A 113853-nucleotide genomic window follows, 5' to 3' on the forward strand; every position below is an offset into this window, starting at 1 on the left:
CGCGGTGAGCGACCCGGGCCGGTGCAGTTCCTTGGCCGCGTAGGTGATGTTGCCCGCCCAGTTGGTCACGGTCCCGTTCATCGCGTCGTCCTTCCCCGAGGCAGCGGGGACCGGGAAGCCCCCGGCCGGAACCTACCCCGGCCCGATGTCCGTTGCCGCTGCCGCCCGGCTGGGCCTACCGTGGAGAGGTTGTAGAGAGCGGTTTCTACCTCTTCAGCCTCCCGATGTGCCGCCGAGCCGGAAGGTCACCTCCTTGAGCCAGCGCCCCCAGGCCCTGTTCGCCATGACCGCCGAGAACGTTCCGCAGGTCTTCCCGCCCGAGGTGCTGGCACGGCTGCGCGCGTCCGTGGACATCGATCCGGACCTCGTCGCCGAGGACTTCACCGACCCGCGCGTCCTCGACACGCTGGCCCGCACCGAGATCCTGGTGACCGGCTGGGGCTGCCCCCGGCTCGACGAGACGGTCCTCGCCGCCGCACCCCGGCTGCGGGCGGTGCTGCACTCGGCCGGTTCCGTGAAGTCCTTCGCCGGCCCCGGCATCCGGGAGCGCGGCATCGCCGTCTCCTCGGCGGCCGTCGCCAACGCACTGCCGGTCGCCGAGTACACCCTCGCCATGATCCTGCTCGCCGGGAAGGACGTCCTCGCCGCCCGCGACCGGATGCGCACGGCCCGCACCTCCACCGGCTGGGGCGTCATCCCCGGCATCGGCAACCACGGCCGAAGAGTCGGCGTCATCGGCGCCTCCCGCATCGGCCGCCGCGTCCTCGAACTGCTGCGCCCCTTCGACCTGCGGCCGGTCCTCACCGACCCGTACGTCGACGAACGGCAGGCCGCGGCGCTCGGCGTCCCCCTGCTGCCCCTGGACGAACTGCTGCGCACGTCCGACGTCGTCACCGTCCACGCCCCCGAGACGCCCGATACGCACCACATGATCGGCCGCCGCGAGCTGGCCCTGATGCCCGACGGCGCCGTGCTGATCAACACCGCGCGCGGCCCGCTCGTCGACCACGACGCCCTGGTGGCGGAGCTGCGCGCCGGGCGCCTGACCGCGATCCTCGACGTCACCGACCCGGAGCCGCTCCCCGCCGACTCCCCGCTCTACGACCTACCCGGCGCGTTCGTCACCCCGCACCTCGCGGGCTCCCAGGGCAACGAGCTGGCACGGCTCGGCCTGGCGGTCGCGGAAGAGGCGGAGCGGCTGCTGGCCGGGGAGGAGCCGGCGTACGCGGTCGACTGGGCGGCGCTGGCCCGCGAAGCCTGACAGCACCCCGGCCATACGTCACGAACGGGGCATTCTCCACGAACAAGGCATTCTCCCGGTTCGGGGGGACCCGGTACCCGCCCCGCGCACCCGTGGGCATACCGTGAGGAGTCGTACGTCCGAACCGGGAGGAGACACGGGATGGGCAGCCGAACCGCGCTGGTCGAGGATCTGATGGAGCGGTTCCCGCACGTGCCGCGGGAAGCCGTCTTCAAGGAGGACCTGCTCCGCGGCGGCGTCGCCTTCGACCCGTCCGCGCTCAGCGACAACGAGGGCGGCGAGGTCAAGCCGAAGTCGTACTTCATCTTCTCCTTCGACCACGGCACCCTGCCCGAGCTGGGCGAGGCCGCGCTGCGCCGGCCGCCCGAGGAGATCATCCTCACCGGCGGCCCCTACGACCTGCGCCGCACCGTCGTCTCGGTCCGCGTGAACCCCACCTCGCCGTACCGCGTCGCCGCGAACGACGACGGCGTGCTCGGCCTGTACCTCGACGGCAAGCGGATCTCCGACGTCGGGGTGCCGCCGATGCCCGAGTACTACCGGCACACGCTCGCCAACGGGAAGTCGGTCATGGAGGTCGCCCCGACCATCCAGTGGGGCTACCTGATCTACCTGACCGTCTTCCGGGTCTGCCAGTACTTCGGCGCCAAGGAGGAGTGCCAGTACTGCGACATCAACCACAACTGGCGCCAGCACAAGGCCGCCGGCCGGCCCTACACGGGCGTGAAGGACGTCGAGGAGGTGCTGGAGGCCCTGGAGATCATCGACCGCTACGACACGGCGAAGGCCTCCACCGCGTACACCCTCACCGGCGGCGCCATCACCAAGACGGTCTCCGGCCGTGACGAGGCCGACTTCTACGGCCACTACGCCAAGGCCATCGAGGAGCGCTTCCCCGGCCGCTGGATCGGCAAGGTGGTCGCCCAGGCACTGCCGCGCGACGACGTCCAGCGGTTCAAGGACTACGGCGTGCAGATCTACCACCCCAACTACGAGGTGTGGGACGAGTACCTCTTCAAGATGTTCTGCCCGGGCAAGGAGCGGTACGTCGGCCGGGACGTGTGGCACAAGCGCATCCTGGAATCGGCCGAGGTGTTCGGGGCGCGCAACGTGATCCCCAACTTCGTCGCGGGCGTCGAGATGGCGGAGCCGTTCGGCTTCAAGACGGTCGACGAGGCGATCGCGTCGACCACCGAGGGCCTGCGGTTCTTCATGTCGCACGGCATCACGCCCCGCTTCACCACCTGGTGCCCGGAGCCCACGACGCCCCTCGGCAAGGCCAACCCGCAGGGCGCGCCGCTGGAGTACCACATCCGCCTGCTCCAGGCCTACCGGCAGACCATGGAGGACTTCGGCCTCTCCTCGCCTCCCGGCTACGGCCCGCCCGGCGCCGGCAACGCGGTCTTCTCGGTCAGCTCCTTCATGGACAGCCTCCCGGCCGACGAACCCACCGCCGTTTGATAACACTTCGATGACGTCGTGCCTTTTCGCGGTACGGCATTGAGTCGCGTGGTGGCCGCACCCGTATGACACTCCGAGCTCGGAGTCATGGGGTGCGGCCGTCCTGTCGTGATATCTGAACAGGACGCTTGTCAGTTGTGTGGGAGGCGTGAAAAGCTCTCCCCCTGCCGCGAGGTTCCCCCCAACTCCGATACCGATGTGGTGAGTTGACCTCGCTTGTGGATGCAGGAGAGTCATGCCCGACCTGCCGACCCCTCAGGACGCCACCGAGGCCGCGCTGTTCTCCGAGTGCTGGGACGCCGTCCTCGCCTACGCGGACCTGTGCACCTCCGGTTCCACGGCCGCCGCACAACTCGGCCGCGAGGCGTTCGCATACGGCATACGCGAGGCCCGTGCCGCCGACACCGGCCAGGTCCGCGGCACCGCCCGCCGCCCGGCCCGGCTGCCCCGCATACCCCTGCTGCTGACCTCCGTACGCACCACGGCAGCGGCCTGGGAGGAGCAGGGGCAGGGCCACAAACTCGACCCCGACCTGCGCCTGTGGCTCAACTCGGACAAGGCCGCCCGCTACACCGGCCCGCCCCTGCAGCGCCCGCTCGCGCTGCGCGGCCTGCGCGATCTGCAGCAGGCGGACGCGGAACTGCTGTGGTTCACCGAGGTGGAGGCGCTGCCGCTGTCCGTGGTCGCCCGCCGCCTGGGTCTCGACCCGGCCGGCGCCGCCGAGGAACTCCAGCAGGTGCGCACCCTGTTCCGGGACCGCTGCCACCGCAACCACCTCGACACACCGATGGACGCCCGGTGCCGCAGCTACGCTCGGCTGCTGGACGCCGTCACCCGCTCCTCCGCCGCCGAGACCCCCGGCGACCTCTCCCGGCACCTCGCCACCTGCGTGCAGTGCGCCGAGGCCGCCGCCTGCCTGCGCCTGCACGGCGGCGCCCTGCCCGGGGCGCTGGCCGGCGGGGTGATCGGCTGGGGCGGCCTCGCCTACCTGGAGCGGCGCCGCCGCGCCGCCGAGGTGCGGCTCGGCGCGGGCCGCCCCGGCTCGGCGGACCGGGCGGCCGGCGAACCGGAGGACGGCGAGCAGAAGGCGCGCGTCGCCCGCAACGGCCTCCTCGTCGCCGCGGTCCTGGTCTCCGTCCTGGCCCTCGGCGTCTCCCTGATGCCCTTCGGCGACGGAGGCGACGACCTCGGCGCACCCGGCGCCGACCGCCAGCCGGTGGCCGATCCCGCTCCGCCCCTGCCGTCCGCCCCCTCGCTGCCGCCGGCCACCTCCCAGCCGGCCGAACGGACCACCCAGGGCACGAAGCAGCCGGAGAAGTCCGGCAAGCCGGAGGACAGGAACCGCCACACCGAACCCCAGGGCACCTCATCGCCCACCGACCGCGCCGAGCCGGACGAGAGCGGGGACCCCGTCTGCCGGGTCGAGTACGACTTGGTCAACCAGTGGCCCGACGGCTTCCAGGCCACGGTGACCGTCACCAGCGCCGAGACCCTCGACTCCTGGCGGGTCGCCTGGTCCTTCCGGGACGGCCAGAAGGTCGGCCAGATGTGGGACGCCTCCGTCTCCCAGGACGGCTCACGCGTCACCGCCGCAGCCGCCGACTACAACAAGTCGGTCCCCGCCGGCGGCGACCTGGCCTTCGGCTTCCTCGCCTCCTGGCACGGCAAGAACTCCCCGCCGTACGACTTCGAGGTGAACGGGCACGCCTGCGCGACGGGCAGTTGACGAACTGGCTGTCGTCACGCCGCGAGCGGCACCTGCTCGCCCTCTTCCACGTTCTGGTATCGAGCCCAGATCTGGTTCAGCTCATGCTGGTAGTAGAGCGGGAACAGCACGGCCACGATGTAGAGAATGACGCCGATCCAGGGGTTGCAGCTCCGTTCCATCCCGGCCGACTGCTGCATGCGGGCAACGCGCAGACCGGTGTTGTAGACCGACACGAAGGGGGGAACGATGATCAGCCAGCCGACGGTGACGGCCAGTACGGCCAGCGCCGGATTGACCTCGATCCGTGAATCGAATTCCCGGGCTTCGCGATTCACTTTGTAGTACCAGACCAGGTGGTAGATGCCCAGTGTGATCAGCGGCCAGATCAGCCACACGAGAATGATGTTGCGGGACTTGCCTGCGCGACCTGACATGCTGCACCTCCCGTGATTCCAGTGCACCACGTCCGGCACCCACGTGCGCGTCGTGCACGACGGGCAGCGAGGAGCCGTCCCCGACGGCCCCGCGAGGGTGGGTCGACGGCCCGGGGAGGTTGGGTCGACGGCCCCGCGAGGGTGGGTTCAATTCCGTGGCGCCCGAGGGGCGCACGCCTCTAAGGTGGGGGCGAATCGCGCGGCGGCCTGTTGCCGCCGCCGTCGGCTGTGTGACGTGCAGGAGGTGTGATCGATGGCTGTCTCTGAGATGGGCGCTGCCCGCATCCGGAAGTTCATCAAGTCCACCTCCGTGGCCTCCGGCTGACCTCCTCCTCTCAGCGCCTTCGAGCGCCGTGCCGGGGCCACCCTTGTGAAGGGTCACCCCTTGTCTTTCTCTTCTCTTTCGGGTTCGTCCTCGTCTGCCGCGCATCCGCTCGAGCCGTACGGCTGGGACGCGGGCTGGGAAGCCGAGTTCGCCCCGTACGAGGCCGAAGGCCTGCTCGCGGGCCGGGTCGTACGGGTCGACCGCGGGCAGTGTGACGTCGTCACCGCCGACGGGCCGCTGCGGGCCGACACCGCGTTCGTCACCCCGCACGACCCCCTGCGGGTCGTGTGCACCGGCGACTGGGTCGCCGTCGAACCCGGCGGGAACCCGCGCTACGTCCGCACCTGCCTGCCGCGCCGCACCGCCTTCGTCCGCTCCACCTCCTCGCAGCGGTCCGAGGGGCAGATCCTCGCGGCCAACGTCGACCACGCCGTCATCGCCGTGTCCCTCGCGGTCGAGCTGGACCTCGGCCGCATCGAGCGCTTCCTCGCGCTCGCCTGGGAATCCGGGGCCCAGCCCGTCGTCGTCCTCACCAAGGCCGACCTCGTGCCGGACGCCGTGACCCGCGCGTACCTCGTCCAGGACGTGGAGACGAGCGCGCCCGGCGTGCCGGTCGTGCCCGTCAGCTCCGTCGACGGGGACGGGCTCGACGTGGTCGCCGCGCTCGTCGGCGGGGGGACGTCCGTGCTGCTCGGGCAGTCCGGCGCCGGCAAGTCGACCCTCGCCAACGCGCTGCTCGGCGAGGACGTCATGACCGTCCAGGCCACCCGCGACGTCGACGGCAAGGGCCGCCACACCACGACCACGCGCAACCTGCTCGCCCTGCCCGGCGGGGGCGTCCTGATCGACACCCCCGGCCTGCGCGGCGTCGGTCTCTGGGACGCCGAGACGGGCGTCGGGCAGGTGTTCTCCGAGATCGAGGAACTGGCCCAGCGCTGCCGCTTCCACGACTGCGCCCACGAGGCGGAGCCGGGGTGTGCCGTGCTGGCCGCCATCGACAGCGGCGACCTGCCGGAGCGGCGTCTGGAGAGCTACCGCAAGCTGCTGCGGGAGAACCAGCGCATCGTCGCCAAGACCGACGCCCGCCTCCGGGCCGAGATCCGCAAGGACTGGAAGCGGAAGGGGGCGATGGGCAGGGCCGCGATGGAGGCGAAGCGGGGGGCGCACTGGCGCGCGTAGCCACCTCGCGCTGCGACGCCGACCCGCGGCGCGTGCTCGCCCCCGCGGCCGGGGCCGCGCCGCGCTGTCGGCGTGCGGTGGACTCGGGGTTCGGCTGCCGGGCCGGCGTCGTGCCCCGAGTCGGTCCGCTCGGGCCCGCGTCGCGCCCCGTCAGGGGCGCGGGGAACTGCGCGAACGGCCACGACGGACCCGCAGCCGGCCGATCACAGAACCCGGCAGACGGGAAGCCCGGGTCGGCCGGCCTTACGGCGCGCGATGACGCCGCCGGGTACCCGCGATCGCGGTGTCCGATTTCCGCCAGCGGCCCGTCGGCCGACGGCGGAGACTGGAGCTGTGACAGATCAGGCAACGGACGAGGACACCAGGTACGAGGCCGTGCGCAGTCGTGACGCCCGTTTCGACGGCGTGTTCTTCTTCGCCGTCGAGACGACCGGCATCTACTGCCGGCCGAGCTGCCCCGCGGTCACCCCCAAGCGGGCCAACGTACGGTTCTTCACCACGGCCGCCGCCGCGCAGGGCTCGGGCTTCCGGGCCTGCCGACGGTGCCGTCCGGACGCCGTACCCGGCTCCGCCGAGTGGAACGTCCGCGCGGACGTGGTGGGCCGGGCCGTGCGGCTGATCGCCGACGGCGTGGTCGACCGCGAGGGCGTCGCCGGGCTCGCCGGACGCCTCGGCTACAGCGCCCGGCAGGTGCAGCGGCAGCTCACCGCCGAGCTCGGCGCCGGGCCGGTCGCCCTCGCCCGGGCCCAGCGGGCCCACACCGCACGCGTCCTCGTGCAGACCACCGGGCTCCCGATCACCGAGATCGCGTTCGCGTCGGGCTTCGCCAGCGTGCGCCAGTTCAACGACACGATCCGGGCGGTGTACGCCTCGACCCCGAGCGAGCTGCGCGCCGCCGCGCCGAAGCACGGTCGGGGCCGCCGTACGGCCACCCCGACCGCCGGCATCCCGCTCCGGCTCGCCCACCGGGGCCCCTACCAGGCCGGACCCGTCTTCGACCTGCTCGAACACGAGGCCGTACCCGGCATCGAAGAGGTCAGCGGCCCGCCCGGTGCCCGCACCTACCGGCGCACCCTCCGCCTCCCCTACGGCACCGGCCTCGTCGCCGTCGACGAACGCACCGGCACCACCCGGACCGGACTCGGCGCCCACCCGGGCGGCTGGCTCGACGCCCGGCTGCACCTCACCGACCCGCGCGACCTGACCACCGCCGTCCAGCGGCTGCGGCGCCTCTTCGACCTCGACGCCGACCCCTACGCCGTCGACGAGCGCCTCGCCGCCGACCCGCGGCTCGCCCCCCTGGTCGCCGCCCGGCCCGGACTGCGCTCGCCCGGCACCGCCGACCCGGAGGAACTCGCGGTGCGCGCACTGACCGGCCGCACGGAGGCGGAACGGCTCGTACGCCGCTACGGCAAGGCCCTCGACGCCCCCTGCGGCAGCCTCACCCATCTCTTCCCCGAGCCCGCCGTGCTCGCGGGCGCCGAGCCCGGCGGTACCCTCGGCGCGCTCACCGCAGCTCTGGCCGACCACGCCGTACGCCTGGACCCGGGCGCCGACCGGGACGACGCGCAGGACGCCCTGCTGGCCGTGCCCGGCCTGGACGCCCGTACGGTGGCCGAGATCCGCACCCGCGCCCTCGGCGACCCGGACGTGGCCCCGCCCGGCCTCGACGTCCCCGACCGTTGGCGCCCCTGGCGCTCGTACGCACTGAACCACCTGCGCGCAGCAGGGGAGTGGGAGTCCCGATGACCTGCCCGACCTACTGGACGAGTGTGCCCGGCCCCCTCGGGCCGCTGCTCCTCACCGCCGCCCCGACCGGCGAGCTGACCTCGCTGTCGGTGCCCGGGCAGAAGGGCGGACGCGAGGTGCGGGAGGACTGGCGGCGCGACCCCGGCCCCTTCCGGGAGGCCGAGGAGCAGCTCGCCGCCTACTTCGCCGGGGAACTGAAGGAGTTCCGCCTGGCGTGGCGGACCGAGGGCACCGCCTTCCGCGAGAAGGTCTGGGCCGCCCTGGACGACATCCCCTACGGCGCGACCACGACCTACGGCGAGATCGCCGCGCGCGTCGGGGCGCCCCGGGCGGCCGTGCGGGCCGTCGGCGGTGCGATCGGCGCGAATCCGCTGCTGGTGGTCCGCCCGTGCCACCGGGTGATCGGGGCGGATGGCGCACTGACCGGATACGCGGGAGGCCTGGACCGCAAGGTACGGCTGCTGACGCACGAGGGTGTCCTCCCCGCCTGACGTCCCACCTGACGTGCCGCCTGACGTCCGGCCCGACGGATGCCGGCTCAGCCCCAGACGACCGCGCCCACCCAGGCCGCCGCGATCAGCTGGCAGGTGAACAGTTCGGCCAGGATGCCGGAGCCGCCCGCGCGCATGACCGTGCGCAGGGCGGCGACCGTGTCGGCGTGCCGGCCCAGGCGGATCCGTTCGAAGAGGTAGACACCGGCGAGGAATCCCGGGATCGCGCCGAGGACGGGGACCAGGACGAAGCCGAGGACGGATCCGGTTCCGGCGCAGGCCAGCATCCGACGGGTGGTGCGGTTCATCCGCAGCCGCCGCGGCGGCAGTGCCCAGCGGACGGCCTGGGAGACCAGCAGCAGGACCGTGGCCCCGACCAGCACCCACCATGCGACGGGCTGCGGATCCTTCAGCGCCCACCACATGACCGCGGCCCACACCAGCAACGATCCCGGCATGGCGGGCAGCAGCACTCCGCACAGCCCGAGCAGGATGACCAGCCCGACCAGCAGGAGGTCCCACACTCCCATCTGACCAGCCTGCCGGAACACCGGAGAACACGCAGGTCAGAAGCGTGGCCGGGCCCCAGACCCGCAGGTCAGCCGCTCGCGCCCGCCGGACCCCGGATTTCGGATGACCGTTCTACGGCTCACCCGACCTGCCGATCACCTGCCCGCGGCCGACCGGTTTTTTCCACAAGCCCCGTTTTCATCCGGCTCGTGCGGTGGACAATTACGGGCATGAGCCAGCAGGGGGGAAGGCCCACCGGTCACGAGGACGACTGGTGGAGGGAGTTGTACGACGACTCCACCGACGACACGGGCCCCACACCGGCACGGGATTCCTTGGACGACCGGTTCGCTTCGGCGTCGGGGGCGGTGAGGGACGGGGCGGAGGCGCGGACCGGCTCCTCGGACCGGCCGACGGCGCGGCACCCGGGCGCGGAGCCGGTGGTTCCGGCACCCCGGACCGGAGCCGATGACCTCCCGGCCACGCCCCGCCCGAACGCCCGGGCCCCGCAACGCGCCCCCTGGGAGCCACCATCGCCCCGGCCCACCGGGCCCATGAGCTTCCCGACCGCACCGAAACCGCCGGACCGCCCGGAGCCGACCCGTTCCGAGGGCCGGCCGGGCAGCGCGTCCGCGGGCGCGGCCGGGACCCGTCCGCCCACGGGTGAGCGGGCGGACGGCCCGGCCCCGCCCCCAGTGGCCCCGCGACCGTCCTCGGATGAGGGGCCGGGCAGCGCGGCTCCGGCTGCGGCGGGCTCTGATCGGCCCTCGGGCGAGCGGACCGGCGGCGCGCCACCGCCCACAGTCGTCCCGCCTCCGCCTCCGCCTTCGGAGCGCCCGGGGCAGCCCCCGGCCCCGGCGTTCCCCGCCTCCGGGACACCCCCGGTGCCCCCACCCCCCACGGCCCCTCCCGCCTGGCCGGACCCGCAGGCGCACCCGGCCACGGCGTCCGGGCCCCTGGCCAGCCCCGCCCCACCGGCCACAGCCGCCGAGCCCTATGACACCGCGCCCCCCGCTCCGACCGACCGGCCGCCCGTACCGCCGCGCCCCGCCGAGCCGCCGTCCACCAACTCACGCACCACGGATCCCCGCACCACGGAGCCACCTGCCGGGACCGGGCCGGTATCGCCGCCCCCCGTCGACACTCCGCCCACCACGAACCCCCCTCCCGGCCAGGACGACCCCCGGATCGAGCGCCCCGCCCCCACGCCCCGGCCACGTGGTCACGTGGGCACCCGGCCGCCCACGTACGAGGCCGAACCCACCGCTCTCCCGGCCGCCGACCCGGACGACCTCGACGATCTCGTGGCGGACACCGTGCTGGACGGGGCCCGGTACGGGGCCTGTACGCTGCGGGCCGCTTCCGTACGGGGGGACTCCGCGCGGTATCGGGGTGAGCCCCGCAGGGACTCGCTGCTCACCGCCCGGTTCGGGACGGGTGAGCACGCGCTGCTGCTGGTGGCGATGGCGACCGGGGCCCGGGCCACACCAGGTGCGCACCGCGCCGCCGCCGAGGCCTGTCACTGGATCGGGCGGGCCGTGGGACGCAGCCACGCACGCCTGGTCGAGGACATAAGGGACGGCCGGCGCGGCGACCTGAAGTCCGGGCTGCACCGGCTCACCGACCGCAGCCTCGGCAAGCTCCGGGCCAGCGCCTCCGAGCAGGGTGTCGACCCCGAGGAGTACGCGGCCAGCCTGCGCTGTCTGCTGCTGTCGGCCGACCCCGGGTGCCGCACGCGGGTGTTCTTCGGGGTCGGACCGGGCGGACTGTTCCGGTTGCGGGAGGGGGAGTGGCAGGACATCGAGCCGCAGGTCGCAGACATCAAGGGCGACCCCGTCGTGGGCTTCGGCTCACCGCCCTCCGAGACCCCCGAGGGTGACCGGCTCACCATGGACCTGGGCATCCCGACCCCGCCCAGCCCGTACGAACCCGCCCCGGAGCCGCCCCGTGAGCCGTTCCGTTTCCGGACCTCCGTCGCCCGCCCGGGTGACACGCTCCTGATGTGCAGCGGCGGCCTCGCCGAGCCCCTGCGCGGTGAGCCCGAACTGGGCGAGTACCTCGCCGAGCGGTGGTCCCGCCCGGAACCGCCCGGCCTCGCCGCGTTCCTCGCCGACTCCCAAGTACGGGTCAAAGGTTATGCGGACGACCGTACGGCCGCCGCGGTATGGGAGGCGTGAGCGCGACCGGTGTGACTTGATGGAACCCGGAGGGATCCCAGGAGACCGAAGGGGCAGACGAGAACCATGGCCAAACAGAACGTCGCGGAACAGTTCGTCGACATCCTGACCCGCGCCGGAGTCAAACGTCTCTACGGAGTCGTCGGCGACAGCCTCAACCCGGTCGTCGACGCCATCCGCCGCAACTCCGCCATCGACTGGATCCACGTCCGGCACGAGGAGACCGCCGCCTTCGCCGCCAGTGCCGAGGCACAGATCACCGGCGGGCTCGCCGCCTGCGCCGGCTCCTGCGGCCCCGGCAACCTCCACCTCATCAACGGCCTCTACGACGCCCACCGCTCCATGGCCCCGGTCCTCGCCCTCGCCTCGCACATCCCGTCCAGCGAGATCGGCCTCGGCTTCTTCCAGGAGACCCACCCCGACCGGCTGTTCACCGAGTGCAGCCACTACAGCGAGATGATCTCCAGCCCGGAGCAGATGCCGCGGCTGCTGCAGACCGCCATCCAGAACGCCGTCGGCCGCAGCGGCGTCAGCGTCGTCACCCTGCCCGGTGACATCGCCGACCGGCCCGCCCCGGAGAAGGCCGCCGAGACCGCCCTCGTCACCTCCCGCCCGACGGTCCGCCCGGGCGACGCCGAGATCGACCGGCTCGTCGAGATGATCGACGAAGCCGGCAAGGTCACCCTCTTCTGCGGCAGCGGTACGGCCGGCGCGCACGCCGAGGTCATGGAGTTCGCCGGGAAGATCAAGTCCCCGGTCGGGCACGCCCTGCGCGGCAAGGAATGGATCCAGTACGACAACCCCTTCGACGTCGGCATGAGCGGCCTGCTCGGCTACGGCGCCGCCTACGAGGCCACCCACGAGTGCGACCTGCTGATCCTGCTCGGCACCGACTTCCCCTACAACGCCTTCCTCCCCGACGACGTCAAGATCGTCCAGGTCGACATCCGGCCCGAACACCTCGGCCGCCGCTCCAAGCTGGACCTCGCGGTGTGGGGCGACGTACGGGAGACGCTGCGCTGTCTGATCCCACGGGTGCAGGAGAAGAAGAACCGCCGCTTCCTCGACCGGATGCTGAAGAAGCACGCCGACGCGCTGGAGGGAGTGGTGAAGGCGTACACGCGCAAGGTCGAGAAGCACACGCCGATCCACCCCGAGTACGTGGCGTCCGTGCTCGACGAAGTGGCCTCCGACGACGCCGTGTTCACCGTCGACACCGGCATGTGCAACGTCTGGGCCGCCCGCTACATCTCACCCAACGGCCGCCGCCGCGTCATCGGCTCCTTCTCCCACGGCTCGATGGCGAACGCCCTGCCCATGGCGATCGGCGCCCAGTTCACCGACCGCAAACGGCAGGTCGTGTCGATGTCCGGCGACGGCGGCTTCTCCATGCTGATGGGCGACTTCCTGACGCTGGTGCAGTACGACCTGCCCGTGAAGGTCGTGCTGTTCAACAACTCCTCCCTCGGCATGGTCGAGTTGGAGATGCTGGTCGCCGGCCTCCCCTCGTACGGCACCGCGAACAAGAACCCCGACTTCGCCGCCGTCGCCCGCGCCTGCGGTGCGTACGGGGTGCGCGTCGAGAAGCCCAAGGATCTCGCCGGGGCCCTGAAGGACGCCTTCAAGCACAAGGGGCCGGCCCTCGTCGACGTCGTCACCGACCCCAACGCGCTGTCCATCCCGCCGAAGATCAAGGCCGAGATGGTGACCGGATTCGCCCTGTCCGCCTCGAAGGTCGTGCTGGACGGCGGAGTCGGCCGGATGCTGCAGATGGCCCGCTCCAACCTGCGCAACGTGCCCCGGTTCTAGCTGTAGGGCACCCATGCGCGTGCGGAGGTCTCGTACACGTAGCGGGACAGCCCCTTGATGCCGCTGGTACGGAACGGGCGGCCGGCGTCGTCGACCCGGACCGTGCCCGCGCGGCCCTGCGAGGACCAGTCCAGCTCCAGGTACCAGCGGCAGTCGCACCCCTGGGTCCTGGCGTTGATCAGCAGCACCTCGGGGTCCCGCGCGGAGACGCGGTACGGCATGCTCACCGCCGGGATCGGCGTGCCCGCGTCGCTCCCGGCGACCGCGCGGGCGATGGGGCGGTCCTTGTCCAGGTTCACGTCGAAGGAGCGTGGCGTGATCGAGCCGCCGCAGCCCCGGTCCATGGCGTAGGCGTTGCCCTGCGCCGGGGCTGTCCGCCCCACCACGCGTACGCGCAGAGCCTCCAGTACCACGGCCGTGTCGGTTCGGCCCTGCACGGTCAGCTCCACGAGCGTCTCGCCGCCGTGCACCGCGTTCTGCGACGCGGCCCAGACCCCCGCGTCCTGCGGGACGGGCGGCGGTGCCACCTGCCCGGGTGGCCTGGCGATGACGTAGTCGTGAGCGCAGCCGAGCTCCCAGGCCTGGGAGTTGGCCGACCAGGTGAGGGGCGGGGCGGTGGCGGAGCCGCCGGTGGGCGGGGTGGTGCGGGGGGAGGGCGACGGGGAGGGCTTCGGCTGCTTCGGGGTGGCGGAGGGAGTGGACCGCCGGGGGGTCGGGGAGCCGCCGCCAGGAGTGGGGGAGGCGCCGCGCCGGTCCGGTGCCTTGGTCTCCGTCATGGCGGAGGGGGCCGGACCGGCCGCGTCGGCCCGGTCGCGGGCGGGCGTACGCCGCCCGTCCGGCAGTGCGGCGAGGCTCCCGAGTGCCGCGAGCACTGCGCAGGCGGCGGCCAGTCCGACCGCGACACGTCTGCGGCGGTACCAGGGCCGGCGGGGGAGCGGGGGGTCTTCCTCAGGGCCGTCCGCAGGGCCGTCCACCGCGTCGGACACCGAGTCGTCCGCCGCGTCCGATACGGGGTCGTCCACCGGGTCCGATACCGGGCCGTCCACCGGCTCGGACACCGGACCGTTCGTCAGGCCGTCGACGGCGTCCGGTGCTTGTTCCGGCTCGCCCGCCCCGGTGGCGACCTCGCCCCCCTGCGCCGTACCGGACGTACCGGCCGTGCCCGCCGTCCGGGGCCGCTGCCGCGCCGCCACCGCCAGGAGCCAGCGGCGGTGCAGCTCCAGACGTTCCTCCGGGGACGCCCCGCACAGGGCGGCGAAGCGCTCCACGGGCGCGAAGTCGACGGGGACGGCCTCGCCCGCGCAGTAGCGGTGCAGGGTCGAGGTGTTCATGGCCAGACGCCGGGCCAGTGAACCGTAACTGCGGTCCGTGCGCTCCTTCAGCGTCCTCAGCAGCGCCGCGAACTCCCCGACGTCGTCGACGTCGCTGTGTGCCGACACCGTTCCCCCGCCCTCGTAGGTCCGACCCGGCCCGGAACGGCATCCCAGGCACCCCATGTACCTGCACGTCAGACGGGCTGGGATGGTTCCACCGTGCCGGATCGGATGCGGGCTGTTGCGCCCGCCCGGTGTGACCGCTGATGCTTTTGGTGTCGCACCGAGCAGGTCCGGGCCGACCAGCCGGCCTCGCGGCGGCATCCGGCATCCATGCCTTCGGCATTCGTCCACGCACTGATCCACGCACTCATCCACGGGGGAACACCCATGCCCGAGCACATCCGACCGAGCGCGCTCACCGCACTCACCGTCGCCGCCCTCGCGGCCGGCACCGTCCTCGCGGCACCGGCCGCCGGCGCCGCGCCGAAGGCCGCCGCTCCCACGTTCCTGTCGGCGTCCCAGCTGCCGCCGCACCCGACCTCGGCCTGGACGGCCGGCCCGGTCACCGAAGGGTTCCCGGAGGGACTCGGCTTCTGCGTGAGCACGGAGGGCGTGCCCTCCTACGACTACCGGCACCGGGAGTTCCGGACCGACCTGGACACCGGCGCCGTGCAGCTGACCGTCGTGGCGGACACAGCCGCCCTGGCCAAGGCCCTGGCGAAGCACTACGACGACCTGATCCGCACCTGCGCCGACCGCATCGAGCAGAACGACCCCGACGTCGAGGCCGAGGGCCGGGACTACGGCACTCTGCCGGTCGAGGAGGGCGCCCGTGTCCGCGGCCTGCACACCGAGACGTCCTGGGGTGCCACGGACATCTCGCTGCTGTCCGTCGGGCGGGACGGCAGGACCGTCACCGTCGTGCAGTGGGGCCAGATGGGCGACTTCGACGACGCCCCCGTGGCCGCCTTCAAGAAGACGACGACCACCGCCGTCAACAAGCTGTACTGACCGCGCCCGATGGAAGACCGGGGCCGTCCTCCCCCCACGGGGGTGGGGGAGGTACGGCCCCGTACCGGTCTCGGCGGATGTCAAGACCGTCGTACTTCGGCCAACTTCACCGGAGCGCCGTGCACGGGGGCCCGTCGCCCCAGCCCTTCACCGGATACGCAGGGATCGGCAGCCGGCCGTCGGCCCATCGTCCGATCTCCGGCGGTCAGGATCCACTCGCGGACCCTGACCGGCTACCCTCTTGTCCCCCTCTCCCTCACCGTCGTACCGCTCGGCGGCCCGCCGCACGGGCCGCCCGTCCCGTTCCGGTGGCCGAACACCCGGTCGTTGACAACTCGACATGACTGTCGTGTTCCCGGTTGGGCATGGATCCCCGTGAACGTGTTCGAGCAGGAGGGGAACCGACATCGGCGCGCGGGCGGGGGTCATGGAGAGGCAGGCACGACGAGGCGGTCCCATAGCGATCGGGAGCATCTCGACGAAGACGGTGGAGGACGGGGCCGACGACAACACGGAGCGGGATCCGGCACCGCAGTTGAGGCGCAGACTCGGACGGGCGGACCTGCGGGCCGTCCCGGAAGCCCGCAGGGCCCTGCGGGAACTGCTCGGGCAGTGGGGGAAGCACGGGCAGTCGGACGTGGCGGAACTGCTCACCAGTGAACTCGTCACCAACGCGATAGTCCACACCGACCACGACGCGCTCCTGACGGCCACCGTCGGGCCCCACGGACTGCGGGTGGAGGTACGGGACTTCGTGGCCCGCAGGCCCCGGCTGCGCGTATCGGTCGCCGACGAGAACACGAACGGCAGGGGCCTGCTCCTGGTGCAGTCCCTCGCGGACGCCTGGGGGGTCCGGCCGCACGGCGTGGGCAAGGCCGTCTGGTTCGAGCTGGAGGCGGAGGCGGCGTGAACGCCGAGGGGGCGCGGCCCGCAGGCCGCGCCCCCTCGCTGCTTCGCCCCGGCTCGGCTAACCGAACTGCTGCTCAAGGTCCTTGAGCTTGCGCTCAAGGGAGTCCAGCCGCGGCAGTGCCATGGTGTCGTCCTCCGCGGTGAGGTCGACGGTCACGGGGTCAGCTCCTTTGCGCACCGGCTGAAGGGAGGGACGCGAGCGCACGGGCAGGGGCTCCGGCGCCGATATGGCAGGCTCCGCGGTGGCCTGCGAGGAGCCGCGCTCCACCTGCACCTCCAGCTGGCGTCCGCCACCCCGGCCGAAGTGGCCGCGGTGACCGCGGCTGATCGCCTTCAGCTGGGCCCGCTCCACGCGCTGCTGGTCGCGCCGCCGCTGCCGGGTCTCTTCCTTCTTGCGCCGGTCGTCGCGCACCTCGTCGACGGCCTCGTCCAGGCTGCGCACACCCTCGAGGAGCATCAGCGACCAGGCGCGGTAGGTCTCCCTCGGGGCCCGCAGCCAGCGCACCATACGGATCTGCGGCAGCGGGCGGGGCACCAGGCCCTGCTCCCGCAGGGCGGCCCGGCGGGTCTGCTTCAGCGCGCGGTCGAACAGGACCGCCGCCGACAGGGACATGCCCGCGAAGAAGTGGGGGGCACCCGCGTGACCGATGCCCCGGGGCGCGTGCACCCAGTTGAACCAGGCCGCGGCGAAGGCGAACGTCCAGACCAGTATCCGGGAGCCGAGCGCCGCGTCACCGTGGCTGGCCTCGCGCACCGCGAGGACGGAGCAGAACATCGCCGCGCCGTCCAGGCCGAACGGGACGAGGTACTGCCAGCCGCCGGAGAGGCCGAGGTTCTGCTCGCCGAAGCCGACCAGGCCGTGGAAGGAGAGCAGGGCGGCGACGGCCGCACAGCAGAAGAGGAGGAGGTAGGAGAGGGTGCCGTAGAGGGCTTCCTTGCGTCTGCGGCGTTCCTCGCTGCGCTCCCAGGAGTCGTCCGCGCTCGTGTTTTTGACCGAGGAGCGCTTGCCGCGCGCGAGCACCGCCACCGCCGCCAGCATGCCCAGGAGAAGCACGGCGCCCGGAAGCAGCCAGTTCAGCGATATGTCGGTCAGTCTCATCTGGGTGGTCCCTTGCATTGGGATAGGGCGTAACGCCCGCCATAGTGGCCCAATCCCATCGGCCCTCAGGGGGTTTCGGGGCAAGAGGCCGCCAAGGAAGCGCAAGGGAATGCCCAGGGCGGCGTTCTGCTCGAACTGCCGCTTGAGGGGCGGGAGTTGAGTTCGAACAAGACTACCCGTACGAGTGGTTCCCCGGAAAGTTCCCGTGACGCGTGAGGATGATGTGAATCGCCTGTGGGCGTGCGGGTGTCCGGTTCCGCGATGATCTTACGGGACGGCGGGGGCGTATCCGTCCCCGCGCGAGCTCAACTGGCCGTTGCCAGAAGCTTGGTGACGCGGTCCGTGTCGCAGGTGCGCGGGCAGGTGGCGCAGGTGTCCTCGGGGCGGAGCGTGTAGAACATGCAGCAGCTCGCGCGGTCCCGGGTGAGCAGGGGCTCGCCGCCGGGGCCGGCCAGTTCCCGGAACGCCGCCGTGCCGACGTACGGCTTGGTCGCGCCCGGCAGGAGCAGCTCCAGCTCGCGCATCGCGCGCCGCTCCTCGATCTCGCCGAGCAGCTGGGCGACGTACCAGACCCCTTCGACGATCTCGTCGGTCGCCATGCCCCACAGGGCGCGACCGCGGCGCCGCATCCGGGGGCCGAAACCGGTCAGTACCGGCTCCAGGTGCTCGGCGACCGCCGACCGCACCTCCGCCCGCAGCGCCTCCTCGTCGGGGACGACCCGGGCGCCGGGCAGCGCGGCCGCCTCGTCGCCGGGCAGGCAGGCGAAGCCGGCGGGACGGACGGCCATGCGTCCGAGGGCGTGGCCGGGGGCGGTGCGGTCGTACGAGACGTGCGTCACGGGGTAGCGAGGGACGCGGCGGTGCAGGAACCACGGCACGGTGATCAGGAGGCAGGCGGGCCAGGCGTAGCGGTGCAGGCCGAAGGTGGCGACGACGTCGGGGCGGGCCCGGCGGCCGTAGTCCCGTTCGATCTGCTCCACGTCCCAGGCGAGGAAGCGGTCGAGGGCGGGGCCCGCGGTCGCGAGGTCGGCGGCCGTGGTCCAGCCACCGCCGTGCGGGGTCTCGTCGCCGGCGCCCAGTTCGGTGACGGCCAGCCCCGGGAGGACCTCGGCCAGGCGGGCGTAGGCGCCGGAGACGGCCGAAACGGGCGCAGGCATGTGATCACCGATCCGTCGGGTGAAACGGGGCTCTTGAAGGTAAGCCTAACCTTACTCAAGATCTCCGAAAAATGAACGGGGATGTGAACTGGGGGCCGGGGCGCTTATGGTGCTTGACGGACGAGTAACAACCCGCCGCAATGACCCCAAGTACCGATACGTCCGGAGGAGGACCTGTGAGGCAGGGAGCGCAGGGCTCCGCGGACACGGGGGCTCCGTGGGCGGCGGTGGGTCGGGCCGGGGCGGGTGTGCCGTCCGGGTCGGGTGTACCGGCCGCTCAAGCGCGGGTGCCTCAGCAGACCGGGGCGGTGCGGGGGGAGCACACGCACAGTGAGCCGCCTCTCCCCGTCGTTCCGCGGGCCCGGCCGGTCGTCCAGCGAGCCTCCGTGCGGGGGCAGATTCTGGACGCGCTGCGGGCCGCGCTGGTGGCGGGGGATCTGCGGCCCGGTGAGGTGTACTCGGCGCCGGTGCTGGGCGAGCGGTTCGGGGTGTCGGCGACGCCGGTGCGGGAGGCCATGCAGCAACTGGCCCTCGAAGGGGCCGTCGAGGTGGTGCCGAACCGTGGGTTCCGGGTGGTCGAGCGAGGTGTGCGGGAACTGGCGGAGCTGGCCGAGGTCCGGGCGCTGATCGAGGTCCCGGTGATGCTGCGGCTGGCCCGTACCGTGCCCGCCGAGCGCTGGGCCGAACTGCGCCCTCTCGCCGAGGCGACGGTCCGCGCGGCGTCCTCCGGCTGCCGCGCGACCTATGCGGAGTCCGACCGGGGGTTCCACCGGGCCGTGCTGTCCCTCTCGGGCAACGTGCAGCTCGTCCAGATCGCGGAGGACCTGCACCGCAGGGCGCAGTGGCCGCTGGTCGGGGGTGGGCCGGGGATCCGGGGGCGGGCCGATCTGGTCGCGGACGCGCACGAGCACACGGCGTTGCTGGACGCGTTGATCGCACGGGACCTGGATGTGGTGCGGGCGCTGGTGGGCGAGCATTTCGCGGGGGCGGCTGCGGCGGGCGCCTGATCGCCGGGGGCGGCTGCGGCGGGCGCCTGATCGCCGGGGGCGGCTGCGGCGGGCGCCTAACCGTGGGGTGGTGGGTCGGGGCCGCGCCGGGGGGTGTCCGTCCTCGGAACGGCGCGATGGACCCTCATACCGACTGACTGTCCGTTGACGCGCCAACCGCTGCGGGCGGACACCCCCCGACACGACCCCTTGCGTGGTCCGGCGGGTGCGGGAGCGTCGTGGCGCGCCTAGCTGCGGGCATGCGCAGCCGCCCAGCTGCGGGCATGCGTGCCGCTAGGGGCGGCACGGGTGGGCGTGGGGGTCCCCCCTGCTCGAGCGAAGCCGAGAGCTTGGGGGAGGCACCCCGTACCGCCGGGCTGCGGACCCACCCGGCCCCAGCAGCAACGCCGAGCGCCCCGCGACACCGGGCTGCGGACCCACCCGCCCCCAGCCCCCGTGCCGAGTGTCAAGCCGTCGCAGCCGGCGGGACCGGCGGAGCCAACTGGCGGGACAGCCACGTCGGTACGCCCCCGAGCAGGCGGAACAAGCGGCGGGCCTCCTCCCGCAGCCGGGACGCCTCCGGCTCCGTCTCGGTGTCGGCCAGGGACACCAACGCCGGGGCCGTGCCCACCAGATACCCCAGCTCCTCCCGGATCCGCAGCGACTCCGCGAAACCGTGCCGCGCCTCCGCCAACTCCCCCTCCCGCAGGGCGAGTCCCGCGAGGTGACGCCATGTGAAGGACAGCAGCAGAGGGTCGGAGTGCGCCGTCGCGCCCGCGTGGGCCCGGCGGTAGGCGGCCCGCGCGGCCTGAGGCGCGCTCGTCAGGTTCTCCGCCAGGAGCCCGCGACGGAAGTCCAGCAGAGCCCGCGCCGGGGCCCCCGGAGGGACCAGCGCCGCCGCCCGCCCGAGCGCGGCCCGCGCCTCGTCGGCCCGGTCCCGCACCGCGAGCAGCGTCGCCGCGTAGGCCAAGTACCCGCGTTCACAAGCGGCCGCGCCGCGTTCGTCGTCGCTGTGGGCCATCGCCTCGGCCGTGCGCAGCGCGTCCTCGGCCTCCTCCCAGCCCTGCTCGGTGTACAGGCACCGTTCCACCAGCAGCGACGCGCGTTGGAGCGCCGCCGCCGGTGTGGCCGGCAGCAGCAGGGCGGCCGCGTCGGCCCAGCAGCCGCGGGAGCGCAGCCGCCATACCGCGGTCTGGAGGGGATCGTCACCGGCGGTCGTTCCGTTACCAGACATGGCGGTATGCGCCACGTTGCCCTCCCCGAGCACGCCATCGAGCTGTTGAGTGGTGGCGGCATCTCAGCACGAATCGGCGGGCCGGGCCAAGGGGGTGGGTGAAGGATTTCACAAAGTCGTGGGACTCGGGGGTGCCCCGGGTTTGCCGCAGGGACACCCCGCGTATCAGCTCATGCGCAGTGCCAGGAAGAAATCCAGCTTGTCCTCGAGCCGTGACAGATCACGACTCGTCAACTGCTCGATCCGGCCGACCCGGTAGCGCAGCGTGTTGACGTGCAGGTGCAGACGGGCGGCGCAGCGGGTCCAGGAGCCGTCGCAGTCGAGGAAGGCCTCCAGGGTGGGGATCAGCTCGGCCCGGTGGCGGCGGTCGTAGTCGCGCAGGGGGTCCAGGAGGCGGGCCGTGAAGGCCCGGCGGACGTCGTCCGGGACGAAGGGCAGCAGCAGGACGTGCGAGGCCAGTTCCTGGTGGCCGGCCGCGCAGACCCGGCCCGGGCGGGCCGCGGCGACGCGCCGGGCGTGGCGGGCCTCCTCCAGCGCGCCCCGCAGGCCCTCCGCCGAGTGGACGGCCGCGCTGACGCCGAGGGTGAGGCGGCCGTCGTCGTTCAGGCCGGCCGTGAGGGGCTCCCGTACCGACGCCAGGAGCGCGTCCGCGAGGACGCCCGTCTCCGAGCCGTCGTGCTCGGCGGAGACGGCCGGGAGGGGGACCAGGGCGATGGCCTCGCCGCCCGTGTGGGCCACGGCGATGCGGTCGGAGTGCTCCGGCCCGGCGACCGCGGGGTCGACGAGGACCTCCTCCAGCAGCGCCTGCGCCACCGGGCCGCCCTCGATCTCCTCGCCGTCCCAGTCGACGCGGGCCACCACCACCTGCCAGTGCGGCGCGGTGCCCAGGCCGGGCAGCAGCACCGGCGCGGCCACGCGCAGCCGGGCGGCGATCTCGGCGGGTGCCGCGCCCGTCTGGACCAGTTCCAGGATCTCCTGGGCCAGGCGGCGGCGGACCGTGCGGGCCGCGTCGCGGCGGTCCCGCTCGACCGCGATCAGCTGGGTGACGCCGTAGAGCAGGTCCAGGCGCTCCTCGGGCCAGTCCCCGGCGTCCGCCTCCACGGCCAGCAGCCAGTCGGACAGGACGCTCTCGCGGACGTCCCGGGCCGGCTGCGGGGAGCGGCCCGTGGAGCGGACCGGGAACAGGGAGTACGTCGTGGCGCCGAGGGCGACGCGGTGGGGGCCGCGGCGGCCCGTGCGGGTGGCGGCCAGGTGCTCCCCGGCGAGCCGGGCGCACGCCTCGGCCGGCAGGGCGGGCCCCGGCGCCTTCGAGCCGGCGATCGGGCGGCCGGTGGGGGAGAGGACCCAGGCGCGCAGGTCCAGGTCCGTGCCCAGCAGGTCCAGGACCACGTCGGGGCCGCCGCCCGCGGGCCCCGAGGTCATCATCCGGCGGTGGCGGTCGACGACCGCGGCGAGATCGCCGGCGCGCTCGCCGGAGACCTGCCGTACGACGTGCTCGGTGATGGTCGCGAACGCCACCGACTCGTGCACCGCGAAGAGCGGCAGGCGATGCCGGGCACAGGCCACGACCAGGTCCTCGGGGACGTCCCCGAGCTCGGCCTCGCCCGCGGCGAGGGCCGTCACGCCCGCCTGCACCAGGATCCGGACGAACGGCTCCGAGTCGTCGGCGTCCCGGCGCCAGGCCAGGCCCGTGAGCACCAGTTCGCCGCCCGCGAGGTAGCGGCTGGGGTCGCGGAGGTCGGTGGTCATCACGCCCCGCACGGTGCGGTCCAGCTCGTCCTCGCCGCCGAGCAGCTTGAGGCCCAGCGCGTCGGTGTCCAGCAGTGCGCGCAGCCGCATTCTCGTCGCCGCCGTTCTTTGTCTCGAAACCAATGGTGGATCTTGGAGGGATAGGCGGAGAACGCCTGTTCGGTGGGCTGGTGAGCGATGCTCGCCGGCCTCCGGACCGTGTCCCGGCTGTGTCCCAGGTCACGCCGCTGTGTCGCGCGTTTCCACAGGAAAACGAGGAGGTTTCTGAGGACCTCCGTTCATACGAATCTACAAGATGCCTGTCCTGGCCAGCCAACTCCTTCATGGTTTCCGTGACTGACTCGCTCGGCGCAGTGCGCTGTGTACTGAGGTCACTACGCGTAAACAGCACATGAACGAGCCGGGACCGCCGCACACGGATTGGCTCAATCTGAACGCCCCACGAGAAGACGAAGAAGAGAGCCGGTCATGGACTTCCTTCGCCCCGCCAGCTGGGAGGAGGCGCTCGCCGCGAAAGCCGAGCACCCCACCGCTGTGCCGATTGCGGGTGGCACCGACGTGATGGTCGAGATCAACTTCGACCACCGCCGGCCCGAGTACCTCTTGGACCTGAACCGCATCGGCGACCTCTGCGAGTGGGAGGTCGGCGAGGACAGCGTGCGGCTCGGTGCCTCCGTGCCGTACACGAAGATCATGGAGAACCTGCGCGGCGAGCTGCCGGGTCTCGCCCTCGCCTCGCACACGGTCGCCTCCCCGCAGATCCGCAACCGCGGCGGCGTCGGCGGCAACCTCGGCACCGCCTCCCCGGCCGGTGACGCCCACCCCGCCCTGCTCGCCGCGGGCGCCGAGGTGGAGGTCGAGTCGGTGCGCGGCTCGCGCCGGATCCCCATCGACGCGTTCTACACGGGCGTGAAGCGCAACGCGCTCGCCGCCGACGAGCTGATCCGCGCCGTGCACGTGAAGAAGGCCGACGGGCCGCAGCAGTTCTCCAAGGTGGGCACCAGGAACGCGATGGTCATCGCCGTGTGCGCCTTCGGGCTCGCGCTGCACCCCGAGACGCGGACCGTGCGTACGGGGATCGGCTCGGCCGCCCCGACACCCGTCCGGGCGAAGGCCGCCGAGGAGTTCCTGAACGCCGCGCTGGAGGAGGGCGGCTTCTGGGACAACGGGCAGATCATCACCCCGTCGGTCGCCAAGCAGTTCGCGGACCTGTGCTCCGCCGCCTGCAACCCGATCGACGACGTCCGGGGCACCGCGAGCTACCGCCGCCACGCGGTCGGCGTCATGGCCCGCCGCACGCTGACCTGGACCTGGGAGTCCTACCGCGGCACCCGCCGCCTCACCGAGGGAGCTGCGTGATGCGTGTCAACTTCACGGTCAACGGCCGTCAGCAGGAAGCCGACGACGTGTGGGAGGGCGAGTCCCTGCTGTACGTGCTGAGGGAGCGCATGGGCCTTCCCGGGTCGAAGAACGCCTGCGAGCAGGGCGAGTGCGGCTCGTGCACGGTCCGCCTGGACGGTGTCCCGGTGTGCTCGTGCCTGGTCGCCGCCGGGCAGGTGGAGGGCCGCGAGGTCGTCACCGTCGAGGGGCTCGCCGACTTCGCCAAGCAGCGCGCCGAGGGCGGCTGCGCGTCCGGCGCCTGCGGTACGCCGTTGCAGGACGCCCAGGGGTGGCAGGCCAAGGGCAGCGACTCGCACACCGGCGAGGGCACCGAGCTCTCCCCGGTCCAGCAGGCGTTCATCGACGCCGGCGCCGTCCAGTGCGGCTTCTGCACCCCCGGCCTGCTCGTGGCGGCCGACGAGATGCTGGAGCGCAACCCGACGCCGAGCGACGCGGACATCCGCGAGGCGCTGTCGGGCAACCTGTGCCGCTGCACCGGCTACGAGAAGATCATGGACGCGGTCCGCCTCGCGGCCGCCCGGCAGTCAGAGGCGGTCTGATCATGGCTTCTCCCAGTGGCACCCCCACGAAGATCACCCAGGGCTCGCAGACCAAGGGCGGCATCGGCGAGTCCACGCTCCGCCCCGACGGCACCCTCAAGGTCACCGGCGAGTTCGCGTACTCGTCCGACATGTGGCACGAGGACATGCTGTGGGGGCAGATCCTCCGCTCGACCGTCGCGCACGCCGAGATCGTGTCCATCGACACGGGCGAGGCCCTGGCCGTGCCGGGCGTCTACGCCGTGCTGACGTACGACGACCTGCCCACCGACGTGAAGAACTACGGGCTGGAGATCCAGGACACCCCGGTCCTCGCCCACGGCAAGGTCCGCCACCACGGAGAGCCGGTCGCCCTGGTCGCCGCCGACCACCCGGAGACCGCGCGCCGGGCCGCCGCGAAGATCAAGGTCGACTACCGCGAACTGCCCGTGATCACCGACGAGGCCTCCGCGACCGCTCCGGACGCGCTCCTCGTCCACGAGAACCGCGACGACCACCACGCCGGTCACGTCCCGCACCCCAACATCGTGCACCGCCAGCCGATCGTCCGCGGCGACGTCACGGCCGCCCGGGAGCGGGCCGACGTCATCGTCGAGGGCGAGTACACCTTCGGCATGCAGGACCAGGCCTTCCTCGGCCCCGAGTCCGGCCTCGCCGTGCCGGAGGAGGACGGCGGCGTCCACCTCTACATCGCCACCCAATGGCTGCACAGCGACCTGCGCCAGATCGCGCCCGTGCTCGGCCTGCCCGAGGACAAGGTGCGGATGACGCTCTCCGGCGTCGGCGGCGCGTTCGGCGGCCGCGAGGACCTGTCGATGCAGATCCACGCCTGCCTGCTGGCCCTGCGCACCGGCAAGCCCGTCAAGATCGTCTACAACCGGTTCGAGTCGTTCTTCGGGCACGTCCACCGTCACCCCGCGAAGCTGTACTACGAGCACGGGGCCACCAAGGACGGCAAGCTCACCCACCTGAAGTGCCGGATCGTCCTGGACGGCGGCGCCTACGCCTCCGCCTCCCCGGCCGTCGTCGGCAACGCCTCCTCCCTGTCCGTCGGCCCGTACGTGGTCGAGGACGTGGACATCGAGGCCATCGCCCTCTACACCAACAACCCGCCCTGCGGCGCGATGCGCGGCTTCGGCGCGGTCCAGGCGTGCTTCGCCTACGAGGCGCAGATGGACAAGCTCGCCGCGAAGCTCGGCATGGACCCGGTGGAGTTCCGCCGGCTCAACGCCATGGAGCAGGGCGCACTGCTGCCGACCGGCCAGCCCGTCGACTCCCCGGCCCCGGTCGCCGAACTGCTGCGCCGCGTCAAGGCGATGCCCATGCCGCCGGAGCGCCAGTGGGAGTCCAGCGAGGGCGCCGACGTACGGCAGCTGCCGGGCGGCCTGTCCAACACCACACACGGCGAGGGCGTCGTACGCGGGGTCGGCTACGCGGTCGGCATCAAGAACGTGGGCTTTTCCGAGGGGTTCGACGACTACTCCACCGCCAAGGTGCGCATGGAGGTCGTCGCCGGTGAGCCCGTCGCCACCGTGCACACGGCCATGGCGGAGGTCGGCCAGGGCGGTGTCACCGTCCACGCCCAGATCGCCCGCACCGAGCTGGGCGTCACGCAGGTGACCATCCACCCGGCCGACACCCAGGTGGGCAGCGCCGGTTCGACGTCGGCCTCCCGGCAGACCTACGTCACCGGCGGCGCGGTGAAGAACTCCTGCGAGCTGGTCCGCGAGAAGGTCCTGGAGATCGGGCGCCGCAAGTTCGGCTCCTACCACCCGGCCTGGGCGACGGCGGAACTGCTCCTGGAGGGCGGCAAGGTCGTCACCGACGGCGGCGAGGTCCTCGGCGACCTGACCGACGTCCTGGAGGACGAGGCCGTGGAGGTCGAGGCGGAGTGGCGGCACCGGCCGACCGAGCCCTTCGACCTGCGCACCGGGCAGGGCAACGGGCACGTGCAGTACTCCTTCGCCGCGCACCGCGCCGTCGTCGAGGTCGACACCGAACTCGGCCTGGTCAAGGTCATCGAGCTGGCCTGCGCCCAGGACGTCGGCAAGGCGCTCAACCCGCTGTCGGTGCTCGGCCAGATCCAGGGCGGCACCACCCAGGGCCTGGGCGTGGCGGTCATGGAGGAGATCGTCGTCGACCCGAAGACGGCGAAGGTCAAGAACCCCTCCTTCACCGACTACCTGATCCCGACCATCCTCGACACGCCGACCATCCCGGTCGACGTCCTCGAACTCGCCGACGAGCACGCCCCGTACGGGCTGCGCGGTATCGGTGAGGCACCCACCCTGTCGTCGACCCCGGCCGTCCTCGCGGCGATCCGGAACGCGACCGGGCTCGAGCTGAACCGGACTCCGGTGAGGCCCGAGCACCTGACGGGCACACAGCTCTTGGAGGGCTGAGCAGTCACGTCCCCCTGGGGGCTTCGTCCCCCAGGGCCCCTTGTTCGTCTCGGGCCGTCCCCCGGGTCGTGAACATCCCAACCCCCTTTGAAACTTGGGAGACGGCACCCCATGACCCAGCAATCACTGGAGCCGAGGGCCACGGCCGACGACGCGGGTGAAGGCACCCGCGTCCCGGCCGGACGGTCCTGGCTCGACCGGTACTTCCACATATCCCACCGAGGGTCCACGGTCGCCCGTGAAGTGCGCGGCGGCATCACGACCTTCATGGCGATGGCGTACATCCTCCTGCTCAACCCCCTGATCCTGTCCGGCAAGGACGCGGCCGGGGCCACCCTCGCCCAGCCGGCCCTGATCACCGCGACCGCGTTCGCGGCGGCCTTCACCACCCTGCTGATGGGCTTCGTCGGCAAGGTGCCCCTGGCCCTCGCCGCCGGCCTCTCGGTCTCCGGGGTCCTCGCCTCCCAGGTCGCGCCCGAGATGACCTGGCCGCAGGCGATGGGCATGTGCGTGATGTACGGCGTGATCATCATGCTGCTGGTCGTCACCGGCCTGCGCGAGATGATCATGAACGCGATCCCGCTCGCGCTCAAGCACGGCATCACCATGGGCATCGGCCTGTTCATCGCCCTCATCGGCTTCTACAAGTCCGGCTTCGTGCACCAGGGCAAGGCCACGCCCCTCGCGCTCGGCCCGGCGGGCGAACTGGCCGGCTGGCCCGTGCTGCTGTTCGCCGGAACCCTGCTGCTGATCTTCATGCTCCAGGCCCGGAACGTCCCGGGCGCCATCCTCATCGGCATCGTCGGCGGCACGGTCGTCGCGGCGATCCTGAACGCGGCGGGCGTCATCGACCCCAGGCAGTGGTCGGGTGGCGCACCCGAACTGCACGGCAGCGCGGTGTCCATGCCCGACTTCTCGCTCTTCGGGGACGTGCGGTTCGGCGGCTGGGGCGAGGTCGGCGCGATGACGGTCGGGATGATCGTCTTCACGCTGGTGCTCGCCGGGTTCTTCGACGCGATGGCCACCATCATCGGCGTCGGCACCGAGGCCGAGCTCGCCGACGCCAAGGGCCGCATGCCGGGCCTGTCCAAGGCGCTGTTCATCGACGGGGCCGGCGGCGCGATCGGAGGCGTGTCCGGCGGTTCCGGCCAGACGGTGTTCATCGAGTCTGCCACCGGGGTCGGCGAGGGAGCCCGCACGGGTCTCGCCTCCGTGGTCACGGGCCTGTTCTTCGCGGCCTGCCTGTTCTTCACCCCGCTCACGGCGATCGTGCCGCAGGAGGTCGCGTCCGCCGCCCTGGTCGTCATCGGCGCCATGATGCTGATGAACGCCCGGCACGTGGACTGGGCCGACCGGGCAACCGCCATCCCGGTGTTCCTCACGGTCGTGCTGATGCCGTTCACGTACACCATCACCACCGGTGTCGCCGCGGGCGTCATCTCCTACGTCGCCATCAAGACCGCCCAGGGCAAGTGGCGCGAGATCGGCGCCTTCATGTGGATCCTCACGGCGGTGTTCGCCGTCTACTTCGCCCTCAACCCGATCGAGAGCTGGCTGGGCGTCCACTGACGTCCCGCCCGCCGCAATCCAAGGAGACCGAGACAGATGCTGGACATCGCCGAGGAGCTGAACCGGTGGGTCGAGCAGGGCCGTGACTTCGCCGTGGCCACCGTGGTGGCCGTCGGCGGCAGCGCGCCCCGCCGACCCGGCGCCGCGCTCGCGGTGGACACCGAGGGCACGGCGATCGGCTCGGTCTCCGGCGGCTGCGTCGAGGGCGCGGTCTACGACCTGTGCGAACAGGCGCTGCGGGACGGCGAAACCGTCCTGGAGCGCTTCGGGTACAGCGACGACGACGCCTTCGCCGTGGGCCTGACCTGCGGCGGCGTCATCGACATCCTGGTCACGCCGGTACGGGCCGCCGATCCGGTCCGCCCGGTGGTTGCGGCCGCGCTCACCGCCGCCGCACTAGGGGAGGCGGCGGCGGTGGCGCGGATCGTGTCGGGCCCGCGTGACCTGACGGGCCGGGCCCTCGTGGTCCGCCCCGACGGCTCCCGCGAGGGCGGCTTCGGCGCCCACCCGGAACTGGACCGCACGGTCGCCGCCGAGGCCGGCGCCTTCCTGGACGCCGGGCGCACCGGCACCCTGGAGATCGGCGAGCAGGGCTCTCGCTGCGGAGCGCCCCTCACGGTCCTGGTCGAGTCCTCGGTCCCGGCCCCCCGCATGATCGTCTTCGGGGCGATCGACTTCGCCTCCGCCCTGGTCCGCATGGGCAAGTTCCTCGGCTACCACGTCACCGTGTGCGACGCCCGCCCCGTCTTCGCGACCCGGACACGCTTCCCGGACGCCGACGAGATCGTCGTCGAGTGGCCCCACCGCTACCTGGAGCGCACGGACGTCGACCCCCGTACGGTGCTGTGCGTCCTCACCCACGACGCCAAGTTCGACGTGCCCCTGCTGAAGCTGGCGCTGCGCCTGCCGGTGGCGTACGTCGGTGCCATGGGCTCCCGGCGCACCCACCTGGACCGCAACGCCCGCCTGCGTGAAGTGGGCGTCACCGAACTGGAGTTGAGCCGACTGCGCTCGCCGATCGGCCTGGACCTCGGGGCCCGCACGCCCGAGGAGACGGCCCTGTCGATCGCGTCGGAGATCGTCGCCGGGAAGCGCGGCGGCAGCGGGGTCTCGCTGACCGGGGCGCACACGCCGATCCACCACGAGCCGGAGTCGAAGGCGGTCGGACGGATCGGGTCGGTGGCCTGAGGCCCCGTCGGCAGCCGTCCCGTCGGCAACCGTCCCGCCGGCGGCTCGTCAGGGCTGTCTGAGCAGGCGGTTCAGGGCCCGGCCGAACACGTACCGCGACGAGCGCCGCACCACGCCGTCGAAGAGCGACGGCAGGAACCGGATCCGGATCTCCTCCCGCCAGATCACCCGCGTACGGCCCCCCGGCCCCGGCCGTACTTCGAGTTCGGCCCACCCGAGCACCACACGGCCCCGCTTCTCCAGTCTGCACATCCCCGCGGCCCCGTCCTCCGGCGGCTGCCACACCGTGACCTCCATCGGGTCGTCGAAGACCAGCGGCCCGGCGCCCGAGCGGGCCACGACGCGCGACCCCTCGCGCGTCGGGCCGGGCGGTACCACCCGGACCACCGTCAACGGGACCGCCTCGCCGTGCCCCGGCCACCGGGTGATCCGCCGCCACGCCTCGTCGAGGGGGAGCGGGACGGTGCGTTCGAGCAGGAAGTTCGCCACCCCCCGATCGTAGGGAACCCGAGGGGAGTTATCGGTACACCTCGCCCGGCTCCGCCTTCCCCGGCGCGAGCAGCTGGGGCACCGTGACGAAGACGTAGCCGCGTTCCTTCAGCGCGTCGACGATCCCCGGCACCGCCGGTACCGTGCCGTCGTAGAGGTCGTGGAGGAGGATGATCCCGTCCCGGGAGGACTGGGCGAGGACCCGGCGGGTGATCAGGTCGGAGTCGGTCGTCCGGTAGTCCTTGGCCGTCACGCTCCACAGCACCTCGGCCAGGCCCAGTTCGCGGCTGATGGCGTGCACGGTGTCGTCGGTGCGGCCCTGCGGCGGGCGCATCAGGGTCGGACGTCGGCCGGTGAGGTGCTCTATCTCCTCGTTGGGGCGTTCCAGTTCCTCGCGTATCTCCTCGGGTTCGAGCCGCGTCAGGATCTTGTGGTCCCAGGTGTGGCTGGCCACTTCGTGGCCCTCGTCGGCCATGCGCCGCACCAGCTCCGGGTACTTCTCGATGTGCCGCTCGCCGAGGAGGAAGAAGGTCGCCGGGACCCGTTTCTCCTTCAGGATGTCCAGCAGTTGCTCGGAGTGCTCGCTCGGCCCGGCGTCGAAGGTGAGTGCGATGCACTTGACCTCGCGGCAGTCGACGGCGCCGAAGCGGACCGTCTCGATGTCCGTGGCCGGGCGGGCTCGTACGGTGCTGGGGGCCGTGGTGTCGGCCCCCGCGCAGCCGCTCAGGGCGAGGGTGAGGGCGGCGGTCGCCGCGAGCGTTCCGGCCGTTCGGAACGCGGTCCCCGTGTTCTTCATCTTCTGGGTCAGAGAAGGCATGCCGGGACTATACATCGCGTGTATACGCGTGGTTTATAGTCGCCGAGGCATGCCCCGACGGCCTGACCTGGTGTTTGAGGGAGTCGTACCGCGGCACTCGCCAGCACGGTGGTCAGCGCATGCCGTCGGAGGGAGGGCCGCCCGTATGACCCCGTACGCCGTCGTGATCCCCACCCTCGCCTCGGACACCCTCGCCGACTGTCTCGCCGCGCTCGCCGCCGCGACCGGACCGCGCCCCGAGGAGATCGTCCTCGTCGACGACCGGACCGAGCGCGAACCCGGCCCGTTGGGGCATCCGTTGAGCGTTCTCGGTGACCTGCGGGAGCGGACCACCGTGCTGGGCGGCGGCGGTCGTGGGCCCGCCGCCGCCCGCAACACCGGGCTGCGCGCCGTGCACACGCCGTGGACCGTGTTCCTCGACGACGATGTTCAAGTGGGCGCCCGCTGGTGCGAGCAACTGGCCGAGGACCTCGCCGAGGCGTCCCACGACACCGCCGGTGTCCGGGGTGTCCTCGCCGTGCCGCTGCCCGGTGAACGCCGTCCCACCGACTGGGAACGCGGCACCGCGGGACTCGTCCGGGGCCACTGGGTCACTGCCGACATGGCCTACCGCACGGAGGTCCTCAAGCAGGTCGGCGGCTTCGACGAACGCTTCCAGCGCGCCTTCCGGGAGGACGCCGACCTCGCGCTGCGCGTCCTCGACTCGGGCTGGCGCATCCGGCAGGGCCGCCGCACCACCCGCCACCCCGTGCGATCGGCCTCCCGCTGGGCGTCCGTGCGCCAGCAGCGCGGCAACGCCGACGACGCCCTCATGCGGCATCTGCACGGCCCCGACTGGTGGGACAAGGCCGTCGCGCCGCGCGGCCGGATCCGCACCCACGCGGCCATCACGACCGCCGGGGTCGCCGCCTGCGCCCTCGCCGCCACCGGGCACGGCCGGGCCGCGACGGCCTGTGCGCTCGGCTGGGCGGCCGGCACCGCGGAGTTCGCCCGCGCCCGCATCGCCCCCGGCCCGCGCACCCGCCACGAGGTGACGACGATGCTGGCCACCAGCGTGCTCATCCCGCCCACCGCGACCTGGCACCGGCTGGCCGGTGCCTGGCGCCACCGTCACACCCCCGCCTGGCAGGAGGAGGCAACCCCGTGAGCCCGGTGAAGACCGTGCTGTTCGACCGCGACGGCACGCTCGTCGAGGACGTCCCGAACAACGCCGACCCCGACCGCGTACGCCCCGTCGAGGGCGCCCGCGAGGCGCTCGGCCTGCTGCGCCGGAGCGGCATCCGCACCGGCGTCGTCACCGACCAGCCCGGCGTCGCGGGCGGACTGCTCACCGACGCCGACGTCCGCCGCGTCAACCACCGCGTCGACGAACTCCTCGGCCCTTTCGACGTGTTCGCCGTCTGCCCGCACGGCCCCGACGACGGCTGCCACTGCCGCCGGCCCGGCATGCTGCTCTGGGCGGGCGGGCGGATCTGCACCGGGCCCGCCGAACTCGTCGTCATCGGCTCGACCGGCGCCGGTGCGCAGGCCGCGCGCCGGGCGGGCGCCCACGGCATCCTCGTCCCGAACGGGCACACTCGCCCCGAGGAGACCGCCCGGGCCGACCACGTCGCCCCGGACCTGCTCACCGCCGTCCGCGCCGTGCTGGACGGACCGCCGAAGGGCCGTGTCCTCGCCGACGAGCGCCCCATCCGGGAGGCGTTCACGGCCGACCCGGAGTGAGGGGCGGTTCTCAGCTTCCGCACCACCGGCACATCAGCCGGAAGGAGGCGAACATCGTCAGGGGCCATATCGCGGCGAACGCCCAGATCACACCCGGCTCGGACGTGACGATCCCGGCCACCATCAGCCCGGCCGACACCGCGACCAGGACCGCCACGGTCCAGACGCGGGGACGGTAGGCGGCCAGACGGGCCAGGACGCGGGCGGGGTCGGGGCGGCGGCTCACCCGGTGGGTGCGCAGCTTGCGGTCGAGGCGGCGGTCGCGGCGCAGCGCGCGTTCCATCTCGTCGAGGATGCGCTGCTCGTTCTCGGGAAGTCTGCCGATGGACACGCTCTCTCCTTCCGGGCAGCCGGACCGTCTCTCCTTCAGGGGACGTGCGGCGGGGGAAGTACGGCGGGGACGTACAAGCGGGTGCCCCGTGGTGCACCCGTGCTAACCGGGCACGGGCCGTGCCAGCGCCTCGACGAGCCGGTCCGCGCTGTCCGGCACGGTGCCCTCGCGGAACCCGTCGCGGATCTGCCGCGCGGCCACCCTGCCGCCGGTCAGGCACCAGTCCCACCAGCGGTCCAACTGGCGCACGTCCAGCCGGTCGGCGGGCACCAGCGCGGGCCAGCCGCAGGCACGGGCCTGGGCGGTCAGCTTGGCACCGCCCGCGACCGGGTCGACGGCCAGCACCGGTGTGCCGACCCGCAGCGCGATCACCAGCCCGTGCAGCCGGTCGGTGACGACGAGGTCCAGCCGGGCCAGCACGGACTGCAGCTGTGCGGGCGTCGCGCTCAGGTGCCAGTCGTGCGTGTCCAGCCGGGTCTCCAGTTCCAGGCGGCCGCAGTCCTTCGCGGCCAGCCAGCGCGTCACCTCCTCGGCGACCTGCCCGTGCCGCCGCAGTTGCCCGTACTCGAGCTGCCCGTGCGCGAGGATCACCCCGACGACGGGCCGCGCCGGTACGTCCGGGGCGCGGGCCGCGAGGTCCTCCACCGGCTCGCTGTCCGGCCCGTCCCGGGGCAGCACCCGGTGGAAGCCGGTCACGGCGGGACTGCCGGGGTCGATGACCGAGGTGCCCACGGCGATCCGCACGCAGTGCGCGAACCGCCGGTGCAGCTCCTCCACCTGCGGCCCGTGCAGCGGGCCGCACACGAACACCAGGTGGGTGTAGTCCTCGGGCCACAGCCGGTCCAGATGCAGCGCCTCCGGACGGAAACGGGGACTCCAGGCGACGTCGTAGGGGATGCCCGTCCCCCGCATGACGTCCTCCACCCGGCGCAGGGCCAGCACGTCCCCGGCGGTCGCCTCCCTGTCCCGGAAGCTGAACCACCCGGTGAGCAGCACCCTGCGCGGTCGCTTGCCCTCTTGTATGTGCACATGCCCTGAGTGCCCGCCCCCGGGTAAGACATTCCGGGCATTACGCGCATGTACCGTGCCGTCACTGGGCGTGGAAGGTGGCGTCCGCCCGGTCGGTCGCGGTGCTCACCGCCTGCACGTTCAGCAGGTACTCCCAGTGGCGGACGTATCGCCCCGGGTAGGTGGAGGACTCGTATCGTCGTCAACGGTTCCTGCCGGCGGGAGGCGTGACGTGGCCGCCGCTGCGGTGCGCGGTCGTAGGCTGGCCGTATGGCTCGTACGGCGGGGGAGTCGCCCGTCGCCCTGACGACGCGGCCCTCGGTGCCCGCGCTCGGGGCGGCGATCGGTGCGATGGGCTATGCGGAGGGGCGGTTCGCGCACTCCGCCGAGCTGGCCCTGCCGACCGGTGAGGCGCAGCTGCTGGTGAACCTGGACGGGGACGCCCTGTCCTCGTCGCCGTTGAAGGGAGCCCATCGGCGTACCGGGGGCGCCGCCCTGCACGGGCCGTACTCGGAGCCGGCCGTGATCGACCCGGCGCAGCAACAAGCCGTCCTGTGGGTGGCGTTCCGGCCCGCGGGCGTCCACCCCTTCCTCGACGCCCCCGTCTCAGAGGTCCGCGACCAGCTCGTCGGCCTCGACGACCTGTGGGGCACGGACGGTGCGGTGCTGCGCGAGCGACTGCTCGAAGCCGTGGCAGCCGGTGGCCCCCGGGCCGGACTCCGGGTACTGGAGACGGCTTTGACGGACCGGGCGCGGCGCCCGTTGGAGCCGGACCCGGCGGTACGGCTCGCCGCGGCGCTGCTCGACCGTGGCACCCCCGTGGGCGAGGTCGCCGACCGGCTCGGCTGGACCGCGAGACGGCTGGCCCGCGGTTGCACCGAGCACCTGGGGTTCCCACCCAAGCGGTACGCGCGCATCCGGCGCTTCCAACGGCTGCTGGGGCACGTGAACGCCGGGCACGGGCCACCGGACTGGGCGCTCCTCGCGGCCAGCTGCGGCTACCACGACCAGGCGCATCTGATCCACGAGTTCCGCGCGTTCGCCGGCATCACCCCGACCGCGTACGCACCGCGCTCGCCGCACGAACGCAACCACGTTCCGCTCGGCGGCTGACGGATCCGTCCGGCCGGCGGTTTTCTACAATCCACGCCGCCGGAAACCCGCGATCGTGAAGGCATGACGCATACGAACGGCACACCCGCCGTCACCCGCCTCCACGCCCGCCTCGTGGTCTCCGACGGAGCCCGGGCGATCGACTTCTACCGGGACACCCTCGGCGCCGAGGAGATCGAGCGGTACACCGGCCCCGACGGCACGATCGTGCACGCGATGCTGCGACTCGGCGGCACCACGATCGCGGTCAAGGACGCCGACACCGCCGACCCGGCGCCGACGTCCCTCGGCGGCAGCCCGGTGATCATGGCGCTCGACGTGCCCGACGCCGACGCCGTGGCCGAGGCCATGCTGCGGGGTGGGGCGACGGTGGTGTACCCCGTCGCCGACCAGCACTACGGACAGCGCGGGGGCCGCCTCGCCGACCCGTTCGGCCATCTCTGGATGATCTCGCAGACCATCGAGGACCTGACGCCGCAGCAGATCCAGGAGCGTACGGACGAGTCGTTCGGCTCCTGACGGGCGGCGTCAGCGGGCCTGGGTGGTCGGCTCCTCCACCTTCGCGTTCCCCTCCACCTTGTCGCCCGGGTGCCGCAGGGCGCACAGGAAACCGATGCCCAGGGCGATGGCCATGCCGTAGAACACCCACTGGTTGGCCTCGGCGAAGTCCATGCGGATCGCGGACATCGACTCCCGGGTCGCCTCGGCGGCGGGCCCGGTGCCGGTGGGCGGCCGGGAATCGCCGCTGCCGGTGATCGACTCGGTGACGTCGCGGGCCACGGTGTTCGCGTCCGCGGTGGACATGCCCTTGCCCGTCAGGGTGCCCACGACCCGGTCCGTCGTCACATGGGTCAGGATCGTGCCGTAGACGGCCAGGCCCACGCTCGCCGCGTAGTTGCGCACGGTCTGGGTGATGCCGGTGACCTCGCCGTACGAGGCGCCGATGGACCGGTTGACGGCGTCCGTGGAGGCCGGCGCCAGGACGAAGCCGATGCCCGCCCCGGCCAGCGCCGCGTAGGGCCACTGGTCGTGCATGGACAGGTCGGTGAGCTTGCCCGCCCACAGGGCGAAGCCGACACAGCCCAGGGCCGTGCCCAGTTTCAGGGCCGGGCGGGCGCCCTTCTTGTCGAGGATCCGGCCGCCCCACTGCGAGGCGATGGCGAAGCCGACGAAGAAGTACAGCAGGAACAGGGCCGCCTGGTTCGGTGAGGCGCTCAGGGACACCTGGGCGTACACCGACGTGAAGAAGAACAGCGGGACGAAGGCGAGCATCGAGAAGAACAGCACCGCCGCGTCCACGGTGAACGCCTTGTCCCGGAAGACCCGCAGGTCGATCAGCGGATGCTCCACCCGACGTTCGTAGCGGACGAACCCGGCGAGGATCGCGAGGCCGCCCGCGACGCACACCCAGGTCGCCCAGCTGTCCCAGCCCCAGGACCAGGCCTGCTGGAAGCCGAGCACGCTCAGCCCCATGCCGGCCGCGATCAGGACGGCGCCCGGGACGTCCAGGGTGCCGGACCGCCGCCGGTCGGAGATGTGCGCCATCGCCGTGAGGACCAGCGCCACGATCGCCACGGGCACGTTGACCCAGAACACGGCCCGCCAGGTCCAGTTCGTCAGCCAGCCGCCCAGCAGCGGGCCGATGGCGGTCAGCGCGCCGGTGACCCCGAAGAACAGGGCGAGGGCACGCCCGCGCCGCTCGACCGGGAACACCGCCACCACCACGGCCAGGGCCGCCGGGAACAACAGTGCCGCCCCGAGTCCCTGGGTGGCACGGAAGATGATCAGCCAGGCCTGCGCGGCGCCGCCCTCGGGGACGCAACCGCACAGCACCGACGACACGACGAACACCAGCGTGCCGATGATGACGACCCGGCGCGGCCCGTAGAGGTCCGCGAGACGGCCGCCCAGGGCGAAGAACGCGGCGAGGGCCAGCAGATAGGCGTTGACCACCCACTGCATGCCGGAGGACGACAGACCCAGTTCGCGGACGATGTCCGGAGCCGCGATCGACACGATGGTCTGGTCGATGAAGGTCATGGCGACGGCGAACATCATCGCCGCCAGCGCGACACTCTGCTGCGGTGCGGAGGGGGAAGGGGTCGCGGCCTCGCCGCGCCCCGGGCGCGTGCTAGTCACGACAACAGTCTGCGCCCGGCCGTGTCGCGTCGCATCACAGGACTCTTTCCGCCCCGCGCGGCACACTGATACCCCCGAACAAGCCGTTCGGCAACCCCTCGGCGGTGTGAGGACGACCTCCTCGGCCATGTGACCGCGGTCCGCCCCGGATGCCGCGTCGAACGTGCAGGATGCGGGCACCTAGGAGGACAGGCAGTCGAACGACGGGAGAGGCAGACGATGGTCCCAGCGGAACCGCACCCCCAGGGGATCGGCATACCGGCCGAATCCACTGCGGGCGAGACCAGGGTGGCGGCGACGCCGGCCACCGTGGGGAGACTCGTCGCGCTCGGGTACGACGTGACGGTCGAACCGGGAGCGGGAGCCTCGTCCCGCTTCTCCGACGCGGCCTACGAGGAGGCCGGAGCCCGGCTCGGCGACCCGTGGCAGGCGGACGTCCTGCTGAAGGTCAACGCCCCCTCGAGCGAGGAGATCGGCCGGCTGCGCGACGGGGCGACGCTGATCGCGCTGATCAGCCCGGCCCTCAACCCCGAACTGGTCGAGGAACTGGCACGCCGTCCGATCACCGTGCTCGCCATGGACGCCGTGCCGCGGATCTCGCGCGCGCAGTCCCTGGACGTCCTCAGCTCGATGGCGAACATCGCCGGGTACCGTGCCGTGGTCGAGGCCGCGCACGCCTTCGGACGGTTCTTCACCGGCCAGGTCACCGCCGCCGGCAAGGTGCCGCCCGCCAAGGTGCTGGTGGCCGGGGCCGGAGTGGCCGGACTCGCGGCGGTCGGCGCGGCCCGCAGCCTCGGCGCGGTCGTCCGCGCCACCGACCCGCGGCCCGAGGTGGCCGAGCAGGTGCGGTCCCTGGGCGGCGAGTTCCTCACGGTGACCGCCGAGCAGGAGGTGAGCACCGACGGCTACGCCAAGGCCACCTCGGACGACTACAACCGGCTCGCCGCGCAGTTGTACGCCGAGCAGGCCGCCGACGTCGACATCATCATCACCACCGCCCTCATCCCGGGCCGCCCGGCGCCGAGGCTGATCACCGCCGAGGACGTGGCGCGCATGAAGCCCGGCAGCGTGATCGTCGACATGGCGGCCTCCCAGGGCGGCAACGTCGAGGGCACGGTCGCCGGGAAGGCCGTCGTCACCGACAACGACGTGACGATCATCGGCTACACCGACCTGCCCGGCCGGCTCCCCGCCCAGGCCTCGCAGCTGTACGGCACGAACATCGTCAACCTGCTGAAGCTGCTCACGCCCGGCAAGGACGGACGGCTCGTCCTCGACTTCGACGACGTGGTGCAGCGCTCGATCACCGTGGTCCGCGAGGGCGAGAAGACCTGGCCGCCGCCCCCGGTCCAGGTGTCCGCCGCACCCGCTCCGGGCGGCGCGGCGAAGGAGCCGGAACCCGCCCCTGCCGCGACACCGGCGAAGTCCGCCCGCCCGGCCTGGTCCTCCTACGCCCTGGTCGGCGTGGGAGCTCTCGCGCTGTTCCTGGTGACGGCCCTCTCGCCGAGTGAACTCCTCGGCCACTTCACGGTGTTCGTCCTGGCGATCGTGATCGGCTTCTACGTCATCGGCAATGTGCACCACGCGCTGCACACCCCGCTGATGTCGGTCACCAACGCCATCTCCGGCATCGTCGTGGTCGGCGCGCTGCTGCAGATCGGGCAGGGCGACACGGCCGTCACCGTGCTGTCGTTCGCCGCGATCCTGCTGGCGAGCATCAACATCTTCGGCGGATTCGCCGTGACCCGCCGCATGCTCGGCATGTTCTCGAAGGGCTGATCAGGGATGACCACAGACACGGCCGCCCAGGCCGCCTACGTCGTAGCGGCGCTGCTGTTCATCCTCAGCCTCGCCGGCCTCTCCCAGCACAAGACGTCCCGGTCGGGAGTCGTCTGGGGCATCGCGGGCATGGTCGTCGCCCTGGCCGCCACGGTCGGGCTCGCCTCCCGCAGCATCACCGCGAGCGGCCTCGTGCTGATCGTCGTCGCCACGGCCCTCGGCGCGGGCATCGGCCTGTGGCGGGCCCGGGTGGTGGAGATGACCGGCATGCCGGAGCTGATCGCCATCATGCACAGCCTGGTGGGCCTGGCCGCCGCGTTCGTCGGCTGGAACGGCTACCTCGACGTCGACGCCGAACTCTCGGGCTCGCTGCTGGGCATCCATCACGCCGAGGTGTTCATCGGGGTGTTCATCGGCGCCGTCACCTTCACGGGCTCCGTCGTCGCCTACCTGAAGCTCTCGGCGCGCATCAACTCCCGTCCGCTGACCCTGCCGGGCAAGCACGTCCTCAACATCGGCGCGCTCGTGGCCTTCGTGGGGCTCACGGTGGCGTTCGTCGTACGCCCCGGCATGGGCCTGCTCATCGCGGTCACCGTGATCGCGCTCGCCCTCGGCGCCCACCTGGTCGCCTCCATCGGCGGCGGTGACATGCCGGTGGTCGTCTCCATGCTCAACAGCTACTCCGGCTGGGCCGCGGCCGCTTCGGGCTTCCTGCTCGCCAACAACCTGCTCATCGTCACCGGCGCGCTGGTCGGCTCCTCCGGTGCCTACCTGTCGTACATCATGTGCAAGGCGATGAACCGCTCCTTCATCTCGGTGATCGCGGGCGGCTTCGGGACCCCGGCGGCCGCCGGCGACGACGACGAGCACGGCGAGCACCGGGAGATCAACGCCGAGGAGACCGCCGAACTGCTCCGCGACGCCACCTCGGTCATCATCACGCCGGGTTACGGCATGGCCGTCGCCCAGGCCCAGTACCCGGTCGCCGAGTTGGCGCGCAAGCTGCGCGACCGGGGAGTGGAGGTGCGCTTCGGCATCCACCCCGTCGCGGGCCGGCTGCCCGGGCACATGAACGTGCTGCTCGCCGAGGCCAACGTGCCCTACGACATCGTCCTGGAGATGGACGAGATCAACGACGACTTCGCCGCCACCTCGGTCGTCCTGGTCATCGGCGCCAACGACACGGTCAACCCGGCCGCGACCGACAACCCCTCCAGCCCCATCGCCGGGATGCCGGTCCTGCACGTCTGGGAGGCGGCCAACGTGATCGTCTTCAAGCGCTCCATGGCCGCCGGTTACGCGGGCGTGCAGAACCCGCTGTTCTTCCGCGAGAACACGCAGATGCTGTTCGGCGACGCCAGGCAGCGCGTGGAGGACATCCTGCGCGGCCTGGACTCCCTGGACACGCCGGTCCGGGAGATGGCCGGCACGACGCGCTGAACCGTGCTCGGCCGCCGGGGACGCCGTTGCCGCCGAGGGCGGGGACGGCGTCCCCGGCGCGAGGAACGTGCCGCGCGTGGGAGGAGAGCTCCTCGTCGTCGGTGTGCTGGCCCCATGGACACGGCCATGTCGACCGGGAACAGCTCGGTGATCTCGCGCCGCGACGGCACGGCCATGAACGTGCCGACCCGTGGCCGCACCTTCGGCCCGGCGGACGGCGTCAACCGTCCGCGCGGCCCCGTCCCCCGGCGTCCCCGCGTACGCCGAGAGGCCGGCCCGACGCGATGTCGGGCCGGCCTCTCGTGGTGCCGTGGGGTCAGTCCGTGCCGGACTCCATCGCGGCCCGGTCCAGCCACGCGTCCTCCTCCGAGACCTCGCCCCGGGAGGCGATGGCCTCGGCGCCGCCCTGCGGCAGCTCCGGCATGGTGCCGATCAGCCCGGTCGCGGCGGCCTGGGAGGCGCCGATGGTGGGGCTGCCGGTGCCGATCAGGCCGATGCCGGCGTACTGCTCCAGCTTGGCGCGGGAGTCGGCGATGTCGAGGTTGCGCATGGTGAGCTGGCCGATCCGGTCCACCGGGCCGAACGCGGAGTCCTCGGTGCGCTCCATGGACAGCTTGTCCGGGTGGTAGCTGAACGCCGGGCCCGTGGTGTCGAGGATCGAGTAGTCCTCACCGCGCCGCAGCCGCAGTGTCACCTCGCCGGTGACGGCGGCGCCGACCCAGCGCTGGAGCGACTCGCGGATCATCAGCGCCTGCGGGTCCAGCCAGCGGCCCTCGTACATCAGCCGGCCGAGGCGCCGGCCCTCGGCGTGGTACTGGGCGAGGGTGTCCTCGTTGTGGATCGCGTTGACGAGGCGCTCGTAGGCGGCGTGCAGCAGGGCCATGCCCGGGGCCTCGTAGATGCCGCGGCTCTTGGCCTCGATGATGCGGTTCTCGATCTGGTCCGACATGCCCAGGCCGTGCCGGCCGCCGATGGCGTTGGCCTCCATGACCAGATCGACGGGGGAGGCGAACTCCTTGCCGTTGATCGACACCGGACGGCCCTCGGCGAAGCCGATCGTCACGTCCTCGGGGGCGATCTCGACCGACGGGTCCCAGAACCGGACGCCCATGATCGGCTCGACGGTCTCGACGCCGGTGTCCAGGTGCTCCAGGGTCTTGGCCTCGTGCGTGGCGCCCCAGATGTTGGCGTCCGTGGAGTACGCCTTCTCGGTGCTGTCCCGGTAGGGCAGCCCGTGCGTGAGCAGCCACTCGGACATCTCCTTGCGGCCGCCGAGCTCCGTCACGAAGGCCGCGTCCAGCCAGGGCTTGTAGATGCGCAGGTGGGGGTTGGCGAGCAGGCCGTAGCGGTAGAACCGCTCGATGTCGTTGCCCTTGAAGGTCGAGCCGTCGCCCCAGATCTGGACGTTGTCCTCGAGCATCGCGCGGACCAGCAGCGTGCCGGTGACGGCGCGGCCGAGCGGGGTGGTGTTGAAGTACGCCCGCCCGCCCGAGCGGATGTGGAACGCGCCGCAGGTCAGTGCGGCCAGGCCCTCCTCGACGAGCGCGGCACGGCAGTCGACCAGACGCGCGATCTCGGCCCCGTACGTCTTGGCGCGGCCGGGCACCGAGGCGATGTCGGGCTCGTCGTACTGGCCGATGTCGGCGGTGTAGGTGCACGGGACGGCGCCCTTGTCGCGCATCCACGCGACCGCGACGGAGGTGTCGAGACCGCCCGAGAAGGCGATGCCGACGCGTTCGCCGGCGGGCAGGGAGGTGAGGACCTTGGACATAGAAAGAGTATGTATCACTTTGCATAGTCATGCAAGCCGGGTATGCGAATTCGCCGTTCCGGTTACTTCCGGTTCAGGAATCCGTCGCCTCAGAGCCGTTGCCGAGCGCGCCGAGGATCCGCTCGGCGGCCAGTGTCGGTGTGAGCTCGCCCGCCCGGACCCTCTGTTCCAGTTCGGGCGCCAGCGCCCGGACCGCCGGGTCGGCCTGGAGGCGGCCGAGGAGTTCGTCGCGGACCATGGTCCAGGTCCAGTCGACCTGCTGGTCGCGGCGCTTCGCGGTGAGACGGCCGGTGGAGTCCAGCAGGGTGCGGTGCTGCTCCAGGCGCTCCCACACCGTGTCCAGGCCGGTCGACTCGCGGGCACTGCAGTGCAGTACCGGCGGGGTCCAGAACGCGTCCTTGCCGTGCATCAGCCGCAGCGCGCCCGCCAGTTCCCGCGCGGCGGCACGGGCGTCGCGCTCGTGCGGCCCGTCCGCCTTGTTCACGGCGATCACGTCGGCCAGCTCCAGCACGCCCTTCTTGATGCCCTGGAGCTGGTCGCCCGTGCGGGCGAGGGTGAGCAGAAGGAACGTGTCGACCATGTTCGCCACGGCCGTCTCGGACTGGCCGACACCGACCGTCTCCACCAGGACCACGTCGTAGCCGGCCGCCTCCATCACCACGATCGACTCGCGGGTGGCCTTCGCGACCCCGCCCAGCGTGCCCGCCGTGGGGGAGGGGCGCACGAACGCCGCCGGGTCCACGGCCAGGCGCTCCATCCGGGTCTTGTCACCCAGGATCGAACCGCCCGTACGGCTGGACGACGGGTCGACGGCCAGCACCGCCACCCGGTGTCCGAGCGAGGTCAACAGCGTGCCGAACGCGTCGATGAACGTCGACTTGCCCACGCCCGGCACCCCGCTGACGCCGATCCGCCGGGCCCGGCCGCTGTGCGGCAGCAGCGCGGTCAGCAGCTCCTGGGCCAGCGCCCGGTGCTGCGGCCGGGTCGACTCGACGAGTGTGATGGCGCGGGCGATGATCGCCCGCTTCCCGTCGAGCACGCCCTTCACATACGCGTCGACATCGATCACAGGGCGTGCCCGAGGCCGTCCGACAGTCGCTGCACCAGGTCGTGGGCCGCGTCCGGGATCACCGTCCCGGGCGGGAACACGGCCGCCGCGCCCATCTCCAGCAGCGTCGGCACGTCCTGCGGCGGGATCACCCCGCCGACCACGATCATGATGTCCTCGCGGCCCTCCTCGGCCAGCGCCTCGCGCAGCGCCGGGACCAGGGTGAGGTGACCGGCCGCCAGCGAGGAGACGCCGACGATGTGCACGTCCGCCTCGACGGCCTGCCGGGCGACCTCTGCGGGCGTCTGGAACAGCGGGCCGACGTCCACGTCGAAACCGAGGTCGGCGAAGGCCGTGGCGATCACCTTCTGGCCGCGGTCGTGACCGTCCTGGCCCATCTTCGCGACCAGGATGCGCGGGCGGCGGCCCTCGGCCTCCTCGAAGGCGGACACCAGGGTGCGGGTGCGGTCCACGCTCGGGGACTCTCCGGTTTCGTTGCGGTACACGCCGGAGATCGTACGGATCTGCCCCGCGTGCCGGCCGTACACCTTCTCCAGGGCGTCGGAGATCTCCCCGACGGTGGCCTTCGCGCGGGCCGCGTGCACGGCCAGCTCCAGCAGGTTGCCCTCGCCACCGGCGGCCCGGGTCAGCGCCTCCAGCGCGTCCTGGCAGGCCCGCTCGTCCCGCTCCGCGCGCAGCCGCCGCAGCTTCTCGATCTGCTGGGCGCGCACGGAGGAGTTGTCGACCTTCAGGACGTCGATCTGCTCGTCGGTCTCCACCCGGTACTTGTTGACGCCGATGACCGGCTGGCGGCCCGAGTCGATCCGGGCCTGGGTGCGGGCCGCGGCTTCCTCGATGCGCAGCTTCGGGATGCCCGCGTCGATGGCCTTGGCCATGCCGCCCGCGGCCTCGACCTCCTCGATGTGCTGCCAGGCCCGCCGGGCCAGGTCGTACGTCAGCTTCTCCACGTACGCGCTGCCGCCCCACGGGTCGATCACCCGGGTCGTGCCGGACTCCTGCTGGAGCAGCAGCTGCGTGTTGCGGGCGATGCGCGCCGAGAAGTCGGTCGGCAGCGCGAGCGCCTCGTCGAGGGCGTTGGTGTGCAGTGACTGCGTGTGCCCCTGCGTCGCCGCCATGGCCTCGACACAGGTGCGTGTCACGTTGTTGAAGACGTCCTGCGCGGTCAGCGACCAGCCCGAGGTCTGTGAATGGGTGCGCAGGGAAAGGGACTTGGCGTTCTGCGGGTCGAACTGCCTCACCAGCTTCGCCCACAGCAGGCGCGCCGCCCGCAGCTTGGCGACCTCCATGAAGAAGTTCATGCCGATCGCCCAGAAGAACGACAGCCGCGGCGCGAACGCGTCCACGTCCAGGCCCGCTTCACGCCCCGCCCGGATGTACTCCACCCCGTCCGCGAGCGTGTACGCCAGTTCCAGGTCGGCCGTCGCACCCGCCTCCTGGATGTGGTAGCCGGAGATGGAGATGGAGTTGTAGCGCGGCATCCGCTGCGAGGTGTAGGCGAAGATGTCGGAGATGATCCGCATCGACGGCTTCGGCGGATAGATGTAGGTGTTGCGGACCATGAACTCCTTCAGAATGTCGTTCTGAATGGTTCCGGCCAGCTTCTCGGGCGGTACGCCCTGCTCCTCAGCCGCCACGATGTACAGCGCCAGCACGGGGAGCACGGCGCCGTTCATCGTCATCGACACCGTCATCTTGTCCAGCGGGATCCCGTCGAACAGCTGCCGCATGTCGTAGATCGAGTCGATGGCCACGCCCGCCATGCCGACGTCGCCCGTCACGCGCGGGTGGTCGCTGTCGTAACCGCGGTGCGTCGGCAGGTCGAAGGCGACCGACAGGCCCTTCTGGCCGGCCGCGAGATTGCGCCGGTAGAAGGCGTTGGACTCCTCGGCCGTCGAGAAGCCGGCGTACTGGCGGATCGTCCAGGGCTGGTTGACGTACATCGTCGGGTACGGGCCGCGCAGGAACGGCGCCGCTCCCGGGTAGGTGTCCAGGAAGTCCAGGCCCTCCAGGTCACGCCCGGTGTAGAGCGGCTTGACGGCGATGCCCTCCGGGGTCTCCCAGAGCAGGTCGTCCCCGCCGGACGCGTTCTTGACCGCCGTACGCCACTCGTCGGCGCCGCCGTCGGGGGCCGGCGTGCCCAGGTCGATCCCGGAGAAGTCGGGGATTGCCATCAGGACACAACTCCCATGCGGTCGAGGGTGGCGGACAGCACGGCGACGGCGTCGCAGCCCGCGAACACGTACGCGTCGACACCGGGGTACTCCCCGGGACGGCCCGCGAGGAACACATGCCGGGCACCGGCGGCCTTCAGGTCCCGGACGGCGGACTCGGCCTGCTCCGCGTACAGCGCGTCACTGGAGCACAGCACGGCCTCCGTCGCACCGCTCTCCTCGAAGGTGCCTTTCGCGACCGGCTCGATGCCGCCGGCCTGGAAGAGGTTCGAGGCGAAGGTGAGACGTGCGGTGTGAGCCGCGGCCGGGCCCAGCGCGGCGAGGAAGACCCGCGGCCGGGAGCCGGTCGCGGCGAGATGGGCGTCGGAGCGGGCACGCAGCGCCTCGTACGCCTCGTCGCGCCGTACGCGCGGCAGGCCGCCGGAACGCGGCTCGGGCGCACTCGCGCGGACCACCGGCTTCTCCGCGAGGAACGGGAACTCGCTGACACCGGTGATGGGTTCGCGCCGCTTGGCCAGCAGGCCCGCGCGGGCCTGCCAGGTCTCGGCGAGATCCCGCTCCAGGTCGCCCGAGCGCAAGGCGGCCGGCATGCCGCCGAGGCGCTCGATCCGCTGGAAGAACTCCCATCCCGCGTGGGCGAGTTCGTCCGTCAGCCGCTCCACGTACCAGGAACCGCCCGCCGGGTCGATCACCCGGGCCAGGTGCGACTCCTCGATGAGGACCGTGGAGGTGTTGCGGGCGATGCGGCGCGCGAACGCGTCCGGCAGGCCGAGGGCGTGGTCGAAGGGCAGCACGGTGACCGCGTCGGCCCCGCCCGCGCCGGCGGCCAGTGTGGCGATCGTGGCGCGCAGCATGTTCACCCACGGGTCGCGGCGCGTCATCATCACCGGCGACGTCACGACGTGCTGGAGCTGCGCCCCCGCCCGCGGCGCTCCGCAGACCTCGGCCACCCGGGCCCACAGCCTGCGGGCGGCCCGCAGCTTGGCGATCGTCAGGAACTGGTCGGCGGTCGCCGCGTACCGGAACTCCAGCTGAGCACAGACCTGTTCGACGTCCAGCCCGGCCCCCGCCAGCTCCCGCAGGTACGCCACGCCGGTGGCCAGCGAGCAGCCCAGCTCCTGGGCGGCCGAACCGCCGGCCTCGTGGTACGGCAGCGCGTCCACGGTCAGCGCCCGCAGTCCGGGGTACTCCCCGGCGCACAGCCGCGCGAGCTCCGCCGCCGGGGCGGTGTCGCACCGCTGACCGGTACGGGCCTCGTGCCCGAGCGGATCCGCGCCCAGGTTGCCGCGCGCGGCGTCCCGGGCGACACCCCGCTCCTCGTACACCCGGAGCAACTCCCGAGCGGCGGGCTCGGCGTCGCGCCCCGCGTCGAGGACGACGGGCGCCAGGTCGAGGTACACGCCGTCGAGGACCCGGCCGAGGTCGGGCACCGCGATGCCGCCCTCCCCGACCGTCAGCCAGAGGGAGGTGACGCCGTTCTCCAGGTCCCCGAGCACCGCGTCACGGTCGGCCACCGTGTGCCGTTGCCGTACGTCCCAGCCGCCGAGCGTGTTCCCCTCGGCGCGGGCGCCGCGCACAAAGGGGGCGAACCCGGGCAGGCCCGGCTCGGGCGCGGAGTCGTGGGCGGTGTAGAGGGGGCGGGTGCGCAACCCGTCCTCCAGCGCGGTGGACAGGGCTTCCTCGGCCGCGGCCCCCTCGACGTCCTTGCCCGATTTGCGCAGGACACCCGCCACAAGGCGCTGCCACTGCTCATGGGGCACGTCAGGGAACTCGCCGGCCAGCTCAAGCCCGTCGTCAGGCAGGACCGTCATGCTCGGATGTTAGGCCACGTTAACGAACGACCAGCAGAGGGAACGGCTGTGACCTTGCCCTCGCCGAGAATGTGGCCCCGATCTCCCTCTGCCGCTCATGGGCCGGAGCCGGTCAGGCACCCCCGGTGTCGCGATCAGCGGCGACCGCCGGGCGACCTGCTGCTGTGGGACGTTCGACCGGGCGTGAGGTCGCGGCACCGCCCCGCCGCGGCGGACGGATCGAGTCGGCCGTCCCGAAGCATCGGGGGCATCGAAAGGATCAAGGGCGTCAAGGGGTCGTCAAAGGCGTGGCCCCCGCCGTAAGGGACCCGTCAACGGACGATCCGATCCGGCCATCGGGGCGCTTTCCTCGAAGTGTCCGTTTCTCCGCACCTCACTTCAGGAGTTCGCGATGGCCGATGTGGCCTTCGTCGTCGCCGTGCTCGCGGGTTTCGCGCTGGTGGCCCTCGTCGCCAAGGGGGTGACGAAGCTGTGACCGCCGAGAACGTCGTCGGCCTGGTCGTGGCCGTCGCCCTGCTGGGCTATCTCGTCCTCGCCCTGATCTTCCCGGAGAGGTTCTGAGATGGGTCCCGTCCTCGCCGGCGTCCTCCAGCTGCTCGCCCTCGTGGCGGCGCTGGCACTGGCGTACGTCCCCGCCGGCACCTTCATGGCCCGGGTGTACTCCTCGAAGCGGCACCTGCGGGTGGAGAGGTGGGCCTACCGGGCCATCGGCGCCGACCCCGACACGGAGATGACCTGGACCGCGTACCTGCGCGGCGTCCTCGCCTTCTCGGTCGTCGGCGTGCTGTTCCTCTACCTGCTCATGCGGCTCCAGGGCGTGCTGCCCGGCTCGCTCGGCTTCGCGTCGGTCGACCCGGCGCAGTCGTTCAACACGGCCGTGTCGTTCGTGACCAACACCAACTGGCAGTCGTACTACGGCGAGCAGACCATGGGGCACGTCGTGCAGACCGCCGGGCTCGCCGTGCAGAACTTCCTGTCCGCCGCCGTCGGCATGGCCGTCGCCGTGGCCCTCGTCCGGGGCTTCGCTCGCGCGCGCACCGGCGACCTCGGCAACTTCTGGGCCGACCTGGTGCGCGGCACCGTGCGGATCCTGGTGCCGGCCGCGGCGATCGCCGCCGTCGTCCTGGTCGCCTGCGGCGTGATCCAGAACTTCTCCGGGATCCACGAGGTCGGCCAGTTCTTCCATGGGCACAGCACGGGCGGCCCGCAGCAGTGGAACGGCGGCGCGGTCGCCTCGCAGGAGGCCATCAAGGAGCTGGGCACCAACGGCGGCGGCTACTTCAACGCCAACTCCGCCCACCCCTTCGAGAACCCGACGCCCTTCACCAACCTCTTCGAGATCTTCCTGATCCTTCTCATCCCCTTCTCGCTCACCCGCACCTTCGGCGTGCTCGTCGGCAGCGTGCGGCAGGGCCACGCGATCCTCGCCACGATGTTCACCATCTGGCTGGGCTTCGCGGCCCTGATGATGTGGACGGAGTTCGCCCACCACGGGCCGGCCCTGCACGCCGCGGGCGGCGCGATGGAAGGCAAGGAGGTCCGCTTCGGCGTCGGCTCGTCCTCCCTCTTCGCGGTGTCGACGACCCTCACCTCGACCGGCGCGGTCGACTCCTTCCACTCCTCCTTCACCGGCCTCGGCGGCGGCCTCACCATGCTCTCGATGATGCTGGGCGAGATCGCCCCCGGCGGCACCGGATCCGGCCTCTACGGCATGCTGATCCTCGCGGTCATCGCGGTGTTCGTCGCCGGTCTGATGGTCGGCCGCACCCCTGAGTACCTGGGCAAGAAGATCGGCGCGCGGGAGATGAAACTCGCCGCCTGCTACATCCTGATCACCCCGGCCCTGGTGCTGATCCTCACCGCGGCCTCCGTGGCCCTGCCCACCCCGCCCCACTCGACGCTCAACCCGGGCGCGCACGGATTCTCCGAGATCCTCTACGCCTTCACCTCCGCCGCCAACAACAACGGCTCGGCCTTCGCCGGACTGAACGCGAACACCGACTGGTTCAACACCACGACCGCACTCGCGATGCTGCTCGGCCGCTTCCTGCCCATGGTCTTCGTCCTGGCCCTGGCCGGCTCGCTCGCCGGGCAGCGGCCGGTCCCGGTCACCGCGGGCACCCTGCGCACCGAGAAGCCGCTCTTCACCGGCCTGCTGGTCGGCGCCGTACTGATCATCACCGGGCTGACGTACTTCCCGGCCCTCGCGCTCGGCCCGCTCGCCGAGGGGCGGGCGTCATGACCACCCGCACCGAACCCTGTGAGGACTCCATGTCCACTCCCACCCTGGCGCCCCACCCGGACGCGCCGACGGGCCGCAAGACCCCCGAGGGCCGTGCCGGAACGGGCCTGTTCGACCCCCGGCAGCTGCTCCGTTCGCTGCCGGACGCGTTCCGCAAGCTCGACCCGCGGATCATGGTCAAGTCACCCGTCATGTTCGTGGTGTGGACCGGCTCGGTCCTGACGACCGTGTTCTCCTTCACGGACCCGGGGGACTGGTTCGGCTGGACGATCAGCGCCTGGCTGTGGCTGACCGTCGTCTTCGCCAATCTGGCGGAGGCGGTCGCCGAGGGCCGGGGCAAGGCGCAGGCCGAGACCCTGCGCAAGGCCAAGACGGACAGCGTGGCCCGCCGGACCGACGGCACGCTCGTCCCCGGCACCCGGCTGCGGATCGGCGACCTGGTCGTCTGCGAGGCGGGCGACGTCATCCCCGGCGACGGGGACGTCGTCGAGGGCGTGGCCTCCGTCGACGAGTCGGCCATCACCGGCGAGTCCGCCCCGGTCATCCGGGAGTCCGGTGGCGACCGTTCGGCCGTCACCGGTGGTACGAAGGTGCTGTCCGACCGGATCGTCGTCCGCATCACCACCAAGCCGGGCGAGACCTTCATCGACCGGATGATCGGCCTCGTCGAGGGCGCCGCACGGCAGAAGACGCCCAACGAGATCGCGCTGAACATCCTGCTCGCCTCGCTGACGATCGTCTTCCTGCTCGCCTGCGCCACCCTGCCGCCCCTGGCGGACCACGCCGGCACCCGGCTGACGACGGTCGTGCTGGTGGCGCTCCTGGTGTGCCTGATACCCACGACCATCGGCGCGTTGCTCTCCGCGATCGGCATCGCCGGTATGGACCGCCTGGTCCAGCGCAACGTCCTGGCGATGTCCGGCCGCGCGGTCGAGGCCGCCGGTGACGTCTCCACCCTGCTGCTGGACAAGACCGGCACCATCACCCTCGGCAATCGGCAGGCCGCCGCGTTCGTGCCGGTGAACGGTGTCTCCGAGGCGGAACTCGCCGACGCGGCGCAGCTGTCGTCGCTGGCCGACGAGACGCCCGAGGGCCGTTCCGTCGTCGTCCTGGCCGAGGAGAAGCACGGTCTGCGCGGGCGGGAACTGGCCGGCGCCGAGTGGATCGCCTTCACCGCGCAGACCCGGATGTCCGGTGTCGACGCCGACGGCCGCAAGGTCCGCAAGGGCGCCACGGCGTCGGTGGCCGCCTGGGTCGAGGGGCGGGGCGGCGCCGTGGCCGAGGACGCCGAAGCCCTCGCCTCCCGGATCTCCGAGGCCGGCGGCACCCCGCTGCTGGTCGCCGTCGAGGACGCGGACGGGGCCCGGGTGCTCGGCGTCGTCCACCTCAAGGACGTCGTCAAGGACGGCATGCGGGAACGGTTCGCGGAACTGCGCCGCATGGGCATCAGAACCGTCATGATCACCGGCGACAACCCGCTGACGGCCCGGGCCATCGCCGAGGAGGCCGGTGTCGACGACTTCCTCGCCGAGGCCACCCCCGAGGACAAGATGGCCCTCATCAAGCGGGAGCAGGCGGGCGGCAAGCTCGTCGCGATGACCGGCGACGGCACCAACGACGCCCCGGCGCTGGCCCAGGCGGACGTCGGCGTGGCCATGAACACCGGCACGTCGGCCGCCAAGGAGGCCGGCAACATGGTCGACCTCGACTCCGACCCGACCAAGCTCATCGAGATCGTCGAGATCGGCAAGCAACTCCTCATCACCCGGGGCGCGTTGACGACGTTCTCCATCGCCAACGACGTCGCCAAGTACTTCGCGATCATCCCGGCCCTGTTCGCCGCGGTCTACCCCGGCCTGGACAAGCTCAACATCATGGGGCTGTCCTCGCCCGCCTCCGCGATCCTGTCGGCGGTCGTCTTCAACGCGCTGATCATCGTCGCGCTGGTGCCGCTGTCCCTGAAGGGCGTGCGCTACCGGCCGCTGAGCGCCGACAAGCTCCTCCGCCGCAACCTCACGGTCTACGGCCTCGGCGGGCTGATCGCACCCTTCCTCGGCATCAAGCTCATCGACCTGATCGTCTCCCTCATCCCCGGGCTGTAATTCTCCGAAAGCGTGCTGACCGCCATGAACAACTCCGTCACGAACACCGCCCGATTGCTCGGGGCGGGCCTGCGCGCCCTCCTCGTGCTGACCCTGGTGACCGGCGTCCTCTACCCCCTGGCCGTCACCGGCATCGCCCAGGGCCTGTTCCCCGGCAAGGCGAACGGCTCCGAGGTGCGGGCGGACGGCAGGGTCGTCGGCTCGTCCCTGATCGGCCAACAGGGGTACAGCCTGGACTACTTCCAGCCCCGCCCCGCGAACGGCCTGGGCGAGAACACCGTCAACACGCAGTACAAGCTGATCCTCTCCGGCGCCACCAACCTCTCCGCCGACAACCGGAAGCTGGTCGAGTCGGTGCGGGCGGCCAAGGCCGAGGTGGTGAAGGAGAACTCCACCGCCGACTACCGGGTGAACCCCGCCGACGTCCCCGCCGACGCCGTCACCTCCTCCGGCTCCGGCCTCGACCCCGACATCTCCCCGCGGTACGCCGCACTCCAGGTCCACCGGGTCGCCGCACGCAACCACCTCTCCGTCACCGAGGTCCGGCGGCTCGTCAACCGCCACACCGAGGGCCGCACGCTGGGCTTCATGGGCGACCCCCGCGTGAACGTCCTCGCGCTCAACATCGCGCTCCGGGAACTCGTGGCGAAGTAGCGTCGTGGCGCTCCAGCGGCACGGATCCGGCGGACCGGGTCGGCCACCGGGTACCGCACCACCGGCGGCTGTGGGCCATGCGGCGCACAGCACATCACTACGACGGGCCGCCGGCAGTATGCGAGCTCCGCAGCGGGGTAAACGACGTCCGAAAGGCCACTGAGCAACACGAACAACACCGAAAGAGCCCCATATGGTCATCCCGCTTATGAAGCAGGCGGCAGATGAGCCGGGCACGGACGAGCAGGTCCCGCTGCACTGCGGCGCGGTCTGGGACGACGGCGCAGCGTGCGCCGTCGAGGCGCGCCGGGCGCTGCACGCGTTCCTGGCGCACGCGCCGTGTACCGGTCGCACGCCCGTGCCGGCCCCGCTGGCGATCGACGCCGAACTGGTCGTCAGTGAACTGGTCACCAACGCGATCCGGCACGCTCCCGGCCCCTGCGGGATGATCCTGCGGCTCTCCGGCGACGAACTCGCCATCACGGTGTGGGACACCTCCACCGAGCAGCCGGTGGTCAGGAAGCGCGACGGGCAGCGCTTCGGCGGCCACGGCATGCACGTCGTGCACACGGTCAGCAGCGAGGTCGCCGTCGCGCCCCTCGGCCGCGGCAAGCAGATCACCGCCTACCTGCGCCCCGCCCCGGGCGGTGGCCCCGGCGTCATGGGCGCGGTCGGCCCGGCCGCCTGACGCCCCCGACGAGACCCCCTCCCGGCCCCGGGTCACCACCCGGTGAGCAGCAGATGGTTGAGGAGCAGCGCGAGCACCGCCTGGGCGGTGAGCCAGGAGCGGGGGCGGGTGAGGAACGCGCAGGCCGGGAGCAGCCACACCACGAAGGGGAGCCAGATGCGTTCCGTCTCCGCCTTGCTCATGCCCGACAGGTCGGCGACCAGCAGGGCCAGGAGGGCGGCGGACACGAGGAACGCGAGGCGGACGCCCGCCGGGGGCGCGGTGTGGCGCCGGACCAGTACGGCCCCGGTCCGCCGCAGCCCCGCCGCCGTCGCCAGTCCCGTGATGAGCACCGTGCAGGCCAGGTTGGCCCACACCCAGTAGCCGTAGGGGCGGATGCCGCCCGCGCCCTGGGTGTAGCGCGTGACCAGCAGGTGGTAGGCCTCCCACCAGTCGAAGCCCGCGAGGGTGAATGCCGCGGGGACCACGGTCAGTCCGGCGAGCAGCGGCACCAGCAGGGCCGGGCGCTCCCGGACCCCGTGACGGCCGAGCACCAGGACCGCCGCCGCGATCAGCGCGACGAGGGTCAGGCCGTACGACAGGTAGCAGGTCAGGCCGAACAGCAGCCCGGACGCGCCCGCCCACCCCGGGGATCTCCGGGTGGCCGCGAGGGCGAGCAGGGCCACCGCCCACGCCGCCACCGCCGCGAAGTACGCGTCCGCCGAGGTGCCCATCCACACGGCCGCCGGGGCCAGGACCAGGAAGGGGGCCGCCCGGCGGGCCAGTGCCTCGTCGGACAGGGCGCGGAGCGTGATCAGCACGGCCACACAGGCCGTCGCGCCGACGGTGATGCACCACATCCCGGCCCAGCCCCCGCCCCGTAGCCCGATCCGGTCGAGCAGCACGAAGGTGAGCGTGGCGGCGGGCGGGTGCCCGGCGACGTGGGCGGGCCAGTTGTCGGGTGAGTCGAGCAGGATGTGCCGGGTGAAGTCCCGCAGCGCTGCCGGGATGTCCTGGAAGCGGTCGATGACCTGGAGGTACTCGTAGCGGGTGGTGAGCCTGCGCGCGATGCCCCGGTCCCAGCCGTCGATCAGCGCGAGGGAGAGGATCCAGGCCGTCGAGGCCCCCCAGGTCACCGGCAGCAGGGCGCGCCAGGGGAGGCGGGCCGCGAGCAGGGGGCCGTACGCCACCACGGCGACCGCCACGAGCACGGCCGCAGGGGTGCCGGGGCCCACGTGGGGCCCCCAGGAGGCGAGGAGCGGGGACCAGTCGACGAACAGCGTCCCGCGGGTGTCCTCGATGTGGCGGCCGGCCGCCACGGCCACCGCCACGAGTACAGCGGCGGCCCCGGCGGCGTACAGGTCGCGGCGCAGACGGCCGGGAGGCTCGCAGTCGCGGGTCCGTGCGGGGGAGAGCAGGGTGCGGATCACACCGGCACGCTAGGCCGCACGGCCGGTCACGGGCCGCCGACCGGGCCCGATGTCAGCGTTTCGTCATGGGTCGCGCACCCTTTCGCGGGGCTCTCGCGGCCTACCGTCGGCTCATGCGAGACGATCCACGCGATCCGCGGCTTCCCACGTCCCCCGGCTTCTGGCGCAGCCCTCTGCGCGGCCCCCGGTTCACCTCGGTGCTGGGCCTCGTCCTCCTGGCCGGCATCACGGTGCTGTTCGTGACGGGACTTCTCTCGTACGCCGCCTACAACCCGAACCTCTCGCCGGTCAACGACAAGACGCCGGACAAGGGGATCCTCGGCTTCTACCTCTTCGCCTGGCCGACCGACCCGCACTGGCTGTACCGGCTGAACCAGGGCGTCCACGTCACCCTCGGCATCACCCTGGTCCCCGTCCTGCTCGCCAAGCTGTGGTCCGTCGTGCCGAGGCTGTTCACCCTGCCGCCGGCCCGCTCGCTCGCGCACGCCCTGGAGCGGGTCTCACTGCTGCTGCTGGTCGGCGGCGGACTGTTCGAGTTCGTCACGGGCGTCCTCAATGTCCAGCTCGACTACGTCTTCCCCGGCTCGTTCTACCCCCTGCACTTCTACGGTGCCTGGGTGTTCTTCGCGGCCTTCGTGGCCCACGCGCTGCTGAAGACGCCCACGGCACTGCGCAATCTGCGGCGGCTGCGCGAGGAGAAGGACGACCTGGTCGCCCCGCGCCCCGCCGAGCCGACCGTCTCCCGGCGGGGCGCCCTGTGGTTCGTCGGGGGCGGCTCGCTGCTGCTGTTCGTCACGACCGTGGGGCAGAACTTCGGCGGCCCGCTGCGGCGCACCGCCCTCCTCGCCCCGCACGGCGGCGGGGAACCCGGCAGCGGCCCGAACGGCTTCCAGATCAACAAGACCGCCGCGTACGCCGGGATCGACACGGCGGAAACAGCCGAGGACGCCTGGCGCCTCGTCGTGACGGGGCGTTCGGGCACAATCCGTCTCAGCCGCGCCCAGCTCGCCGGACTGCCCTTGCACAGCTCGGCGTCGCCCATCGCCTGCGTGGAGGGCTGGTCCACGCCGGACCAGTGGTGGCGCGGGGTGCGGCTGCGCGACCTCGCGGCCCTCGTCGGGTACGAGGACGACCCGCCGGACGTGTTCGTCGAGTCCCTCCAGCGCCACGGCGCCTTCCGGAAGGCCGCCCTGCGCGCCAACCAGGTGGCCGACCCGCGGTCCCTGCTCGCCCTGTACGTCAACGGCGAGGAACTGTCCCCCGACCACGGCCACCCGGCCAGGATCATCGTGCCAGCGGCCCCCGGTGTGCTGAACACCAAGTGGGTGGCCCGGATGACGTTCGGAGACCTGTGATGCGAGGACGCTTCGCCGTCGGCAGCCCCCTGCAGATCCTGCTGCTGGCCTGCTCGTTCGCCCTCGCGGTCTACGCGGGAGTGCGCCTGCTCGCCGGCGACTGGCTCGGCGTGGCGCTGTGGGTCGTGGGCGCCGCGGTGCTGCACGACCTGGTGCTGCTGCCCCTGTACGCGGCGGCGGACCGGGCGGTCGCAGGGGGGCTCGGCCGGGTCCGCCGCCGGGAGTGGACGATGTACGTGCGGGTACCGGCTGCCCTCTCCGGGCTGCTCCTCCTCGTGTGGTTCCCGCTGATCAGCGGCATGGTGGAGGAGCGCTACCGGTCCGCGACCGGCCTGCCGCCGGAGGTGTTCCTCACGCGCTGGCTGCTGATCACGGCGGTCCTCTTCGCAGGCTCGGCGCTGCTGCTGGCGCTGCGGCTGCGCAGCGCGGCGAAGCGCCGTCCGCCGGCCGTCCACTGAGCCTCCCGCTCCCAGTGGCCCCGTGCGTACCGCAGCAGCGCTCGGGTGCCGAGCCGGGCCCAGGGAAAAGGGGCGCCCGAGGTGGCGTGGGCGTCGGTGATGTGGACCCGCACCCGCTCGTCGACATCCGTGGGGGCGGTCTCGGCGATCAGCAGACCGGCCGGGCGCAGAAGCCCGGCGACCCGTTCCAGCAGGGCGCTCGGGTCGCCCCCGATGCCGATGTTGCCGTCCATGAGCAGAACGGTGTCCCAGCGGCCCGCGCCGGGCAGCTGCTCGAACACCGACCGCCGCAGCGCCTGGCCCCCGAGCCGGACGGTGTGCTCCACCGCGGCCTCGCTGACGTCGATGCCGAGGGCGGCACGTCCCCGAGCGGCCAGTTCCGCCACGAGCCGCCCGGGCCCGCACCCCACGTCCAGCACGGCCCCCTCGCACCGGTCCAGCACGTCCCGGTCGACCGGGTCGGCCCGGGCGCACCAGCGTTCCACCTCCAGAGGCAGCAGCCAGCCGTCGGTGCGCCGCAGGAACAGGGGGCCGCGGCCGGCGCGCAGAGCGGCGTCGTAGGGGTCGGCGGCGGCCCAGGCCAGGGCCGTGGCGGGCGGGGCGCTCATCGAGGGCCGACCGGAGGCGACACCGGCTCGGCGACCGGCTCCGCGACCGGTTCCGCGACCGGTTCCGCGATCGGCTCCGCAGCGGGCGAACAGCGGGCCAGCCGGGCCGCGAAGCGACCTCGCGGGACGAGCGCGGCGACCGCGTGGGCGTCGGGGGCGGTGTCCACGTCCCGCAGCGTCGGCAGGTCGCGCACGCGCAACCCCGCGGCGACCAGCCGCTCCCGCTGCACGGCGCCCGTCTCCGGCGTCGACATGGGCACACCCCGCAGCAGGGCGGGGTCCGGGCAGGCCAGGCCGAGGGCCCAGAAGCCGCCGTCCTGCGCCGGGCCGAACCAGGCGTCGCAGCCGGCGAAGTCGACGGTGAGCAGTCCGGGGGTCACCTGCGGGGTGTCCATGCCGATGAGCAGGGCCGGACCGGCGCAGCGCGCGAACGCCCGCGCCAGCCGCTCGTCCAGACCGCCCGCGCACTGGGCCACGACGTCGAAGCCGGGCGGCAGCCAGGGGCCGGGGGCGCCGTCGAGCACGAGGACGCGCCGGGTGGCGGGGGTGGCGGCCACGGCGTGCAGCGTGTCCGCGAGGGCCGCTTCCGCCAGTTCGGCCGCCTGTCCGGGCGTGAAGGGCGGCGTGAGCCGTGTCTTCACCCGGCCCGGCCGCGGCTCCTTGGCGATGACGAGGAGCGTGGTCAACGGACGGTTCCCCCTTCGGGCGCGGGCGTCTCGGCCAGCACACGGCTCATGTCCCGAACGGCCTGCCAGGTACCGCGCCACGTGCCCGTCACCTTTGAGGCCCCGGTGCGCGGCAGATACGGCACGTCGTGCTCGGCGATCCGCCAGCCCGCGTCGGCCGCGCGGACGACCATCTGGAGCGGATAGCCACTGCGCCGGTCGCTGAGACCGAGGCCGAGCAGCGGCTCCCGGCGGGCGGCGCGCAGCGGGCCGAGGTCGTGCAGACGCAGCCCGGTGCGGCGGCGCAGCATCCGCGCGAGCGCGAGGTTCCCGGCCCGGGCATGCGGCGGCCATGCGCCCCGCCCCTGCGGACGCCGCCGCCCGAGCACCAGGTCGGCCGCGCCCTCGCGCACCTCGCGCACGAAGGGGACCAGGAGCCCCGGGTCGAGGGAGGCGTCGCAGTCGCAGAAACACACCACCTGGGCGGTGGCGGCCGTCAGTCCGGCATGGCAGGCCGCGCCGAAGCCCCGCCGCGGCTCGTGCACCACGGTCGCGCCCCACGCGCGGGCGACCCCGGCCGAACCATCAGTGGAACCGTTGTCGACGACGAGTGCGCGCCAGCCCGGCGGAATCCGTTCGAGCACCCAGGGAAGGGCCTCGGCCTCGTTCAGGCAGGGCAGCACCACGTCGACGTCAGAGGGTGTCGTCGTCACGGTTTCACCCTACGAACGCGAACCGGACAAACCGGACGACCGCTCCTTACGAAACGCGGACGTCGAGGCCGGAGCGGTGCCCGGACTCCCCGGCGGTGGCGGCGCGGTGCCAGGCTGGAGGCATGCACCAGCAGCCGTACGAACTCCCCGGGACCGCGGACGGGGCCCGCAGGATCCTGGTCGTCGACGACGATCCGACCGTCGCCGAGGTCGTCGCCGGATATCTGGATCGCGCCGGTTACACCGTGGACCGCGCCGACGACGGCCCGACCGCCCTCGCCCGCGCCGCCGCGCACCGGCCGGACCTGGTGGTGCTCGACCTGATGCTGCCCGGCATGGACGGTCTGGAGGTGTGCCGGCGGATCCGCGGCCGAGGCCCCGTGCCTGTCATCATGCTGACCGCCCGAGGCGACGAGGACGACCGCATCCTGGGCCTGGAGGTCGGCGCGGACGACTACGTCACCAAGCCCTTCAGCCCCCGCGAGCTCGTCCTGCGCGTCGAGTCGGTGCTGCGCCGCAGCCGCCCCGCCGTCACCGGGAACCGCTTGGGGACGGCCGGTCTGACGGTCGAACCGGCGGCCCGCAAGGCCACCAAGAACGGCATCGGACTCGCCCTCACTCTCCGGGAGTTCGACCTGCTCTCCTTCTTCCTGCGGCACCCGGGGCGGGCCTTCGGGCGCGAGGACCTGATGCGCGAGGTCTGGGGATGGGACTTCGGCGACCTGTCGACCGTCACGGTCCACGTCCGCCGCCTGCGCGGCAAGGTCGAGGACGATCCCGCCCGGCCTCGCCTGATCCAGACCGTCTGGGGCGTGGGCTACCGCTTCGAACCCGGTGAACCCGGTGAAGCCGGTGAACCCGGTGAAGCCGGTGAACCCGGTGAAGCCGGTAAACCCGGTGAAGCCGGTAAACCCGGTGAACCAGGTGCACCCGGTGAAGGGGACGACTGACCGTGCGAGACAACCTCCTCATCGCCCTGTACGCGTTCGCCGGCGCCGCCGCGACGGGCCTGGCCGGAGCGGGTGCGCTGCGCCTGATCCGCCGCCGCTCGCTGACCGTCTCGCTCGCGGTGGTGGCGGCGGTCGGCGTCGTCGCGATGCTCGCGGGCACCCTCATCGTCGCCTGGGCGATGTTCCTGTCGCCGCACGACCTGACGGTCGTCACGACCGTCGTCGCCATGGCGGCCGTCGTCTCCCTGGCCACCGCGCTGCTGCTGGGCCGCTGGGTCGTGGCCCGCAGCCGTGAACTCGCCGCGGCCGCACGCTCCTTCGGCGACGGCGGGAACTTCGCCGCGCCCGGCGGCCCCGCCACGGCCGAACTCGCCGCGGTGAGCCGCGAGCTGGCCGCCACCAGCGCCAGACTCGCCGAGTCCCGGGAACGAGAACGCGCCCTGGAGACCTCCCGTCGGGAACTCGTCGCCTGGATCTCCCACGACCTGCGGACCCCGCTGGCCGGTCTGCGCGCCATGTCGGAGGCGCTGGAGGACGGCGTCGCCGCCGACCCGAACCGCTATCTCCGGCAGATGCGGACCGAGGTCGAACGCCTCAACGGCATGGTCGGCGACCTCTTCGAACTCTCCCGCATCCACGCCGGGACCCTGGCCCTGACGCCCACCCGGATCTCCCTGTACGACCTGGTCGGCGACGCGCTCGCCGGGGTCGACCCGCTCGCCCGCGAGCACGGGGTGCGGCTGGTGGGCGGCCGCATCGAGCCGGTGCCGGTGGAGGTGGACGGCAAGGAGATGAGCCGGGTGCTGGGCAACCTGCTGGTCAACGCGATCCGCCGGACCCCGGCCGACGGCACGGTCGCGATCGCCGCCGAGCGTTCTCCCGAGGGCGTCGTGCTGTCGGTGACGGACGGCTGCGGTGGCATCCCGGAGGAGGACCTGCCCCGCGTCTTCGACACCGGCTGGCGCGGCACACACGCCCGGACGCCCCCGGCGGGCGCCGGCCTGGGCCTCGCCATCGTCCGCGGCATCGTGGAGGCCCACCAGGGCCGGACCGGCGTACGCAACATCCCCGGGGGCTGCCGCTTCGAGGTGGTCCTGCCGACGGCGGCGTCCTGAAGACGAGCTGAGCCCACGCCGCATCGGTCGCGGCGCGCCGACGCGGGCGAGCCCAGCGCCTCCGTTTCCGGTGGGACCGCTGCCGCGTGCGAGTGCGCGGGTTTCGCGGCGGAACGTCCGTCGCGTGCCGGCGCCCGGCAGCGCTGCACCGTCTTGGTCGAGAAGCTCTCGATCGCCATGGGACTGGCTTCGCGGCGGCCGCCGCGGTCCGAGCGGCTACGCGCCCCGCATCCCCGCTCGTGCGAACTCCGTCATGCCCTCCTGGAAGCCGGACTCCGGCTTCCACCACAGCTCCGCCCGCAGCCGCGACGAGTCCGCGGTGATGTGCCGTACGTCGCCGAGCCGGTACTCGCCCGTGACGACCGGCTCGGGCCCGCCGTACGCGGCGGCCAGAGCCCGCGCCATCTCGCCGACGGTGTGAGGGTCGCCGCTGCCCGTGTTGTACGCGGTGAGCGCACCCGGCGCGGCCCGTGCCTCCAGCGCCACGGCGTTCGCCGCCGCCACGTCCCGGACGTGCACGAAGTCCCTGCGCTGCCGCCCGTCCTCGAACACCCGCGGAGCCTCGCCGCGGGCGAGCGCGGAGCGGAAGAAGGAGGCGACTCCGGCGTAGGGGGTGTCCCGGGGCATGCCGGGTCCGTACACGTTGTGGTAGCGCAACGACACCGCCGACCCGCCGGTACAGCGGGCCCAGGAGGCGGCCAGATGCTCCTGCGCGAGCTTGGTCGTCGCGTACACGTTCCGCGGATCGGCCGGGGCGTCCTCACGGACCAGCCCGGGGGCGAGGTCCTCCCCGCACACGGGGCACGCGGGCTCGAACCGGCCCGCGCCGAGATCGGCCACCGCCCGCGGCCCGGGCCTCACCACCCCGTGCCGCGCACACTCGTACCGCCCCTCGCCGTAGACGACCATCGACCCGGCGAGCACGAGGGCCCTCACTCCCGCCTCCGCCATGGCCGCGAGCAGCACGGCCGTCCCCAGGTCGTTGTGCGAGACGTAGTCCGCCGCGTCGGCGACCCCGTCGCCGAGCCCGACCTTCGCGGCCTGGTGGCACACGGCGTCCACACCGGCCAGGGCACGGCGCACCGCCGCGGCGTCCCGCACATCGGCCGCGGAATCCTCCCGCACGTCGAACACGACCGCCTCGTGCCCCCGCTCCCGCAGGGTGGCGACCACGTGAGACCCGATGAATCCGGCACCGCCGGTGACCAGTACGCGCATACGGGCACGCTAGGCGCCCACGGCCGCCGCCTCACGGGAACGCGGCCGCACGTCATGACTCCGTAAGACGGGCGCGGGTGCGCCGAACCGCAACAAACCGGGCCCGCCGCGAGACCCTGCACCCATGACAGCTCCCTCCGCACCCGATGCGGCCCCTCGCTTCGACGACCTGAGCGCCCTCTACATCAACTGCACCCTCAAACCGTCCCCGCAGCGCAGCCACACCCAGGGCCTGATCGACAAGAGCCGGTCGGTCATGGAGAGCGCCGGAGTGACCACGGACCTGATCCGCGCCGTCGACCACGACATCGCGACCGGCGTCTACCCGGACATGACGGAGCACGGCTTCGCCACGGACGCCTGGCCGGCGCTGTACGAGAAGGTCATGGCGGCGGACATCCTGGTCCTGGCCGGCCCCATCTGGCTGGGCGACAACAGCTCCGTCACCAAGCAGGTCATCGAGCGCCTCTACGCCTGCTCCTCGCTGCTCAACTCCCAGGGCCAGTACGCCTACTACGGCCGCGTCGGCGGCTGCCTCATCACCGGCAACGAGGACGGCGTCAAGCACTGCGCGATGAACGTCCTCTACAGCCTCCAGCACCTCGGCTACACGATCCCGCCGCAGGCGGACGCCGGCTGGATCGGCGCGGCCGGCCCCGGGCCGTCGTACCTGGACCCCGACTCCGGCGGCCCGGAGAACGAATTCACCAACCGCAACACCAGCTTCATGACCTGGAACCTCATGCACATCGCGGCCCTGCTGAAGCGCGCCGGCGGGGTCCCCGCCCACGGCAACCAGCGCTCGCAGTGGGACGCCGGCTGCCGCCCCAGCGCGGACAATCCGGAGCACCGCTGACCAGGCGGGGCGGATATCGGGGGTGCCTGTCCTTACGCGATTTCCTACGCGCTGCTGACGCGAGGTCGGAACCAGTGGTCGTCCCTCGTCCCAGCGGCCACGGTGTTCCCACCTGACACAGGAACGGAAGGGCGCGTACGGCTCGTCGCTGAAGGCGGGGTCTCAGGCTTCAGGCTGCGCGAACTCGGTCTCCTTCGCCGTGATGATCCGGGCGCCCATGTTGCGTTCCATCATCTCCAGGGCCGCGGACGCCAGGTGGGGGTGGATGGAGGCGACGGCGTCCCTCGGCACCGTCACCTCCAGGTGGCGGATGTGCGCGTCCAAGGCGGAGTAGAGGACGCACTGCTCGGTGACCTGGCCGGTCATCACCACGTGTCCGACGCCCAGGCTCCACAGGAGGTAGGACAACGGCGTCTCGAAGAACACCGAGTGGCGGGCCTTCATGACGAAGAGCGACCGGTCGTCGGGCCGGATCGGCTCGATCAGGTGGGCGTGCCGTTGGGACAGGGCAGCGTCCAGCAGCTCTCCGTGGTGCGAACGCCACAATCCGAAGTTGTCGTTCACGTAGATCACGGGGACGTCCGCCTCCCTGGCCCGGCCGAGCAGCTCGGTCAGGACCGGCACGATCTGCTCCACGGACGGCACGAGGAGTTCGGCGTCCTCGTGCTCGTACGTGTTGATCATGTCGATCACGATCAGAGCCGACCGCCTCGGGTCTGCGCCTCGTTCCATGCCCTCCGCCCTTCCGTCCGGTGCTGTCGTTCAGGGGATGCGGGGGCGCTCTGGTCGCGGAGGAAGTCGGAGCATCTGAATCTCCCGTGTGGTGCGTGTGGTGCGGGTTCCGGGAACGTACAGCTGAGTACCCGGCGGCGCGGCGGGCGTAACAACCTGCGCGGATGTCGTCAGTCGGTGATGACGGCGTCGCGGGGGCCCTTGGCGGGGCCCTTGGTCAGCATGGTCGGGCAGGCCGGTGTCCAGTCCAGCCGACTGGCACGGATCGCCCTCTCGGAGAGCCCCTCGTTCACCGGAAGGGGCGCGGAAGCGGCCCCGCCCGGAGTCGCCGCCGGAACCCGTCACGTCGCGGCCAGAACCTGTCCGCAAGCCCCGCTACCGTGCAGCGCATGACGAACACCAAGCGGAGCGTCACCGGCACGGCACCCCTGCTCGGCACGCGGGCCCTCAACCGCGCGACCCTCGACCGGCAGCTGCTCCTGCGCCCCGCCCGGCTCTCCGTCGTGGCGGCCGTCGAGCACCTGCTCGGGCTCCAGGCGCAGAACGTCAAGCCTCCGTACTACGCGCTCGCCGCCCGGCTCGACGGGTTCGCCCCCGAGGCGCTGTCGCGACCGATGGCGGACCGCGAGGTCGTTCGGATCGTCACGATGCGCTCCACCATCCACACCCACACCGCGGACGACTGCCTCACCCTGCGGCCGCTGGTGCAGCCCGCCCGGGACCGGGAGCTGGTCACCTTCCGCGCCGGACTCGCCGGTGTCGACCTGGACCGTCTCGCCGGGCTCGCCCGCGAACTCGTCGAGGCCGAGCCCCGCACCATGACGCAACTGCGCGAGGCCCTGCTCCGGGAGTGGCCCGGCGCCGATCCGCAGGCCCTGGCCGTCGCGGCTCGCTGCCGCCTCCCGCTCGTGCAGGTGACGCCGCGCGGCCTGTGGGGGCGGAGCGGACAGGTCAGGCTCACCACGGCCGAGCACTGGCTCGGCCGTCCCGCGGAGCCGGCCCCCACCCCCGACTCCGTCGTCCTGCGCTACCTCGCCGCCTTCGGCCCGGCCTCCGTGAAGGACATGCAGGCCTGGGCGGGCATGACCCGCCTGCGCGACGCCTTCGAGCGCCTCCGGCCGCAGCTCCTGACCTTCCGGGACGACACCGGCGTCGAACTCTTCGACCTCCCCGACGCCCCCCGCCCCGACCCGGACAGCCCGGCACCGCCGCGCTTCCTCCCCGAGTTCGACAACCTGCTGCTCTCACACGCCGACCGCACCCGCGTCGTCCCGCCCGAGCACCGCGGCCGCTCCTGGAAGGGGAACATGGCCTACCGCACGCTCCTCGTCGACGGCTTCCTCGCCGGGCTGTGGCGACTGGAGGAGGACGCGCTCGTGATCGAACCCTTCGACCGCCTCACCCGGAGCCGGCGGGACGACGTTGCCGCCGAGGGGGAACGGATGCTGCGCGTCATGCACCCGGAGTCGTCGTACGACATCCGGTTCGCGGCCGTACGGACCTAGAAGGCCACGGTCGTGGAAGGCCGCTCCACGACATGGAGAGGGGGCGTTGCGGGCCGCTCGTGGAGGCCCGCAACGCCCCCTGGTCTTTCACCTGAGGGTTACTCAGGAGCTAGTGCCCGGTCAGGAGTTGACCTGCGTCGTGACCAGGTTGGAGAAGGTGGTCAGCCGGGTGTAGACACCGGGGTAACCGGCCTGGGCGCAGCCTTCGCCCCAGGAAGTGATGCCTGCCAGGACGCCCCCGATGAGCAGGGGGCCGCCGCTGTCGCCCTGGCAGGTGTCCACGCCACCGGAGGTGTATCCGGCGCACACCATGTCGCTCTTCACGTAGTCGGAGCCGTAGGAGCTCGCGCAGCTGGAGTCGGACACGGTGGGTACGGTCGCGGTGCGCAGCTGGTTGGAGCTGCTGCCGTTCGAGGAGGTGGTGCCCCAGCCGAGGATGCGGGCCGTGGCGCCGGCCGCGTACACCGAGGTCTGGGAGGAGGAGACGTACTTCGCCGGGGTGTACGGCATCGACGTCGACAGCGTCAGCACGGCCACGTCGTCGCCGTTGGTGGCGTCGGTGTAGCTCGGGTGGATCCATATCTTGCTGACTCTGCTGACCGTGCCGTTGGTGCCGTTGAGGTAGGTGCGGCCACCGACGACGCGCACACTGCTCGTGGTCTCGCCGACCATGCAGTGCGCGGCGGTGACGACCTTCGTGGGCGAGACCAGGGTGCCGCCGCAGAACTGGTTCTGCGAGGCGTCCGTGATCTGCATGACGAACGGATACGCGGACGTCGTGGTCGTGGTGCCGCCGACGATCGGCTGGGGCGCGGCGACGGCCGTGGGGGCGGCGAGCAGAGCGGTCGTGGCGGCTGCGGCGGTCGCCGCGGCTACGGCGGCGGCCTTCTTGGCAATGCTGAGCCCGAACATGGGTCTCCTTGGGGAGTTGCCGGTGGGGGGTCGCGCGGGTGGTGGTGCACGGGGACCCTGACGCCGTTGTTCGGATCTCCGTGTGCCCGGCGAGCGGCACGTCCCAAAGCTAGAGCCCGGACGGGCGGGCTCCCAATGAGGGAACCCCCTAAGGGAGTTGGGCAGGGATAACCCTCGGTCCGGTCGAATAAACCCAGGTGGGGTCAGGTCGTTCGGCGGCCCGCCGCCAGCCGGACGATGTCCACCCGGGAGCGGATGCCGAGCTTGCGGTAGACCCGGGTGAGGGTCGCCTCGACGGTCTTGACGCTGATGAACAGGCGCGCCGCGATCTCCCGGTTGGTCGCGCCCTCCATCACCAGCGAGGCGACCTGACGCTCCATCGCGGCGAGGCCCTCCAGCGCGTCGAGGGCGACGGCCGGCGTGGCGGCGGCCGGTTCCACCGCCGCGGGACCCGCCGTGGCGGCCGCGTCGACCTGCCGCAGCCAGGGCAGCGCGCGGCAGCGCCGGAAGAGCCGGGCGGCCTCGTCGTACGACGCCGGTCCCGGCAGGGGCCTGGCACCGGCTCGCGGGGAGACGGCGGCCTGGGCGCGCAGCCGGGCCAGCGCGAAGGCCGCCCGGGCCTCCTCCAGGCCGTACCCGAGCCGGCCGAGCCGGTCCTGCACGGACGTCAACCGGGCGACGGCGGCCTCGTGTTCGCCGCGTGCCGCCCGCACCAGCGCCTCGGCCCGGTCGAGGACGGCCAGCACGCTCTGCCGGCCCAGCCGCAGCGCGTGCGCCCGGGTCGTGTCGATGACGTCCTGCGCCTCGCCCGGTTCGCCGATGCGGACCAGGGCCTCGGCGAGGTCGCCGTGCCAGCGGCCGCGCCCGGGGTCGTTGATGCCGAGCCCCTGCTCCAGCTCCCGTACCCGGCGCAGCGAACGGACGGTGGCGGCCGGGTCGCCGGCCACCAACTGGGCGTAGCCCAGCGCCGCGAGGGCCCGGGAGAGGTACATCTGGTCGCCGTCGACCTCGGCGTGGTCGGCCGCCTCCCGGGCCAGGGCCAGGGCCCGGTCGACGTCCCCGGCGGAGGCCTCCGCGAGGGAGGCGAGCATGGCCGAGGCGCCCTCGCCGATCCCGGAGTCCCGGGCCAGCCGCAGGCTCTCGCGGGCCAGGTCCAGGGCCCGGCCGCAGTGCCCGGAGCGCAGTTCCGTGTCGGCGAGGAAGCGCAGGAAGTGCACCTCGCTCTCGACCATGCCGCGCCGGCGCACCTCGCGCAGCAGCGCGGTGATCGTCGCCCGCGCCTCGGGCAGCTGGTCGCTCATGATCAGCCAGCGGAACCGGGCCGACCCGGCGCCGTTGTGGTGGCAGGCCACATAGGGGTCCTGGGGTTCCATCAGCGCCCGCTTGACGGTCACGGGCGCGTCCGGGTGCCCCATCAGGGTCTCGGTGGAGGCCTGGAAGGACAGCGCCATCAGCTCGCTGCGCCGGTCCCCGCCCCGGGCGGCCAGCTCCGCCGCGTGCGCGGCCTCCTGGCGGGCCTCGGCGAAGTCGCCCTCGACGACCAGGCCGCGCCAGGCCAGCTGGTAGTGGACCTGGGCGAGCAGGCGCGGATCGTCGCCCGCGTCGGCCAGGACCTGCGGGAAGACGGCGTCGACGTCGCCGAGAGCCTGGCCGGCCGCCTCGATGACCACCATCCAGGCCCGCACCCGCTCGGTGGGCACGGTGGCACGCGTCAGTACGTCACGCGCGATGTCCCGGGCCAGATCGGCCTCGCCGGCGGTGATCGCGTCCTCCGCGGCCTGCAGACGCCGCTCGTCGGGGCCCGGGGTGCTGTCCACCGGGGTGTGCCGGGCGGCGAGCAGCCCGAGCGAGGCGGCCACGGAGGGGGCCCCGCGGTCGCGGGCCAGCGCACCGGCCTCGGCGAGCCGGGCGGCCACGTCCGGGTCGGTACCGGTGGTCGCCAGGGCCAGGTGCCGGGCCCGCTCGATCGGGTCGGAGGCCGCCGTGGACAGCGCGGCGTGCACGGCCCGCCGCTCCTGTGCCGGGGCCTCGGCATAGAGGGCCGCCGAGATCAGGGGGTGCGCGAACCGCAGGGCCGGTGCCTCGGGGTCCGTGGCCAGCAGGCCCAGCGCCGCCGCCTGGGCCGTCTCGGCCTCGGCGTGCTCCCGCCCGGCCGCGTGCAGCAGCGCCAGCGTGGGACGGGCACCGGCACTGGCGACGAGGAGGGTGCGGCGCGCCTCGTCGGACAGCATCTCCAGCCGGCTCAGCACCAGGGCCCGCAGCGAGGTGGGCACGGGCAGCGGCTCGCCCGGCCGGGGGCGGGCCGGGCTCTCGGCAAGGGCCCGGCCCAGTTCCAGCGCGAAGAGCGGGTTGCCGCCGCTGGTGCGGTGGATGTCGCGGACCGTGGAGCGGGACAGGGGGGTGTAGCCGCGGTGGTCGAGCAGTGCCGAGACCTGCGTACGGGTCAGCGGGCCCAGCCGGACGGCGAGCGTGTCGGGCGGGGACGCCGGCAGGTGGCGGTCGTACTCCTGGCCCTCGGTCCGCACCGCGCACAGCATCTGCACGGGCGTGTCGCCCAGCCGGCGGGCCGCGAAGCCGAGCAGTTCCGCACTGGCGGCGTCCAGCCACTGGAGGTCGTCGGCGACCACCAGCACCGGCCCCTTCGCGGCGAGGACGCGCAGCGCCGACAGCACCGCCAGGCGCAGCGCGAGCCCGTCCCGCTGGAGCGTGGACTCGCCGCGGCCGGTGAGCGCCGACTCCAGTGCGGTGCGCTGGGCGCCGGGCAGCGCGCCGGACACGTCGTCGAGGACCAGTCCGAACAGGTCGGCCAGGGCCAGGAAGGGCAGGTGGGATTCGGACTCGGTCGCCGAGCAGCGCAACACCGTCCGGTCCGCGCCCCCGTAATCCGCCGCCAGCGCCCGCAGCACCGTCGACTTTCCAATTCCGGCGGGGCCGTGGAGCAGCACACTGCCCCCTCGGCCGAGCTGCTCACGCGCCGACGTGAACAGGTCCTCCCGGCCGATGACCAGGTCGGGGCGGCTTCTGGGAGGCTCCTGGAAGTCCCGTCGCACGGTCACCGCTCCCCTCCCTGTGTCGTGTCCTGGCCAATATTAGGCAACAGTTCTTTGAATTTCGGAGGGACGGGGTCGTGAGGGAAATAACAACGCGTACCGGCGGACGAATTCATCGGACTCCCGAATGCGGCGGAACACGAGGCCGGCACCCCGTCGGGAACCTCGGCGGATCGAACGAGCGGGCGCAACGGAAAGCAGCACAAAACTACGGCAACCACCCCGCCCGGCGCGCGGCGACCACGGCCTCGCCGCGGGTACCGGACCGCAGCTTCCGCATGGCCGACCGCAGATACCCCTTGACGGTCTCCGGCGTCACACCCAGGCGCTTCGCGGCGACCGCGTTCGTCGCCCCCGCCGCCACACACGCCAGCACGTCCACCTCGCGCGGCGCGAGCCGGATCCGGGGCGGCCCGGCGGACTCGGCCGTCAGCAACGCGCACGCGCCGAGCAGCTCCGCGCGCAGCTCCGGGTCGGCGATCCGCGGCGCCAGTGCCCGCAGGGCCGTGTGCGCCTCCCGCACCTGCTCCCACCCCGGGCCCGTCCCGGCACCGGCACCGGCCGCGGCCTCGGCGGCGAGCGTGCGGGCCTCGTCCCGGACCACCAGCGCCCGCTCCAGGTCCCGCGCCGCCTCCACGGCCACGTCCAGCATCCGCCCGCCCAGCGGCAGGGCCGCGCGCAGCGCCCCGTACAGCACCCCGCGCACCCGGTGGCGCACCACCACCGGCACGGCCAGCACCGAGCGGAGCCCCTCCGCGGCCACCGGGGCGTCGTACTCGTGGCTGATCTGCCGCGACGCCGAGTAGTCCGTCACCACGCACGGCCGGGACAGTGCCACCGTCTTGCCGCCGAGACCGGTGCCGGACGTCACCGCCAGCGAACGCAGGGCGTGCGTCGCCGTGCCGCTCAGTTCGCTGATGCGCATCTGCTGCCCGGCCTCCATCAGCCCGCCGAACGCGATCGGAAGGCCGGTGCCCCGCCGCAGGCGCAGCAGCGCGTTGTGTATCTCGACCGCGTCGGCCGCGTCCGTCGTCACCTGATCGCCCCTTCACTACGGCTCCTGTGCGGGCGCACCCCCCGTTCGGGGGTAGTGAGACCTGCATCACGGATTACACGATGGCTGAGAGCCGCCCGGCAATGGTCCGGTACCCAGGAGGACAGATGACATCGGCGACGGAGCTGTTCCGCGAGGCGCGGGATTTCCTGCTGGAACACCGAGACGACTACCCCACCGCCTACGCGGGCTTCCGCTGGCCCCGCCCCGAGTACTTCAACTGGGCGCTCGACTGGTTCGACGTGATCGCCCACGGCAACGCCCGCACCGCCCTGCACCTGGTCGAGGAGGACGGCCGTGAGACCCGGCTGTCCTTCGGGGAGATGTCGGTGCGGTCGGCGCAGTTCGCCACCTGGCTGCGCGACCGGGGCGTGCGGGCCGAGGACCGGATCCTCGTCATGCTCGGCAACCAGGCGGAACTGTGGATCACCGCCCTCGCCGCGATGAAACTGCGCGCGGTGGTCATCCCGGCCACCCCGCTGCTCGGCCCGGCCGACCTGCGCGACCGGGTCGAGCGCGGCCGGGTCCGGCACGTCATCGCGCGCCCCGAGGACACCGGGAAGTTCGCCGAGGTCCCCGGCGACTACACGCGCATCGCCGCGGGCGCCGCAGGCGAGGTGCCGGACGGCTGGCTGCCGCTGGACGACGCCTACGAGGCCTCCGCCGACTTCACCCCCGAGAGCCCGACCCGGGCCGACGACCCGCTGATGCTCTACTTCACCTCGGGCACCACCGCCCGGCCCAAGCTCGTCGAGCACACCCACACGTCGTACCCGATCGGCCATCTGTCGACCATGTACTGGATCGGCCTGAAACCCGGCGACGTGCATCTGAACATCTCCTCACCCGGCTGGGCCAAGCACGCCTGGTCCAATCTCTTCGCCCCGTGGAACGCCGAGGCGACGGTCTTCCTGCACAACTACACGCGTTTCGACGCCGCTCGTCTCATGACGGAGATGGACCGGGCGGGCGTCACCACCTTCTGCGCCCCGCCGACCGTGTGGCGCATGCTCATCCAGGCCGACCTGACGCAGCTGCGCACCCCGCCCCGCGAGGTCGTCGCGGCAGGCGAACCGCTCAACCCCGAGGTCATCGAGCAGGTCCGCCGCGCCTGGCACCTCACCATCCGGGACGGCTTCGGCCAGACCGAGACGGCCGTCCAGGTCGCCAACAGCCCCGGCCAGCCGCTCAAGACCGGTTCGATGGGCCGGCCGAGCCCCGGCTACCGCGTCGAACTCCTCGACCCCGTCTCCGGCGCGCCGGGCGCCACGGAGGGCGAGATCGCACTCGACCTGTCGGAGCGCCCCGTCGGCCTGATGACCGGCTACCACGGCGACGCGGACCGTACGACGGAGGCGATGGCCGGCGGCTACTACCGCACGGGTGACGTCGCCTCCCGGGACGACGAGGGCTACCTGACGTACATCGGGCGCAGCGACGACGTCTTCAAGGCCTCCGACTACAAGATCAGCCCGTTCGAGCTGGAGAGCGCGCTGCTGGAGCACGAGGCGGTCGCCGAGGCGGCGGTCGTGCCCGCTCCGGACGAACTGCGGCTCGCCGTCCCCAAGGCGTACGTCGTGCTGGCCGAGGGCTGGGAGCCCGGCCCCGGCACCGCCAAGGCCCTGTTCGAGCACTCCCGCGAGGCCCTGGCCCCCTACAAGCGCATCCGCCGCCTGGAGTTCGGCGAGCTGCCCAAGACCGTTTCCGGCAAGATCCGCCGGATCGAGCTGCGTGAGGCCACGGCGGCCGGGTCGGACGCCGAGTACCGCGAGGAGGACTTCCGGTGAACTCCTACAGCCACGGCACCGGCGCGACGGCGCTGCTCGGCGACACCATCGGGGCCAATCTGGACCGGGCTGTGGCGGCCTGGCCGGACCGCGAGGCCCTGGTCGACGTGCCCTCCGGACGGCGCTGGACGTACGCCGAGTTCGGCGCGGCGGTCGACGAACTCGCCTCCGCCCTGCACGCCTGCGGCGTCGCCAAGGGCGACCGGGTGGGCATCTGGGCCGTCAACTGCCCCGAGTGGGTGCTCGTCCAGTACGCCACCGCCCGCATCGGCGCGATCATGGTGAACATCAACCCGGCGTACCGCACCCACGAGGTGGAGTACGTCCTGAAGCAGGCGGGCGTGTCCCTGCTGTTCGCCTCCCTCAGTCACAAGACCAGCGACTACCGGGCGATGGTCGAGCAAGTGCGCGGCGGTGTCCCGGAGTTGCGGGAGGTGGTCTACTTCGGCGACCCGGGCTGGGAGGCGCTGCTGGGCCGGGCGACCGCCGACGCGGTGTACGCGGAACTCTCCTGCGACGACCCGATCAACATCCAGTACACGTCGGGCACGACGGGCTTCCCGAAGGGCGCGACCCTCTCCCACCACAACATCCTCAACAACGGCTATTTCGTGGGTGAGTCGATCGCCTACAGCGAGCAGGACAGAATCTGCATTCCCGTCCCGTTCTATCACTGTTTCGGCATGGTCATGGGGAATCTGGCCGCCACCTCGCACGGCGCCTGCATGGTCGTCCCCGCCCCGTCCTTCGACCCGAAGGCCACCCTGGACGCGGTCCAGCAGGAGCGCTGCACCTCGCTCTACGGCGTCCCGACCATGTTCATCGCGGAGCTGAACCTCCCCGACTTCGCCTCCTACGACCTCTCCTCCCTGCGCACCGGCATCATGGCGGGCTCGCCCTGCCCGGTGGAGGTGATGAAGCGGGTGGTCGCCGAGATGCACATGGCGGAGGTCTCCATCTGCTACGGCATGACCGAGACGTCCCCGGTGTCGCTGCAGACCCGCAGGGACGACGACCTGGAGCACCGCACCGGCACGGTCGGCCGGGTCCTGCCGCACATCGAGGTCAAGATCGTCGACCCGGCGACGGGAGTCACCCGACCCCGCGGCACGGCAGGGGAGTTGTGCACCCGCGGCTACAGCGTGATGCTCGGCTACTGGAACGAGCCGGAGAAGACCGCCGAGTCCGTCGACGCCGGCCGCTGGATGCACACGGGCGACCTCGCCGTGATGCGCGAGGACGGCTATGTCGAGATCGTCGGCCGCATCAAGGACATGATCATCCGGGGCGGGGAGAACATCTACCCCCGCGAGATCGAGGAGTTCCTCTACGGCCATCCCAAGATCCAGGACGTCCAGGTCGTCGGCGTCCCGCACGAGCGCTACGGCGAGGAGGTCCTGGCCTGCGTCATCGCCCGCGACCCGGCCGACCCGCCGACGCTGGAGGAGGTCCGGGCCTTCTGTGCGGGGCAGTTGGCGCACTACAAGGTCCCGAGCGGGGTGCGGATCCTCGACTCCTTCCCGATGACGGTGTCGGGGAAGGTGCGCAAGGTGGAGCTGCGGGAGAGGTTCGCGGACGGCTGAGGGGCGCGGCCGCCGGTCACAGCGGTGCGCGCATGCACACCCGCGGCCAGCGGTCCAGGCCGTGCGCCGCCTCCGTCGCGCGGATCGCGCGGAGGCCGGGCGTGAGGTCCGCCTCGGGGAGGGGCCGGAAGCCGAGGCGGGCGTAGTACGGGGCGTTCCACGGGACGTCCGTGAAGGTGGTCAGCGTCAGGGCCGTCAGGCCCTCCTCGCGGGCGCGGTCGGCGGCGTGGGCCAGGAGGGCGCGGCCCACGCCCCGGCGGGCGGCGCGTGGGTGGACCGAGACCTGCTCGATGTGCAGGGCACCGTCCACGGGTTCGGCGAGGAGGTAGGCGGCCGGCAGGTCCCCCTCGTCCACCGCGACCCAGCAGCGGCCCGCCCGGCGGTAGCGCTCCAGTACGTCGAGCGCGGGCGGTTCGTCGTCCGCGATCTCCGGCATGCCGAGGTCGCGGAAGGGGGCTCCGGCGGCCCCTTCGAGGTCCTGGAGGGCCGGGAGTTCGGCTCGGGTGGCGAGGCGGATACGCATGCGGTGAGTATGCGGGGCCATCGAGTCCGGGGCAGGGCGCTCCGCTACCCGGTGCCGGTGGCGGCCAGCGTCTCGGCCGGGGCGTTCACCGGCCTCGGGGTGCCGGTGAGGTCCAGCACGAACAGCGGGACGCCGAGGGCGTCGGCGCGGGCCCGGGCGTCGTCGGCGTACCCGGCGAGGGAGAAGTAGAGGCAGTCCGCGGACTCCGTCATGGCCGTCAGCCACAGGCACTCCACGTCCCGCAGGCTCGCCGGGCGCACCGCCGGATCCACCTGGGCGACGACACCGCGGGCGGCGAGACCGATGCCGGAGGGCGGACGCTGGTCAGCCCTGCGCACGCCCCGGTAGCCGAGCCAGCGCAGATACAGGGCGGCGGCCGTGACGGCATCGCGCGCGGTACGGATCGTGACGGAGAGGAAGGGGGGCCGGGCCGAACGCGCCTCGGCGACGCCGGCCGCGGCATCTCGCGGGCCGTGGTGCGTGTCGTGCGTCCCGGGCGTGCGGTGCCGGTCGGCTGTGCGCTTCCGGTCGGGCCGGTCGGGCTGGTGGGCTGCGCCCTGCTGGTCGGGCTGGTCGGCTGCGCCCTCCTGGCCGGGCGGGCCTTTTTGGCCGGCCGCACCGCTCCGGTCGTTGCCCGGGCCCTGGGCGACTGCCGTTCCGCGCACCGTGCGGTCCTGGTCGGTCTCCGGTTCCTGGGCGGCTGCCGTGCGGTCCTGGTCGGTCTTCGGTTCCTGGGCGGCTGCCGTGCGGTCCTGGTCGGTCTCCGGGCCCTGGGCGGCTGCCGTTCCGCTCCCGTCACCCGCCGCGGCCCGCCCCGCTGATCCCTGTTCCGTCACCACCGTCACCCGCAGCACCACCCCGCACGCGCACCCCACCTCCGGGCGCGGCCACTCCCCGCGCCGCCCGCAGGAGCCGCACCGCACCGCCACCCAGTCGTCCTGCCAGACCCGATGCGATACGGGCGTCGCCGAGCCGTCGCGGTCCAGGGGCGGGGCGACCGGCGCGCCGCACACGCAGGGGTACGCCGGTGCCGTGTAGCGGTGCTCGCGGCGGCAGGCCGGGCAGCGCACCGGAACGGTCTCGGGCATGTCCACTCCAGAACCGTGTCGTATCGGGACAGCGTGCCCATCGTGCTCCCTCGGGCCCCGGCCTGTCCGGCGCTTGCCGTCTCTTGACGCCCTTCGCCCACCCCACATACATTCATTCCAGATCGTAGAAAACAATTTCCGCAATACGGAAGAGCTCACCGCGGGGCGCGACGGGAGTGCGAATCCGACAGCCGAAGCAGGAGTACTCGATGGCTCGAATGACCGCTGCCCGCGCGGCAGTTGAGATCCTCAAGCGCGAGGGCATCGCCGACGCGTTCGGTGTCCCCGGCGCGGCGATCAACCCGTTCTACGCGGCGCTCAAAGCCTCCGGCGGCATCGCCCACACCCTCGCCCGGCACGTCGAGGGCGCCTCGCACATGGCGGAGGGCTACACCCGCACCCACCCGGGCAACATCGGTGTCTGCATCGGCACCTCGGGCCCGGCCGGCACCGACATGATCACGGGCCTGTACTCCGCGATCGGTGATTCCATCCCGATCCTGTGCATCACCGGCCAGGCCCCGACCGCCGTGATCCACAAGGAGGACTTCCAGGCCGTCGACATCGCCTCCATCGCCAAGCCGGTCACGAAGATGGCCGTCACGGTGCTGGAGGCCGCGCAGGTCCCGGGCGTCTTCCAGCAGGCCTTCCACCTGATGCGCTCCGGCCGCCCCGGCCCGGTCCTCATCGATCTGCCGATCGACGTCCAGCTCACGGAGATCGAGTTCGACCCGGAGACGTACGAGCCGCTCCCGGTCTACAAGCCCGCCGCGTCCCGCGCCCAGATCGAGAAGGCCATCGGGATGCTGAACGCGTCCGAGCGGCCGCTGATCGTCGCGGGCGGCGGCATCATCAACGCCGACGCGGCCGAACTCCTCGTCGAATTCGCCGAACTGACGGGCACTCCGGTCGTCCCGACCCTGATGGGCTGGGGCCTGCTGCCCGACGACCACGAGCTGAACGCCGGCATGGTGGGCCTGCAGACCTCGCACCGCTACGGCAACGCGACCTTCCTGGAGTCCGACTTCGTCCTCGGTATCGGCAACCGCTGGGCCAACCGCCACACCGGCAACCTCAACGTCTACACGGCCGGACGGACGTTCGTGCACGTCGACATCGAGCCCACCCAGATCGGCAAGATCTTCGCCCCGGACTACGGCATCGCCTCCGACGCCAAGGCCGCCCTGGAACTGTTCGTCGAGGTCGCCCGCGAGCTGAAGGCGGACGGCAGGCTGCCCGACCGTTCCGCGTGGGCCGAGGCCGCGCAGGAGCGCAAGGCGAGCCTCCAGCGCCGTACGCACTTCGACGACATCCCGATCAAGCCGCAGCGCGTCTACGAGGAGATGAACAAGGCCTTCGGCCCGGAGACCCGGTACGTCTCCACCATCGGCCTCTCGCAGATCGCCGGTGCCCAGATGCTGCACGTCTACCGGCCCCGGCACTGGATCAACTGCGGCCAGGCCGGCCCGCTCGGCTGGACCATCCCGGCCGCGCTCGGCGTCGCCAAGGCCGACCCGGAGGCGTCCGTCGTCGCCCTCTCCGGCGACTACGACTTCCAGTTCATGCTGGAGGAACTCGCCGTCGGCGCGCAGCACCGGATCCCCTACGTCCACGTCCTGGTGAACAACTCCTACTTGGGCCTGATCCGGCAGGCGCAGCGGGCGTTCGAGATCGACTTCCAGGTCAACCTGGAATTTGAGAACCTCAACTCCCCGGAGCTCGGCGTCTACGGCGTCGACCACGTCAAGGTCGCCGAGGGCCTCGGCTGCAAGGCGATCCGCGTCACCGACCCCGCTGAGCTGGGCGACGCCTTCGAGCAGGCCAAGAAGCTGGCCGCGGAGCACCGGGTCCCGGTCGTCGTCGAGGCGATCCTGGAGCGCGTCACCAACATCTCCATGTCGACGACCAACGACATCGGCAACGTCGTGGAGTTCGAGGAGATCGCCACGGAGCCGGGCCATGCGCCGACGTCGATCAAGCCGCTGAAGGTCTGAGACCCACGCGGCAGGAGGGGCGGCCCGTCCGGGAGGACGGGCCGCCCCTCACACGTTCCCGGCCCCCTCGAAGGGCGTCGGCCACCTCACTCGCCGCCTCCGCTTCCACCGCCCCCGCCGCAGGAGAGGAAGGCGCCGCCACCGCTGTTCGTACCGCGCTGTGAGTCCTTGAGGAGGGCCGCGGCGCCCACCTCGGCCCGGCGGACCAGACCCGCCCGCAGGGCGAACCGCGGTACCAGCAGCCGCAGGGCGGCCTCGCCGTGCAGGGCGACCAGCAGCAGCCGTTCGTGGTCGGTCAGGCCGTGCCGGCTCGCCGGCAGGGGGTGCTCGTGCCACAGGGCCCGGACGTGGCGCCGGGCGGCGCGGGTCGCGCCGAGCAGGGGATGGCGCAGCAGGCCCGCCTCCGCGAGCGGGATGCGCATGACGGCCACCGCGAGGCGGACCTCGGGATCCTTCACCAAGGCCTTCGGAGCCGCGGGCGCGCGCAGGCAGGCGTGCACCGCGGCCGCGAGGGGAGAAGGCGGCAGCACCGCGTCCACGGCCCCCACCGCGGCCGCGAGGGGAGAAGGCGGCAGCACGGCGTCCACGGCCCCCACCGCGGCCGCGAGGGGAGAAGGCGGCAGCACGGCGTCCACGGCCCCCACGGCGTCCGCGACGCATGCCCGGATCGTCCCGGGCAGGTCCGGCTCCACCAGGCCCCGCAGATGCAGGTCCACCACGGCGACGGTGACGGCGGCCCGCGGGCCTTGACCCAGCAGTGCGATCTCGTGCGGCTCCAGCCGGACCGCCGTACCGTCGCTCATGGCTTCACCCCCGTACCGGGGCCCGCCGCCCCCGTGCCGACGGGCCCCGTGTGACGAGAATGTGCCCGGCCCCGGGGGCGGTTGAAGCCCCCGGGGCCGGGTTCAGAGCTTGATTTGAGGGTTCCGTGCGGGCTGTACGACCGGTGCCGTAGGCGCGCTCACGCCTCGTCGTGCTCCGACAGCCCCGGCCATTCGTCCGGCCCGCCGCCCTGCCACTCCACGAGGTCGCTCTCCGCGACGTCCGTGACGTACAGGTCGGCCAGCCGCAGGATCTCGGCGACGTCATCGGTGTGGGTGGCGAGGCCCAGCGGCTCCTCGCCCAGGGTGACCCGGCGGGAGCCGTCCAGGGCGGGGGCGTGGACCACGACATGCGGTTGCTCGGTGGGAGGTGCCATGCCCCCAGGCTGCTGCGAACGGGACCGATCCGCACCCTGGGAACGGCTGGCCGTCCGGCGGCGCGAGGCTGGGCGCGACAGGACGTTCGCGCCGCCGGACGGGGTCTGGGGGGAGAGGGGTGGGTGGTGCTGGGACCGCGGCGGGTGCGACGGGCTCCGGGGCCGGTTTCCCTCAGGTCGAGAAGCCGGTCCGGGCCCTTCACCACCGCACTGGCTCGCAGCCGCCGCGGTCCTCGCCCTGACCGTGTCCGTGTCCGGGGGACCACCCCTCATCCGGGTCGCCCCGGGCGGTCGGACACGGTCAGGGAGTTCAGTCCTCGCGCAGGGCGCGGACCGCCTCCTCCACGCGCCGCCCGTACTCGGGGTCGGCGGCGTGGAAGTGCGCGAGGTTCTTCTCGATCACGTCGTCGCGGGAGACCTGGGACAGGCCCCCGGCGATGTTCGCGACCAGCCGGGACTTCTCCTCGGCGGACATCAGCCGGAAGAGCTCGCCGGCCTGGAAGAAGTCGTCGTCCTTGGTGTGCGGGGGCGCCTCGTGGGTGCCCGTGTGGCCGTTCACCGCCAGCGGCGCCGCGAGCGGGCGGCCGGTCTCGACCGGGCCGTCGTAGGAGTTCGGCTCGTAGTTCTTGGCGTACCGGCCTTGCGGGTTGGATGCCATGAGGCCGTCCCGGCCGTAGTTCTGCGCGGTCGTGGCGCGGGGCGCGTTGACGGCCAGCAGGGTGTGGTTGACGCCCAGGCGGTAGCGGTGGGCGTCCGCGTAGGCGAACAGGCGGCCCTGGAGCATCTTGTCCGGGGAGGGTCCGATGCCGGGCACGAAGTTGTTCGGGGAGAACGCGGCCTGCTCGACCTCGGCGAAGACGTTGTCCGGGTTGCGGTCCAGCACCAGCCGGCCCACCCGCCGCAGCGGGTAGTCCTGGTGCGGCCACACCTTGGTCAGGTCGAACGGGTTGAAGCGGTAGTCCGCCGCCTCGGCCGCCGGCATCAGCTGGACGTGGAGCGTCCAGGACGGGTGCACACCGCGCTCGATGGCCTGGAGCAGGTCCGTCTGGTGCGAGCCCGGGTCCCTGCCGGCGATCTCGGCGGCCTGCTCGCTGCTCAGGGACCGGATGCCCTGGTTGGTCTTGAAGTGGTACTTGACGAAGAAGGCCTCGCCCCGGCTGTTCGTCCACTGGTAGGTGTGCGAGCCGTAGCCGTTCATGTGCCGGTACGAGGCCGGGATGCCGCGGTCGCCCATCAGCCAGGTCACCTGGTGCGTGGCCTCGGGGGAGTGCGCCCAGAAGTCCCAGACGTTGTCTGGCTCCTGACGGCCCGTGAACGGGTCGCGCTTCTGCGAGTGGATGAAGTCGGGGAACTTGACGGGGTCCTTGATGAAGAACACCGGGGTGTTGTTCCCGACGAGGTCGTAATTGCCCTCCTCGGTGTAGAACTTCACCGCGAAACCGCGCGGGTCGCGCACCGCGTCCGCGCCGCCGAGCGAGTCGGCCACGGTGGAGAAGCGCAGGAACACCTCGGTGCGCTTGCCGACCGCGCCGAGGAAGTCGGCGTGGGTGAAGTCCGTGACGTCGTCGGTCACTTCGAAGTGGCCGTACGCGCCCGAGCCGCGGGCGTGCACCACGCGCTCCGGGATGCGCTCGCGGTTGAAGCGTGCCAGCTTCTCCAGCAGATGCTGGTCCTGGAGCAGGAGCGGTCCGCCGACGCCGGCGGTTGCGGAGTTCTGATTGTCGGCGACGGGGGCGCCGGACTCGGTGGTGAGCACGCGCTGCGACATCGTGACCTTCCGTACGAGAGGGCAGCGGAAATATGTTTCCGCTTTGTGGAGCCTAGGGTCGGGGCGAGCGGAGCGTCAACAGTTTGTTGAAGCAGTGGGCATGACTGGTTCCGGGCGGCGCCGCCGCTCTGGGCGCGACAGGACAGGTGTCAGCGGCGGCGCCGCCCGGGGATCGGGAACCCCCGGGGCTACGGGGGTCGGGGGAGGGTCAGACCTGGGCGCCGGAGAGCCGCTCCACGGCCCGCAGCAGCGCCGAGTGGTCGAGGCCGCCGTCGCCCTGCGCACGCAGGGACGCGACCAGTTGGGCGACCACGGCGCCGACGGGCAGGGCCGCGCCGACGTTGCGGGCGGCCTCGGTGACGATGCCCATGTCCTTGTGGTGCAGGTCGATCCGGAAGCCCGGCTTGAAGTCCCGGCCGAGGAAGTTGTCCTTCTTGCGGGTCAGCACGGTCGAGCCGGCGAGCCCGCCGTTGAGAACGTCCAGCGCCGCCTTCAGGTCCACGCCGGACTTCTCCAGGAACACCACGGCCTCGGCGCACGCCTGGATGTTCACGGCGACGATCAGCTGGTTGGCGGCCTTCACGGTCTGGCCGGAGCCGTGCGGGCCGCACAGCACGATGGTCTTGCCGAGCGCGTCGAGGATCGGCTTCGCGGTGTCGAAGTCGGCCTGCTCGCCGCCGACCATGATGGACAGCACGGCCTCGATGGCACCGGCCTCACCGCCGGACACCGGGGCGTCCAGGACGCGGATGCCCTTGTCCTTCGCCGCCTTCGCCAGGTCGACCGAGGTCTGCGGGGTGATCGAGGACATGTCGATCAGCAGCGCGCCGGACCGCGCGTTCTCCAGGATGCCGTCCGGGCCGTAGGCGATGGCCTCGACCTGCGGGGAGGCCGGGACCATCGTGATGACGACGTCGGCGTCCCGCACGGCCTCGGCGATCGAACCGGCCGCGGTGCCACCGGCGGCGGCCAGCCGGTCCAGCTTGTCCTGCTCCAGCGTGAAGCCGGTGACCTGGTAGCCCGCCTTGATCAGGTTCTCGGACATGGGGGAGCCCATGATGCCGAGGCCGATCCAGGCGACCTTGGGGAGTGTGCTCATGATGGGGTGCCTTTCGGATACGGGGGTCAGCGGGCCAGCCAGTCGAAGGCCTCGGCGCTCGGGCGGTCGCCCGGCTTGTACTCGAGGCCGATCCAGCCGTCGTAGCCCGCCTTCTTCAGCTGGTCGAGGAGGTCTTCGAGGGGCAGCGAGCCGGTCCCCGGCGCGCCGCGGCCCGGGTTGTCGGCGATCTGCACGTGCCCGGTCCTCGAGGCGAACCGCTCGATCACCGCGGGGAGGTCCTCGCCGTTCATGGACAGGTGGTAGAGGTCCATGAGGAAGCGGGCGTTGCCCAGTCCCGTCGCCTCGTTGACCCGGTCCACGACGGTCACGGCCGCCGGGGCCGACGCCAGCGGGTACAGCGGGGACTCGGGCCGGTTCAGCGCCTCGATCAGCAGGACCGCGCCGATCCGGTCGGCGGCCCGGGCCGCGAGGACCAGGTTCTCCAGGGCGAGCGCGTCCTGCTCGGCCGGGTCCACGCCCTCGACGCGGTTGCCGTACAGCGCGTTGAGCGCCGTGCAGCCCAGGGAGGCCGCGAAGTCGGCGGCCACGTCGATGTTGGCGCGGAACCGCTCCGACTCCTCACCGGGGATCGACAGGGCGCCGCGGTCCGGGCCCGGGAGCTGCCCGGCGTAGAAGTTCAGGCCGGTGAGCCGGACGCCGGCCTCCTCGATCGCGCGCTTGAGGGCGTCGAGCTCGGACTGCTCGGGGACCGGTGAGTCGACCCAGGGCCACCACAGCTCGACCGCGGTGAAGCCCGCCGCGGCGGCGGCCGCGGGGCGCTCCAGGAGGGGGAGCTCCGTGAAGAGGATCGACAGGTTGACGTTGAAGCGCTGGTCTGCGAATCCCATCGGGGCGGCGCTCCCTTCCTTGTCTTCGGTGGTGCTTGCCTTCAGCAGTCTGCTATTCCGTATTGTGGAATCATGTTTCTGCTTAACGGAAGATTGCCTGTGGGGTGCGAGGGCTGTCAAGAGGGGCTGCCGGAAAGTCCGTCCCGCGCGTTAGGTTGAGCGCGTGCGACTGAGAGTGGAGTTCACGACCGAGCCGTTCGACCTGGACGAGGCGCCCGCGCACGCGGTGGTGGCCCGCGAGGTCGTGGAGGCCGCCGAGCTGGACGCCGTGGATGTGGGCCCGTTCGGCAACACCGCCGAGGGCGGTGCCGACGCGGTGCTCACCGCCGTGGACGCCCTGCTCCGCAAGGCCCTGGAGGCCGGTGCCACCCGGGTCTCGCTCCAGGTCAACGTGGTCGAGGAGGGCGAGGCGTGAGCGGCGCGGGGGACGAGCCGTTCATCGCGGCCGTCAAGCCCCTGGTCGACGCCATGGGCGGCGAGATGATCCCGCCCGACGAGGCCGGCCCCGACGACGTCGTCCTGGCCTGGGAGGGCAGGGACGCCGTCGCCGTGAGGCTGCCCCAGCTCGCCGACTCCCTCGATCACATCCTGGCCGCCATGGAGCGCCGCAAGGGCATGCCGCTGGCCGATCTGGACCGCAGGGCCAAGCAGGAGGTCGTACGGATACTCGAGGCGCGCGGCGCCTTCTCCGTACGGCACGGGGTGGAGACCGTGGCGAGCGCCCTCGGCGTCAGCCGCTTCACCGTCTACAACTACCTCAACCGCGAGAAAGCCCCCTGACCCACCGCGCCTCACCGGTCCGGTTTCGCGTCACCGAATTTTCAACAAACTGTTGACGCGCTGTCGCGGGAGGGCGTTAGCTATCGGCACGCCCGTTCAGCACGAAGGCCGAATCGGCCACGGAGGCTCCCGTGACTTCCACTTCCACGCCGCCGGGCCTCGCCCGGTTCAACACCCTTGAGGAGCACGCGGCCCACGCCGCGCTCCACGAGGCGTGCGCCTCCACGGCGTGGGCGAAACGCTTGCTGGCCACCCGCCCCTACGCCACCCCCGAGGACCTGTACGCCGCGAGCGACGCCGCCATGGCGCAGCTGACGGCCGCGGACCTCGACGAGGCGATGGCCGGCCACCCGCCCATCGGCCGTCCCAAGCCCGGTGACCCCACCTCGGCCCGGGAGCAGCGCGGCATGGCCGGCGCCTCCGACGCGCTCAAGGCGGAGATGCTGGAGCTGAACCTCGCCTATCAGGAGCGGTTCGGCCATGTCTTCCTGATCTGCGCCACCGGCCGGACCGGCGAGCAGATGCGCGACGCGGTCAGGGAACGGATCGGCAACACACCGGAGCGGGAGCGGGAGATCGTCCGCACCGAACTGGGGAAGATCAACCGTATCCGGCTCGCCCGCCTCGTCGAAGACGACTGAAGAGGACGCCCGACCATGAGCACCAGCACCACCGCGTCCGTGTCCACGCACATCCTGGACACCAGCGTCGGCCGCCCCGCCGAGGGCGTCGCCGTCCAGCTCTCCGCCCGCACCGGGCGCACGGCGGACTGGCAGGCGCTCGGCGGCTCCGCCACCGACGCGGACGGCCGGTGCAAGGACCTCCCGGCGCTGCCGGAGGGCACCACCCACGTACGGCTCGACTTCGCCGTCGAGCCGTATTTCGAGAAATCCGCGAACCAGCAAGCCGATGCGCAGCAGGACGCCCCCGCGAATCGGGACAGCGGTGCGTTCTTTCCAGAGGTAGCGATCACCTTCGCCGTAGAGCCCGGTGAGCACTACCACGTACCGCTGCTGCTCAACCCGTTCGGCTACTCCGTTTACCGAGGGAGCTAGCTAGATGCCCACCATTCTGGGACAGAACCAGTACGGCAAGGCCGAGAACCGAGTCGTAAAGATCACGCGGGACGGCGCCACTCACCACATCAAGGACCTGAACGTTTCCGTGGCGCTGAGCGGCGACATGGACGAGGTCCACTACTCCGGCTCGAACGCCCACGTCCTGCCGACCGACACCACCAAGAACACGGTGTACGCGTTCGCCAAGGAGCACGGCATCGAGTCCGCCGAGCAGTTCGGCATCCACCTCGCCCGGCACTTCGTGACCTCGCAGGAGCCGATCAGGACGGCCCGGATCCGCATCGAGGAGTACGCCTGGGAGCGGATCGAGGCCTCCGACGCCAACTCGCAGTTCATCGGCGCCGACGAGGTCAAGCACTCCTTCGTCCGCAAGGGCCAGGAGACCCGCCTCACCCAGATCACCTACGACGGTGAGCGGTGGGAGGTCGTCTCCGGGCTCAAGGACCTCGTCGTGATGAACTCGACCAACTCCGAGTTCTGGGGCTACGTCAAGGACAAGTACACGACCCTGAAGGAGGCCTACGACCGCATCCTGGCCACCGAGGTCTCCGGCCGCTGGCGGTTCAACTGGACCGACGACGAGCAGCGCATGCCGAACTGGGAGAAGTCCTACGAGCAGGTGAGGAAGCACATGCTCCAGGCCTTCGCCGAGACCTACTCGCTCTCGCTCCAGCAGACCCTGTACCAAATGGGTTCGCGGATCATCAACAACCGCAGCGAGATCGACGAGGTCCGCTTCTCCCTTCCGAACAAGCACCACTTCCTGGTGGACCTGGAGCCGTTCGGGCTGAAGAACGACAACGAGGTCTACTTCGCCGCCGACCGCCCCTACGGCCTGATCGAGGCGACGGTCCTCCGGGACGGCTGCGAGGCGAAGATCCCCGTGGACCTCACCAACCTCTGAGGTTCCCCCTTTCGGCACCCGTGGCCGGGGAACCCTTCTCCCGGCCACGGCACTCAAAACTTCCAGGGTCCTGCCGTGCCCTCTCCATCACAGCGCAAAGGACGAACCATGGCAGCAGACCGGCGCATCGTCATCGAGAACTGTGCGATCGCGACCGTCGACGGACACGACACCGAGTACGCCTCCGGGCACGTCGTCCTCGCCGGCAACCGCATCGAGTCGCTCGGCGCGGGCAGGGCCCCCGACGGCCTGGAGAACGTGGCCCGCCGCATCGACGCCTCCGGCCACCTCGTGACCCCCGGCCTGATCAACACCCACCACCACTTCTACCAGTGGATCACCCGGGGCCTGGCCACGGACCACAACCTCTTCAACTGGCTCGTCGCGCTCTACCCGGTCTGGGCGCGCATCGACGAGCCGATGGTCCGCGCGGCGGCCCAGGGCTCGCTCGCGATGATGGCCCGCGGCGGCGTCACCACCGCCATGGACCACCACTACGTCTTCCCGCAGGGCTCCGGCGACCTCTCCGGCGCGATCATCGGCGCCGCCCGTGACATGGGCGTCCGCTTCACCCTCGCCCGCGGCTCCATGGACCGCAGCGAGAAGGACGGCGGCCTGCCCCCGGACTTCGCCGTCGAGACCCTGGACGGGGCGCTGGCCGCGACCGAGGAGACCGTCCGGCAGCACCACGACTCCTCCTTCGACGCCATGACCCAGATCGCCGTCGCGCCCTGCTCTCCCTTCTCCGTCTCCACCGAACTGCTGCGCGACGGCGCCCAGTTGGCCCGCCGCCTCGGCGTCCGGCTGCACACCCACGGCTCGGAGACCGTGGAGGAGGAGAAGTTCTGCCACGAACTGTTCGGCATGGGCCCGACCGACTACTTCGAGTCCACCGGCTGGCTCGGCGAGGACGTGTGGATGGCGCACTGCGTCCACATGAACGACTCCGACATCGCCGCCTTCGCCCGGTCCCGCACCGGCGTCGCGCACTGCCCGTCCTCCAACGCCCGCCTCGCCGCCGGAATCGCCCGCGTCCCCGACATGCTCGCCGCCGGCGTCCCCGTCGGCCTCGGCGTCGACGGCACCGCCTCCAACGAGTCCGGCGAACTCCACACCGAGTTGCGCAACGCCCTCCTCATCAACCGCCTCGGCGGCCACAGGGAGGCGGCGCTGAACGCCCGTCAGGCCCTGCGCCTCGGCACGTACGGCGGCGCCCAGGTCCTCGGGCGGGCCGCGGAGACCGGCTCGCTGGAACCCGGCAAGCTCGCCGACCTGGTGCTGTGGAAGATGGACACGCTCGCCCACGCCTCCATCGCCGACCCGGTGACCGCCCTGGTCTTCGGCGCGGCCGCCCCGGTCACCGCCTCCTTCGTGGACGGCCGGCAGATCGTCGAGGACGGGCGGCTGCTCACGGCCGACGAGGACGCCATCGCCCGCGCCACGCGCGACGAGGCCCAGCGCCTGGCGAAGATCGCCGCGCAGGCCTGAACACCCACATACTCCGGCCGGGAGGGACGGCTCCCGGCCGGTGGCCGTGTACCCGAGCGGGGACCACGGCGGTCGTCTCCGGGGTGCGCGTGAACGCGTGCGCCCCGGAACGGCCACTCCCGTCACCCGGTCCCGCACGACCACCCGCACCACCTCCCTGACACCCACGGCGGCGATCCGACGCAGCCGTGTAACCGACCGGAGGGACGCCGCTGTGGCCGACCACCCCGTTGACGAAAAACTCCCCGCGCTCAAGATGGCGACGACCGGCCTGCAGCACGTGGCCGCCATGTACGCGGGCGTCGTCGCCCCGCCCCTGATCGTCGGCGCGGCCATCGGCCTCTCCGCCACCGACCTGACCTTCCTCACCGGCGCCTGCCTGTTCACCGCCGGCCTCGCCACCTTCCTGCAGACCCTCGGTGTCTGGAAGATCGGCGCCCGGCTGCCGTTCGTCAACGGCGTCACCTTCGCCGGTGTCGCGCCGATGACCGCGATCGTCGCCTCCACCGAGGACAAGTCCGACGCCCTGCCCGTCATCTTCGGCGCGGTCATCGTCGCCGGACTCCTGGGCTTCCTGGCGGCCCCCGTCTTCTGCAAGGCGATCCGATTCTTCCCGCCCGTGGTCACGGGCACGGTCATCACCCTGATCGGCATATCGCTGCTCCCGGTCGCCTTCGGCTGGGCGCAGGGCCCCGATCCGGCGGCGCACGACTACGGCTCGGCGACCAACCTCGCACTGGCCGCCGTCACCCTGCTGATCGTGCTGCTGCTGCGCCGCTTCACCACGGGCTTCGTCAAGCAGATCGCCGTGCTGCTCGGCCTGGTGATCGGCACGCTCATCGCGATCCCGTTCGGCGTCACGGACTTCGGTCCCGTCGCGGACGCGGCCGTCGTCGGCTTCCCCACCCCGTTCCACTTCGGCGCCCCGCAGTTCCAGCTCGCCGCGATCATCTCGATGTGCGTGGTGATGGTGGTCTCGATGACCGAATCGACCGCCGACATGCTGGCGTTGGGCGAGATCGTCGAGCGCCCGGCGGACGAGAAGACCATCGCGGCCGGCCTGCGCGCCGACACCCTCGGCTCGGCGGTCAGCCCCCTCTTCAACGGCTTCATGTGCAGCGCCTTCGCCCAGAACATCGGCCTGGTCGCCATGACGAGGATCCGCAGCCGGTACGTCGTCGCTGCGGGCGGCGGCTTTCTGGTGCTGATGGGCCTGTGCCCGATGGCGGCCTCGCTGATCGCCGTCGTACCGCGCCCGGTACTCGGTGGTGCGGGCGTGGTCCTGTTCGGCTCGGTCGCCGCCAGCGGCATCCAGACCCTCGTCCGGGCCTCCCTGGACAAGGACAACAACATCCTGATCGTGGCCGTCTCCCTGGCCGTCGGCATCATCCCCATCACGGCGCCGGAGTTCTACCACGCCTTCCCGGAGACGGCGAGGATCGTCCTGGACTCCGGCATCTCGACGGGTTGTGTGGCCGCGGTCCTGTTGAACCTGGTCTTCAACCACCTGGGCCGGGGCGGCCACGACGCCCACGACGTGACCCACCCGATGGAGGCGGGCGAGGAGCTCACGAACGCCCCCAAGGCCCCGGCCGCGTCCTGACATCAGGACTCCGGTTCGCGGCAGGCCCGGTGGGTGTGACAGGTACGGCGAACCACTGCGTCGGGGCGCAGGGCTGGATCAGCGATCGGCGTCATGGCCCCGGGCCTGCCGGCGTCCGTGCGAACGTGCCGGCCCTACGTGCCAGGGGGGGAGGGTGACCTCGCCCCCTAGAGCCCGAACAACCCCGGGTCCGCCGACAGTTTCCTGAAGACCTCGGCGGGGTCGGCGACCAGTCTGCGCTTCTCGAGGTCCAGGATGCCGCCGAGCGCCGTGATCTCGGCGGCGACCGTGCCGTCGGCCTTCAGGAGGCTCTGCTCGATCCGGAACGTCTTGCCGCCGTCCCATTCGAAGGCGCAGGTCACCTCGACCTCGTCGCCCGCGAGCAGCTCGCGTTTGTAGCGGATGGTTGTCTCCAGGGCGACCGGGCCCACGCCGCTGCCGATGAGCGCGGACTGGCTGATCCCGGCGGCGTGGAGCAGTGACCAGCGGGCGTGCTCCGCGTAGTTCAGGTACACCGCCTGGTTGAGGTGCCCCTGCACATCGGTCTCGTATCCACGGACGGTCACAGGGACGGAAAACGGCTTGCTCACGGCTTCCCCTTCTCGCGCCGGATCTCTCACACCGGACTCTCGTGCACTGCGCAACGATCCACCGATCTTGGCATGCTCATCACGCCCGGCGCGGCGAAGCCAGCAGATACCGGGTCCCGCCGCGCGGCTCGCGGTGCTCGCTCACCTGCCAGCCTGCCCCTTCCAGGGTGGCCGCGCAGGCCCGCAGCGCTTCGCCGTCCGGCTCGTGGACGGCGACGGCCTCCGGCTGCGGGGTCTCCCGGACGCGATACCCCGGGTCCTCCCGCCCCGCCGGACCGTGCCCGGCGGCCTCCAGCGCCAGCGCGGCGGCCCGCACCAGATGCGCCCGCTCCCAGCCGCACGGCCGGTCCACGTCCCCGCCCGGGTTGGTCATCCGGCGCAGCTCCAGCAGCCCCTGCCAGGCGCTGTGCACCTCTCGGCGCCGGGCCGGACCGGCATCCGCGGCGGCCTCCTCGCCGCCGACGCGGGCGGCGAACACCCCGGTCGCGGCGGGCGCCTCCTCGGGCCCGTCCGGCTCGGGCGCCCGCGTGATGCCCTGCCGGATCCGGTGCCCCTCCGGCGTCAGGAAGTGATCGTGCGGCGGCCGGGGATGGCGGAAGGCGAGACCCCGCTTCACCAGCGCCGAGAGCTGCGACTCCGTGCCCCGGAGCCGCCCGGTGACGGGGTCGGCGGCGTCGATGACACGCCGCTGCGCTGCGGTCGGTGGTCGGGTCACGGCGTGCTCCTCTCCGGCCGGCGACGGGGCCCGGGGCTCGACGCCCCACCTGCTCGAAGGCTACGACCCGCCACTGACATTCCGGGCCGGGACGACTCCCCGCCCCGCACTCCGGCCCAACGCACTCCGGTCCGCCGCACTCCGGCTCACCGCACCACGGCTCACCGCTCTCCGGCCCGCCGCGCGCCGGGGCTCGGGCCGCCAGGTGGCCACCAACGCGGCGGCCAGCAGCAGCTCGGCCAGGTCGCCGCCGTAGTACATGACCTCCGCGCCGCCCTGCACCTGGTCGATCGGCGCGTGGATGTCGGCCCAGAAGCCGCCGTACATCAGCTGGGAGATCACGGCGTGCGCCGCGATCGCGACACCCAGGTAGACCAGCCGGGCCCTGACACCCGGCCGGGCGGGGGCCGGGTCGGGGCCGGCGACGGCGTGGGCGAACAGGCATCCGGAGAGCAGGAAGTGCGCGTGCAGCAGCCAGTGCGCCGCCGGGTCGGCCGTGATCGCGTTGTACAGGGGGGTGAAGTACAGCACCGCGAGGCCGCCCGTGGAGAGCGCCAGCCCGACCGCCGGGTGGGAGATCACGCGGGCGGGCAGGCTGTGCAGCACCGCGGTCAGGCGCCGGCCCCGGGACGCGGGCAGGGTGCGCAGCAGGAGCGTGACGGGGGCGGCCAGGACCAGGGCGAGCGGCGCGTACATGCCGATGAGGAGGTGCTGGACCATGTGCCCGCGGAAGTCCTCGTGGGCGAAGGGGGCCACGGGCGGCAGCAGCGCGACGCCGAGCAGGAGGATCCCGCCCAGGAACCAGCCGGTCCGCCACCGGCTCCAGCCGAGGACCGGATTGCGCCGGCACGCCCGGCGGACGAGCAGCAGATAGACACCGCAGGCGGCGATCAGTAGGAGCGCCGGCGGCAGCCAGTCCGGGATGCCGCCGCCCGCGGCGTGCCCGTGCCCGTGCAGGTGGTGGCCCATCAGCCGTGCAGGCCCTCGTGCCGGCCGGCGGGCGCACCGGGGTCGAAGGGCCGGCCGCTGCGCTGGAGCAGGTGGCCGCCGGTGACCAGCAGGGCGCCCAGGACGAGGAAGCCGATGTCCCACCACACCTGGCCCTCGCCGGCGTAGACGTGGTGGATGCCGAGGACGTGGTGGTCCAGCACGCCCTCCACGAGGTTGAACAGGCCCCAGCCGACGAGCATCCAGCCCCACAGCACCCGGGAGGTCCACACCCGCCGCCGGTCGTGGGTGACCCGCGCGTACAGCACGGCCAGCCCGAGCAGGACCGCGAGCCAGCACACGGTGTGGAAGACGCCGTCCCACAGGGTGTTCATCTCCAGGCCGGAGACGGTGTGGGGGTTGTAGTACTTCACCCCGATGCGGTCCTGGTTGGTGCTGGAGAGCATGTGGTGCCACCGCAGCAACTGGTGCAGCAGGATGCCGTCGGCGAACCCGCCCATCCCGACCCCGAGCACGATGCCCGGCAACCGGAGGTCCGCCGGTCGTGGGGTGTCGACCCGGGCTTCGCCTTGCGTGGTGGCCATCATTCGTCTCCGCTCCTGCCTGGGGGAAGGACCGAGGACGACGTTCCCCGCTGCGCGGCGCTCACGCCCTGCTCAGGGACTCCATCCGGCTCAAAGACCCTTTCCGGCCGTCCCCGCGAAGCTCCGGGAAAGGCTCGGTGCCTACTGCCGGTATCCGCCGAGGAACCGCCCGATCCGGCCGATCGCCGCCTCCAGGTCCTCCGCGTGAGGCAGCGTCAGGATGCGGAAGTGGTCCGGCGTCGGCCAATTGAAGCCCGTGCCCTGGACGACCTGGATCTTCTCCCGCAGCAGCAGGTCCAGGACGAACTTCTCGTCGTCGTGGATCTTGTGGACCTTGGGGTCGAGGCGCGGGAAGGCGTAGAGCGAACCCTTCGGCTTCACACAGGTCACACCGGGGATCTCGTTCAGTTTCTCCCAGGCCACGGTGCGCTGTTCGTGCAGCCGGCCGCCCGGCGCGGTCAGCTCGCGGATGGACTGCCGGCCGCCGAGCGCGGCCTGGATGGCGTACTGCGCGGGCGCGTTGGCGCACAGTCGCATGGAGGCCAGCATGGTGAGGCCCTCCAGGTAGTCCTTGGCGTGCTGCCGCGGCCCGGTGACCACCAGCCAGCCGGAGCGGAAGCCCGCCACGCGGTACGTCTTGGACAGGCCGCAGAAGGTGAGGACCACCAGGTCGGGGGCGAGGGCCGCGGCCGAGTGGTGGACGGCGTCGTCATAGACGATCTGGTCGTAGATCTCGTCGGCGAAGACCATGAGGCCGTGCCGCCGGGCGAGGTCGAGGATGCCCTCGACGATCTCCTTGGGGTAGACCGCGCCGGTGGGGTTGTTGGGGTTGATGATCACGACCGCCTTCGTACGGTCGGTGATCTTCGACGCCATGTCGTCGAGGTCGGGGTACCAGTCGGCCTGCTCGTCGCACAGGTAGTGGACCGCCGTGCCGCCCGCGAGGGTCGTCACCGCCGTCCACAGGGGGAAGTCCGGCGCGGGGACGAGGATCTCGTCGCCGTCCTCGATGAGCGCCTGCACGGCCATCGACACCAGCTCCGAGACGCCGTTGCCGAGGAAGACGTCGTCGACGCCGACCTCCAGGCCGAGGGTCTGGTAGCGCTGGGCCACCGCCCGGCGGGCGGAGAGGATGCCGCGCGAATCGGTGTAGCCGTGTGCCTGCGGCAGCATCCGGATCATGTCCTGGAGGATCTCCTCCGGTGCCTCGAAACCGAAGAGCGCGGGATTGCCGGTGTTCAGGCGCAGCACGCTGTGGCCCGCCTCCTCCAGCGCGTTGGCGTGCTCGATCACCGGGCCGCGGATCTCGTAGCAGACCTCGCTGAGCTTGCTCGACTGCCGGAACTCCATGCGCCGCTCTCCTCTGCCGATCGTGTTGCTTGGTTTTACCAAGTACGCGCTTGGAAAGTCCAACAACTTGTCTAGACTGCGTCGCATGCCACCTCGCCGAAGCTACGACCAGTACTGCTCCGCCGCCCGTGCGCTCGACGTCGTCGGTGACCGCTGGACCCTGCTGATCGTCCGGGAGCTCCTCGCCGGTCCCCGGCGCTACACCGACCTGCACGCGGACCTCCCCGGCGTCAGCACCGACGTCCTCGCCTCGCGACTGAGGGACATGGAGCGCGACGGCCTCGCCACCCGGCGCCGGCTGCCGCCCCCCGGTGCGGCGTACGTGTACGAAGTCACGCCTCGCGGGCGGGAGTTGCTGCCGGTGCTCCAGGCGCTGGGGGAGTGGGGACAGGCCGAACTCGGGGAACGCCGGCCGACGGACGCGGTCCGGGCCCATTGGTTCGCCCTGCCGCTGCTGCGCCTGCTGGACGGTGAGGGGCTCGTCGAAGTCCGCCTGGAGGAAGGCCTGTTCCATCTGCACACCGGTGCCGAGGAGGGCCCCGTGTACGGCGACGGGCCCGCTCCGGGGGAGCCGGACGCCCGGCTGGTTCTGGACACCGCCACGTGCACGGCGCTCGGCCGGGGGGAGCTGAGTCTGGCCCGGGCCGTGGGGGAGGGCCGGGTCGAGGTGGGCGGCGAGGGCACGCTGGCCAAGGCGCTGCGCGAGGAAGGAGAGAAGGCCCGCACGAGGCGGGCCTTCTGAGAGGCGATCAGGTGGTGACCGATCAGGGACGGGTCGGGTGAGGGCCGGTCAGGCTCCCGGCGGCACCCGGGACGGCCGTCCCGTCCCGCGCGTCAGCGCGTACCCGCCGACTCCCGCGAGGGCGGCCAGGATCCCGCCGATCGCGGTCCACACCCAGCGGTCCGACCACCAGCCGGACGCCCAGCCGTCCTCGGGTTCGAGACCGGCCAGCACCGCGGCGTTCTCCTGCTCCTCCGCGGGCTTCGTGGCGACGCCCGGCACCAGCGGCTCGGCCAGTGAGCCGTCCACCGCCGCGGATCCGCCGATGTCCTTGGAGTCCACCCGCACCTCGCTGCCGACGGGGAGACCGAGGTCGGCGGTGGCGACGCCGGTGGCGGTCAGCCGGACGTAGTAGGTGCCCGGCAGCGGGTCGTTGGCCCACGGCTCCGACCAGGCGCGGACCGTGCGCAGCACGCAGGCCAGTTCGACGGAGGACGTGCCCGCCGCGGCGGCGCGGGTCTGCGCCCCGTACTGGCACGCCTGGCGGCGGCGCAGACCGTCGTAGACGTCGATCTGCCAGGTCTGCGGGGCGTGGGTCTCCGGCAGCTTCACCGTCGCCTCGACCGTGGGGCGCTGCCCGGTGTCGGCGGGGAAGGACCAGTACAGGTAGTCGCCCGTGGAACCGCTCGCCGTGGCCTGCTGCCCCTGCTCGATCTCCGTGGCCGTACGGAACGACGTGCCGGCCTGCGTGGGGGCCGAGGAGTCGTCCGGCGACGGACTCGGTGAGGCGTCGGCCGCGGCCGGGGCGGCCGCCAGGCCCAGGGTCAGCAACGCCGCGCTCAACGCTCTTGCCATTCGCATCAGTTGGTCCTCCAGACCGCGACGCGCCAGCGCGAGAGCCAGCCCCAGACGAGACCGGCGAGGAAGCCGGTGAGGATCAGCACGCCGAGCAGCCACCAGCCGCGGCCGAGACCGAAGGCGGCCACGTCGCCCGCCTGGCTCGGGGCGTCCACGACGTCCACCGTCAGCTCCAGCGGCAGACCGGGCGTGGCCTGCACGCCGGAGGCCGCCGAGAAGGAGTGCGAGACGGCGAGGCAGACCGCCTCCGAGGGAGCGTCCTCGTCGTCGCTCTCGGCCTTCGGGTAGCGCAGACCCGTCGAGATCACGTCCGTACGGCCGTTGCCCGCCGCCTCGCCGCGCACGATCTCGCGGCCCTTCGAGGTCACGGCCCGCATCAGCACACCGTAGCCGGGGTTCACGGCCCGGTCCGCCGCGACGCTCACCGAGGCGCGCAGCTCCTGCCCCGGCCGCACGTCCACCCGGTAGAAACGCTGCTGCCCGAACTCCTCGCGGTCGGTGTACAGGCCCGACTTCAGCGTCGGCGCCCCGGCGCACCGGTCGGCGCCCTTAGTCGGCACCGGCGTCACCACCGGATCGGCCGCCCGGTCCACCAACTGGTTCACCCGGTCGGTGAGTTCGTCCTGGTGCTCGACCGAGGTGTAGGTGCCGCCGGTGGCCTCGGCGATGCAGCTCAACTGCCGGCTCAGCTTGGCCGTCGGGACCAGGCCCAGGGTGTCGATGGTGAGGCCGATGCCCTTGGCCGCGATCTCGCGGGCCACCTCGCACGGGTCGAGCGGGGCGCAGGTGTCCTCGCCATCGCTGATCAGCACGATGCGCTTGGAGCCGTCACCGCCGTCCAGGTCGCCGGCCGCCTTCAGCAGGGCCGGGCCGATCGGCGTCCAGCCCGTCGGGGTGAGCGTGGCGACGGCCGTCTTGGCCTCGGTGCGGTCGAGCGGGCCCACCGGGTAGAGCTGCGCGGTGTCCTTGCAGCCCGTCTTGCGGTCGTCCCCCGGGTAGTCGGCGCCGAGGGTGCGGATGCCGAGCTCAACCTCCTCCGGGGTCGCGTCGAGCACCTCGTTGAACGCCTGCTTGGCGGCGGCCATCCGCGACTGGCCGTCGATGTCCCGCGCCCGCATCGAGCCGCTCACATCGAGGACGAGATCGACCTTGGGGGCGTCCTGGCCCGTGGGTTCACCGGCGGCCGCCCCGGCCGGGAAGGCGAGCCCGGCCGTCAGCGCGGCGAGCAGGGCGCAGGCCCCTGCCGCCAGCCGTGTTCTTATGATCATCGCCGGATCCTAGTGATCACCCCGCTCCGGCTCCAAAACGCCGGTTCACCGCAGCGGATTGGGCAGTCGCGCCCACTGGTCCCCGGGCGTCTGCGGCGAGAGCCGCATCAGCGTCAGCGCCTTCGTGGGCAGGGGATCCGCGCACAGCGCCGCGAGGTCGGGGGTGCGCGGCAGGTCCCGTACGGCCGTCTCCAGCGCCGCCGCGAGCGCCGGGCCCGAGCCCGCCGTGCCCGCCAGCGCGCCCGCCACGAGCGAGCCGAACAGCTTGCGGCGCAGCGCGCGTTCGTCGTCGGTGACCATACGGGCGGGCAGCTCGGGCACCGTGATGCCGTGCCCGGCGAGGCGGGCCGGGCTGACGCGGATGTCGGCCAGGTCGCGGTAGACCAACCGCAGCGGTTCGCCCGTCGCGGAGAGGACCACCAGGAGGTTCTGGCCGTGCGCCTCCAGCGCCACGCCCAGTTCCAGCAGCCGCAGCCCGACGGTGAGGGCGAGCCGGGTGAAACCGGCCATCCAGGCGGGAGAGCCGGGCAGGTCCGTGGTGGCGAGCGCCGCCACCGGCAGGACCCGCTCACCGCTGCCCGCGTACGTCTGCGGGGACTCCCGCAGAACGGCCGCGAAGTCCGGGGAACCGGCCGCCGCCGCGCCCAGGGTGCGCGTGACGTGCAGCAGGCCGTCCGTGCGCGCCGCGGGCACCCCCGCGAAGTCCGACAGCATCGCCGACGCGGCGACCGAGGGCAGGGAGATGTCCCGCACCGAGGACGTCAGCCGGGCGCTCAGCGAGGTCTTCACATGCGGCCCGCCGGGCAGCGCCAGCGTCCGCAGGGACATCAGCGGATGCGCGGGACTCCGCTCCTCGCACGTCCGCTTCAGCACATGCGCCGCCTGCCACGGGTGCACCGGCAGCACCACCCGCCCCCCGTCCCTCAGCTCCCCCGGCCACACACCCGTCACCAGGCACTCCTCCGCCCGCACCGGCACCAGCCCCAGCTCCACGACCGGCCGGTGCTCGGGCCCGTAGGCGAGCTGCTCGGCCACCGAGAAGCCCGGCCGGGACCGGCACGTCGGATGGAACGGATGCCCGTCGACGATCCGCTGCTCCCACTCCCAGTCGTGCTCCGGCCAGCCGCCCCGGTCGTCCTCCTGCCCCGCTCGCGACAGCGCCAGCGAGGCGACGCTGTGCCCGAGTTCGGCGGCGAAGGAGGCGGAGTGCGGTACGGCGAGGTCCGTCATCAGCCGCGCCGGATCCTCGTAGGCCCTCTCGTCCAGCCGTACGACGGTGACGTACGCGCCGGTCGCGTACGGATCCGGCCGGGGGCCGTGCAGCCGGCGCCCGTCCGGCAGGGACAGCGTCAGCCCGTCCCCGGCCTCCTCGCGGCGGGCGACCCAGGGCAGTGGATCGTGGGCGAGACCGCGCCACAGCCGGGACAGCACGGCCGCCCGCGCGCCGGGCAGTTCGGCCTCGTACCGCGCCGACAGACCGGGCCGCACGACGGACAGTTCGTCGGCGACCTCGGTCTCGGCGGTGGGGGGACGGTGCACGGGCAGGCTCCTCGGGTACGAATGCGGGTACGAACAGGGATGTCACAGCGCGGTGGCGACGACCGACATACTGATCATCTCCGCCCGGAACGCTGGAAGGACCGTAGGGACGAGTGGAACGCGTGGACCTCATGCCCCCGCCCGCCGACGACGACTCGGCCCACGGCGACTCCGGCCGCGGCGACGGCCCGTCCGCCGGCGCTCTCGCCGACGCGTACGCCGCCGTGCCCCTGCTGAACTGCCTGCTGCGGGAGGTGGCCCGTCCGGTCCGTCAGGAGGGCGAACGCCACGTCTACCGGCTGCCCGGCGGGGACCGCCTGCTGCGGGTGCGCGGCACCCGGCGGCCCGCCGAACCCGAAATCCACCGGGCGGGCGCCTGGCACCACGTCGGCCACACCGAGCTGGTCAAACTCGTCGCCGAGGAACTGCGCCGGCACACCGGGTCGTCCAACCACGAACTGCCCGCCGAGATGCTCGACAGCCGGGAGGCCGTGGCCGCCCTGCTCGCCGCCCGCACCCGGGCCACCCCGCCCGACGACCTCTACCGGCGCTCCGAGCAGTCCCTCCTCACCGGCCACACCCACCACCCGGCCCCCAAGGCGCGCGGCGGCGGGCCGGCCGCCGCCTGGCTGCCGTACGCGCCCGAGGCGTACGCCCGCTTCCCGATGGCCCTGCTCGGACTCCGCGAGGACACCGTCGTCGAGGAGGGCGACACCTCCGCCCTCGACGCCCTCGGCGCGGCCCCGCCCGGCTACCGTCTGCTCCCGGCCCACCCCTGGCAGCTCGACCTGGCCGCCCCCGAACTCGCCGGCGCCTTCGCGGACGGCAGGCTGATCCGGCTCGGCACGACCGCCTTCGACACCTGGCCCACGGCCGCGATCCGCACGCTCTACGCGCCCGGGCACGACCTCTTCCTCAAGTTCAGCCTCGACGTGCGCATCACCAACGACATCCGCCGGCTGTGGCGCCACGACCTGCTCGCCCTGCGCCGGACGGACGCGGCGGTGTGCGCCGCCTTCGCGGCGTTCGACGGGCCCCCGGCCTGGCTCGGCGACCGCGGGTACCGCACCGCCGACTTCGCCTTCGAGGCCCTCGCCGTCCTGGTCCGCGACGGCTTCGGCGATCACCTCCTGCCCGGCGCGACCCCGCTGCTCGCCGCCGGACTCGTCGAGGGCTTCGACGGCAGCCCGCTCGATCGGACCCCCGACCCCGCTGCCTGGTGGGAGGCCTATCTGGCCCAGGTCGTGCCCCCGGCGCTGACGGCGTTCGCCGAGCACGGCGTCGTCATCGAGGCCCACCTGCAGAACACCCTGGTCGCCGTCGACGCCGACGGCCTCCCGGTGCAGGCGCTGTACCGGGACGCCGAGGGCGTGAAACTGCTGCCGGACGTGCCGCGGCAGGCCGGCTGGGAGCGGCTCGTGTACACCCTGGTCGTCAACCACCTCGTCGAGATCGCCGGGGCCCTCACCGAACGGCACCCCGGTTTCGACCCCTGGCCCGCCGCCCGCCGCGCGTTCGCCCGCCACGACCTCCCCGAGATCCCCGCCCTGCTCACCTCACCGACCCTGCCCGCCAAGACCAACCTGCTGCTGCGCTGGACGGGCGCGGACGGCGCCGACGCCCGCTACCGGCCGCTGCCCAACCCGCTCGCGGACGGGACCTGACCCCTCGGGGCCGGACCCCCGCGTGAAATGATGATCACAACGGCTGGAGAGGGAGGGTGCGGCATGTCCGCGACGCCGGACGCAGGAGTCCCCTGCCGCATCGTCGTCTGCCGGGACTGCTGCTGCGGCAGTCCCAAGGTCACCGGCGTCGATCACGCCGAGCAGACCGAGCGCCTGCGCGAAGCGGCGCCGGTGCGCGTCTCCGACTGCCTCGACGTCTGCGACCAGGCCAACGTCGTCGTCGTCCAGCCCTCCGCCGAGGGCCGGGCCGCCGGGGGCCGGCCGGTGTGGCTGGGCCTGGTCAACGACCCGGCGGCGACCGAGGACGTCGTCTCCTGGGTCCGGGAGGGCGGTCCCGGAATCGCGCCCCTGCCCGACATCCTCGACCTCTACGTCTTCACCCCGCTCGCGCGGCGCCGCTCCGACGGCTCATGACACGGCGGGCACGCACAGCACCGGCACGCTCGACAGGTGCAGCAGCTTGTGCGGAGTCGAGCCCAGCAGCGCCCCGCGCACCGGGCTCTCACCCCAGGTGCCCACCACGATGACCCGGGCGCCATGGCGGGCCGACGCCTCGATCAGCGCCTGCGCGGGCCGCTCGTCGATGAGCTCCACCGACGTCCGGACACCGGCCTCCTCGGCCACCCGGACCGCGTGACCGAGTGCGGTGTTGCCCACCTCGCGCACGGCCTCGTGGTGAGCGCCGTACTCCTCGCCCGTGACGCCGGGGGCGGCGGCGCCGTAGACGATCACCAGGGGTTCGTCGTAGGCGGTCGCCACCTCGATGGCCACGCGCAGTGCCTGCCGGGCGCCCGGGGACTCGTCGTATCCGAGGACCACCGACATCTTCAGGACTCCTTGCCGTCGACGAGGGCCGGGTCGACCACGCTCGGGTGTTCCGACCAGAAGGCGGGCGCCATCAGCCGCCACACGACCATGAGGACCACGCCCGCGACGGCGATGCCGATGCCGATGACGAGCGGCGGACCGAGCCCGAACCACGAGACGCCGCTGTAGGAGTTCTCGGGGTCGGCCATGTCCGTCACGGATTCCACCAGCAGCCACGCCAGCAGCCCCGCGCCGATCAGCGGTCCGAGGCCGATCAGGAAGAAGTTGCGGGCGCTGCGGGTCAGTTGACGGCGGTAGTACACCGCGCAGGCCAGGCCCGTGAGCGCGTAGTAGAAGGCGATCAGCAGGGACAGGGCGGTGAGGGAGTCGAAGAGGGCGTTCTCGCTGAGGTGGTAGAGGATGAGGTACCAGGCGATGGCGATGCCGGCGACCCACCAGGTGCTCACGTCGGGGGTGCGGAACCGGGGGTGGATGCGGCCGAAGTGCGCGGGCAGGGCATGCCGGCGTGCCATGGACAGGCCCGTGCGGGAGGCCGGGATGATCGTCGTCTGGGTGGAGGCGAGGGCGGACGTCGAGACCGCCAGCAGCACGACCCAGTCCCAGCCGCCCATGGTCTCCTCGGCGAGCAGGGCGAAGATGAACTCCTCCTCCGCCGCGTTCTCGGCGAGGTAGTCCGTCCCCGCGTAGGCCACGACCGCGAAGGCGACCGCGATGTAGGTCACCAGCAGCAGCACCGTCGACCAGACGGCCGCCTTGCCGGGGGCGGTGGCCGAGTCCTCGACCTCCTCGGTGAGGTTGACCGCGGACTCCCATCCCCAGTAGATGAACACGCCCAGCAGCAGGGACGCGGTCAGTGGCGCCCCGCCGGCTCCGAACGGGTCGAGCCAGTTGAACTCCGGGTCGATGGAGTCGAGGGTGCCGGTGTCGGCGTAGACGCGGTAGAGCGCCACCACGGCGAAGACGAGCAGGCAGGCGACCTGGGCCAGGATGAGGACGTTCTGCACCTTGGCCGAGATCTCGGTGCCGATCACGCAGACGGCCGTCATCACCAGGATGAGCAGCACCGTCAGCACCTGGCGCAGCACGTCGTTGTCGGCCCAGCTGTCCAGGCCGACGGCGAGCAGGAAGAACGTCACGGCGACGTCCGCGAGCGACCCCACGACCAGGACGCCCGTCATCGTGATGGCCCAGCCGCCGAGCCAGCCGGCCCACGGTCCCATGGCGCGGGTGACCCAGGAGAACGTCGTACCGCAGTCCTGGTCGACCTTGTTGAGGTAGTAGAACGCCGACGCGATCAGCAGCATGGGCACGAACGACGCGAGCATCACCCCGGGGGCGTAGATGCCCACCAGCGCCACGATGGGGCCGATGACCGCCGCCACGGAGTACGCGGGGGAGGTCGCGTTGAGCCCGATGACCAGCGCGTCGACGAACCCGATCGCGTCGGGCTTCAGGCTCGCCTCCGGGGGCGGGCCCGAGTCCGCGATGTCGTTGGCCATGCTCTCTCGCTCCCGTCGTGTGTGCGTCCATACAACAGGGACTTTCGGGGCACTTTGCCCATTGACGGCCATTCAGTGCTTCATGTCGCTCTCCGGCCGCGGACCAGCAGGTGCAGGAAGTACGGCGTGCCGATCACGGGGCCCGCACCAGCGTGCCGACCTGCCCGCGGAGTTCACCAGGCCGTACACGGGCCCCGAGCTCATGCTCCGCCTGCTTGACGAACGTCGGTCCGGTCACCGGGGGACGTCCTGCCCAGGTGTCGTCCCGCCGGCCCCCGTGCAGCGGCCTCGGAGGTCACCGAGGCGCTCGCCCCGGGGCACTGAGAGCCCTCGGCACCGCGCCGGCCCGGGTACCATCGGACCTTCGGATTCCGCCCTCCGGGGAGCCTTGGACCATGCTGAGAGAGGTCACCGCGACCCGCTACGTCGAACTCCTGCGGTCCGGCGGATGCGTCCCCGCAGTCGTCGAGGCGGACGACCTCGGCACCTGGGCCAGGCCGACATCGTCCGGCTGATCACCAGTCTCACCGCCCACGAGCAGTACCCGGCTGCCGAGCTGGCCGCGCTCTACGCCCGGCGCTGGGAGATCGAGTTGGTCTTCGACGAGATCAAGACCCACCAGCGCGGCAGACCGGTCCTGAGGTCGCAGACACCGGACGGGGTGCGGCAGGAAATCTACGCGCACCTGATCGTCCACCATGCCACCCGGGACCTGTTGAACGAGGCCGCCAGGCTTCACCAGAGCACCGCCGAGCGGACGTCGTTCACCCGGGCACTGCACGTCGTACGCCGCACGGTGACCTCACCGAGCGGCTTTTCCCCACCTCGCCCGCAGAGGGGGCCGGCGCCTCGGGCTCGCCGAGATCGGCCAAGGTCTGTTACCCCGCCGTCGGCCCCGTGACTGCCCTCGCAAGATCCGCTCCTGCATCACCGGCTACGGCAGCAGGGCCCCCGGAGAACCCGCAAGCCAACGCCGCTCCCCGGTCGCCGTCACCCTGAACCACCGATGGCACGACCACGATTCCTGGCGCTGTTGGACGGGGTCACGCCGCCCCGTGGACTTCGCGGATGCCCCCGGCGCAAGCCCCGCGCGCCTGGATGCCCCGTCAGGTCTGCGCTCAGCCTCTTCGGTGACTGCGGCGAGCGGTGATGACGGCGCCGGGCATCCGGGCCGGCGCGAAGTTCCAAGACTCGCTCGGGTACACCGTGTGTCTCAGGCCGAGGCCGAACCGTGCCGGATGGCCGGTCACGCGCATGCGGACGGACGACCGGACCGAATCAAGTGTGGGACCGGAGCCGGTCGTTGAGTGCGGCACCGACATCAGGGCAGTTCTCCCGGATCGTGTCGAGGAAGGCGCGCAGCACCGGGGAGTGATCGCGGGCCGCGAAGGACAGGACGAGATCGGGCAGGGGCGTGCGCGGGGTCACTTCGCAGAACCGCACTCCCGGACGCGGGACTGCCCTCATGCGGGATGGCCCCAGGCCGACGCCCACGCCGGAGGCGGCGAGGCCGATGATCGTGTGCACGTCCCTCGCCACGGTCGCGTCGCCGAGAGCCGATGAGTCCGTCCCCAGAAGGGTGCGCAGTTCGGCGACTACAGCGGGTTCGTCCTCGCCGGCCGACACGATCAGCGGCTGTTGCCGCAACTGGTCGACACTTACGGACTGCTGCCCCGCGTAAGGGTGCAGCGTACTCACCACAGCGATCACGTGGTCGCTTCCGATCGGGACGGACACGAGATGCTCGACCCCGGCACCCCGTGGCGGGCCGAGGGTGAGGGCCACGTCCAGCTCCCCGGCGACGAGAGCTGGGCTGCTGCGGCTGGTCGCCATCTCGTGCAGTTCCAGTCTCACGTCGGGCCGTTCACGGCCGAACCGGCTCAGGACGCCCGGCAGCGGGTCGAGCAGTGCCGAGGCGATGAAGCCGAGCCGCAGACGTCCTGTCTCGCCGCGCGCGGCCCGGCCCGCGTCGACCGTGGCCGCCGCGATCTCGTCGAGCGCTCGGCGCGCCCGCGCGAGGAACGCCTCGCCGGCGGCGGTCGGGAACACCCCCTGACGTGTGCGGTCGAACAGCCGGGCCCCCACCTCGCGCTCGAGGTCGGCGATCTGCTTGGACAGCGGCGGCTGCGCGATGCCCAGCTCGCCGGCCGCCCGGCCGAAGTGTTCGTGCTCGGCGAGAGCAACCGCGTACCGCAGGTGTCGCGCTTCCATGACCTGCTCTCCATCTCATCGGCTACTGGCAATACCTCAAAGATATGGCCATGCCACTTACCAGATCTATGAATGGATGGTGCTGTGGTTCCTGCCTGGAATGGAGTCATGAAGAACGTATCTCTGACCGACACCGTCTTCGTTTTCGTGCACGGCGCCTGGCACAGCTCCGGACAATGGGCGGCGACGCAGCGCGCGCTGTCCGGACTGGGCGCGGCGAGCGTGGCCGTCGACCTGCCGGGGCACGGCTTCGACGCACCCCTGCCCATCGGTTACCTGCTGCCCGGCCAGCCGGGCCTGCTGACCGAGAAGACTCAGCTCGCCACCCTGACGATGCACGACTGCGCCGAGGCAGTCCTGAGCGTCCTGCTCCAGGTGCCTCCCCATCGCACGGTCGTGCTCGTCGCGCACAGCGCGGGCGGCGGTCCTGCGTCCCTGGCCGCGGAGCGGGCGCCCGAACTGGTGGACAGGATCGTCTACCTGTCCGCGTTCGTCCCGGGCGGGCGGCCGCGGTTCTCCGACTACCTCGGCTCACCCGAGAATGCCACTGCGCTGGGCCAGAGCCTGAACCTGGGCGACGCCGAGGCCCTGGGCGCCGTACGGATCAATCCGCTCTCACCGGATCCCGCCTACCTCGACGAACTGCGGGAAACCCACTACCACGACACCCCCATGGACCGCTTTGACCGGTGGCGGTCCGCGCTGAGTCCTGATCTGCCCCTGGCGATCCCGACGACTCCGGTCACCCTGACCGCGGAACGGTGGGGTCGAATTCCACGAACTTTCCTGCGCTGCGCCGAGGACCGGGCGCTGGCACCGGCCGCGCAGGACCTGATGATCGCGGAAGCCGACCTGGCCTTCCCCGGCAACCCGTTCACCGTGCATACCCTGCCCGGCAGCCACAGCCCGTTCGCCGCCCGGCCGGGCGAACTCGCCGCGGCCCTCGCCTCGTGAGCCGGTATCGGCCCGTGAAGGGCTCCCCGTCTCTGAGCGGGGGACGGCTCGAAGCCGACGGCGGGCGGCTCGTACTGCTGGTCGTGCTGAGCGCCACATTCGTGCAGTTGCTCAACGTCACCGTCGCGCAGATCGCCGCCCCGGCGATCCGGACCGACCTGGGTGCCGACTCGGGTGCCGTACAGCTGATCCTCGCCGGCTACACCCTGGCCTACGCCTGCTTGCTCATCACGGCCGCGCGCCTGGGCGACCGGTACGGCTACCGCCGTCTGTTCGTGCTGGGCACCGTCGTCTTCACAGCCGGTTCAGTAACCGCCGCGTGTGCTCCCGATGCCGTATTCCTCATTGCGGCCCGGCTGATCCAGGGCGCGGGCAGCGGCTTGGTCGCCCCGCAGGTTCTGTCGATCATCCGGGTCGCCGTCCCCGCTGCCCGGCGCCCACGGGCTCTCGGACTGTTCGGTGCCACGATGGGAATGGCGTCGCTGGCCGGGCCGCTGATCGGCGGACTTCTCGTCGGCGCCGACCTCTTCGGTCTCGGCTGGCGCTCGGTGTTCCTGGTCACGGTGCCGGTGACGCTCGTCTCGCTCGTCGGCGCGACCGTACTGCCTCGCACGCGAGGCGCGGCCGGACAGCGCGTGGACGGGGTGGGCGTGTTGCTGACCACCGTGGGCTTCGGTGCGCTGGTGCTGCCGCTCGCGCAGGGCGGGGAAGCCGGCTGGCCCTGGTGGACATGGGCCACGCTGGCCCTATCCGTGGCCGTTCTCGGCTGCTTCGCCCTGACTCTCCCGCACCGGCCGGATCCTCTGGTGCATCCGTCGCTGTTCCGTGACCGGAGGGCGCGTGCGGGGGTGCTGCTGGTGTTCGTGTTCAACTCCGGGGTGCCGTCCTTCACGTATCTGCTGTTCCTGCATCTGCAGTCGGCCATTGGGTATCCCGCCCTCACAGCCGCGCTGACGTCGGCCCCCTTCGCGGCCGCGGCCGTGCTGGGCAGCCGTAGCGCCCCCGTGCTGGCCCGCCGGCACGGGTCGGTCGTGCTCACGGTCTCGGCACTGGTCTTGGCGGCGGCGGCCCTGGCTCTCGCACCGCTCATCGGCACGGCGACCGGACGCTGGGCGGCGTTGCCGGTCCTGGCTCTCGGCGGCGCCGCGTTCGGCTCGTTCACCGCCTCGGTTTTCGCTCTGGTGCTGGCGCGGGTGGACGGCTCCGCGGCCGGTTCTTTGTCCGGGTTGTTGCCCACGGCTCAGCAGCTGGGCGGATCGATCGGGGTGGCTGCGGCGGGGCTCGTCTACTTCGCACCTGCCGCCGGCCCGTGCGCCGCGTTTCGGCACGCCATGATCTACGAGGCCGCCGTCTTCACCGGCACCGCGCTGATCAGCCTTCGGATGCGCGATCGGAGCCGACCAACCGCGTCACGGGCAGATGCAGCGCGTGCTGCGGGGACGCTCCGAACACCTGGATCGTGAGCCCGCGAAGCGCCGGGATACGAGGCAGCAGGCTCGTAAGCCCCGACGCCGAGCCGGCGGCCTGCAACCTCACCTGTCTCCGCCTCTGCGAAGCTCATTCTGAAACGATCAGTTAGGAAGGTGTAGGGAGCCGGGCGAGCCGGTGGTGCTGCGCTGGAAGCGAGACACCTCCACCGCCCACTGGGCCAAGGCTGCTGGGGACCGGGAAGCTGATCCAGGCGAACTCGGCATCGTTGGGCATTGTCGGATCATTGATTCAGCGCACCTCCGGTGGGCGCCGGGGGCGTGTTTGCAAACCCCTCGCCGGCAACCGGAACGATTACAAGACCTGGAGGGAGTCCGGCGCCAGGGCCGCCGTTTGGCAAGACCACGCCTCGATCATGCTAGAGGCGGGGGAGTCGGTGGTGACGCTGGCGCGATGGCTCGGGCATGCGTCTGCGGCGGTAACGCTTGGTTACTATGCTCACTTCATGCCGGAGGCCGGAAGCAAGGGTCGCACCGCCCTCGACAGATTGTTGGGGAGAAAGGGAGACGAGCGTGCCAGTCGACACTCCCCAGATTCTCCCCAGGGGTGATCGTGGCTGTTTCCCCGGATTGAAGCACCTCGGAGGTAGTCGTGGAATGTAAGACAAATGCGCGACGGGGCCTTCGTAAGTGCTGAGAGAGGTCACCGCCACCCGCTATGTCGAGCCCCTGCACTCGGGCGGCTCCGTCCCCGGGGTCGTAGAAGCGGACGACCTCGGCACCTACGTCGTGAAGTTCACCGGCTCCGCGCAGGGCCGCAAGGCGCTCGTCGCCGAGGTGATCGTGGGGGAACTGGCCCGCGCCCTCGGGCTGCGCTTCCCGGAACTCGTCCTGGTGCGCTTCGACCCGGCGATCGCGGACCACGAACCCCATCAGGAGGTACGGGACCTGCACGCGGCGAGCGCCGGTGTGAACCTCGGCATGGATCACCTGCCGGGCGCCCGTGACTTCACCCCGGAGATCGCCCGGGTCTTCCCCGTCGATCCGCTGGAGGCCGGGAGGATCGTCTGGCTCGACGCGCTGACCGTGAACGTCGACCGTACGGTGCACAGCTCCAACCTGATGGTCTGGCCCACCCTCGGCGTCGCACCCCCGCGCCTGTGGCTGATCGACCACGGCGCCGCCCTGGTCTTCCATCACCGCTGGGGCGCCACCGACCCCCGCAGGGCCTACGACTTCCGGCACCACGCCCTCGGCCACTACGGGCCCGACGTGCGGGCCGCCGACGCCGAGCTGGCGCCCCGCGTCACCGAGGAGCTGCTGCGGCACATCCTCGCGGAGGTCCCGGACGCCTGGCTCGCGGACGAGCCGGGTTTCGCCGGCGCGGACGCGGTGCGCGAGGCGTACGTGACGTACCTCCGTGCCCGCGCGCAGACCTCCGCGGACTGGCTGCCCACCGGCTTCCCCACCCGGGAGGAACTCGCCGCCGAGGAGGCCCTCCGGGCGGCGAAGAATCAGCAAGGACGCCCCGCGTGGCTCAAGCAGGTGCCCGACCTGCACGGCAAGCCCGCGGCCGAACAGGATTGGTCGGTGCACCTCGGATGACGGATGTTCAGCGGACCGAGATCGAACCGACGGAGGAGGCCCCGGGCGCGTCGGCACGGGTCGAGATCGAATACTGCACCCAGTGCCGCTGGCTGCCCCGCGCGGCCTGGCTGGCGCAGGAACTGCTCACGACCTTCGAGGCGGAACTGACGGAACTGGCCCTCAAGCCCGGCACGGGCGGGGTGTTCATCGTCCGCGTCGGCGACGAGGTCGTCTGGGACCGGCGCGAGCGGGGCTTCCCGGAGCCGACGGCGGTGAAGAAGGCCGTACGCGACCGAGTGGCCCCGGAGAAGTCCCTGGGCCACTCGGAGCGCTAGCGGTTCGACCCGTGCTCAGCCCTTGAGCTGCTCGTACGCCGGGAGCGTCAGGAAGTCGGCGTAGTCCTCGTCGAGCGAGACCGTCAGCAGCAGGTCGTGCGCCTGCTGCCAGTTGCCGGTCGCGAAGGCCTCGTCGCCGATCTCGGCGCGGATGTTCGCGAGCTCCTCGGCGGCGACCTTGCGGGCCAGGTCGGCGGTGACCTGCTCGCCGTTGTCGAGGACGACCTCCGCGTTGATCCACTGCCAGATCTGGGAACGGGAGATCTCGGCGGTGGCCGCGTCCTCCATCAGGTTGAAGATGGCGACGGCGCCGAGACCGCGCAGCCACGCCTCGATGTAACGGATGCCCACCTGCACGGCGTTGACCAGGCCCGCGTACGTCGGCTTGGCGTCGAGCGAGTCGACGGCGATCAGGTCGGCCGCCTCGACGACGACGTCCTCGCGGAGGCGGTCCTTCTGGTGGGGCTTGTCGCCGAGGACCTTGTCGAAGGACTCCATGGCGATCGGCACCAGGTCGGGGTGGGCGACCCAGGAGCCGTCGAAGCCGTCGCCGGCCTCGCGGTCCTTGTCGGCGCGGACCTTCTCGAACGCGACCTTGTTGACCTCGGCGTCCCGGCGGGACGGGATGAACGCCGCCATGCCGCCGATGGCGTGGGCGCCGCGCTTGTGACAGGTGCGGACGAGGAGTTCGGTGTACGCGCGCATGAACGGGGCCGTCATCGTCACCGCGTTGCGGTCCGGCAGGACGAACTTGGCTCCGCCGTCACGGAAGTTCTTGACGATGGAGAACAGGTAGTCCCAACGGCCCGCGTTCAGCCCGGAGGCGTGGTCGCGCAGCTCGTAGAGGATCTCCTCCATCTCGTACGCGGCGGTGATCGTCTCGATGAGGACGGTCGCGCGGACCGTGCCCTGCGGGATGCCGCAGTACTCCTGCGCGAAGACGAACACCTCGTTCCAGAGGCGGGCCTCCAGGTGGGACTCCGTCTTCGGAAGGTAGAAGTACGGGCCCTTGCCGAGGTCCAGCAGGCGCTGGGCGTTGTGGAAGAAGTACAGGCCGAAGTCGACGAACGCGCCGGGCACGGGGGTGCCGTCGGCGTCGACGAGGTGACGCTCGTTCAGGTGCCAGCCGCGCGGGCGCATGACGACCGTGGCGAGTTCCTGGTCCGCCTTCAGCGCGTACGACTTGCCGGACTTCGCGTCGGTGAAGTCGATGTTCCGGGTGTAGGCGTCGCTCAGGTTGACCTGGCCGAGGACCACGTTCTCCCAGGTGGGCGCGGAGGCGTCCTCGAAGTCCGCGAGCCACACCTTGGCGCCCGAGTTGAGGGCGTTGATGGTCATCTTGCGGTCGGTGGGACCGGTGATCTCGACCCGCCGGTCGTTCAGGGCGTCCGGGGCCGGGGCGACCCTCCAGGAGTCGTCGGCGCGGACCGAGGCCGTCTCCGGGAGGAAGTCGAGGGTGGAGGTGCGGGCGATCTCGGCGCGGCGCTCGGCGCGGCGGGCGAGGAGCTCGTCACGCCGGGGCGTGAACCGCCGGTGCAGCTCGGCCACGAAGGCGAGCGCCGCTTCGGTGAGGACCTCCTCCTGCCGGGGCAGGGGCTCGGCGTCGACGATGGCCAGCGGGGACGGCGCTGGAGCGGACATGAACGGTCACTTCCTTCAGCGAGCTGTGAAGACGAGCCGGCGTGCTTGGCACCGGGTGCCAGTCTTCCCGGATACGGCGTTCGGCGCCCGGGGAGCGTACGGGCGCTTCTGAACAGTGGATACTAGTTTCCTCATGGTGGAAGTTCAATCGTCTGTTGATGTCGAGATTCTCAGGGTCGAGGCAAGGTGGCGCTCCGTGCCACCCCGCTCACTCCAGGTGGGCCAGATCGGCTTCGGTGTCGATGTCGAAAGGCCGGGCGACATCCCCGCACTCGACTAGGGCGATCGCCGTCCGGTGCTCCTTCAGGTAGGCGCGTGCCCCCCGGTCCCCGGTCGCAGTCGCGGCGATGCCCGCCCAGTGGGCGGCGCCGAACAGCACAGGGTGGCCGCGCACGCCGTCGTACGCGGCGGAGGCGAGCGACTTCTCGCCCTCGTACGCCGCGAGGACCCGGGCCACCGCCTCGGGCCCGATGCCGGGCTGGTCGACGAGTGACACCAGGGCGGCCCGTACGCCTGTGCCGGCGAGCGAGTCGAGCCCGGCACGCAGGGAACTCCCCATCCCCTGCTCCCAGTCGGGGTTGTCCACCAGGACGCAGCCCGGCAGGGAGGCTCGTGCGCGCACGTCGTCGGCCTGTGCGCCCAGGACCACGTGGACCGTCGCGCAGCCGCCCTCCCGCAGCACCCGCACCGCGTGCTCCACCAGGGGCCGGCCGTGATGGTGGAGCAGTGCCTTGGGCCGCCCGTCGAGCCGCCGCCCGCCACCGGCCGCGAGCAGCAGTCCCGCAACGGCTCGTGCCCCGCCCGTCGTCTCCCGTGTCGTCATGGCTCCTGCATACCGCACGCCCCGTACGGGGGTGCGACGGCGCGGAGCGCGCGTCGCACGGGCGTGCGCCCCGGGCCAGAAAGTCACTCAGCGAAACAAGTCGATGACGCAATGGGCTGGCGCCTGGTGGCCCGCGTCGTTTACTGTCGCCCGCACCGACCGGCCGGGCGCCCGACTGCGGCCCGGTGTGGGGGACTTCGCGTCGGAAAGGCATGCGTACGACGAGGTGCGAGGGGGAGGACTGTGTTGCGGAGCGTCGAGCAGAAGCGGCAGGGGCCTGTGGCCGGCGGCGACGAGGACCCACGCGTGCCGGAGCTGCGCTCCGCCGTGTCCCGGTTACGCCGCCGACTGGCCGCCCATCCCGGCGAGTTCGCCGACCGGGCCATCGCCGAGGAGGAACTGGCCGCGCTGGCGGCCATGGCCGCCGACGGGATCCCCGAGATCCCCTGCCTGCGCCGCTCCCTCCTGCTGATCGCGGGCGCGATCGGCTCCATGAGCGCCCTGTCCGCGGAGCTCACGGAGGTCCGGCGGGCCGTCGATCTCTTCGGTGGGCCGGTGCGGGGTCAGGGGTAGGCGCCCGGGCCGGTCGGGCCCGGCGCCCCGCGGCCCGCCGCCGTTACGCCGGGCTCTGACTTGCGAGCGCCGCGGACAGCTCCACGGCGACCTGCTGGAGCACCGGCACGATCTTGTCCGTCGCCGCCTCGGTGACCCGGCCCGCCGGGCCGGAGATGGAGATGGCCGCGGCGGTGGGGGAGTCGGGCACCGGCACCGCGAGGCAACGGACCCCGATCTCCTGCTCGTTGTCGTCGATGGCGTAGCCCTGCCGGCGCACGTCCTCCAGGGCCGCGAGGAAACCGTCGGCCGTCGTGATCGTCTTCTCCGTCGCGGCGGGCATGCCCGTACGGGAGAGCAGCGCCCGCACCTCTTCCGGCGGGAAACCGGCCAGCAGGGCCTTGCCCACGCCCGTGGAGTGCGGCAGCACCCGTCGCCCGACCTCCGTGAACATGCGCATCGAGTGCTTCGACGGCACCTGCGCCACGTAGACGATCTCGTCCCCGTCCAGCAGCGCCATGTTCGCCGTCTCGCCGGTCTCCTCGACCAGGTGCGCGAGGTACGGCCGTGCCCAGGTGCCCAGCAGTCGGGAGGCCGACTCGCCGAGGCGGATCAGGCGCGGGCCGAGCGCGTACCGCCGGTTGGGCTGCTGACGTACGTACCCGCAGGCCACCAGCGTGCGCATCAGGCGGTGGATGGTCGGCAGGGGCAGGCCGCTGCTCGCGGACAGCTCGCTCAGGCCGACCTCGCCACCCGCGTCCGCCATCCGTTCGAGCAGGTCGAAGGCGCGCTCCAGGGACTGGACGCCGCCGTTGGCGGAGGACCGGGCGGAGTCGGTGGTGCTGGCGCTGGACGTCGGCACGGCGCGTTCCTTTCGGGGCGGGCGGGAAGGGCAGAAGCCTACCCGGCGGTCGGTTGACTCCCCGCTTGTACGTAGCTACGTTCTGCTTACTGGAAGTGTAATTCCGCTTTGTGGAAACGTCCAGGAGTTTCACCGAAGGGCGCCGCAGTCAAGTGTGCCCTTGACGGCGCGGAAGAGGGAGTGAAGACTTCTTCAACAGAAAGTTGAATTCCGTTACGCGGAAGTAAGGGGTTCGGGTGTCCGACGCTGAACTGGTGCTGCGCTCGACGCGAGTCATCACCCCCGAAGGAACGCGGGCCGCATCCGTCGCGGTGACCGGCGGCACGATCACGGCCGTCCTCCCGCACGACGCGCCCGTCCCCGAAGGCGCTCGCCTGGAGGACCTGGGCGACCACGTCCTGCTGCCCGGCCTGGTCGACACACACGTGCACGTCAACGATCCCGGCCGCACCGAGTGGGAGGGCTTCTGGACCGCCACCCGCGCCGCCGCGGCCGGTGGCATCACGACCCTCGTCGACATGCCCCTCAACTCCCTCCCGCCGACCACGACCGTCCCGCATCTGCGGACCAAGCAGCAGGTCGCCGCCGACAAGGCGCACATCGACGTCGGCTTCTGGGGCGGCGCCCTGCCCGACAACCTCAAGGACCTCCGCCCGCTGCACGAGGCCGGCGTGTTCGGCTTCAAGGCGTTCCTGTCACCGTCCGGCGTGGACGAGTTCCCGCACCTGGAGCGGGACGCCCTCGCCCGCACCATGGCAGAGATCGCCGCCTTCGACGGCCTGCTCATCGTGCACGCCGAGGACCCCCACCTGCTCGCCTCCGCCCCGCAGCAGCCCGGCCCGAAGTACGCCGACTTCCTCGCCTCCCGCCCCCGGGACGCCGAGGACACCGCCATCGCCCGGCTCATCCGTGAGGCGAAGGCCCTCGATGCGCGCGTGCACGTGCTCCACCTGTCCTCCAGCGACGCCCTGCCGATGATCGCCGAGGCGCGGGCGGAGGGCGTGCGCATCACCGTGGAGACCTGCCCCCACTACCTGACCCTCACCGCCGAGGAAGTCCCCGACGGCGCCAGCGAGTTCAAGTGCTGCCCGCCCATCCGCGAGGCCGCCAACCAGGACCTGCTCTGGCAGGCCCTCGCCGACGGCACCATCGACTGCGTCGTCACCGACCACTCCCCGTCCACGGCCGACCTGAAGACCGACGACTTCGCGACGGCCTGGGGCGGCATCTCCGGCCTCCAGCTGAGCCTGGCCGCGGTGTGGACCGAGGCCCGCAGGCGCGGGCACGGCCTGGCGGACGTGGTGCGCTGGATGTCCGCGCGCACCTGCGAACTGGTCGGGCTCGACGACCGCAAGGGCGCCATCGCGGTGGGCCGCGACGCCGACTTCGCCGTCCTCGCCCCCGACGAGACCTTCACCGTCGACCCGGTGGCCCTCCAGCACCGCAACCACGTCACGGCGTACGCGGGCAGGACCCTGCACGGCGTCGTGAAGTCCACCTGGCTGCGCGGGCAGCGCATCGTCGCGGACGGCGAGTTCACCGAACCGAAGGGGCGGCTCCTCACCAGGACCCACTGAATCCCATCCTCGATTTCGAAAGGCAGACCTGATCACCGTGACGGCGATTCCCAGCTTCACCGGCGACGCGAACCCCTACGGAGGCGGCGACCCGTACGCGGACTACCGCACCGCCGACTTCCCCTTCACCCAGTACGCCGACCTCGCCGACCGGCGCCTCGGAGCCGGTGTCATCGCCGCCAACGACGAGTTCTTCGCCCAGCGCGAGAACCTGCTGGTGCCCGAGCCCGCCGAGTTCGACCCCGAGCACTTCGGCCACAAGGGCAAGATCATGGACGGTTGGGAGACCCGCCGCCGCCGGGGCGCCTCTGCCGACCACCCCTGGCCGACCGCCGAGGACCACGACTGGGCACTGGTCCGCCTCGGCGCCCCGGGCGTGATCCGCGGGATCGTCGTCGACACCGCCCACTTCCGCGGCAATTACCCGCAGGCCGTGTCCGTCGAGGGCACCTGCGTGCCCGGCTCACCGTCGCCCAAGGAGCTCCTCGGGGACGACGTGAAGTGGACGACCCTCGTCCCGCGCACCGCGGTCGGGGGCCACGCGGCGAACGGTTTCGCCGTCGCCGCCGAGCAGTGCTTCACGCACCTCCGGGTCAACCAGCACCCCGACGGCGGCATCGCCCGCCTGCGCGTCCACGGCGAGGTCGTCCCCGACCCCGCGTGGCTGGAGGCGCTGGGCACCTTCGACGTCGTCGCCCTGGAGAACGGCGGCCGGGCCGAGGACGCCTCCAACCTCTTCTACTCGCCCGCCTCCAACACCATCCAGCCGGGCCGCTCCCGCAAGATGGACGACGGCTGGGAGACCCGCCGCCGACGCGACCAGGGCCACGACTGGATCCGCTACCGGCTCGCCGCCCAGGCCCAGGTCCGTGCCCTGGAGATCGACACCGCCTACCTCAAGGGCAACAGCGCCGGCTGGGCGTCGGTGTCCGTCCGGGACGGCGAGGACGGCGAGTGGCAGGAGATCCTGCCCCGCACCCGCCTCCAGCCCGACACCAACCACCGCTTCGTGCTCCCGGCCCCGGCCGTCGGCACGCACGCGCGCGTGGACATCTTCCCGGACGGCGGCATCTCCAGGCTCCGCCTGTTCGGGTCCCTGACCCCCGAGGGCACGAGCCGGCTGGCGGCACGCCACCAGGAGCTCGGCGGCTGACCCGACCCGTGGGGCGCACCGGCCGGACAGCACCGGTGCGCCCCACGCACGGCGCGGCGCGGTGCCCTCAGGGGGGAACGCGCAACAGGGCGCCCGCGCCTGACGGGGAGCACGTCTCGGGCGCCCGCGCCTGACGGGGAGCACGTCTCGAAGCACCGCTCACACCCACGCGTGCCTCACGCCGCGTGGCCTCCGTCCACGGAGAACTCCGCCCCGGTCACGTACGTCGCCCCCGCCAGGTAGGCGACCGTCGACGCCACCTCCTCCGCCGTCCCGAACCGGCCCAGCGCCGTCATCGCCGCCTGCCCGGCCGCGTACGGCCCGTCCGCCGGGTTCATGTCCGTGTCGATCGGGCCGGGAAGGACCAGGTTCGCCGTGATCCCGCGCCCGCCCAGTTCCCGGGCCAGTGCCTTGGTCAGACCGGCCAGGGCCGCCTTGCTCGTCGCGTAGAGGGTCCCGCCCGGCCCCGGCACCCGCTGGGCCATGCAACTGCCGATCGTGATGATCCGACCGCCCTCGGGCAGCCACGCGGCGGCCGCCTGGGAGGCCAGGAAGACACCCCGCACGTTGACGTCGAGGACCCGGTCCACGTCCGCGAGCGACAGGGTGTCCAGCGGACCGAGCACCCCCACACCGGCGTTGTTGACCAGGATGTCGAGCCTGCCCAGCGCCTGCGCCGCCGCGTCCACCATCTCGGCCGCCTCCGTGGCATCGCCCGTGTCCGCGCGCAGCGCCACCGCCCGGCGCCCCAGCGCCTCCACGGCCCGTACGACGTCCTCGGCCGCCTCCTTGCC

At 72.3% G+C, this 113853-nt stretch carries 103 protein-coding genes and 1 pseudogene (2 of these 104 only partly in view); 54 read left to right on the forward strand and 50 right to left on the reverse strand.

The annotated features are described in order from the left end of the window. Positions 1-81, reverse strand: partial view of a D-arabinono-1,4-lactone oxidase gene (locus tag QOL88_RS31295; RefSeq protein ID WP_097221628.1) — the 5' portion only. It extends 1182 nt beyond the left edge of the window; 81 of the gene's 1263 nt are visible here — the first part of the coding sequence; the start codon lies at positions 79-81; the stop codon falls past the left edge of the window. A 172-nt stretch (positions 82-253) separates the two neighbouring features. Between QOL88_RS31295 and QOL88_RS31300 the strand changes: the two genes are divergently transcribed. The 3 genes from QOL88_RS31300 (at position 254) to QOL88_RS31310 (ending at position 4448) form a co-directional block, all read left to right on the forward strand. After that, entirely contained in the window at positions 254-1261 is a 1008-nt protein-coding gene (locus QOL88_RS31300) for a hydroxyacid dehydrogenase (RefSeq protein WP_097223260.1), read from the forward strand. A 141-nt stretch (positions 1262-1402) separates the two neighbouring features. Then, entirely contained in the window at positions 1403-2722 is a 1320-nt protein-coding gene (locus QOL88_RS31305) for a radical SAM protein (protein WP_097221629.1), read from the forward strand. Positions 2723-2957: 235 nt separating this feature from the next. Further along, complete coding sequence (locus QOL88_RS31310) at positions 2958-4448, forward strand: cellulose-binding domain-containing protein (RefSeq protein WP_097221630.1); 1491 nt, start codon at positions 2958-2960, stop codon at positions 4446-4448. Positions 4449-4462: 14 nt separating this feature from the next. On the opposite strand, the gene QOL88_RS31315 is transcribed toward QOL88_RS31310, so the two are convergent. Continuing rightward, positions 4463-4864, reverse strand: a complete 402-nt coding sequence (locus QOL88_RS31315; RefSeq protein ID WP_097221631.1) for a DUF4234 domain-containing protein — start codon at positions 4862-4864, stop codon at positions 4463-4465. A 385-nt stretch (positions 4865-5249) separates the two neighbouring features. Here QOL88_RS31315 and rsgA point away from each other — a divergent pair, with 385 nt between their 5' ends. From rsgA to QOL88_RS31330, 3 genes are all read left to right on the forward strand, one after another. Next, positions 5250-6368: a ribosome small subunit-dependent GTPase A gene (gene rsgA, locus QOL88_RS31320; RefSeq protein WP_097221632.1), complete on the forward strand. Its 1119-nt coding sequence runs from the start codon at positions 5250-5252 to the stop codon at positions 6366-6368. Positions 6369-6701: 333 nt separating this feature from the next. Further along, complete coding sequence (locus tag QOL88_RS31325) at positions 6702-8117, forward strand: DNA-3-methyladenine glycosylase 2 family protein (protein WP_097221633.1); 1416 nt, start codon at positions 6702-6704, stop codon at positions 8115-8117. Further along, positions 8114-8608: a methylated-DNA--[protein]-cysteine S-methyltransferase gene (locus QOL88_RS31330; RefSeq protein WP_097221634.1), complete on the forward strand. Its 495-nt coding sequence runs from the start codon at positions 8114-8116 to the stop codon at positions 8606-8608. Before QOL88_RS31325 ends, QOL88_RS31330 begins: the two co-directional genes overlap by 4 nt. A 47-nt stretch (positions 8609-8655) precedes the next feature. Here QOL88_RS31330 and QOL88_RS31335 read toward each other — a convergent pair whose 3' ends face one another. Beyond that, entirely contained in the window at positions 8656-9138 is a 483-nt protein-coding gene (locus QOL88_RS31335; protein WP_097221635.1) for a DUF456 domain-containing protein, read from the reverse strand. Between the two features lie 239 nt (positions 9139-9377). Then, on the reverse strand, positions 9378-9779 hold the full coding sequence (locus QOL88_RS38960) for a hypothetical protein (RefSeq protein WP_373559366.1): 402 nt from the start codon (positions 9777-9779) through the stop codon (positions 9378-9380). Between QOL88_RS38960 and QOL88_RS31340 the strand changes: the two genes are divergently transcribed. Together QOL88_RS31340 and QOL88_RS31345 are read left to right on the forward strand one after the other, a co-directional pair. Further along, positions 9673-11295, forward strand: coding sequence for a protein phosphatase 2C domain-containing protein (locus tag QOL88_RS31340; RefSeq protein WP_373559317.1), 1623 nt, complete (start codon positions 9673-9675; stop codon positions 11293-11295). The genes QOL88_RS38960 and QOL88_RS31340 overlap by 107 nt on opposite strands. A 66-nt stretch (positions 11296-11361) precedes the next feature. Further along, positions 11362-13104 (forward strand): pyruvate dehydrogenase, encoded by a 1743-nt coding sequence (locus QOL88_RS31345; RefSeq protein WP_097221637.1) that lies wholly within the window; start codon positions 11362-11364, stop codon positions 13102-13104. Here the strand turns inward: QOL88_RS31345 and QOL88_RS31350 are convergent. Beyond that, on the reverse strand, positions 13101-14543 hold the full coding sequence (locus tag QOL88_RS31350; RefSeq protein WP_097221638.1) for a transcriptional regulator: 1443 nt from the start codon (positions 14541-14543) through the stop codon (positions 13101-13103). The genes QOL88_RS31345 and QOL88_RS31350 overlap by 4 nt on opposite strands. Positions 14544-14807: 264 nt before the next feature. On the opposite strand from QOL88_RS31350, the gene QOL88_RS31355 reads away from it, so the two are divergent. Beyond that, positions 14808-15431, forward strand: a complete 624-nt coding sequence (locus QOL88_RS31355; RefSeq protein ID WP_097221639.1) for a hypothetical protein — start codon at positions 14808-14810, stop codon at positions 15429-15431. 427 nt (positions 15432-15858) lie between these two features. Continuing rightward, positions 15859-16341 (forward strand): ATP-binding protein, encoded by a 483-nt coding sequence (locus tag QOL88_RS31360; protein WP_097221640.1) that lies wholly within the window; start codon positions 15859-15861, stop codon positions 16339-16341. Between the two features lie 57 nt (positions 16342-16398). On the opposite strand, the gene QOL88_RS31365 is transcribed toward QOL88_RS31360, so the two are convergent. Both QOL88_RS31365 and QOL88_RS31370 read right to left on the reverse strand, forming a co-directional pair. After that, a complete protein-coding gene (locus QOL88_RS31365; protein ID WP_097221641.1) occupies positions 16399-17439 on the reverse strand; it encodes a DUF2637 domain-containing protein in 1041 nt (346 codons plus the stop codon). A gap of 305 nt (positions 17440-17744) precedes the next feature. Then, positions 17745-18596 carry a (2Fe-2S)-binding protein gene (locus QOL88_RS31370; RefSeq protein ID WP_097221642.1) on the reverse strand — a complete coding sequence of 284 codons (852 nt, stop codon included), beginning with the start codon at positions 18594-18596 and terminating at the stop codon, positions 17745-17747. Between the two features lie 176 nt (positions 18597-18772). On the opposite strand from QOL88_RS31370, the gene QOL88_RS31375 reads away from it, so the two are divergent. Next, a complete protein-coding gene (locus QOL88_RS31375) occupies positions 18773-19603 on the forward strand; it encodes a GntR family transcriptional regulator (RefSeq protein WP_257027942.1) in 831 nt (276 codons plus the stop codon). A gap of 445 nt (positions 19604-20048) precedes the next feature. On the opposite strand, the gene QOL88_RS31380 is transcribed toward QOL88_RS31375, so the two are convergent. Both QOL88_RS31380 and QOL88_RS31385 read right to left on the reverse strand, forming a co-directional pair. Further along, positions 20049-20816: a hypothetical protein gene (locus QOL88_RS31380; protein WP_221513064.1), complete on the reverse strand. Its 768-nt coding sequence runs from the start codon at positions 20814-20816 to the stop codon at positions 20049-20051. Positions 20817-20981: 165 nt separating this feature from the next. Beyond that, entirely contained in the window at positions 20982-22655 is a 1674-nt protein-coding gene (locus QOL88_RS31385) for a PucR family transcriptional regulator (protein WP_097221645.1), read from the reverse strand. A 378-nt stretch (positions 22656-23033) separates the two neighbouring features. Between QOL88_RS31385 and QOL88_RS31390 the strand changes: the two genes are divergently transcribed. The 5 genes from QOL88_RS31390 (at position 23034) to QOL88_RS31410 (ending at position 29664) form a co-directional block, all read left to right on the forward strand. Continuing rightward, positions 23034-23924, forward strand: a complete 891-nt coding sequence (locus QOL88_RS31390; RefSeq protein WP_097221647.1) for an FAD binding domain-containing protein — start codon at positions 23034-23036, stop codon at positions 23922-23924. Further along, the gene (locus QOL88_RS31395; protein ID WP_097221648.1) at positions 23924-24505 is read left to right on the forward strand and encodes a (2Fe-2S)-binding protein; all 582 of its coding nucleotides are present in this window, start codon (positions 23924-23926) and stop codon (positions 24503-24505) included. Before QOL88_RS31390 ends, QOL88_RS31395 begins: the two co-directional genes overlap by 1 nt. A gap of 2 nt (positions 24506-24507) precedes the next feature. Continuing rightward, on the forward strand, positions 24508-26907 hold the full coding sequence (locus QOL88_RS31400) for a xanthine dehydrogenase family protein molybdopterin-binding subunit (protein ID WP_097221649.1): 2400 nt from the start codon (positions 24508-24510) through the stop codon (positions 26905-26907). 111 nt (positions 26908-27018) lie between these two features. After that, the gene (locus tag QOL88_RS31405) at positions 27019-28476 is read left to right on the forward strand and encodes an NCS2 family permease (RefSeq protein ID WP_097221650.1); all 1458 of its coding nucleotides are present in this window, start codon (positions 27019-27021) and stop codon (positions 28474-28476) included. A gap of 36 nt (positions 28477-28512) precedes the next feature. Then, positions 28513-29664: an XdhC family protein gene (locus tag QOL88_RS31410; protein WP_097221651.1), complete on the forward strand. Its 1152-nt coding sequence runs from the start codon at positions 28513-28515 to the stop codon at positions 29662-29664. Positions 29665-29712: 48 nt separating this feature from the next. Here QOL88_RS31410 and QOL88_RS31415 read toward each other — a convergent pair whose 3' ends face one another. After that, positions 29713-30153, reverse strand: coding sequence for an SRPBCC family protein (locus QOL88_RS31415; protein ID WP_097221652.1), 441 nt, complete (start codon positions 30151-30153; stop codon positions 29713-29715). Positions 30154-30181: 28 nt separating this feature from the next. Next, entirely contained in the window at positions 30182-30970 is a 789-nt protein-coding gene (locus tag QOL88_RS31420; protein ID WP_097221653.1) for a polysaccharide deacetylase family protein, read from the reverse strand. Between the two features lie 145 nt (positions 30971-31115). Here QOL88_RS31420 and QOL88_RS31425 point away from each other — a divergent pair, with 145 nt between their 5' ends. Then, complete coding sequence (locus tag QOL88_RS31425; RefSeq protein WP_097221654.1) at positions 31116-32117, forward strand: glycosyltransferase family 2 protein; 1002 nt, start codon at positions 31116-31118, stop codon at positions 32115-32117. Continuing rightward, positions 32114-32692, forward strand: a complete 579-nt coding sequence (locus QOL88_RS31430) for an HAD-IIIA family hydrolase (protein WP_097221655.1) — start codon at positions 32114-32116, stop codon at positions 32690-32692. Before QOL88_RS31425 ends, QOL88_RS31430 begins: the two co-directional genes overlap by 4 nt. A 10-nt stretch (positions 32693-32702) precedes the next feature. Here the strand turns inward: QOL88_RS31430 and QOL88_RS31435 are convergent, their stop codons facing one another. From QOL88_RS31435 to QOL88_RS38965, 3 genes are all read right to left on the reverse strand, one after another. Further along, on the reverse strand, positions 32703-33023 hold the full coding sequence (locus QOL88_RS31435) for a DUF3040 domain-containing protein (protein ID WP_097221656.1): 321 nt from the start codon (positions 33021-33023) through the stop codon (positions 32703-32705). A gap of 102 nt (positions 33024-33125) precedes the next feature. Further along, positions 33126-34052, reverse strand: coding sequence for a polysaccharide pyruvyl transferase family protein (locus QOL88_RS31440; protein WP_097221657.1), 927 nt, complete (start codon positions 34050-34052; stop codon positions 33126-33128). A 61-nt stretch (positions 34053-34113) separates the two neighbouring features. After that, positions 34114-34179 carry a hypothetical protein gene (locus QOL88_RS38965; RefSeq protein ID WP_373559353.1) on the reverse strand — a complete coding sequence of 22 codons (66 nt, stop codon included), beginning with the start codon at positions 34177-34179 and terminating at the stop codon, positions 34114-34116. Between the two features lie 122 nt (positions 34180-34301). Here QOL88_RS38965 and QOL88_RS31450 point away from each other — a divergent pair, with 122 nt between their 5' ends. Both QOL88_RS31450 and QOL88_RS31455 read left to right on the forward strand, forming a co-directional pair. Then, positions 34302-35144 carry a helix-turn-helix domain-containing protein gene (locus tag QOL88_RS31450; protein ID WP_143668903.1) on the forward strand — a complete coding sequence of 281 codons (843 nt, stop codon included), beginning with the start codon at positions 34302-34304 and terminating at the stop codon, positions 35142-35144. Between the two features lie 63 nt (positions 35145-35207). Continuing rightward, entirely contained in the window at positions 35208-35663 is a 456-nt protein-coding gene (locus QOL88_RS31455; RefSeq protein WP_097221659.1) for a VOC family protein, read from the forward strand. A gap of 9 nt (positions 35664-35672) precedes the next feature. Here the strand turns inward: QOL88_RS31455 and QOL88_RS31460 are convergent, their stop codons facing one another. After that, positions 35673-37202 (reverse strand): MFS transporter, encoded by a 1530-nt coding sequence (locus QOL88_RS31460; protein WP_097221660.1) that lies wholly within the window; start codon positions 37200-37202, stop codon positions 35673-35675. Positions 37203-37502: 300 nt separating this feature from the next. On the opposite strand from QOL88_RS31460, the gene QOL88_RS31465 reads away from it, so the two are divergent. Together QOL88_RS31465 and pntB are read left to right on the forward strand one after the other, a co-directional pair. Further along, positions 37503-39062 (forward strand): Re/Si-specific NAD(P)(+) transhydrogenase subunit alpha, encoded by a 1560-nt coding sequence (locus tag QOL88_RS31465; RefSeq protein WP_097221661.1) that lies wholly within the window; start codon positions 37503-37505, stop codon positions 39060-39062. 6 nt (positions 39063-39068) lie between these two features. After that, positions 39069-40502 carry a Re/Si-specific NAD(P)(+) transhydrogenase subunit beta gene (pntB, locus tag QOL88_RS31470; RefSeq protein ID WP_097221662.1) on the forward strand — a complete coding sequence of 478 codons (1434 nt, stop codon included), beginning with the start codon at positions 39069-39071 and terminating at the stop codon, positions 40500-40502. 316 nt (positions 40503-40818) lie between these two features. Here the strand turns inward: pntB and argG are convergent, their stop codons facing one another. From argG to QOL88_RS31490, 4 genes are all read right to left on the reverse strand, one after another. Next, positions 40819-42273: an argininosuccinate synthase gene (gene argG, locus QOL88_RS31475; protein ID WP_097221663.1), complete on the reverse strand. Its 1455-nt coding sequence runs from the start codon at positions 42271-42273 to the stop codon at positions 40819-40821. A 73-nt stretch (positions 42274-42346) separates the two neighbouring features. Next, positions 42347-43342 carry a methylmalonyl Co-A mutase-associated GTPase MeaB gene (gene meaB / locus QOL88_RS31480; protein WP_097221664.1) on the reverse strand — a complete coding sequence of 332 codons (996 nt, stop codon included), beginning with the start codon at positions 43340-43342 and terminating at the stop codon, positions 42347-42349. Beyond that, a complete protein-coding gene (gene scpA, locus QOL88_RS31485; RefSeq protein WP_097221665.1) occupies positions 43339-45513 on the reverse strand; it encodes a methylmalonyl-CoA mutase in 2175 nt (724 codons plus the stop codon). Before scpA ends, meaB begins: the two co-directional genes overlap by 4 nt. Continuing rightward, a complete protein-coding gene (locus QOL88_RS31490; RefSeq protein WP_097221666.1) occupies positions 45513-47324 on the reverse strand; it encodes a methylmalonyl-CoA mutase family protein in 1812 nt (603 codons plus the stop codon). Before QOL88_RS31490 ends, scpA begins: the two co-directional genes overlap by 1 nt. Before the next feature lie 471 nt (positions 47325-47795). Here QOL88_RS31490 and kdpF point away from each other — a divergent pair, with 471 nt between their 5' ends. The 5 genes from kdpF to QOL88_RS31515 all read left to right on the forward strand — a co-directional run bounded on the left by kdpF (position 47796) and on the right by QOL88_RS31515 (position 53010). Then, positions 47796-47885: a K(+)-transporting ATPase subunit F gene (gene kdpF, locus QOL88_RS31495; protein WP_009326374.1), complete on the forward strand. Its 90-nt coding sequence runs from the start codon at positions 47796-47798 to the stop codon at positions 47883-47885. A gap of 1 nt (position 47886) precedes the next feature. Continuing rightward, entirely contained in the window at positions 47887-49566 is a 1680-nt protein-coding gene (kdpA, locus tag QOL88_RS31500) for a potassium-transporting ATPase subunit KdpA (protein WP_097221667.1), read from the forward strand. Continuing rightward, positions 49563-51668, forward strand: coding sequence for a potassium-transporting ATPase subunit KdpB (gene kdpB / locus QOL88_RS31505; protein ID WP_097221668.1), 2106 nt, complete (start codon positions 49563-49565; stop codon positions 51666-51668). The genes kdpA and kdpB overlap by 4 nt, the downstream gene beginning before the upstream one ends. Before the next feature lie 24 nt (positions 51669-51692). Further along, positions 51693-52322, forward strand: coding sequence for a potassium-transporting ATPase subunit C (locus QOL88_RS31510; protein WP_097221669.1), 630 nt, complete (start codon positions 51693-51695; stop codon positions 52320-52322). Positions 52323-52530: 208 nt separating this feature from the next. Further along, a complete protein-coding gene (locus QOL88_RS31515; protein WP_283445914.1) occupies positions 52531-53010 on the forward strand; it encodes an ATP-binding protein in 480 nt (159 codons plus the stop codon). 32 nt (positions 53011-53042) lie between these two features. Here the strand turns inward: QOL88_RS31515 and QOL88_RS31520 are convergent, their stop codons facing one another. Continuing rightward, on the reverse strand, positions 53043-54419 hold the full coding sequence (locus QOL88_RS31520; RefSeq protein WP_373559318.1) for a hypothetical protein: 1377 nt from the start codon (positions 54417-54419) through the stop codon (positions 53043-53045). A gap of 113 nt (positions 54420-54532) precedes the next feature. Here QOL88_RS31520 and QOL88_RS31525 point away from each other — a divergent pair, with 113 nt between their 5' ends. Next, on the forward strand, positions 54533-55774 hold the full coding sequence (locus QOL88_RS31525) for a molybdopterin-dependent oxidoreductase (RefSeq protein ID WP_097221671.1): 1242 nt from the start codon (positions 54533-54535) through the stop codon (positions 55772-55774). Positions 55775-56087: 313 nt separating this feature from the next. Here QOL88_RS31525 and QOL88_RS31530 read toward each other — a convergent pair whose 3' ends face one another. Genes QOL88_RS31530 through QOL88_RS31540 form a run of 3 tightly spaced genes read right to left on the reverse strand, consistent with a single transcriptional unit; the run spans position 56088 to position 58218 of the window. Further along, entirely contained in the window at positions 56088-56840 is a 753-nt protein-coding gene (locus QOL88_RS31530) for a class I SAM-dependent methyltransferase (protein WP_097221672.1), read from the reverse strand. After that, on the reverse strand, positions 56837-57526 hold the full coding sequence (locus QOL88_RS31535) for a TIGR04282 family arsenosugar biosynthesis glycosyltransferase (RefSeq protein ID WP_097221673.1): 690 nt from the start codon (positions 57524-57526) through the stop codon (positions 56837-56839). The genes QOL88_RS31530 and QOL88_RS31535 overlap by 4 nt, the downstream gene beginning before the upstream one ends. Beyond that, positions 57523-58218 carry a glycosyltransferase family 2 protein gene (locus QOL88_RS31540; protein WP_097221674.1) on the reverse strand — a complete coding sequence of 232 codons (696 nt, stop codon included), beginning with the start codon at positions 58216-58218 and terminating at the stop codon, positions 57523-57525. The genes QOL88_RS31535 and QOL88_RS31540 overlap by 4 nt, the downstream gene beginning before the upstream one ends. 122 nt (positions 58219-58340) lie before the next feature. On the opposite strand from QOL88_RS31540, the gene QOL88_RS31545 reads away from it, so the two are divergent. Together QOL88_RS31545 and QOL88_RS31550 are read left to right on the forward strand one after the other, a co-directional pair. After that, positions 58341-59168 carry a response regulator gene (locus tag QOL88_RS31545; protein WP_097221675.1) on the forward strand — a complete coding sequence of 276 codons (828 nt, stop codon included), beginning with the start codon at positions 58341-58343 and terminating at the stop codon, positions 59166-59168. Between the two features lie 2 nt (positions 59169-59170). Next, entirely contained in the window at positions 59171-60283 is a 1113-nt protein-coding gene (locus QOL88_RS31550; RefSeq protein ID WP_097221676.1) for a sensor histidine kinase, read from the forward strand. Positions 60284-60499: 216 nt separating this feature from the next. On the opposite strand, the gene QOL88_RS31555 is transcribed toward QOL88_RS31550, so the two are convergent. After that, positions 60500-61501, reverse strand: coding sequence for an NAD-dependent epimerase/dehydratase family protein (locus QOL88_RS31555; protein ID WP_097221677.1), 1002 nt, complete (start codon positions 61499-61501; stop codon positions 60500-60502). 124 nt (positions 61502-61625) lie between these two features. Here QOL88_RS31555 and QOL88_RS31560 point away from each other — a divergent pair, with 124 nt between their 5' ends. Further along, positions 61626-62357 carry a flavodoxin family protein gene (locus tag QOL88_RS31560; protein WP_097221678.1) on the forward strand — a complete coding sequence of 244 codons (732 nt, stop codon included), beginning with the start codon at positions 61626-61628 and terminating at the stop codon, positions 62355-62357. A gap of 162 nt (positions 62358-62519) precedes the next feature. Here the strand turns inward: QOL88_RS31560 and QOL88_RS31565 are convergent, their stop codons facing one another. Then, entirely contained in the window at positions 62520-63089 is a 570-nt protein-coding gene (locus tag QOL88_RS31565) for a cysteine hydrolase family protein (RefSeq protein ID WP_097221679.1), read from the reverse strand. A 389-nt stretch (positions 63090-63478) separates the two neighbouring features. Here QOL88_RS31565 and QOL88_RS31570 point away from each other — a divergent pair, with 389 nt between their 5' ends. Continuing rightward, entirely contained in the window at positions 63479-64594 is a 1116-nt protein-coding gene (locus QOL88_RS31570) for a winged helix DNA-binding domain-containing protein (RefSeq protein ID WP_097221680.1), read from the forward strand. Between the two features lie 120 nt (positions 64595-64714). On the opposite strand, the gene QOL88_RS31575 is transcribed toward QOL88_RS31570, so the two are convergent. The 3 genes from QOL88_RS31575 to QOL88_RS31585 form a co-directional block, all read right to left on the reverse strand. Continuing rightward, positions 64715-65506, reverse strand: coding sequence for a S1 family peptidase (locus tag QOL88_RS31575; RefSeq protein WP_097221681.1), 792 nt, complete (start codon positions 65504-65506; stop codon positions 64715-64717). Between the two features lie 203 nt (positions 65507-65709). Beyond that, positions 65710-68562 (reverse strand): helix-turn-helix transcriptional regulator, encoded by a 2853-nt coding sequence (locus QOL88_RS31580; RefSeq protein WP_097221682.1) that lies wholly within the window; start codon positions 68560-68562, stop codon positions 65710-65712. Between the two features lie 202 nt (positions 68563-68764). Continuing rightward, entirely contained in the window at positions 68765-69592 is an 828-nt protein-coding gene (locus tag QOL88_RS31585) for a helix-turn-helix transcriptional regulator (RefSeq protein WP_097221683.1), read from the reverse strand. Positions 69593-69717: 125 nt separating this feature from the next. Here QOL88_RS31585 and QOL88_RS31590 point away from each other — a divergent pair, with 125 nt between their 5' ends. Then, positions 69718-71397, forward strand: a complete 1680-nt coding sequence (locus QOL88_RS31590; protein WP_097221684.1) for an AMP-binding protein — start codon at positions 69718-69720, stop codon at positions 71395-71397. Beyond that, complete coding sequence (locus tag QOL88_RS31595; protein ID WP_097221685.1) at positions 71394-72980, forward strand: AMP-binding protein; 1587 nt, start codon at positions 71394-71396, stop codon at positions 72978-72980. The genes QOL88_RS31590 and QOL88_RS31595 overlap by 4 nt, the downstream gene beginning before the upstream one ends. A 16-nt stretch (positions 72981-72996) precedes the next feature. Here the strand turns inward: QOL88_RS31595 and QOL88_RS31600 are convergent, their stop codons facing one another. Together QOL88_RS31600 and QOL88_RS38970 are read right to left on the reverse strand one after the other, a co-directional pair. Continuing rightward, entirely contained in the window at positions 72997-73503 is a 507-nt protein-coding gene (locus QOL88_RS31600; protein WP_097221686.1) for a GNAT family N-acetyltransferase, read from the reverse strand. Between the two features lie 44 nt (positions 73504-73547). Continuing rightward, entirely contained in the window at positions 73548-74591 is a 1044-nt protein-coding gene (locus QOL88_RS38970) for a hypothetical protein (RefSeq protein ID WP_101927790.1), read from the reverse strand. Positions 74592-74800: 209 nt separating this feature from the next. On the opposite strand from QOL88_RS38970, the gene gcl reads away from it, so the two are divergent. Next, positions 74801-76585 (forward strand): glyoxylate carboligase, encoded by a 1785-nt coding sequence (gene gcl / locus QOL88_RS31615; protein WP_097221687.1) that lies wholly within the window; start codon positions 74801-74803, stop codon positions 76583-76585. An 86-nt stretch (positions 76586-76671) separates the two neighbouring features. On the opposite strand, the gene QOL88_RS31620 is transcribed toward gcl, so the two are convergent. The 5 genes from QOL88_RS31620 to QOL88_RS31640 all read right to left on the reverse strand — a co-directional run bounded on the left by QOL88_RS31620 (position 76672) and on the right by QOL88_RS31640 (position 81498). Then, on the reverse strand, positions 76672-77388 hold the full coding sequence (locus QOL88_RS31620; protein ID WP_097221688.1) for a TIGR04222 domain-containing membrane protein: 717 nt from the start codon (positions 77386-77388) through the stop codon (positions 76672-76674). A 158-nt stretch (positions 77389-77546) separates the two neighbouring features. Beyond that, positions 77547-77783: a hypothetical protein gene (locus QOL88_RS31625; RefSeq protein WP_179879014.1), complete on the reverse strand. Its 237-nt coding sequence runs from the start codon at positions 77781-77783 to the stop codon at positions 77547-77549. A gap of 310 nt (positions 77784-78093) precedes the next feature. After that, a complete protein-coding gene (locus tag QOL88_RS31630) occupies positions 78094-79551 on the reverse strand; it encodes a catalase (protein ID WP_097221689.1) in 1458 nt (485 codons plus the stop codon). A 208-nt stretch (positions 79552-79759) separates the two neighbouring features. Beyond that, on the reverse strand, positions 79760-80650 hold the full coding sequence (locus QOL88_RS31635) for a 2-hydroxy-3-oxopropionate reductase (RefSeq protein ID WP_097221690.1): 891 nt from the start codon (positions 80648-80650) through the stop codon (positions 79760-79762). A gap of 26 nt (positions 80651-80676) precedes the next feature. Continuing rightward, positions 80677-81498, reverse strand: coding sequence for a TIM barrel protein (locus tag QOL88_RS31640; protein ID WP_097221691.1), 822 nt, complete (start codon positions 81496-81498; stop codon positions 80677-80679). A 163-nt stretch (positions 81499-81661) separates the two neighbouring features. Between QOL88_RS31640 and QOL88_RS31645 the strand changes: the two genes are divergently transcribed. From QOL88_RS31645 to QOL88_RS31675, 7 genes are all read left to right on the forward strand, one after another. Next, positions 81662-81913: a thiamine-binding protein gene (locus QOL88_RS31645; RefSeq protein ID WP_097221692.1), complete on the forward strand. Its 252-nt coding sequence runs from the start codon at positions 81662-81664 to the stop codon at positions 81911-81913. Beyond that, positions 81910-82278, forward strand: coding sequence for a helix-turn-helix domain-containing protein (locus QOL88_RS31650; RefSeq protein WP_097221693.1), 369 nt, complete (start codon positions 81910-81912; stop codon positions 82276-82278). The genes QOL88_RS31645 and QOL88_RS31650 overlap by 4 nt, the downstream gene beginning before the upstream one ends. Before the next feature lie 131 nt (positions 82279-82409). Beyond that, the gene (uraD, locus tag QOL88_RS31655; RefSeq protein WP_097221694.1) at positions 82410-82919 is read left to right on the forward strand and encodes a 2-oxo-4-hydroxy-4-carboxy-5-ureidoimidazoline decarboxylase; all 510 of its coding nucleotides are present in this window, start codon (positions 82410-82412) and stop codon (positions 82917-82919) included. A 15-nt stretch (positions 82920-82934) separates the two neighbouring features. Beyond that, positions 82935-83333: a hydroxyisourate hydrolase gene (gene uraH, locus QOL88_RS31660; protein ID WP_097221695.1), complete on the forward strand. Its 399-nt coding sequence runs from the start codon at positions 82935-82937 to the stop codon at positions 83331-83333. 4 nt (positions 83334-83337) lie between these two features. Continuing rightward, positions 83338-84261, forward strand: coding sequence for a factor-independent urate hydroxylase (gene pucL / locus QOL88_RS31665; protein WP_097221696.1), 924 nt, complete (start codon positions 83338-83340; stop codon positions 84259-84261). 108 nt (positions 84262-84369) lie between these two features. Continuing rightward, complete coding sequence (locus QOL88_RS31670) at positions 84370-85749, forward strand: 8-oxoguanine deaminase (protein ID WP_097221697.1); 1380 nt, start codon at positions 84370-84372, stop codon at positions 85747-85749. A 214-nt stretch (positions 85750-85963) separates the two neighbouring features. Continuing rightward, on the forward strand, positions 85964-87352 hold the full coding sequence (locus QOL88_RS31675) for a nucleobase:cation symporter-2 family protein (RefSeq protein ID WP_097221698.1): 1389 nt from the start codon (positions 85964-85966) through the stop codon (positions 87350-87352). Between the two features lie 167 nt (positions 87353-87519). On the opposite strand, the gene QOL88_RS31680 is transcribed toward QOL88_RS31675, so the two are convergent. From QOL88_RS31680 to QOL88_RS31700, 5 genes are all read right to left on the reverse strand, one after another. Next, positions 87520-87942, reverse strand: coding sequence for an acyl-CoA thioesterase (locus tag QOL88_RS31680; protein ID WP_097221699.1), 423 nt, complete (start codon positions 87940-87942; stop codon positions 87520-87522). Positions 87943-88021: 79 nt separating this feature from the next. Beyond that, a complete protein-coding gene (locus QOL88_RS31685; RefSeq protein WP_097221700.1) occupies positions 88022-88657 on the reverse strand; it encodes a hypothetical protein in 636 nt (211 codons plus the stop codon). Positions 88658-88717: 60 nt separating this feature from the next. Continuing rightward, entirely contained in the window at positions 88718-89626 is a 909-nt protein-coding gene (locus QOL88_RS31690; protein WP_097221701.1) for a cytochrome c oxidase assembly protein, read from the reverse strand. After that, a complete protein-coding gene (locus QOL88_RS31695; RefSeq protein ID WP_097223264.1) occupies positions 89626-90189 on the reverse strand; it encodes a DUF2243 domain-containing protein in 564 nt (187 codons plus the stop codon). Before QOL88_RS31695 ends, QOL88_RS31690 begins: the two co-directional genes overlap by 1 nt. A gap of 141 nt (positions 90190-90330) precedes the next feature. Further along, positions 90331-91539, reverse strand: a complete 1209-nt coding sequence (locus QOL88_RS31700) for a pyridoxal phosphate-dependent aminotransferase (protein WP_097221702.1) — start codon at positions 91537-91539, stop codon at positions 90331-90333. 85 nt (positions 91540-91624) lie between these two features. On the opposite strand from QOL88_RS31700, the gene QOL88_RS31705 reads away from it, so the two are divergent. Continuing rightward, positions 91625-92281: a winged helix-turn-helix transcriptional regulator gene (locus QOL88_RS31705; protein ID WP_097221703.1), complete on the forward strand. Its 657-nt coding sequence runs from the start codon at positions 91625-91627 to the stop codon at positions 92279-92281. Between the two features lie 48 nt (positions 92282-92329). On the opposite strand, the gene QOL88_RS31710 is transcribed toward QOL88_RS31705, so the two are convergent. The 3 genes from QOL88_RS31710 to QOL88_RS31720 are packed head-to-tail and all read right to left on the reverse strand — an operon-like array spanning position 92330 to position 95925. Continuing rightward, positions 92330-93121 (reverse strand): hypothetical protein, encoded by a 792-nt coding sequence (locus tag QOL88_RS31710; RefSeq protein ID WP_097221704.1) that lies wholly within the window; start codon positions 93119-93121, stop codon positions 92330-92332. Next, positions 93121-94386: a VWA domain-containing protein gene (locus QOL88_RS31715; RefSeq protein WP_097221705.1), complete on the reverse strand. Its 1266-nt coding sequence runs from the start codon at positions 94384-94386 to the stop codon at positions 93121-93123. Before QOL88_RS31715 ends, QOL88_RS31710 begins: the two co-directional genes overlap by 1 nt. A gap of 45 nt (positions 94387-94431) precedes the next feature. Then, positions 94432-95925, reverse strand: a complete 1494-nt coding sequence (locus QOL88_RS31720; protein WP_097221706.1) for an IucA/IucC family protein — start codon at positions 95923-95925, stop codon at positions 94432-94434. Between the two features lie 113 nt (positions 95926-96038). On the opposite strand from QOL88_RS31720, the gene QOL88_RS31725 reads away from it, so the two are divergent. Then, complete coding sequence (locus QOL88_RS31725) at positions 96039-97589, forward strand: IucA/IucC family protein (protein WP_373559319.1); 1551 nt, start codon at positions 96039-96041, stop codon at positions 97587-97589. 63 nt (positions 97590-97652) lie between these two features. Then, positions 97653-98024 carry a (2Fe-2S) ferredoxin domain-containing protein gene (locus QOL88_RS31730; RefSeq protein WP_179879015.1) on the forward strand — a complete coding sequence of 124 codons (372 nt, stop codon included), beginning with the start codon at positions 97653-97655 and terminating at the stop codon, positions 98022-98024. Here the strand turns inward: QOL88_RS31730 and QOL88_RS31735 are convergent. Continuing rightward, positions 98019-98435, reverse strand: a complete 417-nt coding sequence (locus QOL88_RS31735; RefSeq protein ID WP_097221707.1) for a universal stress protein — start codon at positions 98433-98435, stop codon at positions 98019-98021. The genes QOL88_RS31730 and QOL88_RS31735 overlap by 6 nt on opposite strands. 2 nt (positions 98436-98437) lie before the next feature. Next, complete coding sequence (locus tag QOL88_RS31740; RefSeq protein ID WP_097221708.1) at positions 98438-99937, reverse strand: APC family permease; 1500 nt, start codon at positions 99935-99937, stop codon at positions 98438-98440. A gap of 395 nt (positions 99938-100332) precedes the next feature. Here QOL88_RS31740 and QOL88_RS38975 point away from each other — a divergent pair. After that, a pseudogene (locus QOL88_RS38975) lies at positions 100333-100428 on the forward strand (HipA family kinase); the annotation flags it as partial. Then, positions 100386-100838 carry a transposase gene (locus tag QOL88_RS31745; protein WP_257027944.1) on the forward strand — a complete coding sequence of 151 codons (453 nt, stop codon included), beginning with the start codon at positions 100386-100388 and terminating at the stop codon, positions 100836-100838. The pseudogene QOL88_RS38975 and the gene QOL88_RS31745, both read left to right, overlap by 43 nt. Positions 100839-101215: 377 nt before the next feature. On the opposite strand, the gene QOL88_RS31750 is transcribed toward QOL88_RS31745, so the two are convergent. After that, positions 101216-102148, reverse strand: coding sequence for a LysR family transcriptional regulator (locus QOL88_RS31750; RefSeq protein ID WP_097221709.1), 933 nt, complete (start codon positions 102146-102148; stop codon positions 101216-101218). Between the two features lie 108 nt (positions 102149-102256). On the opposite strand from QOL88_RS31750, the gene QOL88_RS31755 reads away from it, so the two are divergent. The 4 genes from QOL88_RS31755 (at position 102257) to QOL88_RS31775 (ending at position 106451) form a co-directional block, all read left to right on the forward strand. After that, complete coding sequence (locus QOL88_RS31755; RefSeq protein WP_097221710.1) at positions 102257-103102, forward strand: alpha/beta fold hydrolase; 846 nt, start codon at positions 102257-102259, stop codon at positions 103100-103102. Further along, positions 103099-104565 carry an MFS transporter gene (locus tag QOL88_RS31760; RefSeq protein ID WP_257027945.1) on the forward strand — a complete coding sequence of 489 codons (1467 nt, stop codon included), beginning with the start codon at positions 103099-103101 and terminating at the stop codon, positions 104563-104565. The genes QOL88_RS31755 and QOL88_RS31760 overlap by 4 nt, the downstream gene beginning before the upstream one ends. A 654-nt stretch (positions 104566-105219) precedes the next feature. After that, positions 105220-106134 carry a HipA family kinase gene (locus QOL88_RS31770; RefSeq protein WP_097221713.1) on the forward strand — a complete coding sequence of 305 codons (915 nt, stop codon included), beginning with the start codon at positions 105220-105222 and terminating at the stop codon, positions 106132-106134. Then, a complete protein-coding gene (locus tag QOL88_RS31775) occupies positions 106131-106451 on the forward strand; it encodes an Rdx family protein (protein WP_097221714.1) in 321 nt (106 codons plus the stop codon). Before QOL88_RS31770 ends, QOL88_RS31775 begins: the two co-directional genes overlap by 4 nt. 15 nt (positions 106452-106466) lie before the next feature. Here the strand turns inward: QOL88_RS31775 and aceB are convergent, their stop codons facing one another. Together aceB and QOL88_RS31785 are read right to left on the reverse strand one after the other, a co-directional pair. Beyond that, complete coding sequence (gene aceB / locus QOL88_RS31780; protein ID WP_097221715.1) at positions 106467-108092, reverse strand: malate synthase A; 1626 nt, start codon at positions 108090-108092, stop codon at positions 106467-106469. 208 nt (positions 108093-108300) lie between these two features. After that, positions 108301-108915: a nucleotidyltransferase family protein gene (locus QOL88_RS31785; protein WP_097221716.1), complete on the reverse strand. Its 615-nt coding sequence runs from the start codon at positions 108913-108915 to the stop codon at positions 108301-108303. 243 nt (positions 108916-109158) lie between these two features. On the opposite strand from QOL88_RS31785, the gene QOL88_RS31790 reads away from it, so the two are divergent. Then, positions 109159-109488 carry a DUF5955 family protein gene (locus tag QOL88_RS31790; protein ID WP_097221717.1) on the forward strand — a complete coding sequence of 110 codons (330 nt, stop codon included), beginning with the start codon at positions 109159-109161 and terminating at the stop codon, positions 109486-109488. Between the two features lie 43 nt (positions 109489-109531). Here the strand turns inward: QOL88_RS31790 and QOL88_RS31795 are convergent, their stop codons facing one another. Further along, a complete protein-coding gene (locus QOL88_RS31795; protein ID WP_097221718.1) occupies positions 109532-110329 on the reverse strand; it encodes an IclR family transcriptional regulator in 798 nt (265 codons plus the stop codon). 236 nt (positions 110330-110565) lie between these two features. Between QOL88_RS31795 and allB the strand changes: the two genes are divergently transcribed. After that, a complete protein-coding gene (gene allB, locus QOL88_RS31800) occupies positions 110566-111906 on the forward strand; it encodes an allantoinase AllB (RefSeq protein WP_097221719.1) in 1341 nt (446 codons plus the stop codon). A 37-nt stretch (positions 111907-111943) separates the two neighbouring features. Further along, positions 111944-113059 carry an allantoicase gene (alc, locus tag QOL88_RS31805; protein WP_097221720.1) on the forward strand — a complete coding sequence of 372 codons (1116 nt, stop codon included), beginning with the start codon at positions 111944-111946 and terminating at the stop codon, positions 113057-113059. Between the two features lie 176 nt (positions 113060-113235). Here the strand turns inward: alc and QOL88_RS31810 are convergent, their stop codons facing one another. After that, a protein-coding gene (locus QOL88_RS31810; RefSeq protein WP_097221721.1) for a 3-oxoacyl-ACP reductase family protein crosses the window boundary here: on the reverse strand, positions 113236-113853 show its 3' portion. It continues 126 nt past the right edge of the window; the window shows 618 of its 744 coding nt (coding positions 127-744); the start codon falls outside the window, past its right edge; the stop codon is at positions 113236-113238.

It is taken from the genome of Streptomyces sp. Ag82_O1-12, assembly GCF_900182715.1.
GTDB classification, from domain to species: domain Bacteria; phylum Actinomycetota; class Actinomycetes; order Streptomycetales; family Streptomycetaceae; genus Streptomyces; species Streptomyces massasporeus.

Excerpts from the sequence above, each read along its gene's own strand:
- scpA (WP_097221665.1), bottom strand. The coding sequence starts at position 45,513 with ATGGCAATCCCCGACTTCTCCGGGATCGACCTGGGCACGCCGGCCCCC.
- QOL88_RS31630 (WP_097221689.1), bottom strand. The coding sequence starts at position 79,551 with ATGTCGCAGCGCGTGCTCACCACCGAGTCCGGCGCCCCCGTCGCCGAC.
- QOL88_RS31635 (WP_097221690.1), bottom strand. The coding sequence starts at position 80,650 with ATGAGCACACTCCCCAAGGTCGCCTGGATCGGCCTCGGCATCATGGGC.
- QOL88_RS31695 (WP_097223264.1), bottom strand. The coding sequence starts at position 90,189 with ATGGCCACCACGCAAGGCGAAGCCCGGGTCGACACCCCACGACCGGCG.
- QOL88_RS31355 (WP_097221639.1), top strand. The coding sequence starts at position 14,808 with ATGCCCGAGCACATCCGACCGAGCGCGCTCACCGCACTCACCGTCGCC.
- QOL88_RS31450 (WP_143668903.1), top strand. The coding sequence starts at position 34,302 with ATGGCTCGTACGGCGGGGGAGTCGCCCGTCGCCCTGACGACGCGGCCC.
- QOL88_RS31575 (WP_097221681.1), bottom strand. The coding sequence starts at position 65,506 with ATGTTCGGGCTCAGCATTGCCAAGAAGGCCGCCGCCGTAGCCGCGGCG.
- QOL88_RS31405 (WP_097221650.1), top strand. The coding sequence starts at position 27,019 with ATGACCCAGCAATCACTGGAGCCGAGGGCCACGGCCGACGACGCGGGT.
- QOL88_RS31710 (WP_097221704.1), bottom strand. The coding sequence starts at position 93,121 with ATGCGAATGGCAAGAGCGTTGAGCGCGGCGTTGCTGACCCTGGGCCTG.
- QOL88_RS31395 (WP_097221648.1), top strand. The coding sequence starts at position 23,924 with ATGCGTGTCAACTTCACGGTCAACGGCCGTCAGCAGGAAGCCGACGAC.
- QOL88_RS31590 (WP_097221684.1), top strand. The coding sequence starts at position 69,718 with ATGACATCGGCGACGGAGCTGTTCCGCGAGGCGCGGGATTTCCTGCTG.
- gcl (WP_097221687.1), top strand. The coding sequence starts at position 74,801 with ATGGCTCGAATGACCGCTGCCCGCGCGGCAGTTGAGATCCTCAAGCGC.
- pucL (WP_097221696.1), top strand. The coding sequence starts at position 83,338 with ATGCCCACCATTCTGGGACAGAACCAGTACGGCAAGGCCGAGAACCGA.
- QOL88_RS31735 (WP_097221707.1), bottom strand. The coding sequence starts at position 98,435 with ATGTCGGTGGTCCTCGGATACGACGAGTCCCCGGGCGCCCGGCAGGCA.
- QOL88_RS31775 (WP_097221714.1), top strand. The coding sequence starts at position 106,131 with ATGACGGATGTTCAGCGGACCGAGATCGAACCGACGGAGGAGGCCCCG.
- QOL88_RS31465 (WP_097221661.1), top strand. The coding sequence starts at position 37,503 with ATGGTCCCAGCGGAACCGCACCCCCAGGGGATCGGCATACCGGCCGAA.
- QOL88_RS31700 (WP_097221702.1), bottom strand. The coding sequence starts at position 91,539 with ATGGAGTTCCGGCAGTCGAGCAAGCTCAGCGAGGTCTGCTACGAGATC.
- QOL88_RS31715 (WP_097221705.1), bottom strand. The coding sequence starts at position 94,386 with ATGATCATAAGAACACGGCTGGCGGCAGGGGCCTGCGCCCTGCTCGCC.
- QOL88_RS38970 (WP_101927790.1), bottom strand. The coding sequence starts at position 74,591 with ATGCCCGAGACCGTTCCGGTGCGCTGCCCGGCCTGCCGCCGCGAGCAC.
- QOL88_RS31305 (WP_097221629.1), top strand. The coding sequence starts at position 1,403 with ATGGGCAGCCGAACCGCGCTGGTCGAGGATCTGATGGAGCGGTTCCCG.
- uraH (WP_097221695.1), top strand. The coding sequence starts at position 82,935 with ATGAGCACCAGCACCACCGCGTCCGTGTCCACGCACATCCTGGACACC.
- QOL88_RS31555 (WP_097221677.1), bottom strand. The coding sequence starts at position 61,501 with ATGCGCGTACTGGTCACCGGCGGTGCCGGATTCATCGGGTCTCACGTG.
- QOL88_RS31545 (WP_097221675.1), top strand. The coding sequence starts at position 58,341 with ATGCACCAGCAGCCGTACGAACTCCCCGGGACCGCGGACGGGGCCCGC.
- QOL88_RS31755 (WP_097221710.1), top strand. The coding sequence starts at position 102,257 with ATGAAGAACGTATCTCTGACCGACACCGTCTTCGTTTTCGTGCACGGC.
- argG (WP_097221663.1), bottom strand. The coding sequence starts at position 42,273 with ATGTCCAAGGTCCTCACCTCCCTGCCCGCCGGCGAACGCGTCGGCATC.
- QOL88_RS31400 (WP_097221649.1), top strand. The coding sequence starts at position 24,508 with ATGGCTTCTCCCAGTGGCACCCCCACGAAGATCACCCAGGGCTCGCAG.
- QOL88_RS31335 (WP_097221635.1), bottom strand. The coding sequence starts at position 9,138 with ATGGGAGTGTGGGACCTCCTGCTGGTCGGGCTGGTCATCCTGCTCGGG.
- QOL88_RS31365 (WP_097221641.1), bottom strand. The coding sequence starts at position 17,439 with ATGAGACTGACCGACATATCGCTGAACTGGCTGCTTCCGGGCGCCGTG.
- QOL88_RS31460 (WP_097221660.1), bottom strand. The coding sequence starts at position 37,202 with ATGATGTTCGCCGTCGCCATGACCTTCATCGACCAGACCATCGTGTCG.
- QOL88_RS31690 (WP_097221701.1), bottom strand. The coding sequence starts at position 89,626 with ATGGGCCACCACCTGCACGGGCACGGGCACGCCGCGGGCGGCGGCATC.
- kdpB (WP_097221668.1), top strand. The coding sequence starts at position 49,563 with ATGACCACCCGCACCGAACCCTGTGAGGACTCCATGTCCACTCCCACC.
- QOL88_RS31625 (WP_179879014.1), bottom strand. The coding sequence starts at position 77,783 with ATGGCACCTCCCACCGAGCAACCGCATGTCGTGGTCCACGCCCCCGCC.
- QOL88_RS31745 (WP_257027944.1), top strand. The coding sequence starts at position 100,386 with ATGCGTCCCCGCAGTCGTCGAGGCGGACGACCTCGGCACCTGGGCCAG.
- aceB (WP_097221715.1), bottom strand. The coding sequence starts at position 108,092 with ATGTCCGCTCCAGCGCCGTCCCCGCTGGCCATCGTCGACGCCGAGCCC.
- kdpA (WP_097221667.1), top strand. The coding sequence starts at position 47,887 with ATGGGTCCCGTCCTCGCCGGCGTCCTCCAGCTGCTCGCCCTCGTGGCG.
- QOL88_RS31750 (WP_097221709.1), bottom strand. The coding sequence starts at position 102,148 with ATGGAAGCGCGACACCTGCGGTACGCGGTTGCTCTCGCCGAGCACGAA.
- QOL88_RS31390 (WP_097221647.1), top strand. The coding sequence starts at position 23,034 with ATGGACTTCCTTCGCCCCGCCAGCTGGGAGGAGGCGCTCGCCGCGAAA.
- QOL88_RS31730 (WP_179879015.1), top strand. The coding sequence starts at position 97,653 with ATGTCCGCGACGCCGGACGCAGGAGTCCCCTGCCGCATCGTCGTCTGC.
- QOL88_RS31530 (WP_097221672.1), bottom strand. The coding sequence starts at position 56,840 with ATGAGCGCCCCGCCCGCCACGGCCCTGGCCTGGGCCGCCGCCGACCCC.
- QOL88_RS31420 (WP_097221653.1), bottom strand. The coding sequence starts at position 30,970 with ATGCCTTCTCTGACCCAGAAGATGAAGAACACGGGGACCGCGTTCCGA.
- QOL88_RS31640 (WP_097221691.1), bottom strand. The coding sequence starts at position 81,498 with ATGGGATTCGCAGACCAGCGCTTCAACGTCAACCTGTCGATCCTCTTC.
- QOL88_RS31570 (WP_097221680.1), top strand. The coding sequence starts at position 63,479 with ATGACGAACACCAAGCGGAGCGTCACCGGCACGGCACCCCTGCTCGGC.
- QOL88_RS31330 (WP_097221634.1), top strand. The coding sequence starts at position 8,114 with ATGACCTGCCCGACCTACTGGACGAGTGTGCCCGGCCCCCTCGGGCCG.
- QOL88_RS31340 (WP_373559317.1), top strand. The coding sequence starts at position 9,673 with ATGAGCTTCCCGACCGCACCGAAACCGCCGGACCGCCCGGAGCCGACC.
- QOL88_RS31525 (WP_097221671.1), top strand. The coding sequence starts at position 54,533 with ATGCGAGACGATCCACGCGATCCGCGGCTTCCCACGTCCCCCGGCTTC.
- QOL88_RS31565 (WP_097221679.1), bottom strand. The coding sequence starts at position 63,089 with ATGGAACGAGGCGCAGACCCGAGGCGGTCGGCTCTGATCGTGATCGAC.
- QOL88_RS31785 (WP_097221716.1), bottom strand. The coding sequence starts at position 108,915 with ATGACGACACGGGAGACGACGGGCGGGGCACGAGCCGTTGCGGGACTG.
- QOL88_RS31510 (WP_097221669.1), top strand. The coding sequence starts at position 51,693 with ATGAACAACTCCGTCACGAACACCGCCCGATTGCTCGGGGCGGGCCTG.
- QOL88_RS31515 (WP_283445914.1), top strand. The coding sequence starts at position 52,531 with ATGAAGCAGGCGGCAGATGAGCCGGGCACGGACGAGCAGGTCCCGCTG.
- QOL88_RS31490 (WP_097221666.1), bottom strand. The coding sequence starts at position 47,324 with ATGACGGTCCTGCCTGACGACGGGCTTGAGCTGGCCGGCGAGTTCCCT.
- QOL88_RS31410 (WP_097221651.1), top strand. The coding sequence starts at position 28,513 with ATGCTGGACATCGCCGAGGAGCTGAACCGGTGGGTCGAGCAGGGCCGT.
- QOL88_RS31600 (WP_097221686.1), bottom strand. The coding sequence starts at position 73,503 with ATGCGTATCCGCCTCGCCACCCGAGCCGAACTCCCGGCCCTCCAGGAC.
- QOL88_RS31455 (WP_097221659.1), top strand. The coding sequence starts at position 35,208 with ATGACGCATACGAACGGCACACCCGCCGTCACCCGCCTCCACGCCCGC.
- QOL88_RS31310 (WP_097221630.1), top strand. The coding sequence starts at position 2,958 with ATGCCCGACCTGCCGACCCCTCAGGACGCCACCGAGGCCGCGCTGTTC.
- QOL88_RS31620 (WP_097221688.1), bottom strand. The coding sequence starts at position 77,388 with ATGAGCGACGGTACGGCGGTCCGGCTGGAGCCGCACGAGATCGCACTG.
- QOL88_RS31740 (WP_097221708.1), bottom strand. The coding sequence starts at position 99,937 with ATGGCCAACGACATCGCGGACTCGGGCCCGCCCCCGGAGGCGAGCCTG.
- QOL88_RS31315 (WP_097221631.1), bottom strand. The coding sequence starts at position 4,864 with ATGTCAGGTCGCGCAGGCAAGTCCCGCAACATCATTCTCGTGTGGCTG.
- QOL88_RS31370 (WP_097221642.1), bottom strand. The coding sequence starts at position 18,596 with ATGCCTGCGCCCGTTTCGGCCGTCTCCGGCGCCTACGCCCGCCTGGCC.
- QOL88_RS31670 (WP_097221697.1), top strand. The coding sequence starts at position 84,370 with ATGGCAGCAGACCGGCGCATCGTCATCGAGAACTGTGCGATCGCGACC.
- QOL88_RS31345 (WP_097221637.1), top strand. The coding sequence starts at position 11,362 with ATGGCCAAACAGAACGTCGCGGAACAGTTCGTCGACATCCTGACCCGC.
- QOL88_RS31425 (WP_097221654.1), top strand. The coding sequence starts at position 31,116 with ATGACCCCGTACGCCGTCGTGATCCCCACCCTCGCCTCGGACACCCTC.
- QOL88_RS31360 (WP_097221640.1), top strand. The coding sequence starts at position 15,859 with ATGGAGAGGCAGGCACGACGAGGCGGTCCCATAGCGATCGGGAGCATC.
- QOL88_RS31560 (WP_097221678.1), top strand. The coding sequence starts at position 61,626 with ATGACAGCTCCCTCCGCACCCGATGCGGCCCCTCGCTTCGACGACCTG.
- QOL88_RS31705 (WP_097221703.1), top strand. The coding sequence starts at position 91,625 with ATGCCACCTCGCCGAAGCTACGACCAGTACTGCTCCGCCGCCCGTGCG.
- QOL88_RS31380 (WP_221513064.1), bottom strand. The coding sequence starts at position 20,816 with ATGTCTGGTAACGGAACGACCGCCGGTGACGATCCCCTCCAGACCGCG.
- QOL88_RS31385 (WP_097221645.1), bottom strand. The coding sequence starts at position 22,655 with ATGCGGCTGCGCGCACTGCTGGACACCGACGCGCTGGGCCTCAAGCTG.
- pntB (WP_097221662.1), top strand. The coding sequence starts at position 39,069 with ATGACCACAGACACGGCCGCCCAGGCCGCCTACGTCGTAGCGGCGCTG.